The following is a 110,694-nucleotide window of genomic DNA, read 5'->3' as shown; positions in this document are numbered from 1 at the left end:
GGTCCCGCGTTGTACGAGAGCGTTGGCCCCGATGGCGCGGTGCGTCATCGGATCGGTGCCTTCCATTCGGTCTGGCACCGCGACGACGACGGCCAGTGGCGGGTCTTGTTCGACGACGGCGTCGCCCCGCAGCCGGCCAGCGACGAACAGGTCGCGGCCTTCCATGCCGGCCGCCGCGAGGATTGCCCGCGCGGCGGTTGAGCGGTCCTGCGACGCCGGCCGCGGTCGGCGGCTGCGACTGCGACGGTTCGTGCCGCTGGCGCGTATCGCCTGGACAGTGGCGACATGCCGCAGTCCAGGGAGTCCGATGATGAAGATCCGCATGGCATCAGGCATCTGTCTGGCCGGCCTGCTCGGCACCGCAGCGTTCGCGGCCGCCGGACAGGAGTCCGTTGCACCCGATCCGCCCGAGGGGCCGCCATCGGCCGCGGAGGTGATCCAGTCCGACGCCGCCGAGTCTGCCCGGCCTCGCACTGGCGCGCGCTGCATGCGCGAGACCGGCTCGAACATCCGCTCGAAGTCCTGCCGCAACGCGCGCGGTCAGGCTCTGGATCGCGAGCGCCAGGCGGCCACCGGCCGCGACGAGCCCGGAACCCAGGTGCAGGTCGGCGAGGCGTCCTCGCGGATCTACAACCGCCTCAACGACGGCTGAGTCCCGGGCCGGCATCCGGCTGCCGCGGTTGCGGCATCGCTGCATCGGCGCATCGGCGCGGACGGCGTGCATGCGGCCGGAGCGGCGCACCCGTGGCTTTCCCCGAGACCTCCCCCGGTCGCGGGTGCCCGCTCCGGAACCCGTACCCGATGCCGCCGTGGCGGCTTGCATCGGCTGTCGATCGTCGTTGGCGGCGCGAGCGGGATTCAAACGCCGTTTGACGCGCTTCGGGTAGGGCTTATGCCCAATCTGTCGTTTCGATTATCATTATCGGCCATCGAACCCGCCTGCAGAGCGGCGCGTCACATTTCCAGGGACTGGAATCCACGGAGCCCGAGTTGCAGCGACGGCTTTCCGCCTCCGGGTCAGCAGCGACCGCGCGCGACCCGCATTCAACAGATGCCCCCCGTCATGGATCAGTCCCAGCCGTTCTCCCGTCCAGCCCTTCGCATGCGCCGCGATCGCCGCTTCGTTCCGATGCGATGGGCATTGTCGATGCTGCTGTCGTGCGGCTTCATCGCCGCCGTCGACGCCCAGACCATCGACGAGCCGGGCGTGCACCTGGTCGACCCGCACAGCAGCGCGCGGCATGGCGACGAGGCCCGGGTGGCCGAGCATGCGCCCGCCCGCGGCGGCATGCCCGGCAAGGCCCATTGCGTTGCCCGCGCCGGTGGCGATGCGCGGCCGGGCAACTGCATCGGCCAGCAGGTTCGCGCGCCCGACGATGCGCGCGACCAGTCGATCGAGGCGGCCCGGCGTTCGGGGGTCGAGCTTGGCACCCATGTCCGCGACCGCACGCCGCAGCGGCCGTCGCAGCGCGGTCACTAGAGCGTTTCGCAGCCCCTGGGCTCAGCTCGCGGGCCGCAGCCCGTCGAACAGTCGCAGCAGCGACTGCTCGTAGAAGTCGCGAAAGGCCGCCTCGTCGTAGTTGAAGCGGCCGCTGCGGTACAGCGCGACCAGTCCGTGGGTATGCGCCCACAGGGTCATGGTCACGTCCCAGATGTCGTCCTCGCGCAGTGCGCCGGCGCTCATCGCGTCGGCGACCGCGTCGGCGACCACGGTCAGGGTCGGCGAGCGGCGCGCATGGAAGTCCTCCGGGTAGCGCCGGGCATCGCGACGCGGCGTTGAGAACGCCAGGTCGAACAGGTGCGGGTGGGCGAGGGCGTAGTCCAGATAGAGCCGATGCACCGCGATCAGCCGGGTCAGCGGGTCGAGCCCGCGCGCGCGCGCCGACCAGTGGCCGGCGATCGCCTCGAAGCTGTCCTCGCCGATCCGCGCCAGCAGCGCCTCGCGGTTGTCGAAGTGCCGGTAGATCGCCATCGGCGACAGTCCGGCCGCGGCGGCGACCCGGCGCATCGTCACCCCGGCCGGTCCCTCGTGCTCGAACAACCGGCGGGCGGCGGCGAGGATGCGTTCGGCGGTGTCGGTACGGCGGGGCATGCGTACAGCGTAAACAAAACCGCGCCGATGGACGGATTTTCCGCCCGAATCGGCCGCCAGGCGCGCGTGCGCGGCGGCGGCGGCGGCCCGGCGCGGCGGCGCGGCGCGATAATGGCGTCCATCGCAGGTCCGCCCACGCGGCCACATCACCGGAGTCCGTCATGAGCCAGAGCGCCCGCAACCGTCACGATCCTTCACGCACGATCCGCGCCCCGCGCGGCAGCGAGTTGAGCTGCAAGTCGTGGCTGACCGAGGCGCCGTTCCGGATGATCCAGAACAACCTCGATCCGGAAGTCGCCGAGCGGCCCGAGGACCTGGTCGTCTACGGCGGCATCGGCCGCGCCGCGCGCGACTGGGACAGCTACGACGCGATCCTGGCGTCGCTGAAGCACCTCGACGACGACCAGACCCTGCTGGTGCAGTCGGGCAAGCCGGTCGGCATCTTCCCGACCCATCCGGATGCGCCGCGGGTGCTGATCGCCAACTCCAACCTGGTGCCGGCCTGGGCCAACTGGGAGCACTTCAACGAGCTCGATCGCAAGGGCCTGATGATGTACGGCCAGATGACCGCCGGGTCCTGGATCTACATCGGCAGCCAGGGCATCGTGCAGGGCACCTACGAGACCTTCGTCGAGATGGGGCGCCAGCACTACGGAGGCGACCTCAAGGGCAAGTGGATCCTGACCGCGGGATTGGGCGGAATGGGCGGCGCGCAACCGCTGGCGGCCTCGCTGGCCGGCGCCTGCAGTCTGACCATCGAGTGCCAGCAGAGCCGCATCGACTTCCGCCTGCGCACCCGTTACGTCGACGAGCAGGCCAGCGACCTGGACGACGCGCTGGCGCGGATCGAGAAGTACACCGCCGCCGGCGAAGCGAAGTCGATCGCCCTGCTGGGCAACGCCGCCGAGATCCTGCCGCGGATGGTCGAGCGCGGCGTGCGCCCGGACGCGGTCACCGACCAGACCAGCGCGCACGACCCGGTCCACGGCTATCTGCCGGTCGGCTGGAGCGTCGAGCAGTGGCAGCGGATGCAGAAGGAGGACCCGGTGCGCGTGCGCGACGCGGCCAAGAAGTCGATGCGCGTCCATGTCGAGGCGATGCTGCATTTCGAGGACATGGGCATCCCGGTGTTCGACTACGGCAACAACATCCGCCAGATGGCCAAGGACGAGGGCTGCGAGAACGCGTTCGACTTCCCCGGTTTCGTGCCGGCCTATGTGCGTCCGCTGTTCTGCCGCGGCGTCGGCCCGTTCCGCTGGGTCGCGCTGTCGGGCGATCCGGAGGACATCTACAAGACCGATGCCAAGGTCAAGGAGCTGATCCCCGACGACGCCCACCTGCACAACTGGCTGGACATGGCGCGGGAGCGGATCAGCTTCCAGGGCCTGCCGGCACGGATCTGCTGGGTCGGCCTGGGCCTGCGTCACAAGCTGGGTCTGGCGTTCAACGAGATGGTCCGCAACGGCGAGTTGAAGGCGCCGGTGGTGATCGGTCGCGATCACCTCGACAGCGGCAGCGTCGCCAGCCCCAACCGCGAGACCGAGGCGATGATGGACGGTTCGGACGCGGTGTCCGACTGGCCGCTGCTCAACGCGATGCTCAATGTCGCCGGCGGCGCGACCTGGGTGTCGCTGCATCACGGCGGCGGCGTCGGCATGGGCTACAGCCAGCACAGCGGCGTGGTGATCGTCTGCGACGGCAGCGAGGCCGCCGACAAGCGCATTGCGCGGGTGCTGTGGAACGACCCGGGCACCGGCGTCATGCGTCATGCCGATGCCGGTTACGAGATCGCCAAGGCCTGCGCGAAGGCGCAGGGGCTGCAGCTGCCGATGGCCTGAGCGCCGCCATCGCGGCGTTTCCTGGACGGCCCGGCATGTTCCGGGCCGTCTTCGTTTGTGCGCCGTCGGCCGGGCGGCTTGCGCTCGCGCCGGAATCGGAGTAAATAGTTAATAAATTAATTAACTGTTGTCGTCATCATGTCCGTCGATCGTGTCTTCGAGGCCCTGGCCTCGGTCCCGCGCCGCAAGATCCTCGCCTATCTCAGCGAAGGCGAGATGACCGCGGGCGAGATCGGCGAGCGCTTCGATTTCAGCAAGCCGGCGCTGTCCGGACATCTGCGCGTGCTGGAGGAGGCGGGCCTGATCGTGCGCGAGCGGCGCGGCCAGTTCGTCTACTTCCGCCAGCAGAGCGAACGCCTGGCCAATACGCTGTTCGACTGGATGACCGAGGCCTGCCCGGTCGCGCGACCGTTGAAGCGGGAGAGCCGCGCCCGCGCGCAGGCAAAGCGTGGACCCGCCGATGGCGGCGCTTCCGATGCGTGACTCGAAGGCCTGAGAGGAGATCGCGCATGGGCATCGCACAGGGACGTATCGATACCTTTCCGTCGGTCTCGCTGCCCTCCCGCAGCGGCGGACTGCCGGTCGAGGTGACCCTGATCGGACAGCTGGCGATCGGCGAGGGCGACCGGCTGATCGCCTCGGTGAGCGCCATGCAGGCGCGTCATCCGCGGCATGTCGATGCGCTGGACGAGCCGTCGGCGCGTCTTGGCGGCACCGACCTGTCGCGCGGCGACCCGACCGCGCTGTATTCCTTCGTCGTCGGCGAGAACGGGCATCCGTTCCACCGCCATGCCGGCCATCGCATGTTCACCGCGGTCGCCGGCAGCGGCGGCGCGCGGCTGTGCTTCTCGACCGCCTCGCAGGAGCGCATCGAGGCCGATCCGGACGGCTTCGTGCAGGCGCTGGAGTGCGTCGACGTGCCGCCGGACGCGATGTTCACCGTCCGCTTCGGTGGCGGCACCTGGCACCGCTTCGTTCCGCTCGCGTCCGGGCATCCGGCGTTGATGGCGTTGTCGTGCCACAGCAACGAGCTTGGCGGCGGGTTGTCCCCGGAACTGGAGCGCCAGGTCCGCGCCGGGAACGGCGACATTCCGTCGCTGACCGAACTGCTGCCCGCGGCGCCGACCGCGAGCGCCGAGGCCGCCCTCGCCGAGCGCCGGGTGCCGGTGACCGCACTGGCGTTGACGGCGCCCGCCGCCAGCCTGGCGGGACGGGCCTGCCGGCGTTCGCGTTCGCTGGCGGGCAGGATCGGCGCGCGCTGGTCCGCGCTGCGCCGGCCGATCGGGTTTGCCGCGCGCAATCCCGAGCGCCACCGGGTCCTCGCGTATCCGTCGCCGCCGGCCGACACCTTGTTGGCCGGGGTGCTGGACGGGGCCGGCGTGCACCAGGACTGGTTCGAACTGCGGCTGCCGGCCGGCGCAATGGCGGACGCCGACACGGCGCGGATCATGTCGTTGCTGCTGCAGGGCTTCGTCGACAACCAGGCCGCGAGCGTCACCGGGCTGATGGCGTTCCGCAATCTGTTGGTGAAGCCGTTGGGACTGAGGACCTCGCGACTGGGCTGCCCGGTGTCTTCGCTGCTGTCCGGTGCGCCGGAGCAGCTCCGTTTCGGCGGTCGATTCCCGGTCCTGGACATGCGTCGCGATGCCGGCGGGCACCGCATCGAAGTGCTGCTGGGGGCCGACGACCGGCACCTGTCGTTCCGCTCCAGCGTCAGCGTCGAGCGGGGCGACGACGCGACGATCCGTTGCCGGCTCGGCACCCGGGTCAGGCCCCGCAACCTGTTCGGCCGTTTCTACATGGCGATGATCGCCTACGTGCATCGGCGCCACGTTTCTCCGACGATGCTGCGCTCGGCGGTCGAGCACGCGCTGCTGGCCGCCGACGCGGGATCGTTGGCGGCCGATCCGGGCGACCGCATCGAGCGCTGTGCGACGGGCTGAACACGGCGGGCTGATCGCGGCCGCGATTTGCCGATACGGCTGCATCGCGGCCGCAGATGTCCCGCTGGCGTCGGATTTGCGGCACAATACGCCGCTGCCTCGTTCCGGATCGTTCCGATGTCCAACCTCGACCCCTGCAGCCAGTGCGGCTGCGAGTACACCTACGAGGATGGCAACTTGGTCGTCTGCCCCGAGTGCGGGCATGAGCGGGTCAAGGGCGAGGCCGCCGAGTCGGCCGAGGCGGAAAGCGCCGTCGTCGATGCGAACGGCAACCCCCTCAGCGACGGCGACGCGGTGATCGTGATCAAGGACCTGAAGGTCAAGGGTTCTTCCTCGGTCGTGAAGGTCGGCACCAAGGTCAGGAACATCCGCCTGGTCGACGGCGACCACAACATCGACTGCAAGATAGACGGGATCGGTGCCATGAAGCTGAAGTCGGAATTCGTCAGGAAAGCCTAGGTCCGCGGGGCCGTTGCCCCGGACATCCCTTTCCTCCGTGCGTTCGAAGCCGGTCGCCGGCCCCGCGAGGCGCCGCGTCCGGCCGTTCCGATCGCGCCGTGCGGCCGTTCCGCTGCGTGCGCCGCATCTCCGCAACCCCGTACACCTCACCGTCGACGACGGCTGCCGTCCGCTGTATCGCCAACTGAGACGCCGCCGTGCTGCGATGCCGGCAGCGTGTCCGCGTTGTCGATTTCGGCTCACGCCACCCGTCGTATCGATACGCAGCCACGGCCGCCCCCGCGTGTCCGTCGCTGCCCCGACCACTGGATACACAACACATGTCATCAATGAACGATCAAGAGACGTCCGTTGCGCGCTCCGGCGCCGCGGAAGCGAGCCTTCCGGCTCCCGAGCCGTCGCTTTGGAGCGAGCTGCGCGACGCGGTCCGCGGCACCGGCGCGGACTACACCAAGATCCCGCTGCGCCGTGCGGTATTCCTGCTGGCGGTGCCGATGGTGCTGGAGCTGGTGCTGGAATCGACGTTCGCGGTCGCGGACATCTTCTTCGTCGGCAAGCTCGGGCCGTCGGCGGTGGCGACGGTCGGCCTGACCGAGAGCTACCTGTTCCTGCTGTATTCGATCGCGATGGGGCTGTCGATGGCGGTGACCGCGGTGGTCGCCCGGCGCATCGGCGAACACAAGCCCGGAGAAGCGGCGGTGACCGCGGTGCAGGCGATCCTGGTCGCGCTGCTGGCCTCGGTGCCGTTCACGGTCGCGGGCATCGTCTACGCGCGCGAACTGTTGCAACTGATGGGGGCCGACGCATGGACGCTTGAGCACGGCGTCGGCTACATGCAGTGGATGCTCGGCGGCAACGCGGTGATCCTGCTGCTGTTCGTGATCAACGCGATCTTCCGCGGCGCCGGCGACGCGGCGATCGCGATGCGGGTGCTGTGGGTGGCCAACGGACTGAACATCGTCCTCGATCCGATCCTGATCTTCGGACTCGGCCCGATCCCGGCGATGGGGGTGGAGGGCGCGGCGATCGCCACCAACATCGGACGCGGCGTCGGCGTGGCGATGCAGTTGTGGCTGCTGTTCCGCGGCGGACGCCACATCCGGGTCGCCGCCTCGCAGCTGGTCGTGCGCGGCGCGACCATGCTCAACATCGTGCGCACCTCGCTGGGCGGCATCGGCCAGATGATCGTGGCGACCACGTCGTGGATCTTCATGCTGCGGATCATCGCGACCCTGGGCAGCGAGGCGGTCGCGGGGGCGACGATCACGATCCGGATCATGATGTTCACGTTGATGCCGGCCTGGGGCATGTCCAACGCCGCCGCGACCCTGGTCGGGCAGAACCTCGGCGCCGACGAGCCGGGCCGGGCCGAGGCCGCGGTGTGGCAGATCGGCTGGTACAACATGGCGTTCACGCTGGCGGTGTCGGTGCTGTTCTTCTTCTTCCACGACCAGATCGTCGCCCTGTTCACCGACGACCCGGCGGTGATCGCGATCGGTGCCGAGTGGCTGCGGATCCTGTCGTACTCGTACTTCGTCTACGGCTGGTGGATGGTGGCGGTGCAGGCGTTCAACGGCGCCGGCGACACTGCCACCCCGACCTGGATCAACGTGGTGTTCTTCTGGCTGATCCAGATTCCGCTGTCCTACCTGCTGGCGATCAACCTCGACTGGCAGCATTCGGGCGTGTTCTGGGCGGTGTTCATCTCCGAGACCGCGGTCGGCCTGTTCACCCTGTGGCTGTTCTCGCGCGGGCGCTGGAAAACATCCGTGGTTTAGGTTGGGTTACAGATTGGAGTCAATCATGTGACGCTTTGGCGTATGCTCCGCCCTGTGCCGCCGGAGTCGTAGCACTTCGTCCGGCGGGACCGTCCATCCGGGACGGTCGCTGCGGGCCGTTCGTCGCGGATGCGGCTCGGCCCCGGCAGCACATGTGATCTGGGCAAATTTCCGGAGCAGATGAGTTCGATTCGATTTCCACGGATGGATGGTGTCATCGTCACCCGTTTCCATCGCCTCGCTTTCCTGGTCGCGCTGTACCTGGCCTATCTTGCCGTGCTGTTTCTGATCCCGGATATCTGGAACCGGGCCGAGCCAGGACGGATCGTGGCAAGGTTGATCGTTCCGGCGATCGAATTGTCGATGCTGGGCCTGGTGTGTGCCGGCTTTTCGAGGATGGCGCTCGGGCGTGAGCGCCGCTGGCCATGGGTGCTGGGGTCCGGGCTGGTCGCCGTGGCCGTCGCGATCGTCTATCTGGCGCAGATCTATTCGATCCGGATATCCAACAATTTCGTCAGCGTCCTGGCACTCCAGAACGCCGATTCAGCCGCCTTCGTGCAGTCCCCGCAACTCAAGCTGGGTGTGGTGGGCGCGATCGTATGGGCCGGGCTGTTCTCGGTCGGAACCGCTGTGGCGGTGTCGGTTCCGCGGAGTTTCACGCGCGCAATGTCCGAGAGCTGGCGCCCCGGAGTGTTCAGGCTCGCCCTGGGCGTATCGGTCGTGTTGTTCCTCTATCTGGTGACCTTGCAGGACAAGAACCAGCGGATGGAACCGGGTTTCAGGCAGGCGCCACTGGTCAATCTGGTCTCCAGCCTTTACCGCGCCAGCCGCTCGGATGAGGCCGTCGTGGCCGCCGGAGTGAGTGAGCCGGTCTCCGTTTCCGAGTGCTACACCTTTCCCGGAAACGGGGAGGGCGCGCCGTATCCGTTTCAGAGGCATGCGGGCTCGCAGGCAGGCCGGGGCGCGGATCAGGGCGATGCGCCGTCGCGGCCCAATGTCATCGTGATCTTCGCCGAAGGCATGTCGGCGCGAATGATCGGCGCGTATGGCGGCCGCTACCCGGGACTCACGCCGAACATCGACAGGCTCAGTAGGGAGTCGATGCGTGTCGACAACTACTACAACCACACGGCCGCGACGTTCCGGGGACTGATTGGCCAGCTGTCGTCGGGCTACTCCCATGCCGGCGGCGGCGGTGCCGGGGGCTGGGTCAAGTCGGGCGCGGACGGCGCGCTCAGTCGAATCCACCGGCAGACGCTTCCTCGAGTGCTGGGCGACTACGGTTACGAGAGTCATTTCCTGGCGCCTCACAAGCAGAACCGTCCGATCATCGGCATGCTCAAGTCGTTGGGATTCGATCGCGTCCATTCGTCCGAGTCGACGACCGGCGAACTGCTTGGCGGCCGTTCCCGCGAGCGGGCGGGCACCGGAGCGCTGGACGATGTGAGCCTGTTCCGCGGCCTGGTGTCGCTGCTGAAATCCCGGCAGGCAGCCGGTACGGACAAGCCCTTGTTCCTGGCGACCTACAACATCGGCACCCACGCGTTCCTGCGCCGCGCCGAAGGCGAGCAGGTGTTCGACGGGCACGACAGTCCGGTGCTCGACAAGTTCCTCAATTTCGACATCGCGCTGGGCGAATTCCTCGACTACTTCGAGCGCAGCCCCTATCGGGACAACACCCTCCTTGTCTTCACCAGCGACCACGCCACCTATCCCGAACCGGCATATCGCGAGGTCGCGGGCGAAGGGCTCAAGCCGGTCTTCGTGGACAGGATCCCGTTGCTGGTGCGTGCCCCCGGCTCCGAGCTTCCCGCACGGATGGATGCGCACGGCAGGAATTCGCTGGACCTGACGCCGACCGTGCTGGAGCTGATCGGCGTGCAGCCCCGCACGGACAGTTTTCTGGGAACTTCGCTGTTCCAGCCTCGCAACCTGGCGAGCAGTGTCACCGCACTGGGTTCGAACTATTTTCTGACCACTGCGCAGGGTGTGTTTGGCATGGACGAGGTGCCGGAAAAGGACCGCGCCTCGTTCCACTGTGGAGTGAATGTCGTGCGCAGGTTCTATCAGGCCGAGCGCGAGAACCGGATATTCGAACCGTCGCCCTCGGCCGTCGCGGCAGAGCGGGCGGCAGGAGTGGGGGCATCGTCGCATTGACGCCGCCCGCGGCTTGGCTGGCTCGATCCCGACGGCGTTCGGAGGCGATGTCCGCAAGCGACGCTCAGAAACGGGTGGTGAGGTCGATCAGCCAGACCGGCATCAGGTCGAGCAGGGCGGCTTCGAGCACTTTGTCCAGGCCGGTCAGCACCAGGGCGCCGATCGACAGCAGGCTCCAGCCCATCAGCTTGCGGCCGAGCTGGCCGGCGACCAGCAGGCGTTCGCGGTGACGCTCCAGCAGGCCGCGCGAGAACAGGCCGGCGGCGATCAGCGGCAGCACCGCGGCGACGCTGAACACCGCCATCACCGTGGCCGAATGCGCGGGGCTCTGGCCGCTGGCCGCCAGCGCGATGGCGGTGCCCAGGGTCGGGCCGACGCAGGGGCTCCAGGCGGCGCCGAGCAGGGCGCCGACGCCGAGCTGAGCGACCGGGTGGTCGCTGCGGATGCGGCCCAGCGCGCGGCCGCCGGCGTTGCCGACCGAGGCGGTGGCGCGTTCGCCCAGACGTTGCAGTGCCGGTACCAGCAGCACCAGCCCGAACAGCGTCATCAGCACGCCGGCCCCGGTACGCAGGGCCTGTCCGTCGATGCCGAGCAGGTGGCCACTTCCAGTCACCACGACGCCGATCAGGGTGAACGAGGCCGCCATGCCCGCCGCCAGCGCGACCAGGCCCCAGCGGCTGCGACCGCCGGCCGAGGCCGCGACCATCGGCAGGATCGGCAGCACGCAGGGGGACAGCGTGGTCAGCAGCCCGGCCAGGGCGGCCAGGCCGAGCGTGGCCAGGCCCAGCGCCTCCGGCGCCATTACTTCACGCCTTGCCGCAGGAAGCCGCGCAGTCGGGCCTCGTCGGTCTCGGCGACCGACATGCCCAGCTTGTTGCCGTCCTTGAACACGAACAGCGTGCTCTGGCGTGGCGCCCCGAGTTCGCGCGCGGCATCGCGCTGGTCGTCCCAGTCGAGCTTGAGCGCGGCATAGCCGGCCAGTTCGGGCTCGGCCAGCAGCCTGGCCAGGATCGGCCCCTGGCGCCGGCAGGTCGGGCACCAGTCGGCGTGCACGTCGACCAGTACCGGGCGACCCTCGGCCTGCAAGGCGGCCAGGCGCGCGGCGCTGTAGGGCAGGAAGTCGGCGCGGTCGTCGGCGCCGGCGGAGAAGGCGGCGAACGCCGTGGCCAGGGCGAGCAGCAGGGCGCCGGCGGTGAGGGACAACGAGCGGGGGGTGAACAGACGTGGCATGACGGGAGTCCGTAGATAGGTACGGTTCCTGTTCGCATGTGCGGCGGCCAAGGTTACGCCGCGTCGTCTAGGGCGGCTCGGCCTGCAGGCAAAGCGCCCGCTTGCGCGCCGGCGACAGTTTCTTGATCGCGTGCTCGGCGCGGCTGGCGGCGGCGCGGTCCGGGTAGCGGAAGCGGGCCAGCACGCGTTCCGGCGGCCACGCGCGGGTAAAGCGCGCGCCCTTGCCGGCGAGATGTTCGGCGTAGCGGCGCTCGACGTCGGTGGCGATGCCGGTATAGATCCGGCCGCCGCGGCATTCCAGCAGATACACGAACCAGGAGGGCATCGGGCCAGTGTAGCGATGCCGGTGCCCCTTACCGTCGTCGCCGTGCTGCGGCAGACTTGGGCTCCGTCCGCGTCGCGCCAGACAGGAGCGCCGATGTCGCTTTCGCTCGACAATCCAGTGTGGGCCTCGCTGGCTTCCCTGCATGCCGGGTTCGCCAGACGCTCGGGAGCCGCCGCCTCGTATCCGCCGCAGGTCGCGCCCTTCGTCGCCGTCGAGACCCCGGACGCCGATGCGGCGGCGCTCGACGCGGTGGTCGAGCCCGGCGAGAACGTGTTGTTCGTCGGCCCCTCGCCGCAACTGCCGTCGCACTGGCAGGCCGGGGAGGCGGTGGCGATCGCGCAGATGGTCTGCGAGCGGCCGCTGCAGATGCCCGACGGACCCGCGATCACGGCGCTGGGCGATGCCGATACCGCCGACGTGCTGGATCTGATCGCGCGGGTCTACCCGCACTATTTCCGTCCGCGCACGGTGGAGATGGGGCGCTATTTCGGCATTCGCATCGGCGGCCGGCTGGCCGCCATCATCGGCGAGCGGATGGGATTTCCCGGCCATCGCGAGCTGAGTGCGATCTGCACCGATCCGGCCTTCCTCGGCCGTGGCCTCGCGCGCCGGTTGATGGCGCACCTGGCCAACGACATCCTCGCCTCGCAGGCGCTGCCGTTCCTGCATGTCAGTCATCAGAACGCGCGCGCCAAGGCGCTGTACGAGCACATGGGCTTCCGCTTCCGTGCCGACATACCGCTGCGCGAGGCACGGCGGACCGGCTGAACGGTCCTGCTAGTCTGGGCGCCGTTGCGCACGAGTACCGCCGATGCGAATCGCCCGATCGAATCTACGTTCCGCCCTCCTGGTCATCCTGGCCGCGCTGTTGCTGGCCGGTTGCGCGAGCGGCCCCGACAGCCGGGCCCCGTACCGCAGCCCGGCCGAGATCCGTGCCGAGATCGTCAGGCGGATGCCGGCCGGCACCCCGGATCGCGAAGGCTGGGCCGCCGACATCCAGGTCGCGTTCACCGCGCAGGGCATCGAGCCCAGCAGCAGCAACCTGTGCGCCGCGCTGGCGGTGACCCAGCAGGAATCGACCTTCCAGGCCAACCCGCCGGTGCCGGGACTGGCACGCATCGCCCGCGAGGAGATCGAGCGCCGCGCCGCCGCCGTGCACGTCCCCGGTTTCCTCGTCGATGCGGCGTTGAAGGTGAAGTCGACCGACGGCCGCAGCTACGCCGAGCGTATCGCCGCGGTGAGCACCGAGCAGGAACTCAGCGCGATCTTCGAGGACTTCACCGGCCGCGTGCCGATGGGCGGGAAGTTGTTCGACGGCTTCAATCCGGTGCGCACCGGCGGGCCGATGCAGGTCAGCATCGCGTTTGCCGAGTCCCACGCCGACGACTATCCGTACCCGGTGCCGACCTCGATCCGCCACGAGGTGTTCAGCCGCCGCGGCGGCATGTACTTCGGTATCGCCCACCTGCTCGGATACCCGGCCCGCTATTCCGAACCGCTGTACCGCTTCGCCGATTTCAACGCCGGCTGGTACGCCAGTCGCAATGCCGCCTTCCAGGCCGCGGTCGCCGCCGCGACCGGACTGCCGCTGGCGCTGGACGGCGACCTGCTGCGCCCCGGCGCGCCGCTGGACGAGCCGGGCGGCACCGAGCGCGCGGTGCGCAGCTTGAAGCCGCAGCTGGGTGTCGACGACGGTGCCATCCGGCGCGCGCTGGAGCGTGGCGACCGGCTCGACTTCGAGGACACCGCGCTCTACCGCGAGGTGTTCGCCCTCGCCGAGCGCGCCGAGGGCCGCGCGCTGCCGCGGGCGGTGCTGCCGGGGATCAAGCTGGAGAGTCCGAAGATCACCCGCGACCTGACCACCGCCTGGTTCGCGAACCGGGTCGCCAATCGCTGGAGGCAGTGCATGGCGCGCTGATGAGGTCGACGCCGTCATCGGTTAGATTGGCTGCACGACGAACGCGTGTGCGACAGGGAACGGGGAGAACGCATGGCCAGGGCATGGCGGAAGGTGGCGGGTGTGACGGGGCTGGTAGGGGCGATGGCCATCGGCCTGGGAGGCGGGGCGTTGGCTTCGGAGCCGCCGGCAGAGGAATCGACGGCGTTTCTTGGCGGATTCCTGCGCGAGTCGCGGGTGGTGTATCCGACCGAGCTGCGGGGCTGGAAGGCGCAGAACGAGCACCGCTACGAGGATCAGGCCACCGGCGTATCGGTGCGCTACATGCCGACCGACGAGAGCCGCAAATGGCTCGACGTCTATTTCTATCCGGCCGGGGTCCTGAATGCGGAGGAGCCGCGGCGGGTGGTCCGTTCCGAACTCGATTCGATCGACCGGTCAAGGAGTGAGGACGGCGGCGAAACGCATGTCGACGGGCTGAGCGCCTACAGCCTGCCGGAAGGCGGCCTGCCGGCGTACTCGGCGTCGTTGCGGTTCGAGGCATCCGGCACGACCTATCATTCGGCCTACCTGCTGTTGCTGGACCGGCTCTACTACGTGAAGGGGCGACTGAGCGCCGAGGCCGACGTGATGTCGGCGAGCCAGGCGGAGGCGTCGTTGAAGCGGCTGATGTCGGAGGTGGCCTCGCGCACCCTCATCACCAGTTCGGGCGGATGCTGGACCGTCGATCAGCTGCCCTCCGACATGCTGAGCCGGACCGCGGTCGACGATTCCGGGCACAGGCACCTGGTCGGCTGCGACAGCGCGGAGCCGTGGAATCCCGAGGTCGACGAGGGCATGCGCGAAATCCGCTTCGAATACCGTCCCCAGCCGATCGTGCGGGAGTCGCTCAAGAAGGAAGCTTGAGCGACCCGAGCGGTTCGGGTGGCGGGCGAGCGAACCGTTGGAAACAAGGCGAAGCGGTCCGGCGGGGCTTCGGCCCCGGACACCAGGAGCATCGATGAACACCTGTATCTGCCTGTTGCGCGCGGTCAATGTCGGCGGCACCGGAAAATTGCCGATGGCCGACCTGCGGGCGCTCTGCGTCGAGGCCGGTTTCAGCGACGTGCGGACCTACATCGCCAGCGGCAATGTCGTGCTGCGCAGCACGCTGCCCCCGGATCGGGTCAAGGCGACGCTGGAGCGGGCGCTGGAAACGTACATGGGCAGGCCTGTCGGGGTGATGGTGCGCACCGCGCGGGAGCTGGCCGGGGTGCTGGAGGACAATCCGTTTCCGGACGCGGCGCCGAACCGGGTGGTGGCGGTGTTCCTCGATGCGGCGCCGCCGGCCGATGCGCTGATGAGCGTCGGCGGGCAACGGGACGAACGGTTGGCGCTGGGGCGGCGCGAGATCTATATCGACTACGGCAGCGGCATGGCGGACTCGAAGTTGAAAGTCCCGGCCAGTGCTTCCGGCACCGCCCGGAACATGAATACCATCGCCAGGTTGGTGCGGATGGCCGGGGTTGACGCCGGTTGAACGCCGCGCAGGGCAGGATGGAGGGCGTGTCCTCCCGCGTGGAGTCATCCTGCATGGAGACCAGGCCATGATCGAGATCCTGCAATCCGCCCCGCACGTGGCGGCCTTCCATTTCACCGGCACCCTGAGCGGCGAGGACTACGATGCCTGCGTCGCCGAGATCGAGGCCCGGCTGTCGTCGCATCCGCGCATCGCCGTCTTCACCGACCTGACCGGCATGACCGGCATGAGCGCGGAAGCGATGGGCAAGGATGTGCGCTATGGGATCAGCAAGTTCGGCGAGTACAGCCGCTTCGCGCGCGCCGCGGTGGTGACCGAGCGCCACTGGCTGGCCAAGGTGTCGGCCTTCATCGGCAAACTGGTGCCGAACATCGACCTGCGGACCTTCGAGCCCGATCAGCGCGGCGAGGCGATGCTCTGGGTCGAGCAGCCGCTCGCGCCAGGCTAGGCGGATCCGGTGGCGATGCGGGTTCGCGCATCGGCCCGGAGCGGATGCGTCACCACTCCTTGCGCTGCGGCAGCAGGCCCTGCAGCTCGGCGTCGGTGAGGTTGCGCCACTGGCCGGGCTTGAGGTGGGCCAGCTTGACGTTGCCGATCCGCACCCGCACCAGTTGCTTGACCCGGTAACCGAAGTGCGCGGCCATCAGCCGGATCTGCCGGTTGAGCCCCTGCACCAGGGTGATGCGGAAACCGAAGCGTCCCAGCTTGGTGGTCCGGCACGGCAGGGTGGTCTGGCCGTGCACCGGTACCCCGCGGCTCATGCCGCGCAGGAACTCGTCGTTGACCGGGTGGTTCACCGCGACCAGATATTCCTTCTCCAGCTTGTTCTCGGCGCGCAGGATCTCGTTGACGATGTCGCCGTTGCTGGTGAGCAGGATCAGGCCTTCGGAATCCTTGTCCAGGCGGCCGATCGGGAATATCCGCCGTTCGTGGCCGACGAAGTCGACGATGTTGCCCTTGACCGAGGATTCGGTCGTGCAGGTGATCCCGATCGGCTTGTTCAGCGCGATGTAGGTGTGGCGCCGCCGGCCCCTGGCGGCGTTCTGCGCGCGCAGCGTCTCGCCGTCGATCTGGACGGCGTCGCCCTCGGCCAGCTCGGCGCCGATCCGCGCCCGATGTCCATTGACGCTGACGCGGCCGGCGGCGATCAGGCGGTCGGCCTCGCGGCGGGAGCAGTAGCCGGTATCACTGATGAACTTGTTCAGGCGCATGGGCGGGAGCTGGATGGTCCCGCCCCGGAATGCGGCAGGTGGGCGCGAATCCTGTCACAGCCGGCGGAATCCCGCATCTGGCCGGGCGCTGCGCGTGGGGCGGCGTTCATCCGTAGCGGCGGCATCGGACTGGGGCACGGGCCCGCCGGTGTAGGATGCGCTCAGCCGCCACGCGGCCGGCGCCGCCGGATGCGGGCATGGATCGGTGCAAGGGAATGGAGGATGCGGATTCGTGAATCTGGAACGATGGAAGACAGGGGTGTTCGCGGTGGCGGTACTGGCCGCATTCGGCGTACGCGCCGACGAGGGCGGCGACCGTCCGCTGCAGATCGAGTACGAGAACATCCACTATGTCGTCAATGACGACGGCAGCTATACCGAGTCGCGCGAAACCGCGACCCGGGTGCTTAGGGAACAGGCGCTGGAATACGCCAAGAACGAGACGGTGGGCTACAGCACGAGCATCCAGAAAGCCGAGGTGCTGGAGGCCTATACCCTGAAGGCCGATGGTCGCAGGATCGCGGTGCCGCCGGGCAACTACCAGGTCAGCGCCAGCTCCGGGCAGCAGGGCGATTCCCCGGTGTATTCGGACCGCTCGACCCTGACCGTGGTGTTTCCCGAGCTGGAGGTCGGCGACACCACGGTGTTCTCGTACCGGCTGACCGCGAACACGCCGTTGTTCGCGGGCCATTTCTCGGTGATCGAGAGCTTCAGCCCGGCGACCTACTACGGCGACCTGACGGTATCGATCGACGCCCCCGTACAGTTGGATGCGCGCCACATGAGCTGGCACATGCCGGAGCCGAAGGTGAAGCGTGCCGGCGACCGCGAGCGGGTCAGCTGGCACTGGCGCAACCGCGAGCCGGTAGAACGCGAGACCTTGCGCGACAGCGTCTTCAACGTCGAGCGCTATCCCGGCTATGCGTTTTCGACCTTCGACAGCTATGCGCAGATCGCGCAGGCCTATGGCGGGCCGGCCAATGCCAAGGCGGCGCCCACCGCGCGCGTCCGTGAACTGGCCGACGAAATCGCCGGCGATGCGCGGGAGCCGCGCGATGTCGCCAGGCGTCTGTACGAATGGGTGTCGCGCAACATCACCTATGCCGGCAACTGCATCGGACTGGGCGCGGTGGTGCCGCGTGATCTCGACGTGGTGCTCGACAACCGCATGGGCGACTGCAAGGACCACGCGACCTTGCTGCAGGCGCTGTTGACCGCCCGCGGCATCCACAGCACCCAGGCGCTGATCAATGCCGGCGGCACCTATTCGCTGCCGGACATCCCGGTGGCCTCGGTCGTGAACCACGTCATCACCTACATCCCGGACATGGAGCTGTACCTGGATTCGACCGCGGCCACCGTGCCGTTCGGCTCGTTGCCGACCAGCATCGCCGGCAAGCCGGTGTTGCTGGTCGAAGGCCATCATGCCGACGCGCGCACACCGGCGAACGACATCGGCGGGGACGGACAGAAGCTGGTGACGCGCCTGCGGGTCGATCCGGACGGTTCGATCTCGGGAAGCCAGCGACTGGAGCTGAGCGGCCGTCTGGCGGTGGCCGCGCGCGACCAGTTCCGCGACATGCCGGCCAGCGATGTCGAGCAGCTGGTCAAGCGCTACTTCCAGCAGGCTTCGCTTAAGGCCACCGGCAAGGTCAGCTTCCCCGACCCGAAGCCGCTGCTGGAGCAGTTCAGCATCGATGCCGAGTTCGACGTCGAGAAGATGCTGCCGGTACCGGCCGGCATCCAGGTCCAGCCATGGTTCATCAGCTTCGCGCCGGTCAGCGGCGTGGTCGCCGGCAACCTGGGCAGCGACGAGCATCCGCCCGGCGAGAGCGGTTGCTCGGGCATGGTGTCCGAGGAGCAGTACGAGCTGGAGTTCGCCGACGGCCTGCGCGTGGTCGCGCTTCCGCAGGACGTGTCGCTGGAGTACGAGGGCGTCAGCTATACCGCCAGCTATCGTCAGGAGGGCAACACGGTGCGGGTGCACCGGCTGTTGAACGACCGCACCCCCGGCCCGGTGTGCTCGCCGGAGTACAACGCCGGCTATGCGGCGATGATGCGCAGGATCATGCCGGAGCTGCGTTCGCAGCTCATCTACCTGCGAGCGAAGGAGTAGGCGGCACCTCGTCGGCGGCGATGCCGGATGCCGGCTCAGCCGCCGTCGTCCCCGCATTGCGCCGCACGGGCCAGCAGCAGGGCGCGCTCGCGCGCGTTGCGGGTCATCTCGGCCGCGCGCTCGAACTCGTCGCGGGCCTCGTCGTGGCGGCCCAGGCGGAACAACAGGTCGCCGCGCACGGTTGGCAGCAGGTGGTAGTGCTTGAGCGAAGGCTCGCCGACCAGGGTGTCGGCATGGTCGAGGCCGGCCGCGGGACCGGCATGCATCGCGATCGCGACCGCGCGGTTGAGCTCGACCACCGGCGATGGCGCGAGCCGGGCCAGTTGCGCGTACAGCGCGGATATCGCCGCCCAGTCGGTGTCCCCGGCGGCCAGGGCGCGGGCGTGGCACGCGGCGATCGCGGCCTGCAGCGCGTACGGGCCGGGTTCGATGTTGCGCGCCGTCGCGATCCGCTCGGACTGATCCAGCGCGGCCAGTCCGCGCCGGATCAGCAGCCGGTCCCAGCGCGAGCGGTCCTGTTCCAGCAGCAGTATCGGTTCGCCGTCGGCATCGATGCGGGCATGGCTGCGCGAGGCCTGTATCTCCATCAGCGCGACCAGGCCGTGGACCTCGTCCTCGGCCGGCATCAGCCCGGCCAGGATCCGTCCCAGTCTCAGCGCTTCCTCGCACAGCGCCGGCCGGATCAGGTCGTCGCCGGCGGTGGCCGAATAGCCCTCGTTGAAGATCAGGTAGATCACCTCCAGCACCGAGGCCAGGCGCTCGGCCAGTTCCTTGCCGCGCGGGACCTCGAACGCCACCTCGGCCTCGTTGAGATTGCGCTTGGCGCGGACGATGCGCTGGGCGATGGTGGGCTCGGCGGCGAGGAAGGCGCGCGCGATCTCGGCGGTGGTCAGGCCGCCAAGCAGGCGCAGGGTCAGTGCGACCCTCGCCTCGCGCGACAGCACCGGGTGGCAGGCGACGAACACCAGGCGCAGCAGGTCGTCGCCGATGGGGTCGTCGAGGCTGGCCTGCTCGGCGTCGTGCCGTTCCTCCAGCTCGTGCTCCAGCTCGTGGGCGATCTGCAGGTGCTTGAGTTCGGCCATCTGGCCGTGGCGGATGCGGTCGATCGCCCGGCGCCTGGCCGTGGTGGTCAGCCAGGCGCCGGGGTTGTCGGGAATGCCGTCGACCGGCCATTTCTCCAGGGCCGCGACCAGCGCGTCCTGGGCCAGGTCCTCGGCCAGGCCCACGTCGCGCAGCATCCGTGCCAGGGTCGCGATCACCCGTGCCGACTCCATCCGCCAGATCGCGTCGATGCGGCGGTTGATCGAAGCGTCGCTGCTGTCATGAGTGCTCATGTCGCGGGATGTCAGCACCCGGGCCGGCGACGCGCAAGTGCCGGTTTACTCCTGCGGCGGCTCGCCGGCCATGTGCAGCACCTCCCAGACATGGCCGTCGAGGTCCTCGAAGCCATGCTGGTACATGAAGCCGTGGTCGACCGCTTCGCGCGGGGCCTGGCCGCCGGCGGCGACCGCGCGGGCGACGATCGCGTCGACCGCCTCGCGGCTGTCGACCGGCAGCGCGATCAGCGACCCGGTGCTGGCGCTCGCATCGGCGACCGGCTTGGTCACGAAGCTGGCGAAGTACTTCTCGACCAGCAGCATCACGAACAGGTTCTCGCCGAGGATCATGCAGGTTGCATTCTCGTCGGTGAAGGCTGGGTTGAAGCGGTAGCCCAGCTCGGTGAAGAACCCGACCGAGCGGTCCAGGTCCTTGACCGGCAGGTTGACGAAGATCTGCCTGTGGGTGGTGGCGGTGCTCATGATGGCTTTCCTTGATCGTGCGATGGGTGAGGGAAGGAACGGTTCTGGACTCAGGCGGCCTTGCCCGGGGTCGGACAGTCCTCGCTGGGACGCAGGCAGTTGATCATCCACGGCTTGCCGTAGCGGTCGACGAGCATGCCCCAGCGCAGCGCCCAGAAGGTCTCCTGCAGCGGCATCTTGATCTCGCCACCGTCGGTCATCGCCGCCCATACCCGCTCGGCCTCCTCCGGAGTGTCGACGGTGACGTTGATCGTGGTGCTGTCGGTGCCGGCGTTCTCCGGCGGCGGACCGTCCGCGCCCATGATCGTCGCCTCGCCCACCATCAGGCAGCTGTGCATGACCAGGTCCTTGGAGTCGGGCGGCATCTGGTCGCACATCGGCGACTCGCCGTAGGTCATCCGGCCGACCACCTCGCCGCCCAGCGCCTGGGCGTAGAAGTCGAAGGCCTCGCGGCACTTGCCGTTGAAATCGCACATGTAGGGAATGAATTGCATCGGATGGCTCCAGTGGTGGGTGGGGTGTCGCGGTGTCCGGATCGGGGGCGGGTCAGTTGCCGGCCAGCTGCTCGCGCAGGCGCTCGTCCCGGGCGCGCAGTTCGGGGGTGAACTCCTCGCCGAAGTCGTCGGCCTCGAATACCGGACGGATCTCGATGTCCGAGGTGCCGGGCATCGGGTTGGGGCAGCGCTTGACCCATTCGATCGCCTCGTCCATCGAACGCACCTGCCACAGCCAGAAGCCGGCGATCAGTTCCTTGGTCTCGGCGAACGGGCCGTCGGTGACGGTGCGGTCCTTGCCGTCGAAGGTGACCCGGGCGCCGCGAGAGGACGGGTGCAGGCCCTCGCCGGCGAGCATGATTCCGGCCTTGACCAGCTCCTCGTTGAAGCGGCCCATGTCGGCGAGCAGCTGTTCGCTGGGCATGATCCCGGCTTCGGATTCGGCGGTGGCCTTGACGATGACGACGACGCGCATGGCGGTTCTCCCTGTGAAACCTGTGGGTTCCGCGGGACGCTCTTGCCCCGCTCTCGTGAACACGACGAGCGGGATCCGGGCGGATCGACACGCGCGACGAAAAAAAATTTTCGGCGGCTGCGGCGCCACGGTCACTCCGCGCTAACACGGTTGCTGGTATCGGATGGGCGATGGCCCGGGTCGTACTCGCATCGGCACTGGCGCGCTGGCTGGCGCCGGAGGCCTCGTCCCCGCATTCCGGCGATGCCGCCGGCGGCGAGGTCGTGCTCGAGGCCGAGGGCCGCACCGTGGGCGCCGTGCTGGACGGGGTGTTCGAGCACCACCCCCGCCTGCGCGGCTATGTGCTCGACGAGCAGGGGGCGGTCCGTCATCACGTCGCCGTGTTCGTCGACGGCGTCGTCGTCCATGGCAAGCGACTGGACCACGAGGTCGGCGAGCACTCCGACGTCCATGTCATGCAGGCCCTGTCGGGCGGATGAGCGGCGGCCGTCCGCGGTCGGCCGGGTCCGTCGGGGCGACACCGTTTCCGCGCATGTTTCTGCGAGATTCAGTTTCGGGAGATCGAGATGTCCGACACGCTGCTGGTTTCCACCCGCAAGGGCCTTTTCGTCCTCGAGCGCGGCGTCGAGGCGCCATGGCGGATCGCACGCACCGCGTTTCTTGGCGACAACGTCACCCTGACCGCCGCCGATCCGCGTGACGGCAGCTGGTACGCGGTGCTGGATCTGGGGCATTTCGGCACCAAGCTGCATCGCTCCAGCGACCGCGGACGCAGCTGGGAAGAGCTCGCGGTACCGGCCTACGCCGAGGGCCAGATGGCGCATACCGGCGACGGCAAGGCGCCGACCCCGGCGACGCTCAAGCTGCTGTGGTCGCTGGTCCCCGGTGGCGCGGACGAGCCGGGCAGGCTGTGGGCGGGCACGATTCCCGGTGGCCTGTTCCGTTCCGACGACGGCGCGCGCAGCTGGCAACTGGTCGAGTCGCTGTGGCAATACCCCGGACGCGGCGACTGGTTCGGCGGCGGTTACGACTGGCCGGGCATCCATTCGATATGCGTCGATCCGCGCGACCCGCGCTGCCTGCGCGTCGCGGTGTCCACCGGCGGCGTCTGGCAGAGCGACGACGGCGGCGACGGCTGGCGGCAGATCGCGCAGGGCATGTTCGCCGAGTACATGCCGCCGGAGCAACGCAACGAACCCGGCGTCCAGGACGTGCACCGGATGGTGCAGTGCCGGGCGGCGCCGGACTGCCTGTGGGCGCAGCATCACAACGGCGTGTTCCGCAGCACCGGCGGGGGCGGCGACTGGCAGGAGGTGGCCAACGTGGCACCGTCGGTGTTCGGTTTCGCGGTCGCGGTGCACCCGCGCGACCCGGATACCGCGTGGTTCGTGCCGGCGGTGAAGGATGAGCGCCGCTATCCGGTCGACGGCCGTCTGGTGGTCGCGCGTACCCGCGACGGCGGACGCTCGTTCCAGGTCCTCGACGACGGGCTGCCGACGGTGCCGGCCTACGACCTGGTCTATCGGCATGCGCTGGCGATCGACGCCGGCGGCGACCGGCTGGCGTTCGGCAGCACCACCGGCGGAGTCTGGACCAGCGACGACCAGGGCGATCGCTGGACGCCGCTGGCGGCGCGGCTGCCGCCGGTGCACGCGGTCGAGCTGGTCGCCTGATCGAGCGCCACGCGGGGCGGGAGTGTTCACCCCGCGTTGAACTCCAGGCGGCCTTTGCCGCCTAGACTGGGGGTGCGGGCGCCGGCGCGATGCGCGCCGGATGCCGACCACACCCCCATGATGCCGATGCGATATCCGATCCGAACCTGTGGACTGCTGTTGACCTGCGCCGTGCTCGCGGCCTGCGGCTCACAGGCCCCGGTCGACGCGCCGACGCCATCGGCGCAGACCGCGACCTCGATGAACAGCGAGTCGCGCCAGGACTTCGGCGCCACCGTGGTCGAGATCCCGAAGCCGGAACCCAAGTGGGACCCCTACGAGGACATCGCCACGGTCGACTGGACCCCGATGGATCTGAGTTCCGGAAAAGCCTGGCTCAGCTGCGATCGCGACTACGAGGCCAAGGGCGATGGCGAAGCGCTGGTCTCGCTCGGCTTTTCCAGCCTGTGGAAGCAGATGCAGCCGTGTCGCGACGAGGGGGTCGTGCGCATCCGCTATCGCGGCAAGATCTCCTCCGATTTCACCGGACTCGTCCAGCGCGTCGCCGACATGGGCGACACGCTCGGCATCAAGAGCCGGATCCTCGACATCGACTCCAGCGGCGGCCAGGTCGAGGACGCGATCCGGGCCGGCGACGCGATGGCCGAGTCCGGCTGGATGATCTGGGTGCGCGAGGACGCGGTCTGCCACAGCTCCTGCGTGCTGATCCTGGCGGCTGGCGACATGCGCATGATCGCCGGACCGGTCGGCATCCACCGGATGCTGCGGATCGGGTCCAAGGCCACCTCGCGCGCCGAGCTCAACCAGGAGCTGCGCGAGATCCACGAGCAACTCAACCTGTACCTGCAGCGCAACGGCGCGGCGACCACGATCGCCGACCTGATGATGACCGTGCCCAATCGCAGTCTGCGTCTGCTGACCGCGCAGGAGCTGGATCTGTTCGGACTGGCCGGTCGCAATGCCGCCGAGGACGACCTCGACCGCATCCGCCTGGCGCGCAAGTGCGGCGAGGCCTTCGTGCGCCGCCAGGACGCGTTCTTCCGCGACTACAACCTGCTGTGCGTGACTCCGGGCGAGGAAGTCGCGGGAATGGGCGAATGCGGTCGCGACCTGAAGCAGCGCTACGGCTTCCCCGACCGGAACTGTCCCGCCGACGGTCCGCTGTCGGAGTACGACTGAGTCGACGGGCGCTGGTCAGCGTGCGCGCCGCGGGTTAACGTCTCGCGCTGACATCGCAGGCCGCATCGCCGGCAGGGAAGGACAGGGCGGATGATCGTACCGGAGTACTGGGCCGAGGCACGGCTCAAGCAGCGCAGTCGGCGGCGCAATGTCGTGGTCCGCCGCTTCGGCTGGTCGGACGACAGTCCCGACGCCGCCCAGGCGCATGCCGATGCCCGTGCGCAGGAGGCGATGGAGCGCATTCTCGCCGGCGAAGCGTTGCGCCGCCGCGAACCCAAGGTGCCCTACAACGGCGCCGAGGGCGTGCCGATCCGCGAGGAGATCGTGCAGCGCCACGGTCGCAGCATCGTCTCGCGCAACAGCTATGGCGCGCTGTGCCTGAACACCCCCGACGTGCTGTTCGCCGACATCGACTTTTCCGATCGGGCGAGCGGGCGACTGCGCGCGGTCGTGCTGTGTCTGCTCGTGGTGGCGGCGATCGCGATCGGTTCGGTCAAGCAGTCGCTGGGTTGGGGTGTGATGGCGACGGTGATCGCGCTGATGTTCGGCGGGGCGCTGGCCAATCTGCTGTACCGGCTTTCGGCGAGATTGCGTGGCGGCACCGAGAACATCGCGCGTGCCCGGATCGCCGCCTTCGTCGCCGCGCGACCGGATTGGCACCTGCGGGTGTACCGGACTCCGGCAGGTTTGCGTGTGCTGGTGATGCACCGTCGCTTCGACCCGACCGGCGACGAGGCCGCGGCGTTGTTCGAGGCGTTGGGCAGCGATCCGATGTACGCGCGGATGTGCCGGCGCCAGCACTGTTTCCGCGCCCGCGTCAGTCCCAAGCCATGGCGCATCGGTATCGACCGTCACATGCGTCCGCGTCCGGGCACCTGGCCGGTGTCGCCGGAGCGGATGCCCGACCGCCGGCGCTGGATCGAGGGCTACGAGCGCGTTGCGCGCGACCACGCCGCCTGCCGCTTCATCGAGGCGCTGGGCAGCATCCGGACCGTCGACGACGAGGCCGGGCGGGTCATGGCCCTGCACGACGAACTCTGCCAGGCGCAGCGGGCGTTGCCGATCGCCTGAGTCGCCGCCCGCGCGATTCAGATCGCGACGACGTCGATGCGGACGTCGTCCAGCTCGACCCTCTGTCCGGCGCGGATCTTGCAGGTCTTGCGCAGCTCGACTTCGCCGTCGACCCGGACCGCGCCGCTGGCGACCAGCATCTTGCCGCTGCCGCCGCTGTCGCAGACGCCGCTCAGCTTGAGCAACTGGTTGAGTTCGACGTATTCGCGGTCGAGTTCGAAGGTGATCGATTGCGCCATGGCGGGTCCGTTCAGAGGTGTTGGTAGAGGCGGAAGATCCAGCTCAGCTCGTAGAGGAGCGCGATTGCGACGAAGCCCGCGTGGAAGGCCTGCGAGCGGGTCCGCATCGCGACCAGGCACAGCAGCACGTAGGCGGCGTTGCGGAACAGGTACTCGTGGCCGAGACCTGCGAAGTAGTCGCGCCCCTTGATCAGGGTGTCGCCGAGGTCGACGACGTAGGACAGGGCCATCAGTCCGAAGAACCAGCGGCGCCGCGACATGAAATAGTCGCGATAGCCGTCGTAGTCGCGCAGGTCGTCCGGAAACAGCAGGGTGCACAGCAGGAAGAACAGCACGATGTAGCCGATCAGGAAGCCGTACCTGAGGAAGGTCCATTCCTGTACGTGCGTCAGCCGGTATTCCCACCACCAGAAGTGCACCAGCAGCACGAACATCGTGACCGCCCAGCCAATGTGGATCCAGTACGGCTTCTGTCGTCCCGGGTGCTGGACGTACTGGGCCAGCCCCTTGAGCAGGGTGGTGATCGACAGTCCGAGCACGATGCCCATCAGGATGCGGATATGCGGGTACTGTTCCATCTCGTTCTCCCGTGGCCGGGCGATGTGTTCCGTCGTGCGCGTGCTCCGTTGCGGGGGTCCGGCGCGCTCGGGCTCAGCGCTGGTTGGCGCTGAACCGGCCCGGGCCCAGCAGGGCCAGCGCCACCGCCGCTGCCAGGAACATGCCCTGCAGCTCCAGCGCCCAGCCGCCCTGGCCGTTGAAACGGCCCAGCTCGCCCATGTGCACCAGCGCGATCGCGAACAGCATGTTGACCGCGACCAGGACCGCGCCGATCCGGGCATGGAATCCGACGATCAGCATCAGCGGTCCGAGCAGTTCGCCGATCAGCACGCCGTAGCCGATGAAGCCCGGCAGCCCGTGCGACTCGACCAGGCCGATGATGCCGGCCATGCCGCCCTTGAGCTTGGCGGCGCCGTGCAGCATGACCAGCAGGCCGAGGGTCACGCGCAGGATCAGTTTGGCGATGTCGTGCTGGGTGGTCGAGTTCATTCGGGATTCTCGGAAGGCGGCGCGGGCCGGGAACGCAGGGAGGATAGCGGGAAATGCGGGGCGTTCGCCCTCGAGCGGCGACCGCCGGTCAGTCGGAAATGTCCTTGGCCTCGGCGGTGCCCAGCAGCTCGGTGTGGGCCGGCTGGCGCGGGCGGCTGATCAGCGGATGCGCCAGCACCGCCAGCAGGATGATCGCCACCCCGAGATAGAAGCGCGGGGTAAGCTCGTGCTGCTCGCCCAGCAGCACGATGGCCAGGGCGATCGCATAGACCGGCTCCAGGTTGATCGCCAGCTGGGCGGCGAACGCGCTCATGTGGCGCAGCGCGACCAGGGCCAGCGCGAACGGCAGCAGCGTGCAGGCCAGCGCCAACAGCAGCAGCAACATGGCGTCGAGGGCGGGCGGCACGACCAGCAGCGGCCCGGCGAAGGCCGGAAACAGCAACGGCATCAGCGGCGCGAGCAGGGTCAGCGCGACGGTGCCGGCACCCAGCTCCAGCGCGGTCACCGTCAGCGGGTCGCCGTGGTCGACCAGGCGTTTGTTGAGCGAGCCGAACACCGCCACGAACACCGCCGACAGCGCGCCGACCGCGATCCCGGGCAGCATGCCGTCGGGCACGCCGCCGACCACCAGGGCGACCCCGGGCAGGACCGCGATGCCCAGTCCCAGTTCGCGCCGGGACAACGGGCGGCGCGCGAGCCAGGGCTCGATCAGCGCGGTGAACACCGTCGCCAGCGCCATGCAGGTCGCCGCGACCGAGGCATTGGCCAGCTTGATCGCGCCGTAAAAGGTCAGCCAGTGCAGGGCGACCAGCACGCCGATGCCGGCGTAGGACCAGCGCAGCCGCGGCGACATCGCGCGCAGTCCACGCCAGACCCTGGGCACCAGCGCCAGCGCGACCACGACCAGCAGCATCCGCCACCAGACCAGGGGCAGCGCCGGCAGCGTGATCAGCTTGCCGAGGATGGCGGTGAAGCCCCACAGCAGCACGCAGAAGTGGATCTGGAACTGGGCCTTGCCGGTAGGGGACATCGTCGGGCGTCCGTAGGGGGAGGCCAAGTGTTGCAGAAGCGGCGCCGATGGCGGAGGGGGCAGGCGCGGATCGTTGCCGGCGCCTGCCCACCACCGCCGCTCGCGGTCAGTCGGCCGGTTGTGCGAGCAGCCAGTCGACGAAGCGGCGCGCGGCCGGGCGCAAGCGGCGGTGGGCGGGGTAGACCACGTAGTAGCTCCAGCGCGCCTGCAGCGCCGGTCCCGGCAGGCGCACCAGGCGCCCGGCGTCCAGGTACGGCGCCGCGATCCGTTCGCGCGCCAGTGCGGCGCCGTGGCCGAACGCGGCGGCGTTGAGCGCGTCGGTGGTGTCGCTGAAGGTATGCCGCTCCTCGATCCTCACCCCGTGCACGTCGGCGGCACGGAACCAGTCCAGCCAGCCCTGGCGGGCATGGTCGGCGATCAGCGGCAGGCGCGCGATGTCGGCCGCAGAGACGACCCGATCCAGCCCCGGGAAGCCGGGCGAAGCGACCGGGAACAGGGTCTCGTCCATCAACAGGTGCGCGGTCAGGCCCGGCCAGTGGCCGGGTCCGTGGCGGATGCCCAGGTCGGGACCGCCGTCGTCGAAGCGGGTCAGCGCGACCTCGGTGTCGAGACTGAGGCGGATGTCCGGGTGCGCCGCCTCCAGGGCGCGCATGCGCGGGATCAGCCAGGTGTAGGCCAGCGAGTGCAGGGTGGTGATGCGGACCCGCGCGTGCTCGTCGCGTCCGGCACGCAGGGCGCGCACGACGCCGTCGACGTCGGCCAGTGCACTGCCGGCGGCGTCGGCCAGCTGGCGTCCCTCGGCGGTCAGCGAGACCCCACGAGCATGGCGCTGGAACAGGGCCACCCCGAGCCGGGCCTCGAGCTTGCGGACGTGGTGGCTGACCGCGCTGGCGGTCAGGTGCAGCTCCTCGGCGGCATGGGTGAAGTTCTGGTGGCGGGCCGCCGATTCGAAGGCCGCAAGAGCCGGTAACAGGTCTGCGCGTAGGGCCATTTGAGCTTCAAGTCCTGTTTGTGGCTAGACTCGAAAGTATGCGCTTGTAAGGGCCATGGCAAATTGGAGAATGGTCGAAAGTCACGAATCGGATTCGTTGCTGATGACCTCCCCCAATGCCGCCGCCTGTTCCGCCCCTGTCACCGCCGCGCCGCCGGTGGATGCCGGGCGCCCGCTCCCGGATGTCCGTGCACGCGACTGGATGACCCCGCTCGAGCTGTGTCTGCTGGGCGCGATCTGGGGCGCCTCGTTCCTGTTCATGCGGGTCGCCGCCCCCGACTTCGGTGCGTTCGCGCTGGTCGAGGTGCGCCTGGCGCTGGGAGCATTGGTGCTGATGCCGTTCCTGTGGCGCGCGCGCAGTCAGTTCCCGCCACGGTTGTGGCCCAGGCTCGCCGGTATCAGCCTGATCAACTCGGCGGTCCCGTTCGTGCTGTTCGCCTGGGCCGCCCAGCGGGCGCCGGCCGGCATCGGCGCGATCAGCAACGCGATGACGGTGCTGTTCACCGCGCTGATCGGTTTTATGTTCTTCGGCGAGAAGATCGGCAGCCGGCGTGCGATCGCGCTGTGCGCCGGGTTCGCCGGCGTGGTCGTGCTCGCCAGCGGCAAGGTCGCCGGCGCCAGCATCGGCTGGGCGGTCGCCGCCGGCGCCGGTGCGGCCTTCCTCTACGGCATCGGCATCAACCTGGTGCGTCGCCACCTGACCGGCCTGCCGCCGGCCGCGGTGGCGGCGGCGACCCTGGGCTGCGCCGCGTTGCTGGTATCGCCACTGGCGGCGAGCCAATGGCCGGACGCGTCGGTGCCGCCGCTGTCGTGGCTGTGCGCGGCCCTGCTCGGCGTGCTGTGCACCGGGATCGCCTTCGTCATGTACTACCGCCTGATCGCCCGGGTCGGCGCCAGCCGTGCCTCGACCGTGACCTATCTGGTGCCGGTGTTCGGGGTCGCCTGGGCCTGGTGGTTGCTGGGCGAGCCGCTGACCCTGACCATGGGCGTGGCCGGCGCGATCATCCTCGCCAGCGTCGCCTTCAGCCAGGGCGGGAAGCGTCCATGATCGAGGCGGACAGCGCCTGCGCGCCGCAGCACCGGGTGCTGTTCGACTTCGAGGTGGACTTCAGCAACGGCGGCGGCATGCAGGGCCAGGGCTTCCGTCTCGACATCGCCGGCGAGGACATCGACGACGCGGCCCTGGCCGACTATCTGGTGCGCGACATGCGCCTGTTGATGGTCGGCGCGGTGCGCATTCTCGACAAGCGCGTCATTGCCGAGGCGCACAAACGGCCGCGGATCGTGCCGGTCGAGATCGATGCCGAGGCGCTGGCGCTGCTGGCCTCGGCCGGATTGCAAAGCGCCGACCTGGCGCTGGGCGCGACCCATCTGTTCGGCATCCGCCATGACGGCGTGCTCGACGCGGCGGTGGGTATCGAGCGCTGCGGCGACGACGCGGCCCTGCTGCGCTCGCTGGCGGTGGCCGGGGCGGTACGTTCGCGTGGCCTGGGAGGCGAGCTGGTCGCCCATGTCGAGCGGATCGCGCGCGATCTCGGCCTGCGCCGGCTGTTCCTGCTGACCACCGACGCCGCCGGCTACTTCGCCAGGCTCGGGTACGCGGAGTTTTCGCGTGAAGCCGCGCCGGCGGCCGTGGCCGCCACCGCGCAGTTCGCATCGCTGTGCCCGGCTTCGGCGGTGCTGATGTCCAAGCCGCTGTAGCGCGGCCGCCATTCGCTGCCGCTCAGTCCGGATGGCGCCGCTGCGCGCGCGCCAGGCCGCCGCCGGTGGCCGCCCACAGCAGTGCGATCGCGGCGCCGGCGACCGCGGCGACGGCGGGATGCTGCGCGATCATGTCGACCAGGGTCTTGACCCAGCCGCTGACCGCATCGGCGCCGCGGTAGACGACCGTGTCGATGAAGTTCTTGCCCTTGTACTTGGCCTCCGGCGAGACCACGGTGTAGAGCATCTCGCGGCCGGGGCGGACGAAGGCGTACTCCCCGGCGCGACGTACGATCATCACCACCGCCAGCACCGCGAAGGTCGGCGCGAACGCCAGACACAGGAAGCCGGTCGCGACCACCAGCGGTACCGCCACCAGCAGCACGCCGATGCCGAGCCGTTGCGCGATACGGCCGGTGACGAACAGCTGCGACAGGATCGCCAGGGTCTGCACGATCGCATCGATGGCACCGAACACCCGGGTCTGGTCGACCGGATCGGGGAAGCGCGCCTCGACCAGTTTCGCCTGCTCGAAGTACAGGAAGGTGGAGACGCTGGCCAGCAGCAACACGAACACCGCGATGCCGAGCAGGTACGGCGAGCGCAGCACGGTGCTGGCGCCGGCGAACGGGCTGCCGCCGAGTCGTCGCTGGCGGTCGCCAGCGCCGTCCTCCAGCGGCAGCGGGTGACGGTCGCGCCAGCGCTGCAGGCCTTCGCAGGCGACGATCGCCGCGATCAGGAACCCGGCCGCGAGCGCCAGCAGTCCGCCATGGCCGACCGTGCCCACCAGCGCGACTCCGAGCAGCGGGCCGGTCAGTCCGCCGAGGCTGGCGCCGGCCGCCATCAGCGCGAACGTGCGCCGTGCCTGGGCGCTGGGGAACAGGTCGACCAGCACGCTCCACGCCAGCGAGATCGCGATCATGTTGAACACCGACAGCCAGACGTAGAAGCCGCGCGCGAGCCAGGCGTTGTCGGGCTGGAAGTGGATCGCGGTGGCGAACCCGAGCAGGTTGACGACGAAGAAGCCGTAGACCCAGGCCAGGATGCGCCGCCGCGGCACCCGCGCGGCGACCCAGCCGAACAGCGGCATTGCCGCGAGGGTGGCGAAGAAGGTGGCGGTGAACAGCCATTGCAGGTTGCGCACGCCGCCGGCGATGCCCATGGTCTCGCGCACCGGCCGCAGCATGAAATAGCCGGTGAACAGCAGGAAGAACAGCAGCGCGCCGGACAGCACCGGCATCGCCTCGTCCTCGCCGAGGCCGAACAGACGCGCCGCCCAGCGGCTCAGCGTGCGCGGTGCGGTGCCGGAGGCCGTCATCGATCCGGGTCGCTCCGCGCCCTCAGCCCAACGCCGCGATCAGCGCCGCGCGCTGGGCGTCGTCCAGGAACGCGCCGACGCCGGCCTTCAGGTTGTCGGCCTGGTGTTTCGGCTTGGAGGTCGCCGGAATCACCACGTTGACCGCCGGGTGCGACAACGCGAACTTGAGGAACAGCTGCGCCCAGGAATCGGCACCGACCTCGGCCGCCCAGTCCGGAACCGGCCGGTTCCGGACCCGCGCGAACAGGCGTCCGTCCTCGAACGCACGGTTGATGATCACCGCGATTCCCAGCTCCTGCGCCAGCGGCAGCACCTCGCGCTCGGCGCCGCGCGACACCGGCGAATAGTTGATCTGCACGAAGTCGGGTCTGAGCCGACGCATTGCCGTGGCCAGCTCGGCCTGGGCCTCCTCGCGGTAGTGGGTCAGCCCCGAGTAGCGCACCCGGCCTTGCCGCTTGAGTGCCTCGATCAGCGCGAACTGGGTGTCGGTGTCGCGCAGGTTGTGCACCTGCAACAGCTCGACCTTGTCGGTGCCCAGGTCGCGCAGCGAGCGCTCGAACTGGGCCAGGCCCTGCTCCCGTCCGCTGACGCCGGACAGCTTGGTGGCGAGGAACAGTTTGTCGCGCACGCCGGCCGCCGCGATCAGTTCGCCCAGCACCGGTTCGGAGCGGCCGTAGGTCGGTGCGGTGTCGATCAGGGTCGCGCCGGAGGCAACGAACAGGCGCAACACTTCCTGCAGCGGCGCGCGCGCCGAGGGCGCATCGCCGACATCGAGACTGCCGGAGGTGCCCATGCCGATCACCGGCAGCGCTTCGCCGCTGGCGGGGATCGGCCGGGTCGCGAGGCTGCCGGGCGTCTGCGCGGGGAGGGGCGCACCGGTTGTCGTGGGCGCATCCTGGCTGCATGCGCCCAGCGGCGCGAGGGCGAGGCCGCCGGCGGCAAGCGCGGTGGCGGTGAGGAAGTTTCGGCGACTGGTCATGGCGCGGCCTCGCTGCGGGAACGGAACCGTTGCCTGGCCGAGGCTGCGTCAATACCGGGCCGGCTCACAGTGCCGAACGGCATGGCCGCCGTGACCGGGCGCCCAGGCCGCCGATGCCGGCTCAGTCCGTTCGCAGCGCGTCGATCAAGGCGGTGGCGGCGGCCGGATTGCGGGCCTTGGCCGCGCTGATGAAATAGATGAACACCTCGCGCGGGGCGGCCGCAGCGGCGTTCGCCGCCTCGACGTGCGGCAGGTCGTCGCAATCGCCGCCGCGCGCCCACTGCCGCGCGCGCCGGGCCCATTGCCGCAGATCGGCTTCGGGATAGCCGGTGTCGATCTCCGACTGCGATCGCATCAGTCGCGCATATACGAAGGGGCCGCTGATGTCGGCCAGCGAGGGATAGCGGTCGGAGTCGGTGAACACGGTGGCGACGCCGTGCTCGCGGGCCAGCTGCAGATAGGCGGGAGTGCGGAAACTGTCGTGACGCACCTCCAGCACATGCCGCAGCCGTTGCCCGTCCAGTGTCTCGGGGAGGGCATCGAGGAAGTGCGCGAGATCGTCGCGGTCGAAGCTGCGTTGCGGCGCCAGCTGCCAGAGGATCGGCCCGAGCCGGTCGCCGAGTTCGCCCAGGCCGCCGTCGATGAACGCACGCGCCTGTGCGCCGACCCGCGCCAGCGCAGCGGCATGGGTGACCCGCTTGGGTGCCTTCAGCGAGAACATGAACCCGTCCGGCGTCTCCGCCGCCCATTTGGCATAGACGGCCGGCTTCTGCGCGCCGTAGAAGGTGCCGTTGATCTCGATGGCGCTGAGCTGGCGGCTGGCGTACTCCAGCTCGCGGCGCTGCACCAGGCCCTTCGGATAGAAGTTGTCGCGCCAGGGCGCGAAGGTCCAGCCGCCGATACCGACGCGGATGCCGTTGATGGCCGGTGTCGTGGACGCGATGCCGTCGTCGGCCGCTGTGAACAGGTCCAATCGTGTCTCCCGCTTGTTCAGTCCCAGTGCTTGTTCGGTCCCGGGCGCCTAGGCCGCCCACGGATCGTAGCTGCCGAACCACCACAGGTGACCTTCGAGGTCGCGGCACATGTAGCCGCGGCCACCGTAGTCCTGGTCGGCAATCTCGATCTCGATCTTGGCGCCGGCCGCCTTGGCCCGCGCGTAGTGGGCGTCGGGGTCGGCGACGATCACGCAGGGGCTCTGGGTCTCGCGCAGGCCGATCTCGTCCGGTTGCGCGATACGGCCGGACCACTCGCCGTCCTTCCGCGCCGATCCGAGCATGATCATGCCGTTGCCATGGGTCAGCTGGGCGTGGTGGACGGTGTCGGCGTCGGCGTGGACGGCGTGCTTGTGGAAGCCGAAGGCCGAGCACAGGAACTCGATCGCCGCGTGGGCGTCGCGGTAGGTCAGACAGGGGATCACGGTGCTTCCGTTCATCGCCATGCTCCGGTTCGCTGCGGGACAGCATCGACGATAGCGCGAACGCGGTCGCCGTGGTGGAGCCGCCGGGCGCCGTCGGGCCGGGGCCGGTTCGCGTCTCGGGCCGGCGCGCGCGCGACGCGGCGGGGGAAGCACCGGCGATGCCTCCCCCCGCGCGATCAGCGGATCGGCTCGTCCAGCATCAACTGGCGGGCGAAGCGCACCGGCGGCGAGCCGAACGACAGCAGCTTGTCGTGGTAGGCCTTCAGGTCGAAGTCCTCGCCCTCGCGCTGCTCGACCTCGTTGCGCAGGTCCAGGTGCTCGCTGTAGCCGACGTAGTAGGTCGGCAGTTGCGCCGAGGTCAGCTGCGCGCGCACCCACTTGCCGGCCGCCTCGCGTTCCTGCTGGAAGGTGGTGACCGTCATCAGCTCCATCGCCTCCTCGCGGCTCATGCCCTCGACGTGGATGGCCTGGTCGAGCAGGGCATTGGCCATCGCGCGCAGGTTCCACTTGCGATTGATCAGCTGCATCAGCGGGTCGTTGTCCATGTAGCCGGCGTCGGCCATGACCTTCTCGCCGTACATCGCCCAGCCCTCGATGAACGGACCCGATCCCAGCACCGCGCGCAGCGTCGACGGGTACTTGTTGGAATGCGCGAGCTGCAGGAAGTGGCCGGGCATCGCCTCGTGGATGCTCAGCTCGTGGATCGAGCGGGTGTTGTACTCGCGCAGGAACGAGTCGACCTGCGCCTCGCTCCAGTCGTCGGGAATCGGCGAGACCGCATAGAAGGTGTCCAGGCCCTTGTCGAGCGGGCCGGGCGAGTCGCAGTAGGCGACCGCGACGCCGCGCTGGAATTCCGGCATCAGGATGATCTTGACCGGCGTGTCGGGCACGCTGACCAGGTTGTTCTCGCGGACGAAGGCGGTCGCCTCCTCGGTGCTGCGGGTGGCGACATCGACCACCTCGTCGCGGGCCGGGCGGTCGGCGTAGGCCAGCTCCAGCGCGGCCTCGATCACCTGCTGCTGTTGTTCCTGCGTCGGCGCGTCGGGCATCTGCGCCGGCGCGTCGTCGCGCCCGGCGAGCACGCCGCGCGCGATCCCGTACATCTCCTCGCGGGTGCGCTCGATGTCGGCCTCGACCCGGCTGCGGATGTCCTGCCGCGACAGCGGCGAATTCAGCGCGAATGCCAGCTTCTCGTCGTACAGGGTCTCGCCGATGCGGAAGTCGCCCTTGGCGTTGGGCACCAGGGTCTCGTCGAGCCAGGTCTGGTGTTCGGCGACCGCCTTGCGCAGGCTGGCGATGGCGGCGTCGAGCTGCTTGCGGTCCTCGCCCTTGAGCGCCCCGGCATGCGGCACGATCAGCCCGTCGACCAGACTGAGGATGCCGGCGTTCTGCCTGGACACGGTCTCGGCGTGGATCTTCGGCACCCGGGCCGGGTCCAGGTTCTGGCGCATCTGGGTGAACAGCGATGGAATCTGCTGCATGCGCGCGGTCGCCGACTTCAACCGCTGCGGCAGCGGCGCGAACTCGCGCGCCATCAATCCGTACAGCGCGCTGCCGGCGAGCTGGCTGTAGACCTGCGGGTCCCAGGCCCAACTCTGCAAGGTCTCGTTGCTCCAGATGTCGTAGCGCAGCTGATTGCGCAGGATCGCGGCATCGACCTGGTTCTCGCGCGACAGCGCGGTGACGTCGATCGCGTCGAGCTCGCCCAGGACCTTGCGCTGGAATTCCAGCGAGCGCTTGCGGCCGCCCTGGCTCAGGTCGTCGATGCGGTCGTCGTAGCGGTGGTCGCCGATCTGGGTCGCGGCGATCGGCGAGAACTCCATCGACTTTTCCAGCCAGCGCCCGGCCAGCGCCTGGAAGGCGGCATCGGCCTCGGCGGTCGCGGCGGCGTCGGTGGTCGCCCCGGCGTTGTCCTGGGCTGCCGGAGGGCTCGGCTGGCAGGCGCACAGGGACAGTGCCAGCAGGCTCGGGAGCAGGGCGAGGGTCAGGGGTTTGAGGCGCATGATGGGCTCCGGTGACAGGGCGCGACGCAGGTCGCAAGCATAACGCCGGGGCGGTGCCTGCGGCGCTCGTCGCGGGCGACTGTGCCATTGGTTGGTTTGACGCCGCCGCGTGCGGTCAGCAAGGTGGTTGGCTGTACCTGATCGCGTCCCGTCGCCACAGGAGAGCCTCCATGCATCGCCGCGACTTTCTGATCATGGGAGGCTTGGGCGCCTGCGGCCTCGCATTGCCCGGGTTCGCGGGCAGGGCGGTCGCCGCCGAGAGCTTCGCCGCGGTGCTCGACCCCGGGCTGAAGAAGCGCACCGCCGACGCCGCCCTGGACGTGGCCCGCCAGGCCGGTGCCGGCTACTGCGACGTGCGCATCGGTCGCTACCTGCGGCAGGCGCTGATGACCCGCGAGGACAAGGTCGAGAACGTGATCAACACCGAGTCGGTCGGTGTCGGCGTGCGGGTGCTGGTCGATGGTGCCTGGGGCTTCGCCGCGACCAGCGTGGTGTCCGAGGACGGCGCCGCGAAGGCGGCCCGGCAGGCGCTGGCGATCGCCCGGGCCAATGCCGGCATCCAGCGCGAACCGGTGCGCCTGGCGCCGGTGCAGGGCGTGGGCGAGGTGTCCTGGCGCACGCCGATCCGTCGCAACGCGATGACGGTGCCGGTCGCCGAGAAGGTCGAACTGCTGCTGGACGTGAACGCGGCGGCGATCAATGCCGGTGCCGACTTCGTCGCCTCGCGCCTGTTCCTGGTCAACGAGCAGAAGTACTTCGCCAGCACCGACGGCTCCTACATCGACCAGGACGTGCACCGGATCTGGGCGCCGTTCACCGTCACCGCCGTGGACAAGGCCAGCGGCCGGTTCCGCACCCGCGACGGCCTGTCCGCGCCGATGGGCATGGGCTACGAGTTCATGGAGCCCGATCCGCGCGCACGGGTGGCGCTGCCGGGCGACCTGGTCGCCTATGCGGACGCCTACGACATGCGCGAGGACGCGGTCGCCGCGGCCCGGCAGGCACGCGCCAAGCTCAAGGCGCCATCGGTCGAACCCGGCCGCTACGACCTGGTGCTGGATCCGTCCAACCTGTTCCTGACCATCCACGAGAACGTCGGCCATCCGCTGGAGCTGGACCGGGTGCTTGGCTACGAGGCCAACTACGCCGGCACCAGTTTCGCGACCCTGGACAAGCGCGATGCGGGGTTCCGCTATGGCAGCGAACGGGTCAATTTCGTTGCCGACCGGACCCGGCCCGGCAGCCTCGGTGCGGTCGGTTACGATGACGAGGGCGTGAAGACCGGGCGCTGGGATCTGGTCCGCGACGGCGTGCTGGTCGACTACCAGTGCACCCGCGATCAGGCCCACATCCTCGGCAAGCAGGCCTCGGACGGCTGCAGCTATGCCGACTCGTGGTCGAGCGTGCAGTTCCAGCGCATGCCCAACGTGTCGCTGGAGCCCGGACCCGGGCCGCTGAGCGTGGCGGAGATGATCGGCGACGTCGAGCGCGGCATCTACATCCACGGGCGCGGCTCCTACTCGATCGACCAGCAGCGCTACAACGCGCAGTTCGGCGGGCAACTGTTCTACGAGATCAGGAACGGCGAGATCGCCGGCATGATCGAGGACGTCGCCTACCAGATCCGCACGCCGGAGTTCTGGGGCGCATGTTCGGCGATCTGCGACGAGCGCGATTTCCGTCTCGGCGGCTCGTTCTTCGACGGCAAGGGCCAGCCACCGCAGGTGTCGGCGGTGTCGCACGGCGCCGCCACCGCGCGTTTCGACGCCATCAACGTGATCAACACCGCACGCAATCTGGGCTGATCCGGTCGCGCCTCCATGACAAAAGTCATTTGACGCGTCAATAGGCGGCCGCAAGAATCGAGGCGTTGTGTGCGGTACGCCGCGCATGCCCCGCCTCCAAACCCGCCGCGCGGCGCTCGCGCCGACGGCACCCCAACGGGAGAGCTGCCTTGCAACGACGCGACTTTCTGGCCCTGAGCGGCCTCGGACTCGGCGGACTGGTGCTGCCGACGTGGCTCGGCAAGGCGATCGCCGCCGAGGAACTGACCACCACGCTGGACGTCGGGATGAAGAAGACCCTGGCCGACGTCGCCATCAACACCGCCACCGGCGACGGCGCCAGCTACTGCGACGTGCGCATCGGCCGCTACCTGCGCCAGTTCGTGATCACCCGCGAGGACAAGGTCCAGAACGTGGTCAACACCGAGTCGACCGGCGTTGGCGTGCGCGTCATCGCCGGCGGCAGCTGGGGCTTCGCCGCGACCAATACCCTGACCGCCGACGGCGTCGCCCAGGCCGCGCGCCAGGCGGTCGCGATCGCCAAGGCCAATGCCAGGATCCAGCACGAGCCGGTGCAACTGGCGCCGACCCCGGGTGTCGGCGAGGTGTCGTGGCGCACGCCGATCCGCCGCAATGCGATGGAGGTGCCGATCAAGGACAAGGTCGACCTGCTGCTGGGCGTGAACGCCGCGGCGATGGGCGCCGGCGCCAGCTTCGTCAACTCGATGCTGTTCCTGGTCAACGAGCAGAAGTACTTCGCCAGCACCGACGGCTCCTACATCGACCAGGACGTGCATCGGATCTGGGCGCCGATGACGGTCACCGCGATCGACAAGGACAGCGGCAAGTTCCGCACCCGCGACGGCCTGTCCTCGCCGATGGGCATGGGCTTCGAGTATCTCGACGGCGCGGCGTCCGGCAAGGTGGTCTCGCCCAACGGCGTGGTCAACTACGGCAGCTCCTACGACATGCGCGAGGACGCCATCGCGGCGGCGAAGCACGCCCGCGAGAAGCTCAAGGCGCCGTCGGTCAAGCCCGGCCGCTACGACCTGGTGCTCGACCCCTCGCATACCTGGCTGACGATCCACGAGTCGATTGGCCATCCGCTGGAGCTCGACCGCGTGCTCGGCTACGAGGCCAACTACGCCGGTACCAGCTTCGCCACCCTCGACAAGCGCGAGCAGCGCTTCCAGTACGGCAGCGACAAGGTCAACGTGTTCGCCGACAAGACCCAGCCCGGCAGCCTCGGCGCGGTCGGCTACGACGACGAAGGCGTGAAGTGCAAGCGCTGGAACCTGATCGAGGCCGGCAAGCTGGTCGACTACCAGACCATCCGCGACCAAGCCCACATCCTCGGCAAGAACGAGTCCGACGGCTGCTGCTACGCCGATTCGTGGTCGAGCGTGCAGTTCCAGCGCATGGCCAACGTGTCGCTGGCCGCGGGCAAGGACACGCTGAGCGTGGCCGACATGGTCAAGGACGTGGAGAACGGCATCTACATCATCGGCGACGGTTCGTTCTCGATCGACCAGCAGCGCTACAACGCGCAGTTCGGCGGCCAGTTGTTCTACGAGATCAAGAATGGCGAGATCACCGGCATGATCGAGGACGTTGCCTACCAGATCCGCACGCCGGAGTTCTGGAACGCCTGCGTGGCGATCTGCGACGAGAGCGACTACCGCCTTGGCGGCTCGTTCTTCGACGGCAAGGGCCAGCCCGGGCAGGTGTCGGCGGTCTCGCACGGCTCCGCCACCGCGCGCTTCAACGGCATCAACGTGATCAACACGGCCCGCTCGCTCGGCTGACCGGCGTCCAGGAGACAACAGACCATGACCATCTTCACCGAAGACAAAGCCAAGGCCATCCTGGACAAGGTGATCGCCCTGTCCAAGGCCGACGAGTGCAGCGCGACCCTGGCCGGTGCGACCGAAGGCAACATCCGCTTCGCCCTCAACAGCGTTTCCACCAGCGGACTGGTCGACGACGTCGAGCTGGCGGTGCAGGTCGCGTTCGGCAAGCGCGTGGGCATCGCCACCATCAACGAGTTCGACGATGCCTCGCTGGAGCGGGTGGTGCGCCGCGCCGAGGACCTGGCGCGGCTGGCGCCGGAGAATCCCGAGTTCATGCCGGCGATCGGCAAACAGCAGTACAAACCCAGCCCGACCTGGAGCGAGTCGACCGCGGCGATCACTCCCGAGTTCCGCGCCGGAGTGGCCGCCGACTCGATCGGCCCCTGCCGCGAGGATGACCTGGTCGCCGCCGGCTTCCTGGTCGACTCCCGGCGTTTCGTCGCCTTCGCCAACAGCAACGGCAACTTCGGCTACCAGAAGGGCACCGGCTTCAACTACACCTGCACGGTGCGCACCGAGGACGGGCAGGGCTCGGGCTGGGTCGGACGCAGCGTCAGGGACGCCAGCGAGTTCGACGCCGACCGCGACGTGCGGGTGGCGATGCGCAAGGCCAGCGCGTCGGCGAAGGCGCGGGCGCTGGAACCGGGCAAGTACACGGTGATCCTGGAGCCGGCCGCGGTCGCGGGCCTGGTCTCGTTCATGATGAACTTCTTCGACGCGCGCTCGGCCGACGAGGGGCGCAGCTTCCTGTCCAAGCAGGGCGGCGGCAACAAGCTCGGCGAGCAGGTCTACGATCCGCGGGTCAACATCATCGCCGACCCGTGGGACGCCGATGCGCCGGTGATGCCCTGGGACGACGAGGGCATGCCGCGCGAGCGGATGCCGATCATCGAGAACGGCAAGGTGGTCGCGCTCAACTACTCGCGCTACTGGGCCAAGGAGAAGGGCAAGCGCGCGGTCGGCCAGCCGGGCAACCTGCTGATGGCCGGCGGCGACAAGAGCACCGCCGAGCTGATCGCCGGCACCGATCGCGGCATCCTGGTCACCCGCACCTGGTACATCCGCATGGTCGACCCGCAGACCGTGCTGCTGACCGGCCTGACCCGCGACGGCACCTTCTACATCGAGAACGGCCAGATCAAGTACCCGGTGAAGAACTTCCGCTTCAACGAGTCGCCGGTGATCATGCTCAACAACATCGACGAGCTCGGTCGTCCGGTGCGCGTGGCCGGCGACGAGTCCAGCCTGGTGATGATGCTGCCGCCGATGAAGCTGCGCGACTTCACCTTCACCTCGCTGTCCGACGCGGTCTGACCATGACCGGCGCCGCAGGACCATGAACCGCGCCCGGTTCCTGCGGCTGCTGGCCGGCGGCGTCGCCGGGGCCTGGTTGGCGGCGCCGCTGCGCGCGGCGGCGGCGGCCGGTTACGACTTCTGGTTCACCCGGCTGCGTTACGTATCAGGCGACTGGGACGTCGATACCCGGATGCCTTCGAACCTGATCACCGCGCTGATCGACTACACCGGCCTGCGGGTCGATCCGCAAGAGCATGTGATCGATCTGGCCGATCCGAAAATGCTCACCGCGCCGTTCTGCTACCTGGCCGGGCACAAGCTGGTCGACTTCAGCGTCGCCGAACGACGCAACTTCGAACGCTACGTCCGCAACGGCGGCTTCGTCTTCGTCGACGACTGCAATCACGACATCGACGGCCTGTTCGCCAAGTCGTTCGAACGGCAGATGCAATCGATCTTCGGCGCCGGCGCACTGCGCAAGCTGCCGAACAGCCACGCGCTCTACCGCAGTTTCTTCCGCTTCCCCGACGGCCCGCCGGCGACCAGCTTCGAGCTCAACGGCTGGGGCGACGACCTGGTCCACGACTATCTGCAGGGCATCGAGATCGACGGCCGCCTCGGGGTGCTCTACAGCAACAAGGACTATGGCTGCGAATGGGACTACGACTGGCGCAACAAGCGTTTCCTGGCCGAGGACAACACAAAGTTCGCGGTCAATATCGTGATGTACGCGCTGACCGCGTGACCCGCGCGCGACCGGCTGCGGACGCGGTCGCGACCCCACCGTCTTCTCCGCACGATCCGAATCCATGAACGACATCTCCGAAGCCGACATCCGGACCCAGACCGCCCGCATCGAGGAACTGCGCGCGGCGATCGCCCAGGCCATCGTCGGCCAGTCCGAGGTCGTCGAACAATTGCTGATCGGACTGCTCGCCGGCGGCCACTGCCTGCTGGAAGGCGTGCCCGGACTGGGCAAGACCCTGCTGGTGCGCACGCTGGGCCAGGCGATGCGGCTGCAGTTCCGGCGCGTGCAGTTCACGCCCGACCTGATGCCCAGCGACCTGCTCGGCACCGAGCTGCTGGAGGAGGACCACGGCACCGGTCACCGCCACTTCCGTTTCCAGCGCGGTCCGGTGTTCACCAACCTGCTGCTGGCCGACGAGCTCAACCGCACCCCGCCCAAGACCCAGGCCGCGCTGCTGGAGGCGATGCAGGAGCGCACGGTCAGCTTCGCCGGCGCGACCCATGAGCTGCCGGCGCCGTTCTTCGTGCTGGCGACCCAGAACCCGATCGAGCAGGCCGGCACCTATCCGTTGCCGGAGGCCCAGCTGGACCGGTTCCTGCTGCAGATCCGGGTCGGCTACCCGGACGAGGACGAGGAACGCTCGATCCTGGTCCAGACCACCGGTGCGCGGACGGCGCAGGTGCCGCAGGTGATGGACGGCGACCAGGTCTTGGCGCTGCAGGCATTGACCCGTCAGGTCCACGTCGGCGACGACCTGCTGGGCTGGATCAACCGACTGGTGCGGGCGACCCGGCCGGGCGAGGGCGCGCCGGAGCCGATCGCGCGTTTCGTGCGCTGGGGCGCTGGGCCGCGCGCCGGGCAATCGCTGGTGCTGGCGTCGAAGGCGCGCGCGCTGCTGCACGGCCGCCTGGCGGCGACGCGCGAGGACGTGACCGCGCTGGCGGCACCGGTGATGCGGCATCGGCTGCTGCTGTCGTTCGCGGCCGAGGCCGAACAGGTGAGTACCGACGACGTGATCGCCGCCTTGCTGCGCGACATGCCGATGCCCGCCGCCTGAGCCCAGGACCGTGACCCGGGAACCGGTGGCCCAGCTGATTCCTCCGCAGGTGCGCGCGCGGCTGCGCGAGTTGCGCATCGTGCCCCGGCGCGCGGCCGCCGGACGTGGACTGGGCATGCACGCCAGCCGCAGCCGCGGCAGCGGCCTGGAGTTCTCGCAGTACCGCGCCTACGAGCTCGGCGACGAACCGCGCCAGATCGACTGGAAGCTGTACGCCCGCAGCGACCGCTTCTTCGTCCGCGAGGCCGAACGCGAGAGTCCGCTGGTGCTGTGGTTGCTGTTGGATGCCAGCGCGTCGATGGGGCAGGCCGACGCGGGCGCGCCGTCGTTCACCCGGATGTCGGCGGCCCGCGTCCTGGCCGCGAGCATCGCCGAGATCGCGTTGGCGCAACACGACGCCTGCGGCCTGGTGGTGCTGTACGAGCAGGGCCTGCGACTGGTGCCGCCCGGTTCCGGGCCGCGCCAGCGCGACCGCCTGCAACTGGCGCTGCACGAGGCCGAGCCGGGCGGACGCTTCCCCGGCGCCGATCGCCTGCTGCCGTTGTGGGAGCGGGTCGCGCCCGACGACATGGTGATGCTGATCGGCGATTGCCTGGACGAGGCCTGCGTCGCGCTGGCCGAGCGCCTGGCCGCGGCCGGCCGCGAAGTGCTGGCGCTCCGCCTGCTGACCGTCGCCGAGCGCGATTTTCCCTTCGATGACGGGCGCCGTTTCCATGATCCGGAAACCGGCGAGGAGCTGCTTGGCGACGGCCGCGCGTTGCGTGAGGAATTCCTGCGGCGCTTCGGCGCGGCGCGGCGCGGGATGGATGCGCGCTTCGACGCCGCCGGAATCCGGCACGTCGAACATGTGCTCGACCAGCCGCTGGACCTGCCGTTGCGACGCCTGTTCGGCGGCCGCGCCGCCGTTGCCGGGGCGCGCTGATGTCGTTCGCCCTGCTGTTGCCCGCCGCGCTGGTCGCGCTGACGGCCTTGCTGCTGCCGCTGCTGATCCACCTGGCCCGGCGCAGCGAGCAGCGTCCGACCGAATTCGCCGCGTTGCGATGGCTGCGGCAGCGACCGCGTCCACGCCAGCGCATCCGCTTCGAGGAATGGCCGCTGCTGCTGCTGCGCCTGGCGTTGCTGGCCCTGGTCGCGTTGTGGCTGGCCCGGCCGGTGCTGTACGGGGAAGCGGCGGGTACTCCGTGGACGGTGGTGGTCGCCGGGGTGGATCCGGCGAGTCTGCCGGCCGCTGGCGACCGGGATGTCGAGGTGCGCTGGCTGGCGCCGGGCTTTCCCGACATCGCGCAGCCTGCTCCGCACGGGCCGGTGCCGTTCGCAAGCCTGCTGCGCCAGCTCGATGCCGAACTGCCGGCCGACATCGCGCTGACCGTGCGGGTGCCCGAGCGGCTGGAGCATGCCGATGCGCAGTTGCCGGTGCTTTCGCGCAAGGTCGATTGGCAGGTGGTACCGGGTGCGATGCCGCAGCCGCCGATCGCGGCGACGGCGCCGCCATTGCTGCATGTGGTCGCCAGCGATCCGGCGCCGCCCGCGCTGCGCTACCTGCGGGCGGCCACGCACGCCTGGTGGCCGGACCCGGATGCGGCCTCGGCGGCGGTCACCCTCTCCACTCCGGCAGGTTCCGCGCCGGCGGACGCGGTGCTGGTATGGCTGGAGCCCGGCGAGTTGCCGCCCGCGGCACGTGCCTGGATCGCCGACGGCGGTACCGCGTTGTTGGCGGCCGCGGTGTCGCTGTCCGATCCGCCGGCGATGGTGGCCGCATGGCGCGACGCCGACGGCACGCTCTTGGCAGAGGCCACGATGCTCGGTCGCGGCCGGGTGGTCAGGCTGACCCGACCGCTGTCGCCGGCGTCGATGCCGGTGTTGCTGGAGCCTGGGTTTCCCGCGCGCCTGCGTGCGCTGCTGCAGCCGCCGCCGGCTCCGGCACGGGCGCCGGCGCGCGCGCATGCGCCGGCGACCGGCGCCGATGCCTACCCGCAACCGCCACGCGATCTGCAACCGTGGTGGGCATTGTTGATCGCGCTGGTGTGGCTGGCCGAACGCTGGCTGGCGACCTCGCGCCGACGCGGAGCCCGGACGTGAGCGGCGCCGGCGGCGAACGGGATCCGTTGCGGCAGCGTTGGCGCGAGGCGCGTCTGCGGGTGGGCCTCGACACGCTGTGGATCGGGTTGCCGCCGGCGTTCGCGATCGCCGCGCTGGGTTGGCGCTGGGGCGATGTTCCCGCCACGCGGGTAGCCGTCCTGGCGGCGGTGGCGGTGCTCGCCGCGATCGCGATCTGGCGCATGCGTCGTATCGACGGGCGCTGGCTGCAGCGCCGTCTGGACACGCTGGCTCCGGGCATGGAGGACAGCGCCGCCCTGCTGTTTGCAGAACCGGCCGGGTTGTCGCCGTTGCAGCGCCTGCAGCGCGCCCGGCTGTGGCAGCGCGTCGCCGCCGCCCCGGACCTGCGGCCAGCATGGTCGCGGCGGGCGATCGCTACCGCGTGTGCGCTCGCGGCACTGTGCGCCGCCACCGCCCTGCTGTGGCCGGTCGGTGGACAGGCGCCGACGAGCACGCGCGACGCCGGTCGGGAAGCACCGTCGGCGCAGCTCCCGCAATTGGTCGCGCAACGCCTGCATGTCGCGCCGCCGGGCTACACCGGTCTGCCGGAACGGGAGGTCGACACACTCGATGCCAAGGCGCCGCAGGGCTCGCGCCTGCGCTGGCGGCTGCGTTTCGAGCCGCAGCCCGCGGCGGCGGCGCTGGTCTTCCATGACGGCGACAGGATCGAACTGCGGCGCGAGGACGAAGACTGGGTCGGCGGACATCTCCTGGAACGTTCGACTCTGTACCGGGTCGTCGCCACCGGCACGCAGGCGCGGGATCGATCGCGGCCGCAAGCGCCGCTGCACAGGCTCGATGCGATTCCCGACCGACCTCCGCAGGTGCGTGCGCTGGCGCCGGAAACCGGCCTCACCATGATGACGCCGGGCCAGCGCACCTGGCAGGTCGCGTTCGAGGCCAGCGACGACCACGGCGTCGATGCCGAAGCCCGCCTGCATGTCACCGTCGCCCGCGGCAGCGGCGAGCAGATCCGCTTCGAGGAAAGCGTGCGCATCCTGCGCGGCAGCGGCGAGCGCGCCCGCCGACGCTTCCAGGCCGGCATCGATGTCGCCGCGTTGGCGCTGGATTGGGGCGAGGACCTGGTGGTGCAGTTGGAAGTGCGCGACAACCGCCAACCGCGACCGCAGTCGGTGCGCAGCGGCAGCCTGATCCTGCGCCGGCCGCCGCAGCCGGTGCCGGACGTGAGCGGATTGGAGGGGCTGGCCCGGCAGGTGCTGCCGGCGTACTTCCGCAGCCAGCGGCAGATCATCATCGATGCCGAGGCGCTGCTGAAGCGGAAGCCGGCCATGACGCCCGAGCGCTTCCTCGACCGCTCCGACGCGCTCGGCGTCGACCAGCGCCTGCTGCGGTTGCGCTACGGGCAGTTCCTCGGCGAAGAGAGCGAAGGCGGTGCGCCGCCACCGCCGACCCACGACGCCGCGCAGTCCCCGGCGGCGCTGTTGCCGATCGACGACTACGGGCAACAGGCGCCGCCAACCGCGGACGGCGGTGCTGGCGACGACCACGATGACCCGCACGACGGCGACCACGACGGCGATCAGGACGCCCCGGCGGGCGCCGGTCACGCTGGCCACGATCATGCGGACCCGGCGCCGGACGATGGCGTGTTCGGTCGCGACGCCGATGTGCTGGCCGAGTTCGGCCATACCCACGACCTGCCGGAAGCGGCGACCCTGCTCGACCCGAAGACCCGCGAGATCCTGCGCGGGGCGCTGCGCGAGATGTGGCAGTCCGAGCTGGAGCTGCGTCAGGGACAGCCGCAGCAGGCCCTGCCATATGCCTACCGGGCGCTGGAACTGATCAAGCAGGTACAGCAGGCCGACCGGATCTATCTCGCCAAGCTGGGGTCGCAGTTGCCGCCGATCGACGAGAGCCGTCGGCTCGGCGGCGACCGCGATGGCATCGCCCGGCGTGCATTGCCGGCGGCACCGGGGCGATCGGAAGACGAAGTGCCGGCCCGGGTCTGGCGCCAACTGGGCGATCCGTCGCGGGCCACGCCCGATGACGAGGCGCTGGACGCGCTGGATGCCTGGGTGCGCGCGAACGGCGAGCGCCAGCGCGATCCGCTGGCCCTGGTCGCGGCCATCGACGCGCTGCGCAACGACCCGCTGTGCGGGACATGCCGCGAAGCGCTTGCCGGCGAGTTGTGGCGCGCGATGGCGCGCCCGCCGGCGACCGTGTCGCGGCGCGACGCCGCCGACGACGGCGGCGGACGCTATCTGGATGCGTTGGGAGCGCCGTCACCATGAACGCGAATCCTTCCGGCGACTGGCTTGTCGCACTGCTGAGCCTGGCGGTGGCCGTCGCCGTGCTGCGCTTGCTCTGGCGCCAGTGGCGCGGTCCGCAGCGTGCGCGCGGGTGGTGGCTGGCGCTGTTGTTGATCCTGCAACCGTTGTCGGCGTGGCTGCTGTACCGCAGCCTGGTGCCGCCGCCGCTGGCGGTCCGCAGCGGGACCCTGACCGTGCTCACCGCCGGCGCCACCCGCGCGCAACTGGCGGCGACCACGCGCGGCGAAGCGCTGGTGGCGTTGCCGGAGGCGCCCGAGCCGGGCGATGCCGAAGCGGTGCCGGACCTGGCGACCGCGTTGCGCCGCCACCCGGGCACGGCGCGGATCCAGGTGATCGGCGACGGGCTGGAGGCGCGCGATCGCGACGCGGTCGGCGGCATCGCGCTGGCCTTCGAACCGGCCGCGCTGCCCACCGGTGTGACCGGGCTGTGGGCGCCATCGCGGATCGCCGCCGGCGATGGTTTCGGCATCGGCGGGCGCGTGAACGGCGTCGACGGCGGCAGTGTCGAGCTGATCGATCCGTCCGGCCAACGCGTCGCGGCGGCCAGTCTGTCGGACGCCGGTGCGTTCGCACTCGACGGCACCGCGCGCGCGGCGGGCCTGGCGACGTTCAACCTGCAGGTGTTCGACGCGGAACACGAGCCGGTCGAGCGTCTGCCGGTCCCGTTGCAGGTGACCGATCCGCCCGCGCCGCGGGTGTTGCTGCTGGGTGGGGCGCCGAATCCGGAGCTGCGCGCGCTGCGCCGCTGGATCGGCGATGCCGGCATGCCGCTGCATGCGCAGATCGCGGTCGGAGCGGGGGTGCAACTGGGCGATCGGCCGCTGCCGATGACCGTCGACGGGCTCGCGGAATTCGACCTGGTGGTGCTCGACGAGCGTGTCTGGACAGGGCTGGGCGATACCCGCCGGCAGGCCCTGCTGGCGGCGGTTCGGCAAGGGCTGGGGTTGCTGCTGCGGGTCACCGGCCCGTTGCCGGCCCGGACCCGCGCCCAGTTGGACGCGCTGGGCCTGGCGGCGGACGCCGGCACCGCCACCGCCGCCTTGACCCTGCCGCAGCCGGAGGGGCTGGACGAGGCCGGCCTGCGTGCCCGTCTGGGCGGCGGTAGCGAGGACGCACCGCTGGATCTGGAACTGGTCGCCGCGCCGCCGCCGCGGCTGCTGCGGCGTGATCTTCGCTTCGAGGGCGCCGCCGCGGTCCCGTTGCGTGGACCCGCCGGCAGCGACTGGATGTACTGGAAGGCGCATGGCCGTGGCCGTATCGGCGTTTCCACGCTGGTCGACAGCTACCGCCTGCCGCTGTCCGGGCGCGGCGACCTGCACGCGGAATTGTGGAGCGCGGCGTTCGCGGCGCTCGCGCGCGGGACCGCGCAACCGCCGCGCGTCGACCCCGGCGCGCGCGAAGGGCATCGTGTCCGCATCTGCGGGGTCGGCGAGGCGGCATCGGTGACGGCTCCGGACGGTTCGACGTCGACCTTGTTGCCCGATCCGGCGGCGGGCCCGGAGCGCTGCGCCGGCTACTGGCCGCGCTTTCCCGGCTGGCATCGGCTGCTGCAGGACGGGGAAGCCTGGCCGTTCCATGTCCGCGCCAGCGGCGAAGCGCCGGGCCTGCGCGCCGCCGCGTTGCGCGAGGGCACGCTCGCGCTGGTCGGTGGCGACGCCTCCCCGAACGCGGCAGACGGGATCGTGCTGGTGCAGCGGCGCGGCGCGTCCTGGCCGTGGTGGCTGGCGTGGCTGGGCTCGGTCGCCCTGCTATGGGGTCTGGAGCGTTGGCGTCGCGGTCTCGTGGTGGCAGGATGACGGCGTGCGGTCGGCAGACCCGGACCGCCAATCTTTGAATCAGCCGCCCGCGGCTCCCAGCACAAGGCGGCTCCCAGCACAAGGAAGTAAACCGGATGCCGGTACCGGCGAATCGCAATCGACCTCATTGCAGTCAAGCTCGTCGCAGCCGAGCCTGGGCGCCGTCGCGCGCGCTTGCCGGTCGCCTGGCCGCGGGACTGCTGGCGCTGTCGCTGCTGGCGGCATGCTCGCAGCAGTACCCGCATTCCGCCAGCGGCGGGTCTTCCGCGAGCGAGGCGGTGGACGCCGACGGCGCGATGCTGGCCTACGAGCATCATGTCGCGATCCAACTGCCGGCGGCGGACATCGTGCCGCGCCAGCGCGCGGCACAGGCGGCGTGCACGGAAGGCCGCTTCGGCAAGTGCGTGGTGCTCAGTGTCAACCAGCAGGGCGGCGACTACCCGTCCGCCGGCCTCACCGTGCGGATCGTACCGGCCGGGGTCGAGCCGATGATCGCGCTGGCCGGCGACGGCGCCGAGATCGGCAGCCGCAGTACCCGCGCCGAGGACCTGGCGGTGGTGGTACGCGACAACGCGCTCGAACAGGACCGCCTGAGCCGCGAGATGCAGCGTCTGCAGGAGTTCCAGCAACGTCGCGACCTGGCCGTCGCCGACATGATCGCGTTGTCCGAGCGTCTGGCCGCGACCGAGGCGCAACTGGCCGCGGCCGAGCGCGACGGTGCCCAGCATCGCCGTCGCATCGATACCCAGCTGCTGACCCTGTCGTTCGCGCCCACCGATGGCCAGGTCGGGCGCTCGGAGATCATGCAGGCGGTCGACGATTTCGGCAGCACCCTGTCGACGGGAACGGCGTGGACGATCCGTGCGCTGGCGTTCCTGATTCCGGCCGCGCTGCTGCTGGCGATCGTGGTGGCGGTGATCAGGCGCCTGCGGCGTCGCCGCGGCGCCTGAGCGGCGCGACCGCGTTCAGCGTTCCTCCTCGACCTCGAATTCGACCATCACGTCGAGGTCGAAGGCCAGCGTCTCGACCGCGCGACGGACACGGTTGGCCGAATAGGCGTTCGACACCTCGATCTCCAGTTCGTGCACGCCCGGGCCGCGGTCGTCCGGCAGTCCGGCCGAGCTGGAGTCGGGGTCGTCCATGTGCGGCATGAGGTCGGCGACCTCCTCGATGTGGTCCACGCCCTCCAGGCTGGACAGCAGGTTGGCGATCGCGCGCGCGCTGTCCTCGTTGCCGTTCACCCGCAGCCGCAGCAGGGGCATGTCCGGTTCTCCCGATGGCCTGCGCTCAGGCTAGGCGGATGCCGGCTAAGGGCGCGTGATGGCGCGGGCGGGCGGGACCGGGGCTGTCACGCCACGCTCAAGGCGGGCGGGTTAGCGTGTGCGCATGAACGCCACCTCCGACACGTCGTCTCCCGCATCGGTCACCCTGCGTCCGCTGGAGCGCGACGACCTGCACTTCGTCCACGGCTTGAACAACAATCGCAGCGTGATGGCCTACTGGTTCGAGGAGCCTTACGAGTCCTTCGTCGAGCTGGAGGAGCTGTACCGCAAGCACATCCACGACCAGTCCGAACGCCGCTTCATCATCGAGAACGACCAGCGCCAGCGGGTCGGCCTGGTCGAGCTGGTCGAGATCGACCACCTGCATCGCCGCGCCGAGTTCCTGATCATGGTCTCGCCGGAGGCGCAGGGGCGCGGCTACGCGCGCGCGGCCACGCAACGCGCGATCAACTACGCGTTCCGGGTGCTGAACCTGTACAAGCTGTACCTGCTGGTGGACGTCGACAACGCCCGCGCGATCCGCATCTACGAGGGCGTGGGCTTCATCCGCGAGGGCGTGCTGATCGACGAGTATTTCAGCGACGGCCGCTACCACAGCGCGATCCGGATGGCGCTGTTCCAGCATCAGGCGCTGGCGCCCGACGACGCTCCCGGGCGCGCGGGCGGCTGACTCACTGCGCCGGTTCGGGCTCCCGGGTCGGAATCGGCACGTTGCACAGGTCGATGTGCCCGGCCGGGCGCTTGTAGAAGTCGTCGCGGCGGTTGCGGCGCGCCTCGACCAGTTCGTCGAACAGCGGGGTGTCGGTGCGCAGCACCTGCAGCGGCGAGCGTTCGGCCTCGGGCAGTTCGGACGCCAGCTTGATCGAACGGATCGGCACGTACTGCACCGGGTGCTCGTAGAAGCCAAGCGGACCGGTGCCGCGCGGCAGCACCGACAGCCGCTCCATGCCGTCGATCACCCGTCCGACCACGGTGATGTTGCGGTCGAGCTGGCGCGGCGACTGGCCGATCACCACGTACAGCTCGCTGCCGTCGCTGGAGTCCGGCTCCAGGTTGCGGCCGGCGCCGACCGCGCCGTAGCAGTGCGCCATCCAGGCACGCCCCTCGGCGGGATCGCGCCCGGCCGGGAAACCGTCGGCGAAGCCGACCTGGGCGGCCCAGCCGTCGGGATCGGGCAGCCGGTGGAAGGCCAGGCCGTCACTGGCGCGGCTGAACTCGGCCGGCAACCTGGCCTTGGCCGAGCCCAGCGGCTTGCCGGCCTCGTCCTCGCCGCGCGGGTCGCCCCACTGGACGACGAAGTTGTCCTGCGAGCGCTTGATCGCCATGCCGTCCCAGTAGCCTTCGCGGGCGAAGGTGCGGATGTTGCCGACGTGCTCGGGGGCGAACGCCGGCGCCAGCTCGATGATCACCCGGCCGCTGTCCAGCTCCATGTACAGGGTGCTGGCGGGGTCGGGGGTGCGCCAGTCCGAGGGCTGCGCGGCATCGATGATTTCCTGCATCGTGCGCGGCCTGTCCGCCTCCGTTTCGGCGGCCGGGGCCGGGGCGGCGGCGACAAGCAGCGCGGCGGCAAGGGGCAGGGCGAGCGCGGCACGGATCGGATCAGGCACGGGTGACTCCCTTCTGTGGCGATGGACGGTGGCGGTTGGGCCGTCCCGATTCTGCCCTATCCGCGTCGGTCTCATCCGCTCCGGCGCGCGGCCGGGGGAGGGGGCATGACTACAAGCACATTCACTATAGAGAACTAAGCACTAGTATCGAGTTCAAGCTAGCAAGCCAGCGCTGGCGCCCACGTCAGGCCATGGAGCCCGCCGCCGATGACCGATCTCGAACTCCAGTTGCGCAAGTTCCACAAGGAGCTCAGTGCCGGCACGGTCTCGCTGACCCTGCTGGCGGTGCTGGCCCGTGCCGAGGAGCCGATGTACGGCTACCAGATCGCCAAGCGCCTGGAGCGCGAGGGCGACGGCGTGCTCAGCGGCAAACAGAGCGCGCTGTACCCGGTGTTGCGCAATCTCGGCGCGGCCGGCCTGCTCGACAGCTTCGTGGAGCCTTCGATGTCCGGGCCGCCGCGGCGCTACTACCGCATCACCGACGTCGGGCGCGACGCCCTGCGTGACTGGGTCGCCGCCTGGCGCGCGACCCGAGATTCCGTCGATTCCGTCCTGGGGGGACTTCCCGAATGAATGCCACCGTGCTGCCGACCACCATTCCCGAATACCTCGACCAGTTGCGCCGGGCGCTGGCAGGCGCCGATCCGGCGCTGATCCAGGATGCGCTGTACGACGCCGAGGAATACCTGCGCTCGGAGATGGCCGAGCAGCCGGGCAAGTCGGAGGCCGAGGTGATCTCCTCGGTCGCCGGCAGCTATGGCGCGCCGGAGGAGGTCGCCGACATCTACCGCGACACCGAGGTCAAGGTGCAGACCGCTCTGCGGCCGCCGGCACCGCCGCCGAGGCGTTCGTGGCTGGGCCGCTTCTTCGGCGTGGTCGCCGAGCCGCGCGCGTACGCGGCGCTGTTCTACATGGTGCTGGCGCTGGCGACCGGCATCTTCTACTTCACCTGGGTGGTGACCGGCCTGTCGGTGTCGGCGGGCATGCTGGTGCTGATCATCGGCATTCCGCTGCTGATCCTGTTCGTCGGCAGCGTGCGGCTGTTGTCGCTGGTCGAGGGGCGCATCGTCGAGGTGATGCTCGGCGAACGGATGCCTCGGCGACCGCTGTACAGCCCGCGCGGCATGCCCTGGATGGAGCGCATCAAGCAGATGTTCACCGACCCGCGCACCTGGGGCACCTTCGTGTACATGCTGCTGATGCTGCCGTTGGGCATCGTCTACTTCACCACCGCGCTGACCCTGGTCTCGACCGCATTGACCCTGATCGTGGCGCCGGTGGCGGTGTGGACCGGCTGGGCCGAGGTGAGCCTGGCGACCGACGTCGAGGGCGTGCTGTTCGTCAGCGATGGCGTGCTCAGCACCTCGCTGGATCCGTGGGCGTTGCCGCTGATGCTGGTCGTCGGTGTGCTGCTGCTGTTCCTGACCCTGCACGTGGCGCGCGGCATCGGCTACCTGCACGGACAGTTGGCCAAGCACCTGCTGGTCAAGGGCGCGCAGCAGGCATGAGCGCCGGGCCACGCGGGCCGCGAACGGAGTGCGCGCAATGTGGCCGGGTTAACAGAAGCGATCCCGGTTCCCCTCTAGGGTGACGCGGCGGACACCGGTCCGCGTTTCCAGAACATCCAAGGAGAACAGAACATGCGTCGCATCAGGATTGTTGCCGTGGCATTGGCTGTGGGATTGCTGGCCGCCTACTCGTTCAGCGCCACCGCCAGCTGGCAGGGCACCTGGAACTACTACAACGAGGAAGGCGCGCTGGTCGGGCAATGGACCGCCGGTTGCGGCGAGCAGGACGGCAGCTGGGGCGTGAAGACCAGCAACCGCAGCTTCACCCAGGGTTGCGCCGTCGATATGTAACGACGCGCCGGCAACGCGTCGGAAGGCCCCGCCGATGCGGGGCTTTTCTTTGCCCCGCGCATCGCCACCCGGGTGTATCGAAACGGTGGCGGACGCATGAGGACAGCGCCACAAGAGCGGAACGCCCCGTGCGGGGCGTTCCGCGTCGTTGCCGGCCGGCCTGGAATCAGTTGCCGGTCACCAGGGTCAGGTCGAGACTCTGCAGCAGCGGATTGAGCGGCTGGAACAGGCTGTAGCCATTCGGATCCGGGCAGCTCGTCACCGCCGTCGGACCGCCGGACAGGACGCCCTGGCCCTGGCCGGCGGCGGTGATGAACGAACCGCCGGAATCGCCTCCCAGCGAACATGTGGAGGCCCTGGACAGGCCGGAAATGCTGCCACCGCCCTTGACGTACCTGACCGAGGTGTTCTTCTCGGTGATGGTGCCGCAGTGCCAGCCGGAGGTGCGGCCGGAGCGACAGACCGCGGCGCCGATCGGCGCTTCGATGCTGCCTCTGACGGTCACGTCGCCGTTGCCGTAGCCGTAGACGATCGGCAGCAGGTTCTGCGTGGAGTTCAGGCTGACCCAGGCGCGGTCGCCGTCGTACTTCTTGCCTTTCACGTCGTAGGAGGAGGCCGCGAACGTACCGACGTTCAGGCCATCGATGGTGACGCTGTCGCCGGCGTTGCCGCAGTGGCCGGCGGTGGCGAAGCCCTTGCCGGTACCCTGGGTGACCGCGAATCCGACCGAGCACAGGAAGCGATTGTTGATGGAGTACTCGATGCCGCCGCGGATGTCCGCCTGCAGCTGCGGCGCGTCGATGCGTTCGAAGCGCACCAGCCCGGCGTCGATACCGCTGAGGGCGACGAAGTCGATGCCGTCGCGCATGGCGCCGGCGGACTTGTCCACGCCCACGACCACGCGATTGCTGCGGGTGTCCACGCCCCAGCTGTGCACGCCCGAGAACGCGCTGTCCGAGTTGGAGTAGCGTTCGTTGGTGGCATCCAGCTGCCGTATCGCGGCATCGAGTTCGCGCATGCTGTATCGGGTATTGCGGATTTCCACACCATCCGGCGCCCTGCCGGCATGGGCGGCGGCGCTGCCCACCACGTACTTGAAGCTGCCGTCGGTGCCGCGCTCGATCCAGTGGCCGGCGTAATCGCGGCCGAGCTGCCGCTGCAAGGCCTTGGCCTGGCGTGCGGCAAGCCGTTCGGTTCGGATGTACTGCGCGACCTCCCGCGCGGACAGGCCGAGGTCGCGCTGCATGGCCCGCTGCAGGGTCGGGTCGATGGGATTGCCGGCCAGGGCCGGGCCGGTGGCCGCAAGCAGGGCGATGGCGAGCGGGGCCGCCACGGTCAGGGATGCTTTCATCTCGGGAGATTCTCCGGAGTCGGGGTTGTGCGGGGGAACCGGAGAGTCAAAAGCAGTACGTGGATGCGGTCGATGAGGAGAGGCTCTCGCCTGTATCGCAGAGTTCTCAGCTCTCTCTCTTTCTTGAATTGAAACGCGACGAAGCCGGCATTTTCTGCCTGGCAGGATGTTCGGACACCGGTCTGCGATCCGATCGCGTCGGGGCGCCGGGCCTGGACAACACCCGTCCGTGGCCGTGAGGACGGGCGACGCGTTACCGCGAACGGCGCAGGCGTGCCCGCAACCCGTCGCGGACAAGCCGCCATGCCTGCTGCAGGCCCGGGCCGGGATCGTCGAGCCGGAACGCGTGCAGGTAGCCGTTGCGCCATTGCCGCAGCGCCTGCCACCAGCCGATGCGCGATTGCGGCGGCGCATGCAGCACCGCCTGGATGTCGCCGGCCAGGCTGATGCAGCCGACCCCGCTGCGGTAGTCGCGGTCCGAGGGTTCCACCGCCAGACCGAGCGCGTCGCGCCAGGCCATCTCGCAGACGTTGACCCCGCAGCGGGCGGCGAACTCGACGTACCACCAGGCGCGGGTGTTGATCTCCAGCAGGCGGAAGCGCCCATCGCGCGGATCGCGCTTGAACTCGGCACTGAAGATGCCGCGGTAGTGGAGGGTGGCGAGCAGGCGGCCGAGCTCCTCGACGGCGCTGCCCATCGTCGCCAGCGGCGTGGTCTCGCAGTACGAGCTGTTGCCGAAATCCGGCGGATGGATCCGGTGCCGGCGGCGCGCCAGCAAGCCGCTCAAGCGGCCGTCGCGGTCGCGGAATCCATCGATGAAGTAGTGCTGCTCGGCGCCGCCGGGAATGTACTCCTGGGCGACCATCTCGAAGCCCTGCGCGTGCAGACGCGTCCACAGGGCCTTGCAGGCATCGCGGTCGCCGGGCCACAGCGCCTTGTGGCCGGTCGCCTTGGAGAACCGTTGCGAGTCGATCGGCTTGAGGAACACGCGGTCCAGTCGCTGGAACGGTATCCGGTCGATGTCGTCGGCGCTGTCGATCGCGAACGTGGCCGGATGCGCGACCCCGTTCTCGTGCAGACATTCGGCCAGGTGGCGCTTGTCCTGCAGCGCCTGCAGGGTCGCCAGCGAACTGGTCGAGGCGGGAAAGCGATGGGCGAGGGCGTTGCCGGCCAGCCCGGCGACCCACATGGCGGCGTCGTCGGCCCCCGGGATCAGCACTGCGCGCGGCAGCGCGACCGCGTCCAGCGCCCGATCCTGGCTGCCGTCGATCTCGCCGTTCCAGCGGGGACCGGGAGGCGGGGCGTACCAGCGCGAGCGGGTGACCAGGTCTCCGTCCGGGCAGGCCGCGTAGGCCTCGATGCCGGCCATCTTCAATGCGCGCAGCGTGCCCAGGCCGGTGAACCCGCGCGCGAGCACGATCGCCGGCGGCATCGGGTCCGCGGTCGCGGTCGGCGACGACGCCGGAATGGTGTTCCCCTGTGATTCGATGCGCCCCATGACACCGGGAACAACGCAGGGGCTCGGCGGATGCGGTCAGCGCGCCGGTCGTTGACGCGGGTTCGCGCACGCTTGCGAAGCGTGCGCGACGATTCTCAGCCGGCGTACTTGGCGATGAACTCGCGCACTTTCGGATAGACCTGGGTGCGCCAGCGGCGGCCGCTGAAGATGCCGTAGTGGCCGGCGCCCTTCACCTCAAGGTGCTGCTTGTCCTGCTTCGCGATGCCGCTGCACAGCGTGTGCGCGGCACGGGTCTGGCCTTCGCCGGAGATGTCGTCGAGCTCGCCCTCGATGGTCAGCAACGCGGTGTCGCCGATCGCCGACGGGTCGACGCGCTCGCCGGCCACCTCCCACAGGCCGCGCGGCAGCAGGTGTTCCTGGAACACGATCCGCACGGTGTCGAGGTAGTACTCGGCCGGCATGTCGAGCACGGCGTTGTACTCATCGTAGAAGCGGCGGTGCGACTCGGCATCGTCGAGGTCGCCCTTGAGCAGGTCCTGGTAGAAGTCCCAGTGCGACTGCGCGTGGCGCTCGGGATTCATCGCCATGAAGCCCATGTGCTGCAGGAAGCCGGGGTAGACGCGGCGACCGTGGCCGGGGTAGTTGGCCGGCACCGGGTGGATCACCGTGCTCTGGAACCACCACAGCGGCTTCTCGGTGGCGAGATTGTTGACCGCGGTCGGACTTTCGCGGGTGTCGATCGGGCCGCCCATCATCACCATCGAGCGCGGGGTCTTCTCGCCGCGCGCGGCCATCAGCGAGATCGCCGCCAGCACCGGCACGGTCGGCTGACAGACGCTGATCACGTGCAGGTCCTCGGCGCCGATCTGGCGGATGAAGTCCTGGACGTAGCCGACGTAGTCGTCGAGGGTGAACTCGCCCTCGCTGGTCGGCACCATGCGCGCGTCGACCCAGTCGGTGATGTAGACCTTGTGGTCGCGCAGCAGGGTGCGCACGGTGTCGCGCAGCAGGGTGGCGTGATGGCCCGACAGCGGAGCGACCACCAGCACCGGCGGGTCGTCCTTGAGTTCCTTGAGGTTGCCGGCGTCGTCGGTGTAGCGCTTGAAGCGCAGCAGCCGGCAGAACGGCTTGCGCGCCATCTCGCGTTCGATCACCGGGTACAGGCTGCCGTCGATGTCCAGCGAGTGGATGCCGAACTCGGGCTTCTCGTAGTCCTTGCCGATCCGGTACAGCAGTTCGTAGCCGGCGGCCATGCGGGTGGCGCCGGGCAGGCTGGACAACCAGCTGCCGGGAGCGCCGAACATCTTGGCGCTGGCGTCGGCCCAGTAGGTGACCGGGGCCATCCAGGCGCGGCCGAGTTCGTGCATCTGATAAAGCATCATCGGATCGCTGTCTCCAGGAGGCGCGCCAGACGGCACGCTACTGCTGCGGTGCAGCATACCGAAACCGGATGTCGGCTGCATTAACGCCGCGGATCGCGGCTATGCTGGTCCGGTGGCCACCGACACCTCCGAGATCGCGCATCTGCTGGAGCTGTTCGAGCTGCCGGTGCCGCTTTCGGCACGGCGCATGTTCGGCGGCTGGGGCGTCTACGCGGGCGGGCTGATGTTCGCGGCGGTGATCGACGGCGAGCTGCTGCTGAAGACCGACGAGCAGACCCGCGAGCGCTTCGGCGCGGCCGGCTGCGGCCCGTTCATGTACCGGATGCGCGGCCGCGAGCAGCCGATGAGCTACTGGTCGGTGCCGGCCGAGGCGCTGGACTCGGCCGAGGCGATGCGGCCGTGGTTGCGGCTGGCGCTGGAGGCGGCCGAACGCAAGCGCGCCGCCGGGCCGCGCCGGCGCCGGTCGCGCTGAGTCAATCGCCTCGACGCCGGGGCGGTGCCGGTGCGGCCACTTCCAGCGCGGTGCTCGCGTCCGCCAATGCCGGCGACAGCCACAGGTGCGAGCCCAGCGCGAGGAAGCCGGCGGCGCCGAAGCGTTGGCGATAGAAACCTGCCGGCCGTTGCTTGAAATCGTGGGTGTCGCCGTCGATGCGGTCCTCGCGGGTGAACGTCTCCAGGAAGGCGATCCCGCCGCACAGTTCGGCCAGCCCGGGCAGGCCGCGGTCGAGCTCGCGCACGTCCAGGTAGTGCATCACGTCGCTGCAGACCAGCAGGTCGACCGGCGCGCAGGGGCGCAGGTACTGGAAGTCGCCGAACCGGGCCAGGTGCAGGTTGCGGCGGCGGCCGTGGCGTTCGATCGCGTATTCGCTGCTGTCGAAGCCCAGGTACTGCGCGTTCGGCCGCAGCCTGAGCAGCGGGGCGCGCCAGGCGCCTTCGCCGCAGCCGATGTCGAGCACCGTGCGCAGCGGCCGTTCGAGGTGGTACTCGGCGGTGGCGACGGCCAGCGCGATCTTGCGGGCGAGGCGGGCGCGGCCGCCGATCGCGGCGTCCTTCAGGGCCGGATCGCGGTACCAGCGATCGAAGTATTGGCGGTCGTATTGCTTGCTCATGCAGTGCTGCGGGGCGGCGACATGGCATCCTAGGCCGCCGCCGCATCGACAACCAGCCCTCAGTCACCAGTCATGACCGCCTATTTCATCACCAAGACCGCCCACCTCGTGTTCGTGATCGCCTGGATGGCGTCGGTGTTCTACCTGCCGCGGATCCTGGTGAACATCGCCGAGGCCGGCGACTCGGCCGAGGTCCGCGCGCGGCTGGTGCTGATGGGGCGACGCCTGTACCGCTTCGGTCACATCATGTTCGGTCTGGCCTTCGTGCTGGGACTGGTGCTGTGGCTGCACTTCGGGATCACCGGCGGCTGGTTGCATGCCAAGTTGGCCCTGGTCGCGCTGATCCTGGCGCATTTCATTGTCGCCGGGCGCTGGTTGAAGGGTGTCGACGGCGGTCGCGCCTTGCCGTCGGCGCGCGCGCTGCGGCTGTTCAACGAGCTGCCGGTGTTGCTGCTGGCGGTGGTGGTCTGGCTGGTGCTGGCCAAGCCGTTCTGATTCCCGGCGACACCGGCGCGGCGCCGTAGCCCGGGCAAGGCCGGGGGCTACGGCAGGGCGCGCCGTCCGATCAGCGGAACGCGGCCGGATCCGGCAGTTCCACCGGCACGCCGTCGGCGTTGCAGCCGCCGCGTGCGCAGACCGTCTCGCGCAGCCGCGGCGTCGCCTGCAGCATGAAGTGGAAGATCGCGTTCTGCTCGACCGAACCGCGCACCGCGTCGCTGCCGGGACCGCGCGCCCAGATGCCGACGTCGTCGCCACCATGGGATTCGTCCTTCGACGGCACCAGCGCCTCCTGCATGTAGTTCGGGTCCTGGGTGTCGACGTGGGTCAGGTCGGGACGCCCGCCGGTGGCCGGACGGATATGGTCGGGCGAATGCTGGAAGCGCTTGGGCCCCTCGCCCTGCAGTTCGCTGGCGCCGACGTAGCCCGGGCCGTTGGCGTAGCTGAGGGTGGTGTAGGGCAGGCCGGTGGCATCGCGGGCGAAGCGGCCGCCCTCCGGCGCGTCCTCGCCGAGGGTGCCGACCACCTTGCCGAGGATCGGGTTGCCACGCGCGGGGTAGCCGACGAAGGTCAGCGTGTGCGCGTGGTCGGCGGTGACCAGGATCAGGGTGTCGTCGGCCGAGGTCATCGTGGCCGCGGTCTGGACCGCCTCGCTCAGCGCGATCGCGTCGGTCAACGCGCGGTAGGCGTTGCCGTAGTGATGGGCATGGTCGATGCGCCCGCCCTCGACCAGCAGCACATAGCCGCCATCGGCGTTCTGCAGGCGGGCGATCGCGGCGCGGGTCATCTCGGCCAGGCTGGGTTCGCCGGCGCCATCGCTGCCGCGGTCGTGCTCGAACTGCATGTGGCTGGGCTGGAACAGCGCCAGCAACGGTGCGTCGAGCGGCGCCTGCGTGAGCTGGGCGGCGTTCCAGACGTAGCGGCCGCCGGGCTTGCGCTGCCGCCATTGGGCGACCAGATCGCGGCCGTCGCGGCGCTTGCCGTGCTGGTCCGGATATTCGGGGTCGGCCTGATCCCCGCGCATGAACATCGCGCGGCCACCGCCCATCAGCACTTCCGGGCCGTCGCCGTACGGGGTTTCGACGATCTGGCGGGCGATGTCCACGCAGCCGGCGGCGAGGGCGGATTCGGGCATGGCCGCATCGTGCTCCCAGTTGCGATCGGCCGAATGGCTGAAGGTCGCGCCGGGGGTCGCGTGGGTGACCCGCGCGGTGGTGACCACGCCGGTCGCCATGCCGCCGGCCTCGGCCAGCTCCCACAGGCTCAGGATCGGGGCCTGCAGCGCGCCGGCGCAGTCGCCGCGGCGCGGCGACTGGCCGATGCTGAGCACACCGGCGCGGGTCTTCACTCCGGTCGCCATCGCCGACATGGTGCCGGCCGAGTCCGGTGTCTGGGCGTTGGTGTTGTAGGTCTTGCTCAGCGCGGTGGCCGGGAAGCGCTCCCAGCTGAGCCGGTTCTCCTCGCCGGGACCGCCCTTGCGCTGGCCGTCGAGGATGCGCGCGGCGGCGACCGTCGGCAGGCTCATGCCGTCGCCGACGAACAGGATCACGTTGCGGGCCTTGCCGGCCATGGCCCCGCGCGCGGCCGCCTGCGCGGCGCCATCGCGATACCACCACTGCGGCGTCTCCTGTTGCGGGTGCTGGATCGTCGGCACGTCGACCGCGATCCCGCCTGCGTCGGTGCGACCGGCCGGTGCGATCGACGCGCAGGCGGTCAGCAGCGCGGGAACCAGCAGTGCGGGAACCAGGAGGACGGAAGCGGAACGCAGTCTGGACATGGGCAGGCGGTTCTTGGGGACGGACAAGCCGGCGATTATGCCCTGTGCGGGTGACAGCACAGGCGTTGCCGTGTCGATGCGGGTCGCGGGCCTTGCCTGATCCGTTGCTTCCCCTAGCGCAAGCGGTCCGACGACGGATGCGCGGAGCATCTGGGGGAAGAAGGCGCGAGGCGGTCGGCATCGCGCAGTCCGGAAGCGTCATAGCACCGGTCGTCCGGTGCGGGAACGTCGCCGGTCAGGATCGTTGCGCGGGTCGCCTCGCGCACGGTCGCTCGCTGTTGGTCGCGACAGGGTGTTGGGGCAGTGCATCCGGATCCACGCTGCTTCAATGAAGTTGCAGATAAGAAGTTGCGAGCAACGGACGGATCCAGCGACAACTCCTGGTTTGGTGCGGCAATAGCCGAGAAAGAATCACGCATCGAGGCGGACAGGTCGGCCCAACCACGATCGGCAGCGATACGCGCGGCATGCGCGCGAGTCGAGTATTGGCGCGTCGAGCGGAACCCGAGCGCAGACATGCTATTCGGATCGTGCATGGCGCCATGCGGGATCGGGATAGGATTGCGCGATATTGCGGGAGCATGAGCTACTCGGGTCGCCGCCGCATGCGGATGCGCAGCGGACCAGATTCCATGCAGGGGAAGACTCGATGAAAACCGCAGTTCGTGATCGTTCGACCGATTCGATTCGCAAGGGCGCGCTCAGCTGCGCAATAGCGACAGCTTTGATGTCCGCGACACCGATGGTGTCGGCGCAGGAAGTCGAGCCACCCAGCGAAAGCGAGGAGGTGACGTCGCTTGAGAAGATGGTGGTGGTCGGCACCCGCATCCGTCGCAAGGACGAGGTCGCGGCCAGCCCCGTGTTCACCATGGAACGCGCCGAGATCGAAGCCACGGCGGCGGTTTCCGTTGGCGAGCTTCTGCAGGAGCTGCCCTCGGTGGGGTCGAGCTTCAACTCCACCGGCTCGGGTGGAACCAGTCATGGCTCCAGTACCGTCAACCTGCGCAACCTCGGTGCCAACCGTGTCCTGGTCCTGGTCAATGGGCGACGTTGGGTCAACGGTGCGGGAACGCGCGGGTTTCGCGATTTCGTCGACCTGAACACGATCCCGCTGGTCGCCGTCGAGCGGGTGGAGGTACTGCTGGATGGCGCGACCGCTTTGTATGGCGCCGATGCGATCGCCGGCGTGGTCAACCTGATCACCTACAGCGACTTCGATGGCGTCAAGGCCAGCAGCTATGCCGGCCAGACCACGCACGGAGATGGCTTCACCTACAGCCAGGATTTCCTGTGGGGGACGCAGGGCGAGTGGGGCTCGGCCCTGGTGTCGGCGACGATCGCTTCGAACGAGGAGGTCCTGGCCGGCGCCCGCGACTTCTCGTTCGCGCGTCTGCAGGGACCCAGCCGCAACACGCCGGCGGGCCGGTTCCGCAATGGCGTCGATACCGGCGCCTTCGGCACCGATGCGTTCGTGCCCGATGGCAATGGCGGGTTCCGTCCCGACAATCCGGATGTGGACGTGCACAACGAGGCCCCGGACACGACCCTGCTCAGTCCCCTGGATCGCCAGGGCGTGTACGGACAGCTGCGGCTCAACCTGGGCGATTACACCACCCTGGTCGCCGAAGGCCTGTACAACCATCGCGAATCGAGTCAGCGGTTCTCGCCGTCGGCGCCACGGATCCGCGGCGGCGACGGCATGAGCATTCCCGCCGACCATCCCTACAATCCGTTCGGCGTGGAATTCGCCGGCGCCGGCACCGACTTCGAGATCGTGCGCCAGCTCGACGCGGTCGGTCCGCGGATCAACCGCCAGGAGGTGGACACCACCCGGTTCGCGATCGGCGTCGAAGGCAGCCTCGCCAACGGCTGGGCCTGGAACGCGTTCTATACCTATGCGCGGAACAGGGCGACCTGGAACTCGCTCAACCAGATCGATCTGGACAAGCTGGCGTTGGCGATCGGGCCGAACGACCGTTGCCAGGCGAACGGCTGCGTGCCGCTGGACATCTTCGGCGAGGTCACCCCGGAAATGGCCGACTACATCCGCGCCAATGGCACCGACAGGAACGGCACCCGGCAGCACGACTTCACCGCCAACATCACCGGCGACCTGTTCGAGATGCCGGCCGGCCCCTTGGCCTTCGCCGCCGGCATCGAATACCGCAAGGAGTCCGGCTACGACCGTCCGAGCGCGTACTTCAGCCGGACCCCGCAGTTCATCAGCTACAGTCGCATCACCACCTCGGCGCCGCGCCTGCCGACCTCGGGCTCCTACGATCTGAAGGAGGCCTATCTGGAACTCAATGTGCCCCTGTTGAAGGAACGGCCGCTGGCGAATCTGCTGGAGCTGTCCGCGGCGACGCGCTATTCCGACTACAACACCTTCGGCAGCACCACCAACAGCAAGCTGGGCCTGGTGTGGCGCCCGTGGAAGGACCTGATGGTCCGTGCCACCTGGGCCGAGGGCTTTCGGGCGCCCTCGATCAACGAGCTGTTCGCGGGCCTGCGCCAGACCAACCTTCCGGCCAACGATCCCTGCAATGGCGGCGGCGCCGGCAAGCCCGGCTGCGCCGGCGTGCCGGCGGATTACGACCAGGCCAACTTCAGCGGCGGCGCGATCCCGTCCACCGTCGGCGGCAATCCCGACCTGCAACCGGAGACCTCTGAGAACCGCAGCATTGGCTTCGTCTACACGCCGTCGTTCGCCGAGCGGCTGTCCTGGTCGGTGGACGGCTACGACATCCGCATCGACGAGGCGATCTCCAGCTTCGGTTCGCAGAATCTGCTCAACCTGTGCGCCAACACCGGCCAGCGCTGCGGTTCGATCCGACGCGCGTCCAGCGGCGAGATCGTCAACCTGACCGACGGGCCGATCAATCTGAACTCGCTCCGCGCAAAGGGCGTGGACACCACCCTGCGCTACCTGTTGCCGAACACCGGTTGGGGCAGCTTCGGGATGACCTTCAGCGCCTCCTACCTGGACACTTTCGACCGTTTCGACACCCTGCCCAGCGGCGAGATCCGCACCGCCCACCGCGCCGGCCGGTCCGACGTCGCGCGCGAGAGCTTCCCGCGCTGGAAGGCCGGCACCAGCCTGGACTGGTCGCGCGACGGCTGGAAGGCGAACTGGTCGATGCGTTACATCGGTGCGACCGACGAGGGGCCCGAGCCGGCCTTCGGCCGCATCCCGGCCCAACTGACCCATGACCTGTGGGGCAGCTATACGATCCTGAGCGGCACCGCGACCTTCACCCTGGGCGTGGAGAACCTGTTCGACAAGGACCCGCCGCGCTCCTACGTCAACGGTCGCGACCTGAATTTCGACATGAGCACCTACAACCCCAGAGGCCGTTTCGTGTACCTGAAGGCATCGTTCCTGTTCTGAGGCGACGGGTGTTGGGCGCAATCCCGGTCGGGCGGTCGTGTGGATGCGATGGAGCCGTTCCGACCGGGGTTGTCCAGCGACCGGTGGCGATGGCCCCGGGTATGGCGGACGCGAGACACGGCGGGATCGAGCGATGAGTGAATCCAGAGAGCAAACGGTTGAAGGGCAGGCGGCTGAAGGGCAGGCGGCCGGGCGGGACGCCAAGGGACGCAAGTCCTTCGACGTGCATCCGTTGCTGATGCTGCTGTCGGTGCTGCTGGCCGCGGCACTGCTGACCTATCTGCTCGACTCCGGCACGTTCCAGCGTGAAGGCCCGCAGATCGTGCCGGGTTCCTACCAGCCGGTGCCCAAGGCAATGGATTGGGCTCACGTGCTGGGTACCGCGCCGGCTGTGGAGGGCACCGCCAGCCCGGCCGGCATCACCACCGTGCTGAACGCGATTCCCAAGGGCCTGGCCCGCAGCGCGCCACTGATCTTCATGGTGATGTTCGTCGGCGGCATGTTCGGGGTGTTCAAGCGGACCGGCGCGCTGGATGCCGGCCTCGATCACCTGGTCCACCACACCCGCGGCAATGTCTATCTGCTGGCCCCGGTCCTGATGCTGGTGCTGGCCGCCGGCAGCTCGTTCATGGGCCTGATCTCGGAGTACCTGGTGGTGCTGCCGGTACTGCTGTCGATGGCCGACCGGCTCAGGCTGGACCGTCTGTTCGCGGTGGCCATGCTGCTGATCGCGGCCAAGATCGGCTACGTCGCCTCGGTCAGCAACCCGGTCGCGCTGCCGATCGCCCAGGGCATCGTCGGCGAGCCGATCTTCAGCGGCTTCGCGATGCGCCTGGCGGTACTGGTGGTCTTCATCAGCGTCGGTATCGGCTATCTGCTGTACCGGATCCGCCGCAGCGGGTTCACCCGCGCGCAGTTCGACTACACCGCGCAGCCGATGAGCCGGCGCAAGCGCGCGGTGCTGCTGGTGATCGGGGTGTCGGTCGGATTGATGATCTACGCCGGACAGGCCTGGGACTGGCATCACACCGAGCTGGGTGCGTTCTACATCGCGGTCGCGGTGCTGATCGCGGCGGTCGGCGGTGTCGCCGCCGGCGAGGCCGCCGACGCCTTCATCGACGGCATGAAGGGCATGGTCCTGCCCGGCGTCCTGATCGGCCTGGCAGGCGCGATCCAGATGGTGCTCCAGCACGGCATGATCCTCGATACCGTGGTCAACGGCATGACCCGGGCGATCGATGGGCATTCGCCGTGGATGTCGGCGGTGATGATCATGCACATCGAGGCGGCGCTGGACGTGTTGATCTCCTCGACCTCGGCCAAGGCGGCGATCAGTCTGCCGATCCTGTGGCCGATCGGTCAGTTGTCCGGGTTGACCGGCAACACCGTGGTGCTGGCCTTCCTGCTGGGCAACGGCCTGATGTCGATGGTCAGTCCGACCTCGGGCCTGATGCTGGCCATGCTGGCGATGGCGAAGACGCCCTACGGACGCTGGCTGCGGTTCGTGTTGCCGCTGACCCTGTCCCTGGCGGTACTGGCGATCGACTTCCTGTTCGTCGCCACCGCGTTGCAGGCGGCGTCCTGATCGTGGACGGGAGCGAGAACAGCGCGGCGCTGGCATCGGGGCCGTTCGCGGTGGTGGTGCTGCGCGATGCCCGGATCCGCATGCGCGACGGCGTCGTGCTGGCGACCGACCTCTACCTGCCGCGGGCGCCCGACGGCGAAGCGCGGCGATGGCCGTGCATCCTCGAGCGCACGCCCTACGACAAGGGCGGGACCGCCGGTTCCGACGTGACCGCCGTCAGCGACGCGCCGGTGTCCAAGCCGGCGATCGCCCGCTGGTTCGCCAGCCACGGTTATGCGATGGCGATGCAGGACTGCCGTGGCCGTTACGCCTCCGGCGGCGAGTTCACCAAGTACCTCAACGAGGGCGAGGACGGCGTCGATACGGTCGCCTGGCTGGCCGAGCAGGACTGGAGCAACGGCTGGGTGCTGACCCAGGGACTGTCCTATTGCGCGCATGCGCAGACCGCGCTGGGTTCGTTCGCGCCGGCCGCGTTGTTCGCCCAGTTCGTCGACTCCGGGGGGTTCTCCAATGCCTACCAGGGCGGCATCCGCCAGGGCGGCGCGTTCGAGCTCAAGCAGGCGACCTGGGCGTTGAAGCACGCTCTGCTCAGCCCGGCGACCGCGGCCGACCCGGTCCGCGCGCGCGCGCTGCGGGAGCAGGACATGCGCGCATGGTTCGCGCGCATGCCGTGGCGGCGCGGCGATTCCCCGGTGAGCGCGGCGCCGGAGTACGAGGAGTACCTGTTCGACCAGTGGGAACGGGCCGACTTCGGCGACTACTGGAAGCAGCGGGCACTGTGCGGCGAACGCCACTACGACGGCTACGCCGACGTGCCGATGGTGCACATGTCCAGTTGGTACGACCCCTACGTGCGCACCGCGATCGACAACTACCTGGGCCTGTCGCGGCGCAAACGCGCACCGGTGCACCTGATCATGGGGCCGTGGACCCACGGCCGCCGTTCCCAGACCCATGCCGGAGACGTCGACTTCGGTCCCGATGCGAGCTTCGACCGCGCCTTCGGGATGTCGTATTTCGAACTGCGGCGGCGCTGGTACGACCACCTGTTCGACGCCCGCAAGCCCAATCCGCTGGACCGGGGCCGGGTATCGGTGTTCGTCATGGGCGGCGGGCCCGGCGATCGCGATGCGCGCGGGCGGTTGCGCCATGGCGGCCGCTGGCTGCATGCCGATCGCTGGCCGTTGCCGGACACCCGGGAGCGGGCCTGGTATCTGCACGCGCCGGGCGGGCTCGACCCGCGGTCCAGTCGCGACGAGCGGGCATCGAGATGGTTCGACTACGATCCCGCGCATCCGGTACCGACCCTCGGCGGGACCGTGACCTCGGCCGACACGGTGATGTTGCCCGGGGCCTACGACCAGCGCGAGGCCCCGCAGTTCTTCGGTGCCGACGGCAGCGGCCGCGACCTGGGCGAGCGCCCCGACGTGATCAGCTTCCGCAGCGCCCCCCTGACCCGGCCGGTCGAGGTGATCGGCGCGATCCGCGCCTGCCTGTACCTGTCCTCGGACTGTCCGGACACCGACATCACCATCAAGCTGATCGACGAGTACCCCCCCGGCGATGGAAACCCGGAGGGCTTCGCGATGAACCTCACCGACGGCATCCTGCGGGTCCGCTATCGCGAATCCTGGGAACGGCCGTCGCTGCTGGAGCCGGGGCAGGTCGTGGAGATCACGGTCGAGGCCTTCGCGACCGCCAACCTGTTCGCCATCGGCCACCGTATCCGCCTGGACGTGTCCAGCAGCAACTATCCGCATTTCGACCTCAACCCGAATACCGGAGGCGCACCGGTGGGCTGGAAGACATCGAGGGTCGCGCGCAATACCCTGCACCTTGATCGGTCGCACCGCTCCAGGCTCATACTGCCGGTGAGAACGGCGCCCCGTTCGCGGGATTGACGCTCTCGGCAGCGGACAATGGCCGACCATCGAGGACCGCCGATGAAGCTGGACAGCATCAGATCCCTGGAAGCCTTCCGCGAGATCATCCAGCGCGGTTCGGCGACGGCGGCGGCGCAGAGCCTGGGGCTCAGCCAGCCGGCGGTGAGCCGGTTGCTGGGACAGTTGGAGGAGCAGCTCGGATTCGCGCTGTTCCATCGCAGCAAGGGCCGGTTGCTGCCGACCGCGCAGGCCTTGATGCTGTTCGAGGAGGTCGATCTCGCATTGCAGGGACTGGACCGGGTCGCCGCGCTGGCCCGTGACATCCACGACAGCAATGCCGGCCATCTGCGGATCGTCGCCCCGCCGAGCTTCGCCGAGGGGCCGCTGGTCAAGCTGGTCGCCGGTTTCCTGAAGCAGCATCCGAGGATCCGGGTCAACATCGATTCGCGCACGCGTCCGGCGACGATGAATCTGGTCGCCACCCGCACCGCCGACTGCGGATTCGGCAAGCTGCCGCTCGACCATCCGGAAATCCGCATGCGTCCGTTGATCAGCAGCCCGACCGTATGCGTATTGCCCAGCGTGCATCCGCTGGCGCGCCGCAAGCGGGCGCTTACCGCGAGCGACCTCGCGGACGAAGCGCTGATCCTGATCGGTCAGCAAGGCGGCGACACCCGTCAGCGGATCGACCAGGCCTTCCGCGAAGTCGGCCGGGTCGCGAAGGTGCGGATGGAGACGCGCAATGTCGGCGCCGCGTGCGCACTGGCGGCGGAAGGCGTCGGAATCGCGATCGTCAACGAGCTGCTGTCGCGCAATGCTTCATGGATGGACGTCAGCGTGCGGCGCTTCACCCCGCTGATTCCGCACGAGTACGTGTTCCTGACCTCGGCCCAGGTGCCGGGGACGCCGCTCACCGAGGCGTTCTACCGGCATTGCCAGAGCACGCTGCGCGGCATGCTCCGGACCGCCCCGCGCCGGCCCGCTACCCGATGAGGCGCGCCCGTCTGCTGACGCTGTTGGCCGCTCTGGCGATGCCGGGCGTGAGCGTTGCGGTGGACGCCGATCCCGACCGCGGCGGCTACCGCCTACCGCCGGAACCGATCCGTGCGTTGGCCGAGGCGCCGCCGTTGCCGGACGTGCTGAGCGACAGCAGGGGCCGCGTGCTGGTGATGTTGCGAAGGGAGGCGTTGCCGAGCCTGCAGGCCTTGTCGCGTCCGCAGATGCGCCTGGCCGGGCTGGACATCGACGTCGGCGATGGCGTGACCCGCTCGAGTCTGGACAGTCTCAACGCACGCACCCGGCTGGAGACCTTCAGCGGGATCGAATTGCGCCGGCTCGATGAGGACCGGGCGCGCCCGGTGTCGGGCCTGCCGGCGCATCCACGGCTGTCGTTCTTCACCTGGTCGCCCGACGAGACCCGGCTGGCGTTCACCCATGCCACCGGCAGCGGGCTCGAGGTCTGGGTGCTGGCGCTGGACACCGGGCAGGCGCGGCGGCTGACCGGGGCGAACGCCAACGGCGTGCTCGGCAACCCGCTGACCTGGTTCAGGGACGGCGCGGCGCTGCTGGTCAGGATGCGTACCGCAGCCACGGTCGAGTTGTCCGATCCGCGCCTGCAGGTTCCCGCGGCGCCGCTGATCTCGGTGTCCGACGGCAATCTCGCACCCGCGCGGACCTATCAGAACCTGCTGCGCACGGCGGTCGACGACGCCAACTTCGACGCACTGGCGACTTCGCGGCTGTACCGGGTGCCGCTGCGCGGCGACGCGCGCCCCTGGGGCGGGCCGGCGCCCTATCGCCGCACCGCGTTCTCGCCGGACGGCCGCTATCTGCTGGTCGAATCCCTGCGCAAGCCGTATTCGCGACGGGTGCCGGTCGATCGCTTCGCGGCTCGCGCGCAGTTGCTGGATCCGGACGGCGAACCGGTGATGACGGTCGCCGACCTGCCGCCCGGCGACGATCTGCCGCGCGGACGCATGGCGGCGACCGTCGGCAAGCGCCAGATCGGCTGGCGTGCGGACCGTCCCTCGGAGCTGGTCTGGACCGAAGCGCTGGATGACGGCGATCCGGTCGTCCAGGTTGCCCATCGCGATGCGCTGTTCGCCTGGACGGCCCCGTTCGCGGACTCGCCGCGCCTGTTGCTGAAGACGGTGAACCGGCACATCGAGACCCTGTGGGGCGACGACCGCCACGCGATCGCGATCGACGCCTGGTGGGACACCCGCAACACCCGCAGCTATCTGTTCGCTCCCGGGGAACCGGCGCGCGCGCCGCGGCTGCTGGACGACCGCGACATGCAGGACCGTTACGCCGACCCGGGCCTCTACCAGACCGAACTCAATGGCGCTGGCGAGCCGCAGTTGATCCTGGATCATGGCCGCGCCTACCGGATCGGCGAGGGCTTCGGCCCTGACGGTCAGCACCCCTTCCTCGATCGCATCGATCTGACCAGCGGGGTCCGCGAACGGCTCTACCAGTCCACGCTGGAAGAGGAGGCCGAAAGCCTCATCGGTTTTGCCGGGGGCGACCGCTCGCGGCTGCTGGTCAGCATCGAGTCGCCGACGCGGCCGCCGGCGCACTTCGTCCGCGATCTGGAGGACCGCACACGTTTGCGCAGGCTGACCGAGCCGGCCAACCCCTACGCGGCAATGAACGCGGTCAAGCGGTCGCTGCTGACCTATGCGCGCGACGACGGCATCGCCCTGAGCGGCACCCTCCATCTGCCCGCGGGTTTCGATCCCGGGCAATCGGCACGCCTGCCGCTGATCCTGTGGGCCTACCCGGTCGAATACCGGGATGCCGGCAGCGCCTCCCAGGTCGCGGTCAATCCGCGGCGTTTCGTGGCGCCGGACTACATGTCGCCGGCGTACTGGGCGTTGCGCGGATTCGCGGTGCTGGACAAGGCCTCGTTCCCGATCGTCGGCGAGGCGGGCGTCGAGCCCAACGACACCTATCTGGAGCAATTGCTTGGCAATGCCCGCGCGGCGATCGACGCGCTCGACCGCCAGGGCATCGTCGATCGCCAGCGGGTGGTGGCGATGGGGCATTCCTATGGCGCCTTCATGGTGGCCAATCTGCTGACCCATTCCGACTACTTCGCCGCCGGCATCGCCCGCAGCGGGGCCTACAACCGGACCCTGACTCCGTTCGGCTTCCAGCGCGAGCAGCGCAGCTACTGGCAGGCGCCGCAGGTGTATACCGCGATGTCGCCGTTCATGTCCGCCGACCGGATGAAGACCCCGCTGCTGCTGATCCATGGCGGCGCCGACGCCAACGCCAGCACCAGCGCGATGCAGAGCGAGCGCTATTTCGCCGCCCTGCAGGCACTGGGCGCGCCGGCAAGGCTGGTGATCCTGCCCAACGAGAATCACCGATACCTCGCCCGCGAGTCGGTGCTGCACACGCTGTGGGAACAGGACCGCTGGTTGCAACGGCATGCCGGCGACGCAGACCGCGGCTTCGAAGCGGATGCCGCACCCGGACCGGAGTGACGCCGCGCCTGGACGCCGGCCCGCCGACACGGACGGTCCGCGCCGCGCTCATGACGATTGCTTGCCTGCACATGCCGAAGGGTTCGCACGTCGCGGTCCGCGCCGGCCTATCGTGTGCGGTCCGGGCGAGGTCGCTTGTGGCCGCGCCCGCCGCCGTCTCCCTCACGATCCGGACCCTCCACGATGACCGCCCTGTTTTCCGCCTGGTTCCGTATTCCGTTCTGGCAGCGGGTGCTGGGCGGTTTCGTGCTCGGCGCGTTGGCCGGCTGGTTGATGGGGCCGGCGGCCGAGACCTGGTTCGGCCCATTCGGCAAGGCTTACGTCACCTTGATCAAGATGATCGCGGTGCCGCTGGTGTTGTTCGCAGTGATGAACGCGGTCGCCTCGCTGCACGGGCAGAAGTCGGTGGCCGCTCTGGGCGGGCGCACCTTCGCCTGGTTCGCGATCACCGCCGCGCTGGCGGTCTGCGTCGGGCTGGGCGTGGGCTGGCTGCTGGAGCCCGGCGAGGGCGTGACCGGCTTGAGCGTGGCCGCCGACTACAGCGTGCGCGAGATCCCCTCGGTCGCCCAGGTGCTGCTGGACGTGGTTCCCGGCAACCCGTTCAAGGCGCTGGCCGAGGGCAGGATCCTGCAGGTGATCGTGTTCGCGGGCCTGGTCGGTTTCGCCCTGGTCAAGCTCGGCGACCGTGTCGCCGGCGTGCGCAGGCTGGTCGGCGAGGCCAGCGAGGTGATGATCCAGGTGACCCGCTTCGTGCTGGAGACCACCCCGGTCGGCACCTTCGGCCTGATCGCCGGCCTGGTCGGTAGCTACGGGTTCGAGAAGCTGTTGCCGCTGGGCACCTATGTGTTCGCGCTGTACCTGGCCTGCGCGCTGCACATCGTGTTCGTCTATGGCGGGCTGGTCGCCGCGCATGGGCTCAACCCGCTGAAGTTCTTCCGCGGCGCCGCGCCGGGCATGCAGGTCGCCTTCGTCAGTTCCTCGAGCTTCGCCTCGATGCCGGCGGCGATCCGCTCGGTCACCCACAACCTGGGTGTCGACCGCGACTATGCCGCGTTCGCGGTGCCGCTGGGTGCGAGCATCAAGATGGACGGTTGCGGAGCGATCTACCCCGCGCTGACCGCGATCTTCGTCGCCCAGTACTTCGGTCTGGAACTGGCGCCGACCCAGTACTTCACCATCCTGGTCGCCTCGGTGCTGGGCAGCTTCGGCACCGCCGGGGTGCCGGGCACCGCGATCGTGATGGTGACCCTGGTGCTGTCGGCGGCCGGGCTGCCGCTGGAGGGCATCGGCTTCGTCGTCGCGATCGACCGCGTGCTCGACATGATGCGCACGATGACCAACGTGACCGGACAGATGCTGGTGCCGGTGCTGGTCGCCAAGGAGACCGGGCTGCTCGACCGCGAGGTCTTCGATGCCGATGTCGTCGGGCTGCCCGCCGACGGGGACGATGCGCCGCCGGAGGCGGTTTCCGCCGGGCGCGGTGCGGGCGAGAGCGGGGCCGGGTCGACCGCTTGACATGTTCCGCTCGCACCCGCATATCGGTCGGGTGAGAATAGTCGGGTGAGAGCAGGACCCGGGAGGACCGGATGGCCGGCGGCTGGACCAGCGATACATCGGTACAGGACCAGATCGACGCGACCGTGGAGGACGCGATCAGGCGCGCGCGCAGCCGGATGGCGAGCGGCCCGGGCCTGAGCCATTGCGAGGAATGCGACGCGCCCATTCCCGAGGCGCGGCGCCGCGCCGTGCCAGGCGTGCGCCTGTGCATCGCCTGTCAGGAAAGCGCCGATCGCTGCGAACAGTCGGCCGGCTTCAACCGCCGCGGCAGCAAGGACAGCCAGCTGCGCTAGGCGTGCCGCGATGGGGCAGACCCTTTGGATCGCGGCTCACGCCGCTCCTACAGGGGCAGGACAGGCGAACGGCTTTCGTAGGAGCGGCGTAAGCCGCGATGTGGCTTTCATCGGAAGGACCGGTCGCGGCTCACGCCGCTCCTACGGTACAACTCAGATCCGCGAGCCTTAGATCCGCGAGCCTTAGATCCGCGAGTAGCGCCAGGACTGCATGCGCCCGTTGCGGTACGGCATCACGCCGTGGAACGGCCGCGGGTCGGCGTCGAACACCAGCGGCAGGAAGTTGCGGTCGCCTTCCCACATCGGCAGTTCGTGCAGGCGCTCGAGCGCGACCCACTCCAGGGTGCCCTCCGGATTGCGCTCGAACGGGGTGCCGGTGAAGGCGCTGATCCGGAACACGAAGCCCAGCCAGTCCTCGCCGTGCTTGCCGAAGCCGGGCCAGCTGATCGTGCCGCGCAATTGCAGCTCGGTGCAGTCGATGCCGGCCTCCTCGTGGATCTCGCGACGCATGCCGGCGACGACGTCCTCGTCCGGCTCCAGCTTGCCGCCCAGCCCGTTGTACTTGCCCAGCTGATGGTCCTCGGGCCGCGCGTTGCGGTGGACCATCAGCACTTCGCGACCGTCCGGCGACATCACGTAGCCGAGGGTGGCGACGATCGGGGTGTATGGCATCACAGCCCCTCCGGCCGCTGCTCGCGGGCGATCGCCTCATCCAGGGCGCGCTCGGCGCGGTCGGCGTAGGCGGCGCAGCTCATCGGCGCGGGGTGGCGGTTGCCGGCATCCTGCGGTGCCCAGCCGCTGCCGTCGGGGTGCGGGGTGATCAGCAGGTCGCAGGGCAGGGCGCGCATCGCCGCGAACCCGCGCCGATAGTCGTCGACGATGTGCGGGTAGCGCGGGTTGTCGAGCAGGGTGTAGCCCGGCGCGCTGACGCTGTCGGCGTAGGCGATCCGCAGCGGCCTGCCGTCGCGGCGGTCGGTCCAGGTCCAGCTCATCGAGCCGGGGGTGTGCGCGGGAGTGAAATGCACGCTGAAGCGCACGCCGCCGAGTTCGACCGCCTCGCCGTCCATCACGATGCGTCCGGCCTGCGCCGGCGGATACAGCAGGTCGTCGCCGTAGTGGATGTCGTCGCTGCCGCCGCGCGCCAGCAGCACCGCCGACTCGGCGTTGCTGACCAGGGTCGCTCCGGTCGCGCGTTGCACCGCCGCCAGTGGCCCGGCATGGTCGGCGTGGGCGTGGCTGTGCAGGATGTACTTCACCTCGGTGGGCGCGACCCCGAGCCTGGCCATATTGGCCAGCAGCATGTCGGCGGCCTGCGGCATGCCGCCGTCGATCAGCACCGCGCCGGCGTCGGTCCTGACCAGCAGCGCGCTGAGCCCGGCGGTGCCGATGTACCAGGTGCGGTCGGCGATCCGGAACGGCTCGATCGGCTGTCGCCAGCTCTCGCGCACGGTGTAGGCCTCCAGCTGCGGCAACGGCGCCGTTGCCGCGTCTTCGGCATGCGCGGCGGGGGCGGACAGGACGAGCGCGGCGGCGAGTGCCGGCAACAGGGCGTGGCGTGGGGGCATCGGAGGTCGTTCCGGTGGACGGGCCGGACAGTGTCGGCGATCGCGCGCGTCAGGGCCACCGCCGGATTCGCGGCCGCGCTCCCATCCGACGCGGCCGATGTGCATACTCGTCGCTGCGCCCAAACGAGTCCGTGCCATGGCCGTCGAATCGCCCCGTCTGCTCGCCTTCGCCGGCAGCCTGCGAAGAGAGTCCTTCAACCGCCGGCTGATTCCGGTGCTGGCCGAGGGTGCGCGCGCCGCCGGTGCCGAGGTCAGCCTGATCGACCTGCGCGACTATCCGCTGCCGGTCTACGACGGCGACATCGAGGCCGCCGGCATGCCCGAGCCGGTGCATCGGCTGCAGGACCTGATGTCCGAGCACGATGGCCTGCTGATCAGCACGCCCGAGTACAACGGTTCGATGCCGGCCCTGGTCAAGAACACGCTCGACTGGATCTCGCGGCCGACCGAGGCCGGACCGTCGGGCACCACGCTGTTCCGCGGCAAGGTTGCCGGCATCGTCTCGGCGTCGCCGGGCCCATTGGGCGGCCTGCGCTCGCTGCTGGTGCTGCGCGATGCCCTGGCCAAGCTGGGCCTGGTGGTGGTGCCGCAGCAGATCGCAGTCGGCCTGGCCGCCGAGCGACTCCCGGAAACCGGTCTGCTCGCCGATGAGCGGATGCGCGAGGGCGTGCATGGCGTCGGCGCGGCGGTCGCCGATCTGGCGGCGCGGCTGCGGCGGCAATGACACCCACGGCGATGCCGGCGGCACTTGCGAGCGCAGTTCCGGCACCGCCGCCCGAACGGAGCACACGATGAGTGGTGAACAACGCGAACTGACCCTGCGCTTCCTGGCCGAACCGACCGACGTCAACTATGGCGGCAAGGTTCATGGCGGGGTGGTGATGAAGTGGATCGACCAGGCCGGCTACGCCGCCGCGGTCGGATGGAGCGGACGCTACAGCGTGACGGTCGCGGTCGGCGGCATCCGCTTCGTCTCGCCGATCCGGATCAGCGACCTGGTCACGGTGCGGACCCAACTGGTGCATACCGGCACCACCAGCATGCATTTCGCGGTCGACGTGATGGCGCGCGATCCCGGGGTCAATGCCGAGGAGGCCGGTCGCTCGCGCCTGTGCACGCATTGCGTGATCGTGTTCGTCGCCCTCGACGGGGTCGAGGGACAGCCGACCCCGGTGCCGAGCTGGGTGCCCGCCAGCGAGGAGGACAAGCGCCTGGCCGAGTACGCGATGAAGGTGATGGAGCTGAGCAAGGGCATCGAGCAGACCGTCGAGCGCTATCGCGGCGCCGCGCGGCAGGCGGGCTGAGCGGGCGCCGCCCGCCGCCCCGCCCCGCCCCCATCCGTGGAGACCCCATGTCGCAGAACATCTACGACGACCCCGACTTCTTCGACGGCTACAGTGGCCTGCCCCGGCAGGTGCATGGCCTGGGGGGCGCGCCGGAGTGGCCGGCGATCCGTGCGATGCTGCCGGCACTGGCCGGCAAGCGCGTCGCCGACCTGGGCTGTGGATTCGGTTGGGCCTCGCGCTGGATGCGCGGGCACGGGGCGGCGTCGGTACTGGCGGTCGACCTCTCGCGGAACATGCTCGCTCGAGCGCGGGCCGACACCGACGATCGGGGCATCGAGTATCGCCGGGCCGACCTGGAGACCCTGTCCCTGCCCGCCGCGGCATTCGATCTGGTCTACAGCGCGCTGGCCTTTCATTACGTGCGCGACTTCGGGCGCCTGGTCGGCATGCTCCAGGCGGCGCTGGTCCCGGGCGGCGACCTGGTCTTCAGCATCGAACACCCGATCTTCATGGCGTCCGCGCGGCCGGGTTGGATCGTGGACGAGGACGGTCGCAGGAGCTGGCCGGTGGACGGCTATGCGCGCGAAGGCGAGCGCTGCACCGACTGGTTCGCCAGCGGTGTCTTGAAACATCACCGGACCCTGGCCACGACCCTCAATACCCTGATCGGTGCAGGCCTGGAGGTGAGTCGGGTCGAGGAGTTCGCGCCCACGCCCGGGCAGATCGAGCGCGAGCCGGCATTGGCGGAGGAAATGGAGCGGCCGATGCTGCTGCTGGTCTCGGCCCGCAAGCGCTGACGCCCGTGCCGCGATTCCAGTTGCGGCGGCGGAATGCGAAAAGGCCGCTCGCAGGCGGCCTTTGCATCAGCTCTGGAGGTGGTCGTTCAGATGCCTTCGACGCGCCGGGCCTGCATGAACTTGCGGCTCCAGTAACCGCTGTCGAGGCGGGCGACGCTGACCGTCTTGCCGCGGCTGGGGGCGTGCACGAAGCGGCCCTCGCCGAGATAGATGCCGACGTGGTCGACGCGGCCGCGGCGGCCGAAGAACACCAGGTCGCCGGCGGTGATCTGCTCGCGGTCCTCGACGACCTGGCCGTTGCGGGCCATGTCGCGTGACACCCGCGGCAGCTCGATGCCCAGCGCGTTGCGGAACACGTAGCCGACCAGGCCGCTGCAGTCGAAGCCCTTGTCGGGGCTGGTGCCGCCCCAGCGATAGGGCGTGCCGAGCAGGGCCAGCGCCTTCTGCAGCAGGTTGCGGACGCGGCCGTCCTTGTCCTCGACCGGTTGACCGTTCTCGGCCTCGTCGCGGGTCGGCGCGGAGGCGGCGAGCAGGCGGTTGATGTCGGTGGCCAGCAGCAGGCCGCGATCGGAGGCGCCCATCGCCTCGGGCAGCATCGGCCGGGTCACCGCCGAGGGCAGGTCGGCCGAGTCGCCGGCCAGCGACGAGGTCGGCAACTGCTGGGCCAGCGTCGGCAACGACGCGGCCGCCAGCAGGGCGGTCAGAGCGAGGCGGAGCGGGAGCCGCGTGGGGCGGTTGAGGGTCAGACCGGGACGGGCGGAGTCGGGGTCGGGTCCGGAAACGTCGAAATTCACGCGGCGATCACTGAATTGAATCGGAGCGATATTGCCCGTGAATTGGGACACAGAAGTTCATAATTTGTAAAAAATAAGTTAAGTGTCACGCTGATTGTCACATTTTGATCTGCGGACGTGGTCTGCGTCCCGTTTTCCGGCGCCGTTGACCGGGGGCGGTCATTCCAGAACGCGGCGGGCACCGGTGTAGTGGTCGCGCCAGTAGGCGCCGTCCAGATGGTCCAGGCGCACTGTGCCGCCGGTGCTTGGCGCATGCACGAAACGGCCTTCGCCGACATAGATGCCGACGTGGGTGACCCGGCCGCGGCTGCCGAAGAACACCAGGTCGGCCGCGGCCAGCCGCGACGGACTGATCTTCGGGCCCTGGTAGGCAGCCAACTGGCTGGAGGTGCGCGGCAGGCGCAGATCGAGCATGTCGCGATAGACATAGTTGACCAGGCCGCTGCAGTCGAAGCCGCCGTCGGGGGTGTTGCCGCCGTAGCGGTACGGGGTGCCGACCAGGCTGATCGCCCGCATCAGTACCGCGTTGGCCGCGGCCGGGTCCTCAGGCGTCACCACCGCCCAGTCGCGAGCGCCCGCCGGCGCGGGCTGGGTCGCGCGCGTCCGGTCGCCGCCGCCACAGCCGGCGAGGGCGGTGGCCAGCACGGCGCCGAGCAGCAGGGTCGCGCGCCGGATTGCTGGCGCGGGCGTGGCGTTGCCGGGATAATGCGCGGTCCTGTCCATGGCCGTAGCTTGGCCGCTGGACGCGACGGCGACAAGTTCCGCTGCGGATCCGTCGCCGATCCACCGTTCCGGCGGGCGGCCTGCGGGCGCGCCATGGCCGGGACCACGTCTTCCATCCGGTCGCCGTCCGTGCGGCCCTGCAATCGAGTCGCCCAGTCCATGAAGATCGAGAAAGACCGCGTCGTCCGTTTCCATTACACCGTCTCCGAAAGCCCGGTGTCCGAGGGCCAGGAACCGCTGGAAAGCTCCCAGGGCCGCGATCCGCTGGTGATCCTGGTCGGTCACAACAACATCATTCCGGGTCTTGAGCAGGCAATGGACGGGCGCGAGGCCGGCGATACGTTCGAGGTCGACGTGGCCGCGGCCGACGCCTACGGCGAGATCAAGGAAGGCCTGACCCAGCGCGTGCCGAAGAAGTACTTCAAGGGCCAGAAGGTCGCTCCGGGCATGCAGGCGATCCTGCAGACCAACTTCGGCCCGCGCGCGGTGACCATCGTCAAGGTCGGCATGAGCGTGGTCGATGTCGATCTGAACCACCCGATGGCGGGCAAGGACCTGCACTTCGCGGTGGAGATCGTCGAGGTCCGCGAGGCCAGTGCCGAGGAAGTCGAGCACGGCCACGTGCACGGCGAGGGCGGCGTCGAGCACTGATTACGCCCCTGAGCGGCATCCGCGCAGCATCCGACGGCCCGCCTCGCGCGGGCCGTCGGCGTTGCGGCCATGGTCGGTATCGCCGTGGGCGGGCGCCGCCGTCTACACTCGCGGCTCCGGACGCTACAGAGCGATGCAGATGGGCGCAGGCCCCGGGATGGCGAACGACTGGGCGCCGCTGACACGGCAGGAGCGGATCGCGACGCTGGACGTGCTGCGCGGGCTGGCGCTGCTGGGCATCGCGCTGATGAACGTCGAGTGGTTCAGCCTGCCGCTGGTCGCGCGTGTCGATGGCATCGATCCGGCCGCCAGCGGTATCGACCTGTGGCTGGACGCGGCGATCTACATCCTGGTCAGCGGCAAGTTCTGGGTGCTGTTCTCGTTGCTGTTCGGCATGGGCTTCGCGGTGATGCGGGCGCGTGCGCAGGCGGCCGGTCGCGCCTTCGCGCCGTTCTACCTGCGCCGGACCGCGGGGCTGCTGGCGATTGGACTGGTGCATGCCTGCCTGATCTGGGCCGGCGACATCCTGGTCAGCTATGCGCTGGCGGCATTCGTGCTGTTGGCCTGTCTGCAATGGATCGCACCGGCCCGGCTGTGGTTGTGGGGCGCCGGCCTGTACTACTCGGTGGTCGTGTTGCTGGGGCTGATGGCGCTGACGGTCGCGCTGGCCGGCGGCGGCGACGCCGATCCGGCCGGACAGGCCATGCAGGTCGCGCTGCGGGATCGGGAGGTCGCCGCCTATTCGGCCGGCAGCTATGCGGCGGCGACGTTGTTCCGGATCCGGTTCCTGCTCGACAGCCTCGGCGACATGCTGTTCTTCCTGCCGATGGCGCTGGGCGTGTTCCTGTTCGGCGCTTGGCTGGTGGGCAGTGGCGCCATGAGCGGCGCCGGCGATGCGACCGCGCATTCGCGCCTGTTCCGCGGCTTCGTCCGCGCCGCGGCGCCGGTGGGCCTGGCGCTGACCCTGGCTGGCGTGGCGATCGATCCGGCCCCTGACCTGGCCAGCGACCTGGACGCCGCCGCGCTGCTGGCGATGACGCTGCAGGCGGCGGGCGCGCCGTTGCTGAGCCTGGGGTATCTCGGCTGGGTGGTGCTCGCGATGCGGCGCGACGGGCGCTGGTTGCGAATGCTGGCGCCGGCCGGACGGATGGCGCTGAGCCTGTACCTGATGCAGTCGCTGATCGGCACCTGGGTGTTCTATGGCTACGGCCTGGGCCTGTGGGGCGAGGTCGGTCGCGGTGCGCAGGTCGCCGGCGTGCTGGCGGTGTTCGCCGCGCAGCTGGTCATCGCCTATCTGTGGATGGCACGCTTCCGTTTCGGGCCCGTCGAGTGGTTGTGGCGTGGCCTGAGCTACCGGGCCCTGCCGCCGCTGCGGCGGCCCGCTTCCTCCCCTGACGTGATTTCCTGAAAGCATCGATGACACAGCACGAAGACGTCGTGATCGTGGGCGCGGGCGTGATCGGCCTGGCGTCGGCACTGGCCCTGCTCGAATCCGGGCGCGGAGCGACCGTGATCGACGCCGGCCGCATCGGCGGCGGCAGCTCGCATGGCAACTGCGGCACGATCACCCCCAGCCACGCGCCGCCGCTGGCCGCGCCAGGCATGGTCGCGACCGCGTTGAAGTGGATGTTCACCCCGGACGCGCCGCTGTACGTCAAGCCGGGAATCAATCCGCTGCTGTGGCGCTGGCTGCTGCACTTCGCCGCACGCTGCAACGAGCGCGACTGGCGCGCCAGCGCGGCCGCCAAGGGCGCGATGCTGAACGACTCGCGCGCGCGCATCGAGGACTGGGTGTCGCGCTTCGGTCTGCAGTGCGAGTTCCAGCCCTCCGGCGAGGACTACGTGTTCCGCGATCCGCGCGAGCTCGAACACGGGCTGCGCGAGGTCGAATTGCTGCGCGAGCTGGGCGTGCCGGTCGAGGTGCTCGACGGCGCCGCCTACGAGACGATGGAGCCGGCGCTCAAGCCCGGCATCGCCGGCGCGATCCGTTTCGACGGCGACGCCTCGCTGCGGCCGGACCGTTACGTGGCCGAACTGGCGCGGGCGGTGCGCGAACGCGGCGGCACGATTCGCGAGCACTGCGAGGTGAGCGCGATCGAGGCCGGTCGGCGGGTGCGCGTGGAGACCGCGCAGGGCGCCGTGCAGGCGCGCGACGTGGTGGTGGCGACCGGCGCCTGGTCGCCGCAACGTGCCGATGCGTTCGGGGTGCCGATGCTCAAGCGCGTGCTGCAGCCGGGCAAGGGCTACTCGATCACCTACAGCCGTCCGGCGCGGGTGCCGCGGCGCCCGCTGGTGCTGCACGAGCGCTCGGTCTGCGTGACCGTATGGGAACAGGGCTTCCGCCTGGGCAGCACGATGGAGTTCTCCGGCTACGACACTTCGCTCAATCCGCGTCGGCTGGCGGCGCTGGAGCGCGGCGCGGCCGAATATCTGCACGACCCGGTCGGCCCGCAGGTGCAGGAGCGCTGGTACGGGTGGCGGCCGATGAGCCGCGACGACGTGCCGGTGATCGGTGCGGTGCCGGGGCGCGACGGACTGTGGCTGGCGACCGGGCACGGCATGATGGGCGTGAGCATGAGCGCGGCGACCGCGCAACTGCTGTCCGATCTGATGATGGGACGCACGCCGGCGCTGGACCCGGCACCATTCCGGATGGAACGCTTCGTCCGCTGAGCGTGGCCAATAAGGGGTGCCCGCCGGGACGCGCGGCTGGTAGAAAGAAGCCTCTCCCTGTTGCCATCGCGAGGCCGTCGTGTCCGAGTCCACCGAATCCGCCGCCTGCGCCGCGGGCGAATTCGACCTGATCGTGATCGGCGGCGGTTCCGGTGGCCTGGCCGGGGCGTTCCGCGCCGCCGAGCACGGCGCCCGGGTCGCGCTGCTGGAGCCGTCGGCGCTGGGCGGCACCTGCGTCAACGTCGGCTGCGTGCCGAAGAAGGCGATGTGGCTGGCCGCCGAGGTCGGCCGCATGATCGGCATGGCGGAAACGCTCGGTTTCCAGGGCGCGCCGGGCCGACTGGACTGGCCGACCTTCATCGCTCATCGCGAGCGCTACATCCACAACATCCACCAGAGCTACCGGCGCCGCCTGGATGCGGCCGGCATCGTCCACATGCCCAGCCGCGCGCGGCTGCTCGCCCGCGCCGCGGCGGGCGGCGGCACGGTCGAGTGCGACAACGGCCTGCGCCTGCAGGCACCGCGGATCCTGATCGCCACCGGCGGCCATGCGCTGCGCCCGGACATCCCGGGGGCGCCGCTGGGCGCGGTGTCGGACGACTTCTTTCACTGGACCGCGGCCCCGCAACGGGTGGCGATCGTCGGCGGCGGTTACATCGCGGTGGAGCTGGCCGGCGTGCTGCAACAGCTGGGCAGCCATGTCGAGATGCTGGTGCGCGGCGAACGCCTGCTGCACGGTTTCGACGCGTCGATCGCCGGGCAACTGGCCGAGGACTATTGCCAGGCCGGGGTCCGCCTGCACCTGGATTGTCCGGTCGCGGCCCTGGAGCGCACTGGCGAAGGCCGCCTGCGGGTACGCGATGCCGCCGGTGGCGAGCACGGCCCCTACGACCAGGTGCTGTTCGCGACCGGACGCGCGCCGAACACCGCCGGACTGGGACTGGACGCGGTCGGCGTCGACATCGACGACGGCGGCCACATCCGCGTCGATGCCGGTCATGCGACCTCCGCGCCGGGCATCCACGCGGTCGGTGATGTGACCGCCGGGATTGCCCTGACTCCGGTCGCGATCGCCGCCGCGCGACGGCTGATGAGCCACCTGTTCGGCGGCGCCGCCGACCCCTCGCTGGATCAGACCGACGTGCCGACGGTGGTGTTCTCGCATCCGCCGCTGGGCACGGTCGGGTTGACCGAGGTGCAGGCGCGCGAGCGTCACGGCGATGCCGCGGTGCATGTCTACCGCACCGGCTTCCGGCCGATGCTGGAGGCCCTGGTCGACGGTCCGCAACGCAGCCTGTTCAAGCTGGTCTGCGTCGGCGAGGAGCGCCGGGTGGTCGGCCTGCACCTGCTCGGCGAGGCCGCCGACGAGATCCTGCAGGGCTTCGCGGTGGCGCTGAAGAAGGGCATCACCCTGCAGGACCTGCACGATACCGTCGCGATCCATCCGACCAGCGCCGAGGAGATCGTGCTGTTGCGCTGAGGCGAGGCTCTGCGGCACAGGGCCGCTAAAATACGCCGATGGACATCTTTACCCTGCATCGCGGCGACGCGCCGCTGCTGATCAGCCTGCCGCACGACGGCAGCCTGATTCCCGACGATCTCGCCGCGCGGATGACGCCGCCGGCGCGCCGCGCGCCCGACACCGACTGGCACGTCTCGGTGCTGTACGCGTTTGCCCGCGAGCTGGGCGCCTCGATCCTGGCGCCGCGTCATTCGCGCTACGTGGTCGACCTCAACCGCCCGCCGGACGACGTGTCGCTGTATCCGGGCCAGAACACCACCGGGCTGTGTCCGGCGGTGCGCTTCGACGGCGAGCCGGTCTATCTCGACGGCCAGGCGCCGGACGCGGACGAGGTCGCCGCGCGCGTGCGCCACTACTGGCAGCCCTACCACCAGGCGCTGGGCGAGGAGCTCGCCCGGCTCAAGAGCGAGCACGGTCGCGCGGTGCTGTGGGAAGGCCACTCGATCCGCAGCGTGGTGCCGTTCCTGTTCGAGGGGCGGCTGCCCGACCTCAACCTGGGCACCGCCGGCGGCGCCAGCTGCCGTCCCGGACTGGCGGCGAAGCTGGAGGCGGTGCTGACCGGGCAATCCGACTACAGCCACATCGTCAACGGACGCTTCAAGGGCGGCTACATCACCCGCCACTACGGTCGCCCCGACGATGGCATCGACGCGGTGCAACTGGAGCTGGCCCAGATCAACTACATGGACGAGGACAGCTTCGAGTACGCCCCGGAGCGCGCCGCGCGCCTGCAACCGCTGCTGCGGCGCCTGCTCGAATGCACGCTCTGACACGCGCCGGCGCGCGCGCGTGAGCGGCGCCGACCCCGAACACGAGGTCGACGCCGAACTGGCCCAGCCCCTGGACGTCGCGCCGGTCGCGGCCGGCGCCGGCGAGGCGGTCGCCGCGACCCATGCCGAGATTCCCCAGAGCCACCTGCGCGGTGTGCTGCTGGCGGCGCTGGGTGCGATCGCGTTTTCCGGCAAGGCGATCATCGTCAAGCTCGCCTACCGCCACGACGTCGACGCGGTGACCCTGCTGGCGCTGCGGATGATCGTCGCGCTGCCGCTGTTCTTGCTGATGGCCGCGTGGGCGTGGCGGCGCTCGTCGTCGTTGTCGGGCGGCGACCGCGTGCGCATCGTCGTGCTCGGCGGGCTGGGCTACTACCTGGCCAGCTATCTCGATTTCGCCGGTCTGGCCCACATCACCGCGACCCTGGAGCGGTTGATCCTCTATCTCAATCCGACCCTGGTGCTGCTGATCGGCGTGCTGTTCCTCGGCCGCCGCGCCAGCCGGGCCCAGGTGCTCGCGTTGCTGGTCAGCTACGCCGGCGTGGTGCTGGCGATCGGGCACGACCTGGAGGTCGGCGGCAGCAACATCGTGCTCGGCAGTGCGCTGGTGTTCGGCAGCGCGTTGTCGTACGCGCTCTACCTGATCGGCAGCGGCGAGATCGTCGAGCGGGTCGGGGCGGTGCGGCTGACCGCCTACGCCAGCACCGTCGCCTGCGTGTTCTGCATCGTCCAGTACCTGCTGCTGCGCCCACTCGACGGGCTGTTGACGCTGGCGCCGGAGGTCTACGGGCTGTCGTTGCTCAACGGCACCGTGTGCACGGTATTGCCGGTGCTCGCGGTGATGATGGCGGTGGCGCGGATCGGCTCGGCGCGCGCCGCCCAGATCGGCATGATCGGCCCGGTCTCGACGATCGTGCTGAGCGTGCTGTTGCTGGGCGAGTCGATGGGGCCCTGGCAGATCGCCGGCACCGTGCTGGTGTTGGCCGGGGTGTTCCTGGTCGGGCGTCGCCGCGCCTGAGCCGCGGCGCCCGCGAACCGGCGTTCAGCCCAGCAACCACACGGTCAGGCCGTAGCCGCCGAGGGTCAGGAACAGGAACAGCAGGCCGGCCAGGGCCAGCGGGCGCGGTCCGGCGACCTTGAGGCTGGACACGCGGGTGCCGACGCCCAGCGCCGCCATCGCCGCCGCCAGCAGCACGGTGTCGAGGACCAGCAGCGCGTCGCGCAGTGCGGCCGGTATCGGCAGCCAGGTGTTGGCCACGGTCATCGCGACGAAGCCCAGCGCGAACCACGGCACGCTGGCGAGCACGCCGCCGGGGCCGGCATCGGCGGCACGCCCACGCTCGCGACGGCGGTCGCTCCAGCCCAGCCACAGCAGGAACGGCACCAGCAACAACACCCGCGCCAGCTTGACCACGACCGCGGTGTCGGCGGCCTCGCCGCCGACCTGCTGACCGATCGCGACCACCTGGGCGACCTCGTGCACGGTCGCGCCGGTGTAGACGCCGAACAGCCGCGGCTCCAGGCCGGTCCACTGCTGCAGCAACGGGTACAGGAAGATGTTGAGGGTGCCGAACACGACCACCGTCGCCACCGCGATCGCGACCTTGTGCGGCTGCGCGCGCAGGCTGCGCTCGGTCGCCAGCACCGCGGCGGCGCCGCAGATCGCGCTGCCGGCGGCGGTCAGCAGCACGGTCTGCCGGTCCAGCCGCAGCCAGCGCCGGCCGATCCAAAGCCCGAGGGCCAGCGTGCCGACCACGATCGTCGCGTCCAGCAGCAGCACCGGCGCGCCCAGCGCGAGCACGTCGCCCAGATCCAGCCGCAGCCCGTACAGCACCACGCCCGCGCGCAGCCACTGCCGTTGCGCCACCGCCAGCCCCGGTGCGCAGGCCGGTCCCAGCCGCCGGTCCCGGCGGCCGGCCGCGGTGGACGGCTCCAGGACCAGCTTGCCGACCAGCAGGCCCAGCACGATCGCCAGGGTCAGCCCGCCCAGATGCAGTTGCGGAAACGGCGGCAAGGTTGCCAGGGCCATCGCGGCCAGACCGCAGAGCAGGGCCAGGGCCAGGCCGGGCAGGGGGGAGGCTTGGGGGAGCAGGCGGCGGAACATGGTGTGGCCCATTGGCGTGATGGGCGCACTCTAGGCGCGATCACTGATCGATAAAATCAAATTATTACGAATATGATGTTCGTAATTTCAGAACTAACGGGTGTGTTCGATGGCCGCCACTCCCATGGCATCCGCCGCGCCCCTGCCTGCGGCGATCGGTACCCGCCAGTTGCGGGTGTTCTGCGCGGTCGCGCGCGAGGGCGGGGTCCGCCGCGCCGCCGAGGTCCTGCACCTGAGCCAGTCGGCGGTCAGCGCTTCGCTGGCCGAGCTGGAACGGCAATTGGGGGCGCCGCTGTTCGACCGGGTCGGGCGTGGCCTGCAGTTGAACGGCCAGGGCCGCGCGCTGCTGCCCCGGGCCGAGGACGTGCTGGCACGGGTCGTCGAGATCCAGCGCCAGTTCGGTCCCGATGGCGGTCAGCTGGCCGGCGAGCTGCGCATCGGCGCCAGCAACACGGTCGGCAACTACCTGGTCGCCGACCTGCTCGGCGGCTTCGTGCAGGCCCATCCGGGCGTGCGCATCCGCCTGCAGGTCGATAACACTGCGACGATCGCCGACGCGCTGTGCCGGTTCGCGATCGACGTCGGCGTGGTCGAGGGCGCGACCCATCGCCCCGAGCTGGTCGAGCGGCGTTGGCGCCGCGATCGCCTGGTGGTCTGCGCCCGCGACGGCCATCCGCTGGCCGGGCGCGCGTTGACGGCGGATGCCCTGCATGGCGAGCGCTGGGTGCTGCGCGAACCCGGCTCGGCCAGCCGCGAGCGCTTCGAGCAGGCCGCGGCGTCGGCGTTGGGGCCGTTCGAGGTCGCGATCGAGCTGGGCCAGAACGAGGCGGTCAAGCAGGCGGTGATGGCCGGGCTGGGCCTGGCCTGCCTGCCGGAGATCGCGCTGCGGGGCGCGGCCGGTGCGGGCATCGTGGTGCTCGACACGCCGTTCCTGCAGCTGGATCGCTGGCTGAGCGTGGTCGTGCATCGCGACAAGCACCGCGACCGGGTGTTGTCGGCGTTCCTGGATGCATTGGCGCCGGGGGCCGCCGAAGTGGACGTCCGCGCGGACCCGTAGGAGCGGCGCAAGCCGCGATGACGCTTTTCAGGGAAGGTCCGATCGCGGCTTGCGCCGCTTCTACGGGAACCCTGCGAGGGCTCAGACCTCCAGGGTCGCCAGGTCGCCCTTGGTTTCCAGCCACGCCTTGCGGTCGGAGGCGCGCTTCTTGCCCAGCAGCATGTCCATCAGCGAGCGGGTGCCCTCGGCATCCTCGACGGTCAGCTGGACCAGGCGGCGGGTATCGGGGTGGATGGTCGACTCGCGCAACTGCGAGGGGTTCATCTCGCCCAGGCCCTTGAAGCGGGTCACGCTGACCGCGCCGGCGGAGCCCTTCTTCTTCTCCGCCTTCTCGCGCTCGATCTTCTCCAGCAGGATCCGCTTCTCCTCCTCGTCGAGGGCGTAGAACACCTGCTTGCCCAGGTCGACGCGGAACAGCGGCGGCATCGCCACGAACACGTGGCCGGCCGCGACCAGGGCCGGGAAATGCTTCAGGAACAGCGCCGACAGCAGGGTCGCGATGTGCAGACCGTCGGAGTCGGCGTCGGCGAGGATGATCACCTTGCCGTAGCGCAGGCCGCCGATGTCGTCCTTGCCCGGGTCGCAGCCGATCGCCACCGCCAGGTCGTGCACTTCCTGTGAGGCGAGCACGCTGCCGGAGGCGACCTCCCAGGTGTTCAGGATCTTGCCGCGCAACGGCATGATCGCCTGGAACTCCTTGTCGCGCGCCTGCTTGGCGCTGCCACCGGCGGAGTCGCCCTCGACCAGGAACAGCTCGGTACGCGACAGGTCCTGGCTGGTGCAGTCGGCCAGCTTGCCGGGCAGGGCGGGGCCCTGGGTGACCTTCTTGCGGGTGACCTGCTTTTCGGTCTTCAGTCGCGCCGAGGCGCGCTCGATCGCCAACTGGGCGATCTTCTCGCCGAGTTCGACGTGCTGGTTCAGCCACAGGCTGAAGGCATCGTGCGCGGCGCCCTCGACGAAGCCGGCGGCCTGGCGCGAGGACAGCCGCTCCTTGGTCTGGCCGCTGAACTGCGGGTCGGTCATCTTCAGGCTCAGCACGAACGAGACCCGGTCCCAGACATCCTCGGGGGCCAGCTTGACCCCGCGCGGCAGCAGGTTGCGGAAGTCGCAGAACTCGCGCAGGGCGTCGGTGAAGCCGGTGCGCAGGCCGTTGACGTGGGTGCCGTGCTGGGCGGTCGGGATCAGGTTGACGTAGCTTTCCTGGACCAGCTCGCCGTCGATCACCCAGGCCACCGCCCAGTCGACCGTCTCGGTGTCCTTGCTGAGGTTGCCGACGAACAGCTCCGGCGGCAGCAGCTCTCGCTCGACCAGTTCGCCGCGCAGGTAGTCGCGCAGGCCATCCTCGTAGTGCCACTCGAGCTTCTCGTCGCTGGCGATGTCGTGCAGCTTCACCGTCAGTCCCGGGCACAGCACCGCCTTCGCGCGCAGCAGATGCTTGAGCGAGCGCAGGTTGAACTTCGGGGTGTCGAAATACTTCGGGTCCGGCCAGAAGTGCACGCGGGTGCCGGTGTTCTTCCTGCCGACGCTGCCGACCACCTCCAGCGGGGTGTCGCGGTCGCCGTCGCGGAAGCTCATCCGATGCTCGCTGCCGTCGCGCTTGATGTAGACCTCGACCCGCGTGGACAGCGCGTTGACGACGCTGACGCCGACGCCGTGCAGGCCGCCGGAGAAGGTGTAGTTCTTGTTGCTGAACTTGCCGCCGGCATGCAGGCGGGTCAGGATCAGCTCGACGCCGGGAATGCCTTCCTCGGGATGGATGTCGACCGGCATGCCGCGACCGTCGTCGGCGACCTCGCAGCTGCCGTCCGGATGCAGGACGATCTCGATCGATTTCGCGTGGCCGGCCAGGGCCTCGTCGACCGCGTTGTCGATCACCTCCTGGGCCAGATGGTTCGGCCGCGCGGTATCGGTGTACATGCCGGGACGGCGCTTGACGGGGTCCAGGCCGGACAGGACTTCGATATCGGCGGCGTTGTAGCGGGAACTCATCGAGGCGGGCTCATCAGGGCGAACCGTTCGGCTCGCGGGTGTCGGACTGCGGTGGTGCGTGCAGCGATGGTCGGGGGGCGGGGCGGGAATTTCAACCGCGCCAAACCGGCCCGGCTGTGCTAGGGCATCGGCCCCGCCGGCCGGCCGCTTGACCGCGGTCAAGCGCGGCGGTGGCCGGGCCCGGCAAGCTCGCCCGCCACCGATACGGAGCCCGTCATGAGCGACACCTTCAACGACCTCCAGCAAAGCTACGGCCGCTGCCTGGCCCGGCGCGGATTCATCGAGCGTTTCTACGAGATCTTCATGGCCAGCCATCCGGACGTGGAGCCGATGTTCGCCCGCACCGACTTCCAGACCCAGCGGCTGGCGTTGCGGCGCGGGATCAGCGTGGCGATCCTGCATGCCGGCGGCAGCGCGATGGTCGCCCGGACCTGCGCGCACATGGCCGAGGTCCATGCCCGCCAGGGCCGCGCGCCGGTGCCGCCGGCGCTGTATCCGTACTGGGTCGACAGCCTGCTGACCGCGGTGGAGGAGTTCGACGAGGACGCCGATCCGGCCCTGCTCGCGCGCTGGCGCTCGGCGATGGGGCACATCTGCGAGTTCTTCACCTTCCACTACTGATCGCGCCGCTGTCCGCCCGGTGTTCACGTCGCGTGCCGGCGCCCGGGCGTAACTTTGGGACGCCGCCCGGGGGAGACGGCCGGTGGCTGCGGCCGCCCGCGGCGCTTCCACCCCGACAGGAGGGCAGAACATGAAATTCCGGATCCGAACCCTGGCCGTGGCCTTGCTGGCGGTCGCGCTGACCGCGATCGCGCTGGCATTCGCGCAGACCGACCGCTCGGCCGATGCCGACAAGCGGGCGGCCGAGCAGGCGGCCGCCGAGGCCCAGGCCGGCCAACAGGGCCCGGCCAGGGCCGATGCCAATCAGGACGCGGCGGCTGCCGACGAGGATGAAGACGAGGACGAGGACGAGCAGCCGCTCGAGCTGGAGGAGGAAGAGGATTACCGCGCCTGATCCCGACCGCGCGCGGGCCCGGCCCGCCGTGCCGTTCCGGCCGGCCACGGGCAACGCCAGGCGGCGCTGGCCGGTGAAGTCGGCCGCGACTCGGCGGCGCGGCCGTCGAACGGTCGCGGTCGTCACCTCCACCCTGTAGACTATGGCTTTCCGGCGACAGCAAAACGCATGACTCCCCTGATCTTCGTCACTGGCGGCGTGGTGTCCTCCCTCGGCAAGGGCATCGCGGCGGCCTCGCTGGCGGCCATCCTCGAAGCGCGCGGTCTGCGCGTGACGATGATGAAGCTCGACCCCTACATCAACGTCGACCCGGGCACGATGAGCCCGTTCCAGCACGGTGAGGTCTATGTCACCGACGACGGCGCCGAGACCGACCTGGACCTGGGCCACTACGAGCGCTACCTGCGCACCCGCCTGAGCCGCAAGAACTCGGTCACCACCGGGCGCATCTACGAGAACGTGATCCGCAAGGAGCGCCGCGGCGACTACCTTGGCGGCACCGTCCAGGTGATCCCGCACATCACCGACGAGATCAAGCGCTGCATCGGCGAGGCGACCGAGGGCTACGACATCGGCCTGGTCGAGATCGGCGGCACCGTCGGCGACATCGAGTCGCTGCCGTTCCTGGAGGCGATCCGCCAGATCCGCACCGAGCGAGGTCCGGACAAGGCGCTGTTCATGCACCTGACCCTGGTGCCGTGGATCGCCGCCGCCGGCGAGCTGAAGACCAAGCCCACCCAGCACTCGGTCAAGGAGCTGCGCTCGATCGGCATCCAGCCCGACATCCTGCTGTGCCGCTCCGAGCAGCCGCTGCCGGACAGCGAGCGCCGCAAGATCGCGCTGTTCACCAACGTCTCCGAGCGCGCGGTTATCTCGGCGGTCGATCTGGACAACATCTACCGGATGCCGTCGCGCTTCCACGAGCAGGGCCTGGACGGGCTGATCGTCGAGCGCCTGCGGCTGGACTGCGGCGAGCCGGACCTGTCGGAGTGGAAGGCGGTGCTGGACGCCAGCGAGCATCCGGTCGACGAGGTCACCATCGGCGTGGTCGGCAAGTACGTCGATCACCAGGACGCCTACAAGTCGGTCGGCGAGGCGCTCAAGCACGGCGGCCTGCGCCAGCGGACCCGGGTCAACCTGAAGTGGATCGAGTCCACCGATGTCGAGCGCGAAGGCGCCCGCGCGCTGGACGGCGTCCACGGCATCCTGGTGCCGGGCGGATTCGGCGACCGTGGCTTCGAGGGCAAGGTGATGACCGCCCGCCACGCCCGCGAGCGCAAGGTGCCTTACTTCGGCATCTGCTACGGCATGCAGGCGGCGGTGGTCGACTACGCCCGCCACGTGGTCGGGCTGGAAGGCGCCAACAGCACCGAGAACGACAAGACCTGCGCGCATCCGGTGATCGGCCTGATCACCGAGTGGCGCACCGCCTCCGGCGAGCTCGAGAAGCGCAGCGAGGACAGCGATCTGGGCGGTACCATGCGCCTGGGCCTGCAGGAGCAGCGGATCAAGCCCGGCACGCTGGCCCACAAGCTGTACGGCAAGGACATCGTCGGCGAGCGTCACCGCCATCGCTACGAGTTCAACAACCGCTACCTCAACCAGCTCGAGAATGCCGGCCTGGTGTTCAGCGCCAAGTCGCTGGACGAGACCCTGGTCGAGATGGTCGAGCTGCCGCAGGACCGCCATCCGTGGTTCCTGGCCTGCCAGGCGCACCCGGAGTTCCTGTCGACGCCGCGCGACGGCCATCCGCTGTTCGTCGGCTTCATCCGCGCCGCGCGCGAGAACAAGGCCGGCGAGGGCGAGGGCGAGGCCGGCGCTTCCCTGTTGAAGGAAGCGCGCGCGTGAAGTCCGCGACGGTCCGCGGGTGCGGCGTCAGCCGCGGCCTGTGGCGGCCTGCCATCCACGATCGCGGCCCACGCCGCTCCCCTACGCGAGCAATGCGATGAAACTGTGTGGTTTTGACATCGGCCTGGACAAGCCGTTCTTCCTGATCGCCGGGCCGTGCGTGATCGAGTCGATGCAGTTGCAGCTCGACACCGCCGGGACGCTGAAGGAGATCACCTCCGAGCTGGGCATCCCCTTCATCTTCAAGTCCAGCTTCGACAAGGCCAACCGCACCTCGGTGTCGGGATTCCGCGGCCCGGGCATGGAGGAGGGGCTGAAGGTGCTGGCCGAGGTCAAGAGGCAACTCGGCGTGCCGGTGCTGACCGACGTCCACGAATACACGCCGCTGGACGAGGTCGCCTCGGTGGTCGACGTGCTGCAGACGCCGGCATTCCTGTGCCGGCAGACCGACTTCATCCAGAACGTGGCCCGCGCCGGCAAGCCGGTGAACATCAAGAAGGGCCAGTTCCTGTCGCCGTGGGAGATGAAGCACGTCGCCGACAAGGCGCTGGCGACCGGCAACCGCGAGATCATGGTCTGCGAGCGCGGCGCCAGCTTCGGCTACAACAACCTGGTCAGCGACATGCGCTCGCTCAGCGTGATGCGCGACACCGGCTGCCCGGTGGTGTTCGACGCGACCCATTCGGTGCAGCTGCCCGGCGGCGCCGGCGGCAAGAGCGGCGGCCAGCGCGAGTTCGTGCCGGTGCTGTCGCGCGCGGCGATGGCGGTCGGCATCAGCGGCATCTTCATGGAAACCCATCCGGATCCGGACAAGGCCCTGTCCGACGGCCCCAACGCCTGGCCGCTGCCGAAGATGCGCGCGCTGCTGGAGACCCTCAAGCAGATCGACGAGGTCGGCAAGCGCGCCGGCTTCCTCGAGATGGCCTGAGCGCGGATGCCGTTCCCCGACGACGAACGCGACGCGATGCGGGCCCTGCACGGGGTCGGCGCCACCGTCGTCGGCCGGCTCGAGCAGATTGGCTACCATTCGCTGACCGGACTGCGCGATGCCGATCCGGACGCGGTCTGCGCCCAGATCGCCGCCCACATGGGCGCGACCTGCTGGCGCAACAGCCCCCAGGCCCGCGCCTCGATCGCCGCAATCGTGCGCCTGGCGCGCGAATCAGGTTGAGCGCGCCTGGTTGAATGTACCCAGCCGAACGTGCCCAGCCGAACACCACCCACCGATTTCCCATCCGATCCCATTGACGACGACATGACCCAGATCGCCAAAGTCCACGCCCGCGAAATCCTCGACAGCCGGGGCAATCCCACCCTCGAAGCCGAAGTGACCCTCGCCGACGGCAGCTTCGGCCGCGCGATGGTGCCGTCCGGCGCCTCGACCGGTACCAAGGAGGCGGTCGAGCTGCGCGACGGCGACAAGACCCGCTACCTGGGCAAGGGCGTCCGCCAGGCGGTGGAGAACGTCAACACCGCCATCGCCAAGGCACTGGAAGGCTTCGACGCCGCCGACCAGGCCGGTCTCGACCGCCGCCTGATCGACCTCGACGGCACCGAGAACAAGGGCCGCCTCGGCGCCAACGCGCTGCTGGGCGTGTCGCTGGCCAATGCCCACGCGGTCGCCGCCTCGCGCAGGCTGCCGCTGTGGCAGTACCTGGCCGGCGACCGTGCGCCGGTGCTGCCGGTGCCGATGATGAACATCATCAACGGCGGCGCGCATGCCGACAACAACGTCGACCTGCAGGAATTCATGATCCTGCCGGTCGGCATGGACAGCTTCTCCGAGGCGCTGCGCGCCGGCACCGAGGTGTTCCACGCGCTGAAGTCGGTGCTCAAGGGCCACGGCCTGAGCACCGCGGTCGGCGACGAGGGCGGCTTCGCGCCCGACCTGCGCAGCAATGAAGAGGCGCTGGAGACCATCCTCGAGGCGATCGGCAAGGCCGGCTACAAGGCCGGCGAGGACATCCTGCTCGGCCTGGATGTCGCCTCCAGCGAGTTCTTCGACAACGGCAAGTACAACCTGACCGGCGAAGGCAAGCGGTTGACCCCGGACCAGTTCGTCGACTTCCTCGGCAACTGGTGCGCGCAGTACCCGATCATCACGATCGAGGACGGCATGGCCGAGGACGACTGGAGCGGCTGGAAGCAGCTGACCGAGGCCCTGGGCAACAAGGTGCAGCTGGTCGGCGACGACCTGTTCGTGACCAATCCGAAGATCTTCAGGGAGGGCATCGAGCGGGGCGTCGGCAACGCGATCCTGATCAAGGTCAACCAGATCGGCACCCTGACCGAGACCCTGGAGGCGATCGCGATGGCGGACGCGAACCGTTACGCGGCGGTGGTCTCGCATCGCTCCGGCGAGACCGAGGACACCACCATCGCCGACATCGCGGTGGCGACCAGCGCGACCCAGATCAAGACCGGTTCGCTGAGCCGCAGCGATCGCGTGGCCAAGTACAACCAGCTGCTGCGCATCGAGGAGCAGCTTGCCCTGATGAATCCGGGCGCCGCCGCGAAGTACGCCGGCCGCAGCGCCTTCGTGTCCCTGAACCAGTAAGCGATGAGCCAGCCGGCGGGCAAGCGTGGACGGTGGTGGGTACTGCCCACGATGCTGCTGTTCCTGCTCGTCATGCTGGTCTATCTGCAGTTCCGGCTCTGGATCGGTGAGGGCGGCCGCGATGCGGTCGCCGAGCTGGAGGCGCAGGTCGAACAGCAGGTCCAGGACAACGCCTCGCGCCAGCAGCGCAACGACGCGCTGGTGGCGGAGGTGGCCGACCTGAAGAACCTCGCCTCAGGCGGCGCCGCGGTCGAGGAACGGGCCCGCAGCGAGCTGGGCATGATCCGGCCGGGCGAGGTGTTCTACCGGGTGGTCGAACCCGAGGGCGCCGCGGCCGCGCCCGGGGCCGACGCCCCCACGGGCGATCCACAGGACGGGCCGGCGCCATGAGCGGTGCCGATGTCTGGGCGGTGATGCCGGCCGCGGGGCGTGGCACCCGCTTTGGCGGTCCGACGCCCAAGCAGTACCTGCAGGCGGGTGGGCGGCCGTTGCTGGCCCACGCCCTGGATGCGTTGCTGGCGCATCCGCGCGTGGCCGGCGCGATGGTCGCGCTGGCGGCCGTGGACGAGGACTGGCCGGGCTGGAGCGAGCGCGGCGGCAAGCCGGTGCTGACCTGCACCGGCGGCGGCGAGCGCGCCGACTCGGTGCTGGCCGCCTTGCATGCGTTGCCGGAGTCGGCCGCAAACGCCCTGGTGCTGGTGCACGATGCCGCGCGACCGAACCTGGACCACACCGATCTGGAGCGCCTGATCGAGGCCGCGGAAAACAGCCGCGACGGTGCGATCCTGGCCGCGCCGGTCCGCGACACCCTCAAGCGCGCCACCGACGACGGCCGCATCGCCGCCACCGAGCCGCGCGAACGCCTGTGGCGGGCGCTGACGCCGCAGGCGTTCCGGCGGCAACCGCTGGCGGCCGCGCTGCAGGCGGCGCGCGACAGCGGCGTGGTGGTGACCGACGAGGCGATGGCGATGGAGCGGCAGGGGCTGCGTCCGCGCCTGGTCGAGGGCCGCGAGGACAACTTCAAGGTCACCACGCCCGCCGACCTGGAGCGCTTCCGCTTCATACTCTCGCAACGCGGGCAGGCTGCGAGAATCCTGTAGGAGCGGCGTGAGCCGCGAAGGGTTTCCCGCGGAAGTTTCATCGCGACTCACGCCGCTCCCACGGCAACCCGGACGCGATCCGCAGCGAGGAATGAACATGCAAGGCAATCTGAACATCCGCATCGGCCAGGGCTTCGACGTCCATGCCTTCGGCGAAGGGGATCACGTGATGCTCGGTGGCGTGCGCGTGCCGCACAGCCACGGCGTGGTCGCGCATTCGGATGGCGACGTGGTCATCCATGCGTTGTGCGATGCCCTGCTTGGCGCGCTGGCGCTGGGCGACATCGGCCAACACTTCCCGCCCAGCGATCCGCGTTGGAAGGATGCCGACAGCAGCGCCTTCCTGCGCCATTGCGACGCGCTGCTGCGCGAGCGCGGCTGGACGCTGGGCAATGCCGATGTGACCGTGATCTGCGAGCGTCCCAAGGTCGGGCCGCATGCGCAGGCGATGCGCGAGGTCCTGGCCGGCGTGCTCGGGGTCGCGGTCGACGCGATCAGCGTCAAGGCGACCACCTCCGAACGGCTCGGTTTCACCGGGCGCGGCGAAGGCATTGCGGCCCAGGCCGTGGTGTTGCTGGCGCGATGAACCTGCCCCGCGCCCACGGCGATGCGGTGCTGGTCGCGCGCATGCGCAGCCGCGCCGAGGACTTCTTCGTCGAGGAGCTGGACGGTTTTGCCGCCAGCGGCAGCGGCGAGCATCTGCTGCTGAGCGTGGAGAAGCGCGGGATGAACACCGCCTGGGCCGCGCAGAGGATCGCCCAGTGGGCCGGCGTCGACGTCGCCGCGATCGGCTACGCGGGGCAGAAGGACCGCCACGCGGTGACCCGCCAGCGCTTCAGCGTGCATCTGCCCCGACGCAACGCACCGCCACTGGAGCGCTTGTCGTACGAAGGCGAGGGCGGCGAGGCCCTGCGCCTGCTCGGGCACGACTGGCATGCGAAGAAGCTGCCGCGTGGCGCCCTGGCCGGCAATCGCTTCGTGCTGGTGTTGCGCGGCGTGGAAGGCGAGCGCGACGCGATCGATGCGCGCCTGAAGACGGTCGCCGCGCGCGGCGTGCCCAACTACTTCGGCGAGCAGCGCTTCGGTCGCGGCGGCGACAATCTGCACGCGGCGTTGTCGATGTTCGCCGGGCGCCGGGTCGGGCGCGAGCAGCGCAGCCACCTGTTGTCCGCCGCGCGTTCGGCGCTGTTCAACCGGGTGCTGGCCGCGCGCGTCGCCGCCGGCTGCTGGGACACACCGCTGCAAGGCGAGGCGTGGATGCTCGACGGCAGCCGCAGCGTGTTCGGACCGGAACCGTATTCGGAACAGCTGGCCGAGCGTGTGGCCCGTTTCGACATCCATCCCAGCGGTCCGCTGTGGGGGCGCGGCGAGCTGCGCAGCCAGGACGAGGCCGCGGCAATGGAGCTCGCGGCGCTGGCCGAGCCGCCCGGCGAGGCCCTGCGTGCCGGGCTGGAGCGGGCCGGCCTGAAACAGGAGCGGCGCGCATTGCGCCTGCGGCCGGACGGCCTGGCGTGGAACTGGCCGGCGGAGGATGCGCTGGAGCTGCGCTTTGCGCTGCCGCCGGGCACCTATGCGACCTCGGTGCTGGCCGAGCTGGGCGAGGTCCGCGACGGGTCCTACGAAGCGGCCTGAGCGGATGAACGGGCGCGGGTGACCGTCCGTCGGATCCGTGGCAATTGGCACTGGCCCCGTGCGGGGGGCGGGTATATGCATGGAGTGCAGGCCCGGCAAGGGGTCGGGCCCCGGTAGCGACGGTCCTGTCGCGGCGGCATTGCCGCAGCGGCACCGTGCCGTCGCACCGACAATCCGGAGGTACCGTCATGAACGCCAGTCTCCGTGTCCTCGCGCTGTCACTCACCGTCGTCGGCCTCGCCGCCTGCGCCGGCATGCCGGAGAAATCCACCCAGGCCGAACGCGCGCCGTCCATCATGGACGCCGATGAAGCCTATGTCGCCTACGTCGAACGCGTCGCGCGCCGTCGCGGTATCGAAGTGGTATGGGTGAACGTCCCGCGAGCCAAGGCCGCCGAGCAGGACAGCGACGACTGACCGGGCATCCGGCGCGGCATGCGCCGATAGCCCCGGTCCGCGCTAGCGCCGCTTGGGCGGCGCCAGCAGCACCACGACCGCTCCGGTGCCGCCCTGCGCGGGCGGCGCCGAGTGGAAGGCGACCACGTCCGCGCGATGGCGCAGCAGGCGGTCGACCAGATTCTTCAGCACCGGCGCACCGTCGCCGTGCAGCCCCTTTCCGTGGATCACCCGCACGCAGCCCAGACCGTGACGGTGCGCGTCGCTGATGAAGGCCCGCAGCAATGCTTCGGCGCTGCGCGCGTCCGCACCGTGCAGGTCCAGCTCCTCCTGCGCCGAGATCTCGCCTCGGCGCAGCCGCTGCCAGCTGCGCGGCGGGACGCTGTCGCGGCGGTACGCCAGCAGATCGCCCGACTCCAGCGTCGGCATGTCCGCACCGGTCCGGAACGCATGGCGGGCATCGACCTCGTCCAGCTCGGCCATGCGTGCCCGCGGCCGGGGCCTGGGAGCGGACGGGGGCGGGGCGGGCGCGTCCAGCTCGCGCACCGCACCGATCGCCTCGCGGAACAGGGCGGCATCGTCGCTGTCGGGCGGCGGGGGTGTGCGCGATTTGGTCATGCGGCCAGCGTAACCTGAGCCGGCGCGATCGCAAGGTCGCGAGCGGGCGGCGACGGCGACGTGTCGGCGGCAATGGCTGCCGGTCCATCGGCTATCATGTGGGTCCGGCCCACGGTCGCGCGGCGACAGCCGCGGCAACCACGCCGGCCGGCCTTTCCGCAGCATAGCCGCAGCGCATCACGTCCATAGGGAGTCCATGCGAGTTCTGGTCAGCAACGACGACGGTGTCGACGCCCCCGGCATCCGTTTCCTTGCCGAAGGCCTGCGTGCCGCCGGCCATGAGGTCCTGGTGGTCGCGCCGGACCGCGATCGATCCGGGGCCAGCAACTCGCTGACCCTCGACGCCCCGGTGCGGGTCGTCCAGCTCGACGACAGCACCTGGCGTGTCCACGGCACCCCGACCGACTGCGTCCACGTGGCGATCACCGGCATGCTCGAGGTGGAGCCGGACATCGTCGTGTCGGGGATCAACAACACCGCCAACATGGGCGACGACGTGATCTATTCCGGGACCGTCGCCGCGGCGATGGAGGGCCGTTTCCTGGGCTTGCCGGCGATCGCGGTTTCGCTGAACACGGTCGATCACAACGGCAGGCACTTCGAGACCGCCGCCCGTGCCGCGGTCGAGATCATCGCCCGGCTGAGCACCGACCCGCTGCCGGCCGACACCATTCTCAACGTCAACGTGCCCGACCTGCCGTGGGAGCAGGTGCGCGGGTTCGAGGTCACCCGGCTGGGCAACCGCCATCGCGCCGAGGACTGCATCCCGCAGCAGGACCCGCGCGGCCGCTCCTGGTGGTGGATCGGCGCGGCCGGTCCCGAGCAGGACGCCGGCCCCGGCACCGATTTCCACGCACTGCGCACCGGCCATATCGCGATCACCCCGATCCTGGTCGACCTGACCCGCTATCAGGCCCTGGACCAGGTCGCCAGCTGGGTCGACGGCCTGGGCGGCGCCCTGCAGCCGGCCGGGGAGGCGCGGCCATGAGCCTGCGCATGCGACTGCAGCCCGAAGCGCTGGGCACCGGCATGACCTCGCAGCGCGTGCGCGACCGCCTGGTCGAACGCCTGCGCGAGGAGGGCATCCGCGACGAGCGCGTGCTCAATGCGATCCGTATGGTGCCGCGGCACCTGTTCGTCGACGAAGCGCTGGCGACCCGCGCCTACGAGGACACCGCGCTGCCGATCGGTCACGGCCAGACCATCTCGCAGCCGTGGGTGGTCGCGCGGATGACCGAGGCGGTGCTGTCGGTGGCGCCGAAGAAGGTGCTGGAGATCGGCACCGGTTCCGGCTACCAGGCCGCGATCCTTGCCGCGCTCGGGCTGGAGGTGCATACCGTCGAGCGCATCGGCGAACTGCTGCGGGTCGCGCGCAAGCGCTTCCGCTCGCTGGGCATGAACGTGCGCAGCAAGCACGACGACGGCCATATCGGTTGGCCGGAGAACGGGCCGTTCGACGCGATCATGGTGACCGCGGCGGCGCCGGCCCTGGTCGATGCGCTGAGCGCGCAGCTCGCGCCCGGCGGCACTCTGGTCGCGCCGGTCGGAGGCGCCAGCTCGCAGTCGCTGGTGATGCTGCACAAGCAGAGCGACGGCTCGCTCAGCCAGCAGGCGTTGGCGCCGGTTGTGTTCGTGCCGTTGCTGTCCGGAATGATCGACTGATGCCGTCCGCCCATGGCGTCGGGGACCGTATCGCCGCCGGAGTCCGAATGAGGCCGCTCTCGTGAGACTGTTCGGTCCGATCTACGACCGCTGCCTGGTGTGGGCGGCGCACCATCGCGCGCCGCACTATCTGGCCGCGCTCAGCCTGGCCGAGTCGGTCTTCTTCCCGGTGCCGCCGGACGTGATGCTGGCGCCGATGGCGCTGTCGACGCCGCAGCGCTGGATGCGCCTGGCCGCGATCTGCACGATCGCCTCGGTCGTCGGCGGTGTCCTGGGCTACCTGCTTGGGCATTTCGCGCTGGAAGCGATCTGGCCGTGGATGCTCAAGCTGGGCTGGGACGCGCCGTTCTTCAGGGTCCAGGGATTGTTCGAGCGCTACGGCTTCTGGATCGTGTTCGTGGCCGCGTTCACGCCGATTCCCTACAAGGTGTTCACGATAGCGTCGGGTGCGACCGGCATCGGGCTGGTACCTTTCCTGCTGGGCTCGACCATCGGGCGCGGCGTGCGCTTCTTCCTGGTCGCCGGGCTGATCGCGTTCGGCGGCAAGCGGCTGGAGCAGACGCTGCGGCGCTACATCGAGATACTGGGCTGGGCCGTGGCCGTGCTGGTGGTTGGCGCGGTGGTCTGGCTGGAACTGCGCGGCTGAGCGCGTGTCCAAGCGGGACCGGAGCCTTCCTCCGGTGGCCGCGGGGACGAAACCAAGACACCGGAGGCCAAGGATCCGACGCATGACCATGACCCCATATTCCATTCTCCAGCGGGCGGCCCTGTGCGCCCTGATCGGCCTCGGCGTTGCCGCCTGTTCGAGCTCCGTGGTGCGCGAGAGCGGCTCCGGCGCGGGACCGGTCGCGGTGTCCAAGCCCAAGCCGGGCGCGTCCGTGGTGGTCCGCCGCGGCGACAACCTCTACCGCATCGCCACCGACAACGGCATCACCCTGCGCGACCTGGCCGCCTGGAACGGCATCGCCGCGCCGTACACCATCCATCCGGGGCAGCGGCTGCGGCTGTATCCGTCGGGCGGGCAGAGCGGCTCGACCGCGACCGCTTCGCGGCCGTCCAGCGGCCGCCGGCCGGGCGCGTCGACGTCTTCCGGCAGCCGTCCCGCGACCGCGCCGGCAACGACGCCGGCGGCGCCGGTCAACAGCGGCCTGTCCTGGCGCTGGCCGGCCGATGGCGAGCTGATCAGCCGTTTCTCCGGCGGCGACCCGACCAAGCAGGGCGTCGACATCGCCGGGCGCAGCGGCGCGCCGGTGCGTTCGGCCGGCGATGGCGTGGTGGTGTATTCCGGTGCCGGCCTGGTCGGCTACGGCGAACTGATCATCATCAAGCACAACGACCAGTGGCTGTCGGCCTACGGTCACAACCGCAACCGCCTGGTCGCCGAGGGCGCGGTGGTCAAGTCCGGCCAGCAGATCGCCGAGATGGGGCGCAGCGGCGCCGATCGCGACATGCTGCATTTCGAGATTCGCTACAACGGCAAGCCGGTCGATCCGCTGCAGTACCTGCCCAGGCGCTGACGGGCGTCGGGCCGCCTTCTCCGCAGGGGCGCCGGGTCGCCCCTCAGCGGGCGAGGATGAACGCCGCGACCACGCGGCGGCCCTCGCCGGCCAGGACGTTGAAGGTGCGGGCGGCGGCGGCGTTGCTCATCACTTCCAGCCCCACGCCCTGCGACAGGCAGGCGGCCATCACCGCCGCCGATGGAAACACCTGGGCCTCGCCGGTGCCCAGCAGTACCACTTCGGGCTTCAGCGCCAGTACCGGCGCCAGGTCGTCCGCGCCCAGCGCGCCGATGTCGGCGGCCGCCCAGTCCTCGACCAGACGATCCGGCGCCAGTACGAAGCTCGATTCCAGTCGACGCTCATTGACCAGCGCGCTGCCGCCGTCGGCGCCGCGCAGGAAAAATTCGTGGTCGGGATGTTCGAGGGTCAGTTGCATCGGAATCGGGGCTGGAGCTGAGACCTGAGGGCTTTCGCAGGGGCGGCGCAAGCCGCGAAGGGCTTCCCACGAACGATCGGTCGCGGCTTGCGCCGCTCCCGCGAGCGTAGCGCAGGCCCTTCGGTCGCCATCGCTCGGGTCAGGCGCCGGTGTCCCGACGCCCGCAGGCCTTCACGCCCGCGGCAACACGATCTGGCGCTTGTCGCGGCTGGGCCGGTACAGCACGGCGGTATGGCCGATACGCTGGACCACGGCGGCCTCGGTGCGCTGCCCGAGTTCGCCGATCATGGCGTCGCGGGCCTCGCGATCCTCGGCCGCGACCTTGACCTTGATCAGCTCGTGGTGCTCGAGGGCGTTGTCGATCTCCGCCACCAACGCGTCGGTGACGCCCTTGCCGCCGACCTGCAGCATCGCTTTCAGGCCGTGGGCCTGGCCGCGCAGGAAACGGGTCTGGGCGGCGGTCAGCTGGATTGGCATCGGGGTCACGTGAACGGGCGGTGGAGGGCGCTCAGGGTATCATGACGGCCGCTTACCGATCCGATTACGGGGCTCCCGCGCCCATGGCCGCCCGCAGCAAGTCATCCCGCAGCAAGTCCAGCCAGCGCTGGCTGAAAGAGCATTTTTCCGATCCGTTCGTGAAGAAGGCCCAGGCCGAGGGCCTGCGGTCGCGCGCCGCGTTCAAGCTCGAGGAGCTGGCCGAGCGCGACCGTCTGCTCAAGCCCGGCATGGTCGTGGTCGACCTGGGAGCGGCGCCGGGCGGCTGGTCGCAGTGGGTGCGCCAGGAGCTGGACCGGCTCGATCCGGCGCGCCCGGGCCGGGTCATCGCCCTGGACATCCTGGAGATGCCGCCGCTGGCCGGGGTCGAGTTCCTTCATGGGGATTTCAGGGAGGATGCGGTCCTATCGCAGCTGGAGGCTTCGCTGGGCGGCAAGCCGGTGGACCTTGTGCTGTCGGATATGGCCCCCAATAAGAGCGGTGTGGACGCGGTCGACATGCCACGCGCCATGTACCTGGCCGAGCTGGCGATGGATTTTGCCGACCACCACCTGCGGGTGGGCGGTACCTTCCTGATCAAGCTGTTCCAGGGCGTGGGGTTCGACGACTACGTCCGCGAACTGCGCCGTCGCTACGACAAGGTGGCGATCCGCAAACCGGCGGCGTCGCGGCGACGTTCGCCGGAGGTCTACGCGCTGGCACAGGGCAAGCGGGCCGCGATCAAGTAAGGTGGCGGCGGGCATTCGCGGTAGTGGCCGGCGCCAAGCTCGGTCAGACCGGATTCCAAGGCGCGGCGTCATACTGGTTGACGCGGCGCCCTCACAAGATTGGGCAACAGGTAACGTAACTACATGAACGATCTGGCCAAGAATCTCCTGCTCTGGGTTGTGGTCGCCGTCGTGCTGATGGTGGTCTTCCAGGCGTTCGGGCCGCGCACCGCCGGCTCCGAGACCCTGGCCTACGACCAGTTCGTCCACCAGGTGCAGAACAATCGCGTCTCCAAGATCAAGATCGACGCCGATCGCACCACGATCACCGGCGAACGTTCCGACGGCAGCAAGTTCACCACCTACAACCCCGGCGACAAGGATCTGGTCAACGACCTGATCAACCACAACGTCGCGGTCGAGCAGACGCCGCCGGACAGCGGCCCGTCGCTGCTGTACATCCTGATCAACATCCTGCCGTGGCTGCTGTTCATCGGCATCTGGATCTATTTCATGCGCCAGATGCAGCAGGGCGGCAGCAAGGGCGCGATGAGCTTCGGCAAGTCGCGCGCCAAGATGCAGGGCGAGAACGAGGTCAAGGTGACCTTCGCCGACGTCGCCGGCTGCGACGAGGCCAAGGAGGAGGTCGGCGAGCTGGTCGAGTTCCTGCGCGACCCGTCCAAGTTCCAGAAGCTCGGCGGCAAGATTCCGCGCGGCGTGCTGATGGTCGGCCCGCCGGGCACCGGCAAGACCCTGCTGGCGCGCGCGATCGCCGGCGAGGCCAAGGTGCCGTTCTTCAGCATTTCCGGTTCCGACTTCGTCGAGATGTTCGTCGGCGTCGGCGCCAGCCGCGTGCGCGACATGTTCGAGCAGGCCAAGAAGCACGCGCCGTGCATCATCTTCATCGACGAGATCGACGCGGTCGGCCGCCATCGCGGCGCCGGCCTGGGCGGCGGTCACGACGAGCGCGAGCAGACCCTGAACCAGTTGCTGGTGGAGATGGACGGCTTCGAGGGCGGCGAGGGCGTGATCGTGATCGCCGCGACCAACCGTCCCGACGTGCTCGATCCGGCGCTGCTGCGCCCGGGCCGTTTCGACCGCCAGGTGGTGGTCGGACTGCCCGACGTGAAGGGCCGCGAGCAGATCCTGCGCGTGCACATGCGCAAGCTGCCGCTGGCCGACGATGTCGAGCCGATGACGATCGCCCGCGGCACCCCGGGTTTCTCCGGCGCCGACCTGGCCAACCTCTGCAACGAGGCCGCGCTGTTCGCCGCCCGCGAGAACGCCCGCGAGGTGCGGATGGAGTTCTTCGACAAGGCGCGCGACAAGATCCTGATGGGCGCCGAACGCCGCTCGATGGCGATGAGCGAAGACGAGAAGAAACTCACCGCCTACCACGAGGCCGGCCACGCGATCGTCGGACGGGTGGTGCCCGAGCACGACCCGGTCTACAAGGTCACCATCATTCCGCGCGGCCGCGCGCTGGGTGTGACCATGTACCTGCCCGAGGGCGACAAGTACAGCATCAACCGCGTGGCGATCCAGTCGCAGCTGTGCTCGCTGTACGGCGGCCGCGTCGCCGAGGAGCTGATCTTCGGCGCCGACAAGGTCACCACCGGCGCGTCCAACGACATCGAGCGCGCGACCAAGATGGCCCGCAACATGGTCACCAAGTGGGGCCTGTCCGACGAGATGGGACCGATCGCCTACAGCGAGGACGAGGACGAGGTGTTCCTGGGCCGCTCGGTGACCCAGCACAAGAACGTCTCCGACGAGACCGCGCGCAAGATCGACATGGTCGTGCGCGGGATCCTCGACAAGGCCTATGCGGAGACCACCCGCATCCTCAACGACAACCTCGACAAGCTGCACGTGATGGCCGACGCGCTGCTGCAGTACGAGACCATCGACGCGCACCAGATCGACGAGATCATGGAAGGCCGTGTGCCGGGGCCGCCGGCGGACTGGGTGAAGTCGGGCAAGGCGCCGAAGGACGATGCCGACAACACCCCTCCCGGCGCGGTGGTGGGACCGGCCGCGCAGACCTGAGCGCGAGCGAGGGAACCTGTGGCGAAAGGGCTGGAAGGGCGACCTTCCGGCCCTTTTCGTCTAGTCTGCCGGGACCGCGCGGGCACCTGCCGCCGTCGGCAAAGACGGTGCGCCCGCGCATGCCCCATTCCGCCCGGTGCCCGATCAGGCGCCAGGCCCGTTCGGAGACGAAGTCCGCCATGTTCGATACCGCCCCCTCGCTCGACTGCAACGGCCGCCGCCTGTCCCTCGATCGGCCGCGGGTCATGGGGGTCGTCAATGTCACCCCCGATTCCTTCTCCGATGGCGGCGAGCACGCGACCACGGACGCGGCGGTCGCGCATGGGCTGAGCCTGGTCGAGGAGGGGGCCGACATCCTCGATATCGGCGGCGAGTCGACCCGGCCCGGCGCCGAGGACGTGGCGTCTGAGGAGGAGCTGCGGCGGGTGTTGCCGGTGATCGAGGCGCTGGCGGCGAAGGTCGCGGTGCCGATCTCGGTCGACACCTCCAAGCCCGAGGTGATGCGTGCCGCGGTCGCCGCGGGAGCGGGGATCATCAACGATGTCTACGCGCTGCGTCGCGATGGCGCGCTGGAGGCGGCGGCGGACTGCGCGGTGCCGGTCGTGCTGATGCACATGCAGGGCGAGCCGCGCTCGATGCAGGCGGCGCCGCAGTACGACGACGTGGTCGCCGATGTGCACCGGTTCCTGGCCGAGCGGATCTTCGCCGCCGAGATGGCCGGGATCGACAAGAAGCGGATCGTGGTCGATCCGGGTTTCGGCTTCGGCAAGGCGCTGGAGCACAATCTGCTGCTGCTGGCGCAGTTGCAGCGTTTTTCCGAGCTGGGCGTGCCGCTGCTGGCCGGACTGTCGCGCAAGCGCAGCATCGGCGAGCTGACCGGCCGCGAGGACCCGCATGCGCGCGTGCACGGCTCGCTGGCGGCGCACCTGATCGCGGTCCAGCGTGGCGCGCGGATCGTCCGCGTGCACGACGTCGCCGCCACCGTCGATGCCTTGAAGGTCTGGGAGGCGGTCGCCGCACAGCCGCAGCCGCAGGCCTCGCAGGCCGCCTCGATCCGCTGGCCCGACGAAGACTAGGCCGGGACCTCAAGCGGCTGTTTCGCCCGCGTCGGTGCCGCCCCCCCGGGCTGGCGGAGGAAGGCGTTCGACCCTGTCGTCCGGGTGTCGGATTCGAAACAACGGCCCGGCACCTCACCACCAGGCAGGATGCGGACGGCCCCATCCCGATCCTGTTCGAATCCCGCGGCTCCGGGCCGGCCCGCGCTGTCCGGTAGCGCTGAACCCGATCCGCGCGCCGGCAACGCCCTGGAAGGTGTCGGCCGCCATGGCCGGAGGCGGGCGTGACCCGGAGTCTCCCGGGCGCCGTTCCAGTGCCGAGGCCGCATTTCCTTGGCGATCGGCTCCGGGCTCGGTGCCCATGGCAGGGGCCGGTGTCGCGGTCGCCGTGGAAGCTTTCGCCCGGACCGTTCGCGGGCGGCTACCGCACGCGAAGAGGCGCTGGCGTGGCGATTGCCGGATCGGCGCCGCCTGGCATGACCGCGATGGCCGTCTCGGGCGGTGGTCGATATGCATTATGTCGAACTGAATAATGGGTATCGAATGAAATATTCACGTGACAATTAGAAACTGCCGCTTGTTGGCAGGCGAGTGAAGAATGTCTATGCAATGGTGAATATGTCGGGCGGGCCGGAAACATCCTTCATGCGGGCGTTCTGTGATTCCAATCACGGTGACATCGGGTGCCCGCCGGAATACTGCCGGCGGGTGATCGAGCGACATTATCGCCCGCCAATCAAATGGAATATCAATGGAGGGAAATTCCGATGAAAGCTTCGAGAATGATGGTCCTGGCGGTGCTGTGTTCGGGCGTCGTGGTGGGTACGGCGAGCGCGGCGGAGGGGACGTTCCAGAAGACCGGTGAAAGGGCGAGCTTCATCCATGGCGACAATCTGATCACCGGTGCGATGCCCGATCCCGGGCCCGCGATCACGGCGCGCCGGCAGACGCCGCAGCAGAAGGCCGAAGGCCTGAGTGCGGTCATGGTGACCCGCGACGGAGATGTGTACGAGTCGAACATGAACCCGGAGGATGTGGCGCTGCTGGAAGAGGCGATCAAGGCGATGGAGATCCTGGGTCGCGGGGCCATGACCGTGCCGGGAGCGGCGCCGACGGCGCCGATGCAACTGCTCGGCGGCGGCGATATCCGGATCAACCCCAGCTCCGTGATCGGCGCCGACGGCCGCATCCAGGTCACCAACACCGTGACCTCGCCGTACTGGCACATCGGCCGCATAGGCATTGGCTGCACCGGCACGCTGATCACCGCCAAGCACGTGCTCACCGCGGGCCACTGCGTGTCCGACGGTTCCGGCAACTGGTATTCCAGCCTGGACTTCACCCCGGGGCAGAACGGCAGCTACAAGCCGTGGGGCACCACCTCCTGGGCCCGCGCGGTGACCACCTCGGCCTGGCACAACAACCGCAACACCAACTACGACTACGCGCTGATCGTGCTCACCGAGCCGGCCCATGGCGGTCATGCCGCCTACGGCACGTACTCCGGCGGCACCCACACCATCACCGGTTACCCCGCCGACAAGCCGTTCGGCACGATGTGGCGGATGTCCGGCAGTGTGTGGACCAGTGGCTCCTACCGGCTGTGCTACACCATCGATACGTATGGCGGAAACAGCGGCAGCGGCATCTATGACAGCGGCAACGTGGTGCGTGGCGTGCATACCACCGGCTCGTCCACCCAGAATTGCGGCACGCGACTGACCAGCACGGTGTTCAACACCCTGCAGAACTGGATCTCGACCTATCCCTGATCGGTTCCGGCCAGGGTTTCGGCCAGCGGTATTGGCGATATTGTCGACCCGCCGGGGATGCGTCCGCGAGAGCGGCGCATCCCCGGTTCTTGCGCATGAAACCATCCAGCAGGAGATCGCAGCCAATGGCATCGTCGTTTCCGAAAAGAATATCCATCGGCGCATTCGGGGCCGTAATGTCGTTCGCCCTGGCCGGGTGTGCGAACGGGAGTGGCCATCAGGACTCCGGCCAGGAGGACCACGGGGACGTCGCGATGGAACGGGTCATGATCGTCGGTAGCGCCGAGACCCCCGACCCGGTGCTGGCACGGGTGCGCGAGCTCGAGGCGCGCGGACTGGTGAAGGATGTCGTCGTCCGCGAGTCGTTTCCTGTGCAGATCGAGCTGCGTGCCGCACGTGCGGTGATCGACGAGCTCGAGGCGATGCCTCGCAAGGGCGGACTGCGGTAGCGGGGAGGCGGTTCCGACCGCGATCGGCATCGCAGGTTAAGCTTGCCGGCGGGAGAAGGGCCGTCCCGGCCCGGGGAGATGCCATGATCGCCGACACGCCGCTGATCGTCACCTTCACTGTCTACCTGCTCGCGACGGTCGCGATCGGATTCATCGCCTGGCGTTCGACACGGACTTTCGACGACTACATCCTTGGCGGCCGCTCGCTCGGCAGCTACGTGACCGCGATGTCGGCGGGCGCCTCCGACATGAGCGGCTGGCTGTTGATGGGCTTGCCGGGCACGCTGTACGCCACCGGCGCGTCCAAGGCCTGGATCGCGTTCGGGCTCATCATCGGTGCCTGGGCGAACTGGCGCTTCGTCGCCGGGCCGCTGCGGATGTACACCGAGCGCACCCACAACGCGCTGACGCTGCCGGACTACTTCACCCACCGCTTCGCCGACCGCAGCCGGGTCCTGCGGGTGCTGTCGGCGCTGGTGATCCTGGTGTTCTTCGCCGTCTACTGCGCATCGGGCATCGTCGCCGGCGCGCGGTTGTTCGAGAGCGTGTTCGGCGTGCCCTACGCGCAGGCGATCTGGTACGGCGCCGCGGCGACGATCCTGTACACGCTGATCGGCGGATTCCTCGCCGTCAGCTGGACCGACACCGTGCAGGCCACGCTGATGATCTTCGCGCTGCTGATCACCCCGATCATGGTGATCGTCGGCAACGGCGGCCTGGCGCCCAGTCTGGCGGTGATCGAACAGGTCGACCCATCGCGCCTGCAGTGGGTGGGCGCGGGAGGCGTCGTCGCTATCATCTCGGCGATGGCCTGGGGCCTGGGCTATGTCGGCCAGCCGCATATCCTGGCCCGCTTCATGGCCGCCGACAGCGTCGCGACGATTCCCAGCGCGCGCCGGATCGGCATGACCTGGATGGTGCTGTGCCTGCTGGGTGCGATATCGGTGGGTTTCTTCGGCATCGCCTGGTTCGGCGCCCACCCGGAAGTCGCCGGGACGGTCAATGCGAACTCCGAACGCGTCTTCATCGTGCTGGCCGAACAGCTGTTCAATCCCTGGGTGGCCGGTGTGCTGCTGTCGGCGATCCTGGCGGCGGTGATGAGCACGCTGTCGTGCCAGTTGCTGGTCTGTTCCAGTGCGCTGACCGAAGACTTCTACCGCGGCTTCATCCGCAAGAACGCCGGCCATCGCGAGCTGGTCTGGATCGGTCGCGCGATGGTGCTGCTGGTCGCGCTGGTGGCGATCGGGATCGCGTCCAATCCCGACAACCGCGTACTGGGCCTGGTCAGTTACGCCTGGGCCGGCTTCGGTTCCGCATTCGGTCCGGTGGTGGTGCTGTCGCTGATGTGGAAGCGGATGACCCGCAACGGCGCGCTGGCCGGCATGGTGATCGGTGCGCTCACCGTGATCGTGTGGAAGCTGGTCGCGGTCGACCGCATGGGCAGCTGGCTGTACGAGATGGTGCCGGGCGTGATCGCGGCCACCGTGGCCATCGTGGTCGTCAGCCTGCTCGACAGGCAGCCGCCGGATGAGGTCCAGGCCACCCACGAGCAGGTGCGACTGAGTCTGCGCGAGAACGGCTATTGAGTCGGGCAACCTGCGTTTTTGCCGAGTTTTGTCAAGTATTCTGACTGGTCATTTTTTCGCCATGTTTGCGTCAGCCCTTGTGCCACAAGGTGATCGGGCGGTTGTTCCCGACACTGTCCGCAGGCTTGTCCACAGGCGTTGTGGACAGCTGAAACACGCTGGTCAAAAAATAGCCAAACATGCCCGGGGCCTTGCGGCAGCTACGCATCAGGCGGTTCTCAACAACGTTGTCCCAGCGGTTTTCCACAGCCTGTGTGGAAAGCGTGTCGCGGGTGGTCATGGACGCCGGTTCCATGCGCATGCCGGTGGTAGCGTCCGGACGCGCATCGAACCCGTGGCTGCGCATGTCCGCTGATCCGCGGCCGCTCGCGATCGCATTGATGGGCCCGACCGCATCGGGCAAGACCGCGCTCGCGATCGATTGGGCCGAGCGCCTGGGGGGGAGATCGTCAGCGTCGACTCCGCC

111 protein-coding genes and 1 pseudogene (2 of these 112 running past the window's edge) are annotated in these 110,694 nt (G+C 69.6%); 76 read left to right on the top strand and 36 right to left on the bottom strand.

What is annotated here, in order from left to right; all coding sequences use genetic code 11:
- The 3 genes from C9I47_RS12270 to C9I47_RS12260 form a co-directional block, all read left to right on the top strand.
- Positions 1–201 carry the end of a YybH family protein gene (locus C9I47_RS12270; protein ID WP_111266999.1) on the top strand. It extends 369 nt beyond the left edge of the window, so the window shows 201 of its 570 coding nt (coding positions 370–570); its start codon lies off the left edge, out of view; the stop codon is at positions 199–201.
- 106 nt (positions 202–307) lie between these two features.
- Entirely contained in the window at positions 308–652 is a 345-nt protein-coding gene (locus C9I47_RS12265) for a hypothetical protein (protein WP_111266998.1), read from the top strand.
- A gap of 450 nt (positions 653–1,102) precedes the next feature.
- Positions 1,103–1,480: a hypothetical protein gene (locus C9I47_RS12260; protein WP_111266997.1), complete on the top strand. Its 378-nt coding sequence runs from the start codon at positions 1,103–1,105 to the stop codon at positions 1,478–1,480.
- Between the two features lie 21 nt (positions 1,481–1,501).
- On the opposite strand, the gene C9I47_RS12255 is transcribed toward C9I47_RS12260, so the two are convergent.
- Positions 1,502–2,092 (bottom strand): TetR/AcrR family transcriptional regulator, encoded by a 591-nt coding sequence (locus C9I47_RS12255; RefSeq protein WP_111266996.1) that lies wholly within the window; start codon positions 2,090–2,092, stop codon positions 1,502–1,504.
- A 161-nt stretch (positions 2,093–2,253) separates the two neighbouring features.
- Between C9I47_RS12255 and hutU the strand changes: the two genes are divergently transcribed.
- The 6 genes from hutU (at position 2,254) to C9I47_RS12225 (ending at position 10,267) form a co-directional block, all read left to right on the top strand.
- Positions 2,254–3,930 (top strand): urocanate hydratase, encoded by a 1,677-nt coding sequence (gene hutU, locus C9I47_RS12250; RefSeq protein WP_111266995.1) that lies wholly within the window; start codon positions 2,254–2,256, stop codon positions 3,928–3,930.
- A gap of 138 nt (positions 3,931–4,068) precedes the next feature.
- On the top strand, positions 4,069–4,413 hold the full coding sequence (locus C9I47_RS12245; protein WP_111266994.1) for a metalloregulator ArsR/SmtB family transcription factor: 345 nt from the start codon (positions 4,069–4,071) through the stop codon (positions 4,411–4,413).
- A 26-nt stretch (positions 4,414–4,439) separates the two neighbouring features.
- Positions 4,440–5,873: a DUF2867 domain-containing protein gene (locus C9I47_RS12240; protein WP_111266993.1), complete on the top strand. Its 1,434-nt coding sequence runs from the start codon at positions 4,440–4,442 to the stop codon at positions 5,871–5,873.
- Positions 5,874–5,990: 117 nt separating this feature from the next.
- Positions 5,991–6,332 (top strand): zinc ribbon domain-containing protein YjdM, encoded by a 342-nt coding sequence (locus C9I47_RS12235; RefSeq protein ID WP_111266992.1) that lies wholly within the window; start codon positions 5,991–5,993, stop codon positions 6,330–6,332.
- A 329-nt stretch (positions 6,333–6,661) separates the two neighbouring features.
- Positions 6,662–8,110 carry an MATE family efflux transporter gene (locus C9I47_RS12230; protein WP_223250122.1) on the top strand — a complete coding sequence of 483 codons (1,449 nt, stop codon included), beginning with the start codon at positions 6,662–6,664 and terminating at the stop codon, positions 8,108–8,110.
- A 180-nt stretch (positions 8,111–8,290) separates the two neighbouring features.
- Positions 8,291–10,267, top strand: coding sequence for an LTA synthase family protein (locus tag C9I47_RS12225; protein ID WP_145985511.1), 1,977 nt, complete (start codon positions 8,291–8,293; stop codon positions 10,265–10,267).
- A gap of 64 nt (positions 10,268–10,331) precedes the next feature.
- Here the strand turns inward: C9I47_RS12225 and C9I47_RS12220 are convergent, their stop codons facing one another.
- From C9I47_RS12220 to C9I47_RS12210, 3 genes are all read right to left on the bottom strand, one after another.
- On the bottom strand, positions 10,332–11,069 hold the full coding sequence (locus C9I47_RS12220) for a cytochrome c biogenesis CcdA family protein (protein ID WP_111266989.1): 738 nt from the start codon (positions 11,067–11,069) through the stop codon (positions 10,332–10,334).
- Positions 11,069–11,497, bottom strand: a complete 429-nt coding sequence (locus C9I47_RS12215; RefSeq protein WP_111266988.1) for a thioredoxin family protein — start codon at positions 11,495–11,497, stop codon at positions 11,069–11,071. Before C9I47_RS12215 ends, C9I47_RS12220 begins: the two co-directional genes overlap by 1 nt.
- A gap of 67 nt (positions 11,498–11,564) precedes the next feature.
- Entirely contained in the window at positions 11,565–11,822 is a 258-nt protein-coding gene (locus C9I47_RS12210; RefSeq protein WP_111266987.1) for a GIY-YIG nuclease family protein, read from the bottom strand.
- 93 nt (positions 11,823–11,915) lie between these two features.
- On the opposite strand from C9I47_RS12210, the gene C9I47_RS12205 reads away from it, so the two are divergent.
- The 5 genes from C9I47_RS12205 (at position 11,916) to C9I47_RS12185 (ending at position 15,686) form a co-directional block, all read left to right on the top strand.
- Entirely contained in the window at positions 11,916–12,590 is a 675-nt protein-coding gene (locus C9I47_RS12205) for a GNAT family N-acetyltransferase (RefSeq protein ID WP_111266986.1), read from the top strand.
- A gap of 43 nt (positions 12,591–12,633) precedes the next feature.
- Positions 12,634–13,740: a DUF1615 domain-containing protein gene (locus C9I47_RS12200; RefSeq protein WP_111266985.1), complete on the top strand. Its 1,107-nt coding sequence runs from the start codon at positions 12,634–12,636 to the stop codon at positions 13,738–13,740.
- Positions 13,741–13,812: 72 nt separating this feature from the next.
- Positions 13,813–14,625 (top strand): hypothetical protein, encoded by an 813-nt coding sequence (locus C9I47_RS12195; RefSeq protein WP_145985510.1) that lies wholly within the window; start codon positions 13,813–13,815, stop codon positions 14,623–14,625.
- A gap of 94 nt (positions 14,626–14,719) precedes the next feature.
- Positions 14,720–15,238, top strand: a complete 519-nt coding sequence (locus tag C9I47_RS12190) for a DUF1697 domain-containing protein (RefSeq protein ID WP_111266983.1) — start codon at positions 14,720–14,722, stop codon at positions 15,236–15,238.
- A gap of 67 nt (positions 15,239–15,305) precedes the next feature.
- Positions 15,306–15,686 (top strand): SpoIIAA family protein, encoded by a 381-nt coding sequence (locus tag C9I47_RS12185; RefSeq protein ID WP_111266982.1) that lies wholly within the window; start codon positions 15,306–15,308, stop codon positions 15,684–15,686.
- 49 nt (positions 15,687–15,735) lie between these two features.
- Here C9I47_RS12185 and C9I47_RS12180 read toward each other — a convergent pair whose 3' ends face one another.
- Entirely contained in the window at positions 15,736–16,449 is a 714-nt protein-coding gene (locus C9I47_RS12180) for a pseudouridine synthase (RefSeq protein ID WP_111266981.1), read from the bottom strand.
- Between the two features lie 232 nt (positions 16,450–16,681).
- On the opposite strand from C9I47_RS12180, the gene C9I47_RS12175 reads away from it, so the two are divergent.
- Complete coding sequence (locus C9I47_RS12175) at positions 16,682–18,565, top strand: DUF3857 domain-containing protein (RefSeq protein ID WP_190238501.1); 1,884 nt, start codon at positions 16,682–16,684, stop codon at positions 18,563–18,565.
- 35 nt (positions 18,566–18,600) lie between these two features.
- Here C9I47_RS12175 and C9I47_RS12170 read toward each other — a convergent pair whose 3' ends face one another.
- Genes C9I47_RS12170 through C9I47_RS12155 form a run of 4 tightly spaced genes read right to left on the bottom strand, consistent with a single transcriptional unit; the run spans position 18,601 to position 21,333 of the window.
- Complete coding sequence (locus tag C9I47_RS12170; protein ID WP_111266979.1) at positions 18,601–19,899, bottom strand: RNA polymerase sigma factor; 1,299 nt, start codon at positions 19,897–19,899, stop codon at positions 18,601–18,603.
- Positions 19,900–19,944: 45 nt separating this feature from the next.
- Positions 19,945–20,364: a VOC family protein gene (locus C9I47_RS12165; RefSeq protein WP_111266978.1), complete on the bottom strand. Its 420-nt coding sequence runs from the start codon at positions 20,362–20,364 to the stop codon at positions 19,945–19,947.
- A gap of 50 nt (positions 20,365–20,414) precedes the next feature.
- Complete coding sequence (locus C9I47_RS12160; RefSeq protein ID WP_111266977.1) at positions 20,415–20,858, bottom strand: VOC family protein; 444 nt, start codon at positions 20,856–20,858, stop codon at positions 20,415–20,417.
- 52 nt (positions 20,859–20,910) lie between these two features.
- Entirely contained in the window at positions 20,911–21,333 is a 423-nt protein-coding gene (locus C9I47_RS12155; protein ID WP_111266976.1) for a YciI family protein, read from the bottom strand.
- 170 nt (positions 21,334–21,503) lie between these two features.
- Here C9I47_RS12155 and C9I47_RS12150 point away from each other — a divergent pair, with 170 nt between their 5' ends.
- The 4 genes from C9I47_RS12150 (at position 21,504) to C9I47_RS12135 (ending at position 25,256) form a co-directional block, all read left to right on the top strand.
- The gene (locus tag C9I47_RS12150; RefSeq protein ID WP_111266975.1) at positions 21,504–21,812 is read left to right on the top strand and encodes a MoaD/ThiS family protein; all 309 of its coding nucleotides are present in this window, start codon (positions 21,504–21,506) and stop codon (positions 21,810–21,812) included.
- A gap of 87 nt (positions 21,813–21,899) precedes the next feature.
- Positions 21,900–23,006: a WD40/YVTN/BNR-like repeat-containing protein gene (locus C9I47_RS12145; protein WP_111266974.1), complete on the top strand. Its 1,107-nt coding sequence runs from the start codon at positions 21,900–21,902 to the stop codon at positions 23,004–23,006.
- Between the two features lie 126 nt (positions 23,007–23,132).
- The gene (locus tag C9I47_RS12140) at positions 23,133–24,185 is read left to right on the top strand and encodes a hypothetical protein (RefSeq protein WP_111268124.1); all 1,053 of its coding nucleotides are present in this window, start codon (positions 23,133–23,135) and stop codon (positions 24,183–24,185) included.
- Between the two features lie 90 nt (positions 24,186–24,275).
- Positions 24,276–25,256: a hypothetical protein gene (locus tag C9I47_RS12135; protein ID WP_111266973.1), complete on the top strand. Its 981-nt coding sequence runs from the start codon at positions 24,276–24,278 to the stop codon at positions 25,254–25,256.
- A gap of 17 nt (positions 25,257–25,273) precedes the next feature.
- Here C9I47_RS12135 and C9I47_RS12130 read toward each other — a convergent pair whose 3' ends face one another.
- The 5 genes from C9I47_RS12130 to C9I47_RS12110 form a co-directional block, all read right to left on the bottom strand.
- Positions 25,274–25,495 (bottom strand): RNA-binding S4 domain-containing protein, encoded by a 222-nt coding sequence (locus C9I47_RS12130; protein WP_111266972.1) that lies wholly within the window; start codon positions 25,493–25,495, stop codon positions 25,274–25,276.
- An 11-nt stretch (positions 25,496–25,506) separates the two neighbouring features.
- Positions 25,507–26,073 carry a hypothetical protein gene (locus C9I47_RS12125; RefSeq protein ID WP_111266971.1) on the bottom strand — a complete coding sequence of 189 codons (567 nt, stop codon included), beginning with the start codon at positions 26,071–26,073 and terminating at the stop codon, positions 25,507–25,509.
- Between the two features lie 73 nt (positions 26,074–26,146).
- Positions 26,147–26,542, bottom strand: a complete 396-nt coding sequence (locus C9I47_RS12120; protein ID WP_111266970.1) for a DoxX family protein — start codon at positions 26,540–26,542, stop codon at positions 26,147–26,149.
- An 88-nt stretch (positions 26,543–26,630) separates the two neighbouring features.
- On the bottom strand, positions 26,631–27,572 hold the full coding sequence (locus tag C9I47_RS12115; RefSeq protein WP_111266969.1) for a DMT family transporter: 942 nt from the start codon (positions 27,570–27,572) through the stop codon (positions 26,631–26,633).
- Positions 27,573–27,678: 106 nt separating this feature from the next.
- Positions 27,679–28,563 carry a LysR substrate-binding domain-containing protein gene (locus C9I47_RS12110; protein ID WP_111266968.1) on the bottom strand — a complete coding sequence of 295 codons (885 nt, stop codon included), beginning with the start codon at positions 28,561–28,563 and terminating at the stop codon, positions 27,679–27,681.
- Between the two features lie 202 nt (positions 28,564–28,765).
- On the opposite strand from C9I47_RS12110, the gene C9I47_RS12105 reads away from it, so the two are divergent.
- Complete coding sequence (locus C9I47_RS12105; RefSeq protein WP_141482722.1) at positions 28,766–29,611, top strand: DMT family transporter; 846 nt, start codon at positions 28,766–28,768, stop codon at positions 29,609–29,611.
- On the top strand, positions 29,608–30,264 hold the full coding sequence (gene arsN2 / locus C9I47_RS12100) for an arsenic resistance N-acetyltransferase ArsN2 (RefSeq protein WP_223250121.1): 657 nt from the start codon (positions 29,608–29,610) through the stop codon (positions 30,262–30,264). Before C9I47_RS12105 ends, arsN2 begins: the two co-directional genes overlap by 4 nt.
- A gap of 22 nt (positions 30,265–30,286) precedes the next feature.
- Here arsN2 and C9I47_RS12095 read toward each other — a convergent pair whose 3' ends face one another.
- The 5 genes from C9I47_RS12095 to C9I47_RS12075 all read right to left on the bottom strand — a co-directional run bounded on the left by C9I47_RS12095 (position 30,287) and on the right by C9I47_RS12075 (position 35,981).
- Complete coding sequence (locus C9I47_RS12095) at positions 30,287–31,582, bottom strand: NTP/NDP exchange transporter (protein WP_111266967.1); 1,296 nt, start codon at positions 31,580–31,582, stop codon at positions 30,287–30,289.
- A gap of 22 nt (positions 31,583–31,604) precedes the next feature.
- Complete coding sequence (locus C9I47_RS12090; RefSeq protein ID WP_111266966.1) at positions 31,605–32,561, bottom strand: aldo/keto reductase; 957 nt, start codon at positions 32,559–32,561, stop codon at positions 31,605–31,607.
- A 121-nt stretch (positions 32,562–32,682) separates the two neighbouring features.
- Complete coding sequence (locus C9I47_RS12085) at positions 32,683–33,534, bottom strand: DUF72 domain-containing protein (RefSeq protein WP_223250120.1); 852 nt, start codon at positions 33,532–33,534, stop codon at positions 32,683–32,685.
- 48 nt (positions 33,535–33,582) lie between these two features.
- Positions 33,583–33,999 (bottom strand): VOC family protein, encoded by a 417-nt coding sequence (locus tag C9I47_RS12080; RefSeq protein WP_111266965.1) that lies wholly within the window; start codon positions 33,997–33,999, stop codon positions 33,583–33,585.
- A 155-nt stretch (positions 34,000–34,154) separates the two neighbouring features.
- Entirely contained in the window at positions 34,155–35,981 is a 1,827-nt protein-coding gene (locus C9I47_RS12075) for a DUF885 domain-containing protein (protein WP_111266964.1), read from the bottom strand.
- 170 nt (positions 35,982–36,151) lie between these two features.
- Here C9I47_RS12075 and C9I47_RS12070 point away from each other — a divergent pair, with 170 nt between their 5' ends.
- The 10 genes from C9I47_RS12070 (at position 36,152) to C9I47_RS12025 (ending at position 49,850) form a co-directional block, all read left to right on the top strand.
- Positions 36,152–37,786 (top strand): TldD/PmbA family protein, encoded by a 1,635-nt coding sequence (locus tag C9I47_RS12070; RefSeq protein ID WP_111266963.1) that lies wholly within the window; start codon positions 36,152–36,154, stop codon positions 37,784–37,786.
- A gap of 149 nt (positions 37,787–37,935) precedes the next feature.
- Entirely contained in the window at positions 37,936–39,570 is a 1,635-nt protein-coding gene (locus C9I47_RS12065) for a TldD/PmbA family protein (protein WP_111266962.1), read from the top strand.
- A 24-nt stretch (positions 39,571–39,594) separates the two neighbouring features.
- Complete coding sequence (locus C9I47_RS12060) at positions 39,595–40,929, top strand: TldD/PmbA family protein (protein ID WP_111266961.1); 1,335 nt, start codon at positions 39,595–39,597, stop codon at positions 40,927–40,929.
- 22 nt (positions 40,930–40,951) lie between these two features.
- Positions 40,952–41,656, top strand: coding sequence for a DUF4159 domain-containing protein (locus tag C9I47_RS12055; RefSeq protein ID WP_111266960.1), 705 nt, complete (start codon positions 40,952–40,954; stop codon positions 41,654–41,656).
- A 64-nt stretch (positions 41,657–41,720) separates the two neighbouring features.
- Complete coding sequence (locus tag C9I47_RS12050) at positions 41,721–42,716, top strand: AAA family ATPase (protein WP_111266959.1); 996 nt, start codon at positions 41,721–41,723, stop codon at positions 42,714–42,716.
- A 10-nt stretch (positions 42,717–42,726) separates the two neighbouring features.
- Positions 42,727–43,638: a DUF58 domain-containing protein gene (locus C9I47_RS12045; RefSeq protein ID WP_223250119.1), complete on the top strand. Its 912-nt coding sequence runs from the start codon at positions 42,727–42,729 to the stop codon at positions 43,636–43,638.
- Positions 43,638–44,795, top strand: coding sequence for a BatA domain-containing protein (locus C9I47_RS12040; RefSeq protein ID WP_111266958.1), 1,158 nt, complete (start codon positions 43,638–43,640; stop codon positions 44,793–44,795). The genes C9I47_RS12045 and C9I47_RS12040 overlap by 1 nt, the downstream gene beginning before the upstream one ends.
- On the top strand, positions 44,792–47,065 hold the full coding sequence (locus C9I47_RS12035) for a hypothetical protein (RefSeq protein WP_223250118.1): 2,274 nt from the start codon (positions 44,792–44,794) through the stop codon (positions 47,063–47,065). The genes C9I47_RS12040 and C9I47_RS12035 overlap by 4 nt, the downstream gene beginning before the upstream one ends.
- A complete protein-coding gene (locus tag C9I47_RS12030; RefSeq protein ID WP_111266957.1) occupies positions 47,062–48,900 on the top strand; it encodes a carboxypeptidase regulatory-like domain-containing protein in 1,839 nt (612 codons plus the stop codon). Before C9I47_RS12035 ends, C9I47_RS12030 begins: the two co-directional genes overlap by 4 nt.
- Before the next feature lie 95 nt (positions 48,901–48,995).
- Positions 48,996–49,850, top strand: a complete 855-nt coding sequence (locus C9I47_RS12025) for a DUF4349 domain-containing protein (RefSeq protein WP_111266956.1) — start codon at positions 48,996–48,998, stop codon at positions 49,848–49,850.
- A 15-nt stretch (positions 49,851–49,865) separates the two neighbouring features.
- Here the strand turns inward: C9I47_RS12025 and C9I47_RS12020 are convergent, their stop codons facing one another.
- A complete protein-coding gene (locus tag C9I47_RS12020; protein ID WP_111266955.1) occupies positions 49,866–50,162 on the bottom strand; it encodes a hypothetical protein in 297 nt (98 codons plus the stop codon).
- 124 nt (positions 50,163–50,286) lie between these two features.
- Here C9I47_RS12020 and speG point away from each other — a divergent pair, with 124 nt between their 5' ends.
- Positions 50,287–50,853, top strand: coding sequence for a spermidine N1-acetyltransferase (gene speG, locus C9I47_RS12015; RefSeq protein WP_111266954.1), 567 nt, complete (start codon positions 50,287–50,289; stop codon positions 50,851–50,853).
- A gap of 1 nt (position 50,854) precedes the next feature.
- Here speG and C9I47_RS12010 read toward each other — a convergent pair whose 3' ends face one another.
- Entirely contained in the window at positions 50,855–51,790 is a 936-nt protein-coding gene (locus C9I47_RS12010; protein WP_407067478.1) for a peptidylprolyl isomerase, read from the bottom strand.
- A 207-nt stretch (positions 51,791–51,997) separates the two neighbouring features.
- Here C9I47_RS12010 and C9I47_RS12005 point away from each other — a divergent pair, with 207 nt between their 5' ends.
- The 3 genes from C9I47_RS12005 to C9I47_RS17625 all read left to right on the top strand — a co-directional run bounded on the left by C9I47_RS12005 (position 51,998) and on the right by C9I47_RS17625 (position 53,649).
- Positions 51,998–52,363, top strand: a complete 366-nt coding sequence (locus C9I47_RS12005) for a PadR family transcriptional regulator (protein WP_111266952.1) — start codon at positions 51,998–52,000, stop codon at positions 52,361–52,363.
- The gene (locus C9I47_RS12000) at positions 52,360–53,298 is read left to right on the top strand and encodes a sensor domain-containing protein (RefSeq protein WP_111266951.1); all 939 of its coding nucleotides are present in this window, start codon (positions 52,360–52,362) and stop codon (positions 53,296–53,298) included. Before C9I47_RS12005 ends, C9I47_RS12000 begins: the two co-directional genes overlap by 4 nt.
- A gap of 156 nt (positions 53,299–53,454) precedes the next feature.
- Positions 53,455–53,649, top strand: coding sequence for a DUF6289 family protein (locus C9I47_RS17625; protein WP_145985509.1), 195 nt, complete (start codon positions 53,455–53,457; stop codon positions 53,647–53,649).
- A 166-nt stretch (positions 53,650–53,815) separates the two neighbouring features.
- Here C9I47_RS17625 and C9I47_RS11995 read toward each other — a convergent pair whose 3' ends face one another.
- The 3 genes from C9I47_RS11995 to C9I47_RS11990 all read right to left on the bottom strand — a co-directional run bounded on the left by C9I47_RS11995 (position 53,816) and on the right by C9I47_RS11990 (position 57,838).
- The gene (locus C9I47_RS11995; RefSeq protein WP_190238500.1) at positions 53,816–55,000 is read right to left on the bottom strand and encodes a S1 family peptidase; all 1,185 of its coding nucleotides are present in this window, start codon (positions 54,998–55,000) and stop codon (positions 53,816–53,818) included.
- Between the two features lie 253 nt (positions 55,001–55,253).
- Positions 55,254–56,432 carry a carboxylate--amine ligase gene (locus C9I47_RS17735; RefSeq protein ID WP_190238499.1) on the bottom strand — a complete coding sequence of 393 codons (1,179 nt, stop codon included), beginning with the start codon at positions 56,430–56,432 and terminating at the stop codon, positions 55,254–55,256.
- A 161-nt stretch (positions 56,433–56,593) separates the two neighbouring features.
- Complete coding sequence (locus C9I47_RS11990; RefSeq protein ID WP_111268118.1) at positions 56,594–57,838, bottom strand: polyhydroxyalkanoate depolymerase; 1,245 nt, start codon at positions 57,836–57,838, stop codon at positions 56,594–56,596.
- 115 nt (positions 57,839–57,953) lie between these two features.
- Here C9I47_RS11990 and C9I47_RS11985 point away from each other — a divergent pair, with 115 nt between their 5' ends.
- A complete protein-coding gene (locus tag C9I47_RS11985; RefSeq protein WP_111266949.1) occupies positions 57,954–58,313 on the top strand; it encodes a TfoX/Sxy family protein in 360 nt (119 codons plus the stop codon).
- A 1-nt stretch (position 58,314) separates the two neighbouring features.
- Here the strand turns inward: C9I47_RS11985 and C9I47_RS11980 are convergent, their stop codons facing one another.
- Positions 58,315–58,950: a class I SAM-dependent DNA methyltransferase gene (locus tag C9I47_RS11980; protein ID WP_111266948.1), complete on the bottom strand. Its 636-nt coding sequence runs from the start codon at positions 58,948–58,950 to the stop codon at positions 58,315–58,317.
- Between the two features lie 72 nt (positions 58,951–59,022).
- On the opposite strand from C9I47_RS11980, the gene C9I47_RS11975 reads away from it, so the two are divergent.
- Positions 59,023–59,445: a CopD family protein gene (locus C9I47_RS11975; protein ID WP_111266947.1), complete on the top strand. Its 423-nt coding sequence runs from the start codon at positions 59,023–59,025 to the stop codon at positions 59,443–59,445.
- A gap of 70 nt (positions 59,446–59,515) precedes the next feature.
- On the opposite strand, the gene C9I47_RS11970 is transcribed toward C9I47_RS11975, so the two are convergent.
- Entirely contained in the window at positions 59,516–61,225 is a 1,710-nt protein-coding gene (locus C9I47_RS11970) for an alkaline phosphatase (protein ID WP_111266946.1), read from the bottom strand.
- Positions 61,226–61,952: 727 nt separating this feature from the next.
- On the opposite strand from C9I47_RS11970, the gene C9I47_RS11965 reads away from it, so the two are divergent.
- The 7 genes from C9I47_RS11965 to C9I47_RS11935 all read left to right on the top strand — a co-directional run bounded on the left by C9I47_RS11965 (position 61,953) and on the right by C9I47_RS11935 (position 73,422).
- On the top strand, positions 61,953–64,613 hold the full coding sequence (locus C9I47_RS11965) for a TonB-dependent receptor (RefSeq protein WP_190238498.1): 2,661 nt from the start codon (positions 61,953–61,955) through the stop codon (positions 64,611–64,613).
- A 133-nt stretch (positions 64,614–64,746) separates the two neighbouring features.
- A complete protein-coding gene (locus C9I47_RS11960) occupies positions 64,747–66,198 on the top strand; it encodes a YfcC family protein (protein WP_190238497.1) in 1,452 nt (483 codons plus the stop codon).
- A gap of 2 nt (positions 66,199–66,200) precedes the next feature.
- Positions 66,201–68,099 (top strand): CocE/NonD family hydrolase, encoded by a 1,899-nt coding sequence (locus C9I47_RS11955; protein WP_223250117.1) that lies wholly within the window; start codon positions 66,201–66,203, stop codon positions 68,097–68,099.
- A gap of 42 nt (positions 68,100–68,141) precedes the next feature.
- Positions 68,142–69,074: a LysR family transcriptional regulator gene (locus tag C9I47_RS11950; RefSeq protein ID WP_190238496.1), complete on the top strand. Its 933-nt coding sequence runs from the start codon at positions 68,142–68,144 to the stop codon at positions 69,072–69,074.
- Complete coding sequence (locus C9I47_RS11945) at positions 69,071–71,572, top strand: prolyl oligopeptidase family serine peptidase (protein WP_223250116.1); 2,502 nt, start codon at positions 69,071–69,073, stop codon at positions 71,570–71,572. Before C9I47_RS11950 ends, C9I47_RS11945 begins: the two co-directional genes overlap by 4 nt.
- Before the next feature lie 183 nt (positions 71,573–71,755).
- On the top strand, positions 71,756–73,087 hold the full coding sequence (locus C9I47_RS11940; protein ID WP_111266942.1) for a dicarboxylate/amino acid:cation symporter: 1,332 nt from the start codon (positions 71,756–71,758) through the stop codon (positions 73,085–73,087).
- 71 nt (positions 73,088–73,158) lie between these two features.
- Positions 73,159–73,422 carry a DksA/TraR family C4-type zinc finger protein gene (locus C9I47_RS11935; RefSeq protein WP_111266941.1) on the top strand — a complete coding sequence of 88 codons (264 nt, stop codon included), beginning with the start codon at positions 73,159–73,161 and terminating at the stop codon, positions 73,420–73,422.
- A 183-nt stretch (positions 73,423–73,605) separates the two neighbouring features.
- Here the strand turns inward: C9I47_RS11935 and C9I47_RS11930 are convergent, their stop codons facing one another.
- On the bottom strand, positions 73,606–74,094 hold the full coding sequence (locus C9I47_RS11930; RefSeq protein ID WP_111266940.1) for an NUDIX hydrolase: 489 nt from the start codon (positions 74,092–74,094) through the stop codon (positions 73,606–73,608).
- On the bottom strand, positions 74,094–74,987 hold the full coding sequence (gene bla, locus C9I47_RS11925) for a subclass B3 metallo-beta-lactamase (RefSeq protein ID WP_111266939.1): 894 nt from the start codon (positions 74,985–74,987) through the stop codon (positions 74,094–74,096). Before bla ends, C9I47_RS11930 begins: the two co-directional genes overlap by 1 nt.
- Before the next feature lie 136 nt (positions 74,988–75,123).
- Here bla and C9I47_RS11920 point away from each other — a divergent pair, with 136 nt between their 5' ends.
- From C9I47_RS11920 to C9I47_RS11910, 3 genes are all read left to right on the top strand, one after another.
- Entirely contained in the window at positions 75,124–75,711 is a 588-nt protein-coding gene (locus C9I47_RS11920) for an NADPH-dependent FMN reductase (protein ID WP_111266938.1), read from the top strand.
- A 67-nt stretch (positions 75,712–75,778) separates the two neighbouring features.
- A complete protein-coding gene (locus C9I47_RS11915) occupies positions 75,779–76,291 on the top strand; it encodes an acyl-CoA thioesterase (protein ID WP_111268115.1) in 513 nt (170 codons plus the stop codon).
- Positions 76,292–76,338: 47 nt separating this feature from the next.
- Positions 76,339–77,070, top strand: a complete 732-nt coding sequence (locus tag C9I47_RS11910; protein WP_111266937.1) for a class I SAM-dependent methyltransferase — start codon at positions 76,339–76,341, stop codon at positions 77,068–77,070.
- An 86-nt stretch (positions 77,071–77,156) separates the two neighbouring features.
- On the opposite strand, the gene C9I47_RS11905 is transcribed toward C9I47_RS11910, so the two are convergent.
- Both C9I47_RS11905 and C9I47_RS11900 read right to left on the bottom strand, forming a co-directional pair.
- Positions 77,157–77,816: a C40 family peptidase gene (locus tag C9I47_RS11905; RefSeq protein WP_407067522.1), complete on the bottom strand. Its 660-nt coding sequence runs from the start codon at positions 77,814–77,816 to the stop codon at positions 77,157–77,159.
- A 207-nt stretch (positions 77,817–78,023) separates the two neighbouring features.
- Entirely contained in the window at positions 78,024–78,587 is a 564-nt protein-coding gene (locus C9I47_RS11900) for a C40 family peptidase (RefSeq protein WP_111266936.1), read from the bottom strand.
- Positions 78,588–78,746: 159 nt separating this feature from the next.
- On the opposite strand from C9I47_RS11900, the gene C9I47_RS11895 reads away from it, so the two are divergent.
- The 6 genes from C9I47_RS11895 (at position 78,747) to C9I47_RS11870 (ending at position 85,221) form a co-directional block, all read left to right on the top strand.
- Complete coding sequence (locus C9I47_RS11895; RefSeq protein ID WP_111266935.1) at positions 78,747–79,238, top strand: FKBP-type peptidyl-prolyl cis-trans isomerase; 492 nt, start codon at positions 78,747–78,749, stop codon at positions 79,236–79,238.
- Positions 79,239–79,377: 139 nt separating this feature from the next.
- Positions 79,378–80,646, top strand: a complete 1,269-nt coding sequence (locus tag C9I47_RS11890; protein ID WP_223250114.1) for a DUF418 domain-containing protein — start codon at positions 79,378–79,380, stop codon at positions 80,644–80,646.
- An 8-nt stretch (positions 80,647–80,654) separates the two neighbouring features.
- Positions 80,655–81,911: an NAD(P)/FAD-dependent oxidoreductase gene (locus C9I47_RS11885; RefSeq protein ID WP_111266933.1), complete on the top strand. Its 1,257-nt coding sequence runs from the start codon at positions 80,655–80,657 to the stop codon at positions 81,909–81,911.
- A gap of 79 nt (positions 81,912–81,990) precedes the next feature.
- A complete protein-coding gene (gene gorA / locus C9I47_RS11880) occupies positions 81,991–83,391 on the top strand; it encodes a glutathione-disulfide reductase (protein WP_223250113.1) in 1,401 nt (466 codons plus the stop codon).
- Positions 83,392–83,429: 38 nt separating this feature from the next.
- The gene (gene hutG / locus C9I47_RS11875; protein WP_111266932.1) at positions 83,430–84,203 is read left to right on the top strand and encodes an N-formylglutamate deformylase; all 774 of its coding nucleotides are present in this window, start codon (positions 83,430–83,432) and stop codon (positions 84,201–84,203) included.
- Between the two features lie 130 nt (positions 84,204–84,333).
- Positions 84,334–85,221: a DMT family transporter gene (locus C9I47_RS11870; protein ID WP_223250369.1), complete on the top strand. Its 888-nt coding sequence runs from the start codon at positions 84,334–84,336 to the stop codon at positions 85,219–85,221.
- 24 nt (positions 85,222–85,245) lie between these two features.
- Here the strand turns inward: C9I47_RS11870 and C9I47_RS11865 are convergent, their stop codons facing one another.
- Positions 85,246–86,319 carry a YeiH family protein gene (locus tag C9I47_RS11865; RefSeq protein WP_223250112.1) on the bottom strand — a complete coding sequence of 358 codons (1,074 nt, stop codon included), beginning with the start codon at positions 86,317–86,319 and terminating at the stop codon, positions 85,246–85,248.
- A 97-nt stretch (positions 86,320–86,416) separates the two neighbouring features.
- On the opposite strand from C9I47_RS11865, the gene C9I47_RS11860 reads away from it, so the two are divergent.
- Positions 86,417–87,364, top strand: a complete 948-nt coding sequence (locus C9I47_RS11860; RefSeq protein ID WP_223250111.1) for a LysR substrate-binding domain-containing protein — start codon at positions 86,417–86,419, stop codon at positions 87,362–87,364.
- Between the two features lie 81 nt (positions 87,365–87,445).
- On the opposite strand, the gene parE is transcribed toward C9I47_RS11860, so the two are convergent.
- Positions 87,446–89,353, bottom strand: a complete 1,908-nt coding sequence (gene parE, locus C9I47_RS11855) for a DNA topoisomerase IV subunit B (RefSeq protein ID WP_111266930.1) — start codon at positions 89,351–89,353, stop codon at positions 87,446–87,448.
- 216 nt (positions 89,354–89,569) lie between these two features.
- On the opposite strand from parE, the gene C9I47_RS11850 reads away from it, so the two are divergent.
- The 11 genes from C9I47_RS11850 (at position 89,570) to C9I47_RS11800 (ending at position 97,921) form a co-directional block, all read left to right on the top strand.
- Entirely contained in the window at positions 89,570–89,974 is a 405-nt protein-coding gene (locus C9I47_RS11850) for a globin (protein ID WP_111266929.1), read from the top strand.
- Positions 89,975–90,104: 130 nt separating this feature from the next.
- On the top strand, positions 90,105–90,368 hold the full coding sequence (locus tag C9I47_RS11845; RefSeq protein WP_111266928.1) for a hypothetical protein: 264 nt from the start codon (positions 90,105–90,107) through the stop codon (positions 90,366–90,368).
- Between the two features lie 168 nt (positions 90,369–90,536).
- Complete coding sequence (locus C9I47_RS11840) at positions 90,537–92,216, top strand: CTP synthase (protein ID WP_111266927.1); 1,680 nt, start codon at positions 90,537–90,539, stop codon at positions 92,214–92,216.
- 97 nt (positions 92,217–92,313) lie between these two features.
- Positions 92,314–93,144, top strand: coding sequence for a 3-deoxy-8-phosphooctulonate synthase (gene kdsA, locus C9I47_RS11835; RefSeq protein WP_111266926.1), 831 nt, complete (start codon positions 92,314–92,316; stop codon positions 93,142–93,144).
- A gap of 6 nt (positions 93,145–93,150) precedes the next feature.
- A complete protein-coding gene (locus C9I47_RS11830) occupies positions 93,151–93,387 on the top strand; it encodes a helix-hairpin-helix domain-containing protein (RefSeq protein ID WP_111266925.1) in 237 nt (78 codons plus the stop codon).
- A gap of 84 nt (positions 93,388–93,471) precedes the next feature.
- A complete protein-coding gene (gene eno / locus C9I47_RS11825) occupies positions 93,472–94,773 on the top strand; it encodes a phosphopyruvate hydratase (protein ID WP_111266924.1) in 1,302 nt (433 codons plus the stop codon).
- 51 nt (positions 94,774–94,824) lie between these two features.
- Positions 94,825–95,163 carry a cell division protein FtsB gene (gene ftsB, locus C9I47_RS11820; protein ID WP_111268110.1) on the top strand — a complete coding sequence of 113 codons (339 nt, stop codon included), beginning with the start codon at positions 94,825–94,827 and terminating at the stop codon, positions 95,161–95,163.
- Positions 95,160–95,873 carry a 2-C-methyl-D-erythritol 4-phosphate cytidylyltransferase gene (gene ispD / locus C9I47_RS11815; RefSeq protein WP_111266923.1) on the top strand — a complete coding sequence of 238 codons (714 nt, stop codon included), beginning with the start codon at positions 95,160–95,162 and terminating at the stop codon, positions 95,871–95,873. Before ftsB ends, ispD begins: the two co-directional genes overlap by 4 nt.
- A gap of 97 nt (positions 95,874–95,970) precedes the next feature.
- Entirely contained in the window at positions 95,971–96,459 is a 489-nt protein-coding gene (gene ispF / locus C9I47_RS11810; protein ID WP_111268109.1) for a 2-C-methyl-D-erythritol 2,4-cyclodiphosphate synthase, read from the top strand.
- A complete protein-coding gene (gene truD / locus C9I47_RS11805) occupies positions 96,456–97,505 on the top strand; it encodes a tRNA pseudouridine(13) synthase TruD (RefSeq protein WP_111266922.1) in 1,050 nt (349 codons plus the stop codon). Before ispF ends, truD begins: the two co-directional genes overlap by 4 nt.
- Before the next feature lie 188 nt (positions 97,506–97,693).
- Entirely contained in the window at positions 97,694–97,921 is a 228-nt protein-coding gene (locus C9I47_RS11800) for a hypothetical protein (RefSeq protein ID WP_111266921.1), read from the top strand.
- Positions 97,922–97,963: 42 nt separating this feature from the next.
- Here C9I47_RS11800 and C9I47_RS11795 read toward each other — a convergent pair whose 3' ends face one another.
- Positions 97,964–98,518 carry a Smr/MutS family protein gene (locus tag C9I47_RS11795; RefSeq protein WP_111266920.1) on the bottom strand — a complete coding sequence of 185 codons (555 nt, stop codon included), beginning with the start codon at positions 98,516–98,518 and terminating at the stop codon, positions 97,964–97,966.
- A 196-nt stretch (positions 98,519–98,714) separates the two neighbouring features.
- Here C9I47_RS11795 and surE point away from each other — a divergent pair, with 196 nt between their 5' ends.
- From surE to C9I47_RS11775, 4 genes are all read left to right on the top strand, one after another.
- Positions 98,715–99,506 carry a 5'/3'-nucleotidase SurE gene (gene surE / locus C9I47_RS11790; RefSeq protein ID WP_111266919.1) on the top strand — a complete coding sequence of 264 codons (792 nt, stop codon included), beginning with the start codon at positions 98,715–98,717 and terminating at the stop codon, positions 99,504–99,506.
- Positions 99,503–100,180: a protein-L-isoaspartate(D-aspartate) O-methyltransferase gene (locus C9I47_RS11785; RefSeq protein WP_111266918.1), complete on the top strand. Its 678-nt coding sequence runs from the start codon at positions 99,503–99,505 to the stop codon at positions 100,178–100,180. The genes surE and C9I47_RS11785 overlap by 4 nt, the downstream gene beginning before the upstream one ends.
- Before the next feature lie 61 nt (positions 100,181–100,241).
- The gene (locus tag C9I47_RS11780) at positions 100,242–100,826 is read left to right on the top strand and encodes a YqaA family protein (protein ID WP_111266917.1); all 585 of its coding nucleotides are present in this window, start codon (positions 100,242–100,244) and stop codon (positions 100,824–100,826) included.
- A gap of 82 nt (positions 100,827–100,908) precedes the next feature.
- Positions 100,909–101,697, top strand: coding sequence for a peptidoglycan DD-metalloendopeptidase family protein (locus C9I47_RS11775; RefSeq protein ID WP_111266916.1), 789 nt, complete (start codon positions 100,909–100,911; stop codon positions 101,695–101,697).
- 43 nt (positions 101,698–101,740) lie between these two features.
- Here the strand turns inward: C9I47_RS11775 and C9I47_RS11770 are convergent, their stop codons facing one another.
- Positions 101,741–102,115, bottom strand: a complete 375-nt coding sequence (locus C9I47_RS11770) for an Mth938-like domain-containing protein (RefSeq protein ID WP_111266915.1) — start codon at positions 102,113–102,115, stop codon at positions 101,741–101,743.
- A gap of 171 nt (positions 102,116–102,286) precedes the next feature.
- Positions 102,287–102,592 (bottom strand): ribosome assembly RNA-binding protein YhbY, encoded by a 306-nt coding sequence (yhbY, locus tag C9I47_RS11765; protein ID WP_111266914.1) that lies wholly within the window; start codon positions 102,590–102,592, stop codon positions 102,287–102,289.
- An 83-nt stretch (positions 102,593–102,675) separates the two neighbouring features.
- Here yhbY and rlmE point away from each other — a divergent pair, with 83 nt between their 5' ends.
- The 6 genes from rlmE (at position 102,676) to putP (ending at position 110,228) form a co-directional block, all read left to right on the top strand.
- Positions 102,676–103,338 carry a 23S rRNA (uridine(2552)-2'-O)-methyltransferase RlmE gene (gene rlmE / locus C9I47_RS11760; protein ID WP_111266913.1) on the top strand — a complete coding sequence of 221 codons (663 nt, stop codon included), beginning with the start codon at positions 102,676–102,678 and terminating at the stop codon, positions 103,336–103,338.
- Between the two features lie 123 nt (positions 103,339–103,461).
- Positions 103,462–105,366: an ATP-dependent zinc metalloprotease FtsH gene (gene ftsH / locus C9I47_RS11755; protein WP_111266912.1), complete on the top strand. Its 1,905-nt coding sequence runs from the start codon at positions 103,462–103,464 to the stop codon at positions 105,364–105,366.
- Between the two features lie 179 nt (positions 105,367–105,545).
- Positions 105,546–106,442, top strand: coding sequence for a dihydropteroate synthase (folP, locus tag C9I47_RS11750; RefSeq protein WP_111266911.1), 897 nt, complete (start codon positions 105,546–105,548; stop codon positions 106,440–106,442).
- A gap of 746 nt (positions 106,443–107,188) precedes the next feature.
- Positions 107,189–108,193, top strand: coding sequence for a trypsin-like serine peptidase (locus C9I47_RS11745; protein WP_223250110.1), 1,005 nt, complete (start codon positions 107,189–107,191; stop codon positions 108,191–108,193).
- Between the two features lie 266 nt (positions 108,194–108,459).
- Positions 108,460–108,642, top strand: a complete 183-nt coding sequence (locus C9I47_RS11740; RefSeq protein WP_141482097.1) for a hypothetical protein — start codon at positions 108,460–108,462, stop codon at positions 108,640–108,642.
- Positions 108,643–108,725: 83 nt separating this feature from the next.
- The gene (gene putP / locus C9I47_RS11735; RefSeq protein ID WP_111266908.1) at positions 108,726–110,228 is read left to right on the top strand and encodes a sodium/proline symporter PutP; all 1,503 of its coding nucleotides are present in this window, start codon (positions 108,726–108,728) and stop codon (positions 110,226–110,228) included.
- A 70-nt stretch (positions 110,229–110,298) separates the two neighbouring features.
- On the opposite strand, the gene C9I47_RS11730 is transcribed toward putP, so the two are convergent.
- Positions 110,299–110,631 carry a hypothetical protein gene (locus C9I47_RS11730; protein WP_223250406.1) on the bottom strand — a complete coding sequence of 111 codons (333 nt, stop codon included), beginning with the start codon at positions 110,629–110,631 and terminating at the stop codon, positions 110,299–110,301.
- Here C9I47_RS11730 and miaA point away from each other — a divergent pair.
- Positions 110,573–110,694: pseudogene (miaA, locus tag C9I47_RS11725) on the top strand (tRNA (adenosine(37)-N6)-dimethylallyltransferase MiaA) (it continues 840 nt past the right edge of the window). The gene C9I47_RS11730 and the pseudogene miaA sit on opposite strands and share 59 nt — an antisense overlap.

This window comes from Marilutibacter maris (genome assembly GCF_003233695.1).
Lineage (GTDB): Bacteria > Pseudomonadota > Gammaproteobacteria > Xanthomonadales > Xanthomonadaceae > Marilutibacter > Marilutibacter maris.
This window is presented reverse-complemented; position numbering and strand designations above follow the sequence as displayed.

What these genes read in the sequence shown, in the direction of transcription:
- C9I47_RS11840 (WP_111266927.1), top strand. Translation starts at nt 90,537, where the DNA reads ATGACTCCCCTGATCTTCGTCACTGGCGGCGTGGTGTCCTCCCTCGGC.
- C9I47_RS12125 (WP_111266971.1), bottom strand. Translation starts at nt 26,073, where the DNA reads ATGGAACAGTACCCGCATATCCGCATCCTGATGGGCATCGTGCTCGGA.
- surE (WP_111266919.1), top strand. Translation starts at nt 98,715, where the DNA reads ATGCGAGTTCTGGTCAGCAACGACGACGGTGTCGACGCCCCCGGCATC.
- arsN2 (WP_223250121.1), top strand. Translation starts at nt 29,608, where the DNA reads ATGATCGAGGCGGACAGCGCCTGCGCGCCGCAGCACCGGGTGCTGTTC.
- ispD (WP_111266923.1), top strand. Translation starts at nt 95,160, where the DNA reads ATGAGCGGTGCCGATGTCTGGGCGGTGATGCCGGCCGCGGGGCGTGGC.
- C9I47_RS12135 (WP_111266973.1), top strand. Translation starts at nt 24,276, where the DNA reads ATGATCGTACCGGAGTACTGGGCCGAGGCACGGCTCAAGCAGCGCAGT.
- C9I47_RS11845 (WP_111266928.1), top strand. Translation starts at nt 90,105, where the DNA reads ATGAAATTCCGGATCCGAACCCTGGCCGTGGCCTTGCTGGCGGTCGCG.
- C9I47_RS12050 (WP_111266959.1), top strand. Translation starts at nt 41,721, where the DNA reads ATGAACGACATCTCCGAAGCCGACATCCGGACCCAGACCGCCCGCATC.
- C9I47_RS12075 (WP_111266964.1), bottom strand. Translation starts at nt 35,981, where the DNA reads ATGCGCCTCAAACCCCTGACCCTCGCCCTGCTCCCGAGCCTGCTGGCA.
- C9I47_RS12180 (WP_111266981.1), bottom strand. Translation starts at nt 16,449, where the DNA reads ATGCGCCTGAACAAGTTCATCAGTGATACCGGCTACTGCTCCCGCCGC.
- C9I47_RS11745 (WP_223250110.1), top strand. Translation starts at nt 107,189, where the DNA reads ATGAAAGCTTCGAGAATGATGGTCCTGGCGGTGCTGTGTTCGGGCGTC.
- C9I47_RS11830 (WP_111266925.1), top strand. Translation starts at nt 93,151, where the DNA reads ATGCCGTTCCCCGACGACGAACGCGACGCGATGCGGGCCCTGCACGGG.
- bla (WP_111266939.1), bottom strand. Translation starts at nt 74,987, where the DNA reads ATGCCCCCACGCCACGCCCTGTTGCCGGCACTCGCCGCCGCGCTCGTC.
- kdsA (WP_111266926.1), top strand. Translation starts at nt 92,314, where the DNA reads ATGAAACTGTGTGGTTTTGACATCGGCCTGGACAAGCCGTTCTTCCTG.
- C9I47_RS12040 (WP_111266958.1), top strand. Translation starts at nt 43,638, where the DNA reads ATGTCGTTCGCCCTGCTGTTGCCCGCCGCGCTGGTCGCGCTGACGGCC.
- C9I47_RS11975 (WP_111266947.1), top strand. Translation starts at nt 59,023, where the DNA reads ATGACCGCCTATTTCATCACCAAGACCGCCCACCTCGTGTTCGTGATC.
- C9I47_RS11970 (WP_111266946.1), bottom strand. Translation starts at nt 61,225, where the DNA reads ATGTCCAGACTGCGTTCCGCTTCCGTCCTCCTGGTTCCCGCACTGCTG.
- C9I47_RS12260 (WP_111266997.1), top strand. Translation starts at nt 1,103, where the DNA reads ATGCGCCGCGATCGCCGCTTCGTTCCGATGCGATGGGCATTGTCGATG.
- C9I47_RS17735 (WP_190238499.1), bottom strand. Translation starts at nt 56,432, where the DNA reads ATGCCGCCGGCGATCGTGCTCGCGCGCGGGTTCACCGGCCTGGGCACG.
- C9I47_RS11930 (WP_111266940.1), bottom strand. Translation starts at nt 74,094, where the DNA reads ATGCCATACACCCCGATCGTCGCCACCCTCGGCTACGTGATGTCGCCG.
- ispF (WP_111268109.1), top strand. Translation starts at nt 95,971, where the DNA reads ATGCAAGGCAATCTGAACATCCGCATCGGCCAGGGCTTCGACGTCCAT.
- C9I47_RS12030 (WP_111266957.1), top strand. Translation starts at nt 47,062, where the DNA reads ATGAACGCGAATCCTTCCGGCGACTGGCTTGTCGCACTGCTGAGCCTG.
- C9I47_RS11885 (WP_111266933.1), top strand. Translation starts at nt 80,655, where the DNA reads ATGACACAGCACGAAGACGTCGTGATCGTGGGCGCGGGCGTGATCGGC.
- C9I47_RS12205 (WP_111266986.1), top strand. Translation starts at nt 11,916, where the DNA reads ATGTCGCTTTCGCTCGACAATCCAGTGTGGGCCTCGCTGGCTTCCCTG.
- C9I47_RS12005 (WP_111266952.1), top strand. Translation starts at nt 51,998, where the DNA reads ATGACCGATCTCGAACTCCAGTTGCGCAAGTTCCACAAGGAGCTCAGT.
- speG (WP_111266954.1), top strand. Translation starts at nt 50,287, where the DNA reads ATGAACGCCACCTCCGACACGTCGTCTCCCGCATCGGTCACCCTGCGT.
- C9I47_RS12025 (WP_111266956.1), top strand. Translation starts at nt 48,996, where the DNA reads ATGCCGGTACCGGCGAATCGCAATCGACCTCATTGCAGTCAAGCTCGT.
- folP (WP_111266911.1), top strand. Translation starts at nt 105,546, where the DNA reads ATGTTCGATACCGCCCCCTCGCTCGACTGCAACGGCCGCCGCCTGTCC.
- C9I47_RS11940 (WP_111266942.1), top strand. Translation starts at nt 71,756, where the DNA reads ATGACCGCCCTGTTTTCCGCCTGGTTCCGTATTCCGTTCTGGCAGCGG.
- C9I47_RS12140 (WP_111268124.1), top strand. Translation starts at nt 23,133, where the DNA reads ATGCGATATCCGATCCGAACCTGTGGACTGCTGTTGACCTGCGCCGTG.
- parE (WP_111266930.1), bottom strand. Translation starts at nt 89,353, where the DNA reads ATGAGTTCCCGCTACAACGCCGCCGATATCGAAGTCCTGTCCGGCCTG.
- C9I47_RS12170 (WP_111266979.1), bottom strand. Translation starts at nt 19,899, where the DNA reads ATGAGCACTCATGACAGCAGCGACGCTTCGATCAACCGCCGCATCGAC.
- C9I47_RS12165 (WP_111266978.1), bottom strand. Translation starts at nt 20,364, where the DNA reads ATGAGCACCGCCACCACCCACAGGCAGATCTTCGTCAACCTGCCGGTC.
- truD (WP_111266922.1), top strand. Translation starts at nt 96,456, where the DNA reads ATGAACCTGCCCCGCGCCCACGGCGATGCGGTGCTGGTCGCGCGCATG.
- C9I47_RS11935 (WP_111266941.1), top strand. Translation starts at nt 73,159, where the DNA reads ATGGCCGGCGGCTGGACCAGCGATACATCGGTACAGGACCAGATCGAC.
- C9I47_RS11860 (WP_223250111.1), top strand. Translation starts at nt 86,417, where the DNA reads ATGGCCGCCACTCCCATGGCATCCGCCGCGCCCCTGCCTGCGGCGATC.
- C9I47_RS11895 (WP_111266935.1), top strand. Translation starts at nt 78,747, where the DNA reads ATGAAGATCGAGAAAGACCGCGTCGTCCGTTTCCATTACACCGTCTCC.
- C9I47_RS12070 (WP_111266963.1), top strand. Translation starts at nt 36,152, where the DNA reads ATGCATCGCCGCGACTTTCTGATCATGGGAGGCTTGGGCGCCTGCGGC.
- hutU (WP_111266995.1), top strand. Translation starts at nt 2,254, where the DNA reads ATGAGCCAGAGCGCCCGCAACCGTCACGATCCTTCACGCACGATCCGC.
- C9I47_RS11865 (WP_223250112.1), bottom strand. Translation starts at nt 86,319, where the DNA reads ATGGGCCACACCATGTTCCGCCGCCTGCTCCCCCAAGCCTCCCCCCTG.
- C9I47_RS11795 (WP_111266920.1), bottom strand. Translation starts at nt 98,518, where the DNA reads ATGACCAAATCGCGCACACCCCCGCCGCCCGACAGCGACGATGCCGCC.
- C9I47_RS11920 (WP_111266938.1), top strand. Translation starts at nt 75,124, where the DNA reads ATGGCCGTCGAATCGCCCCGTCTGCTCGCCTTCGCCGGCAGCCTGCGA.
- C9I47_RS12195 (WP_145985510.1), top strand. Translation starts at nt 13,813, where the DNA reads ATGGCCAGGGCATGGCGGAAGGTGGCGGGTGTGACGGGGCTGGTAGGG.
- C9I47_RS12120 (WP_111266970.1), bottom strand. Translation starts at nt 26,542, where the DNA reads ATGAACTCGACCACCCAGCACGACATCGCCAAACTGATCCTGCGCGTG.
- C9I47_RS12105 (WP_141482722.1), top strand. Translation starts at nt 28,766, where the DNA reads ATGACCCCGCTCGAGCTGTGTCTGCTGGGCGCGATCTGGGGCGCCTCG.
- C9I47_RS12115 (WP_111266969.1), bottom strand. Translation starts at nt 27,572, where the DNA reads ATGTCCCCTACCGGCAAGGCCCAGTTCCAGATCCACTTCTGCGTGCTG.
- C9I47_RS12240 (WP_111266993.1), top strand. Translation starts at nt 4,440, where the DNA reads ATGGGCATCGCACAGGGACGTATCGATACCTTTCCGTCGGTCTCGCTG.
- C9I47_RS12245 (WP_111266994.1), top strand. Translation starts at nt 4,069, where the DNA reads ATGTCCGTCGATCGTGTCTTCGAGGCCCTGGCCTCGGTCCCGCGCCGC.
- C9I47_RS11915 (WP_111268115.1), top strand. Translation starts at nt 75,779, where the DNA reads ATGAGTGGTGAACAACGCGAACTGACCCTGCGCTTCCTGGCCGAACCG.
- yhbY (WP_111266914.1), bottom strand. Translation starts at nt 102,592, where the DNA reads ATGCCAATCCAGCTGACCGCCGCCCAGACCCGTTTCCTGCGCGGCCAG.
- C9I47_RS12210 (WP_111266987.1), bottom strand. Translation starts at nt 11,822, where the DNA reads ATGCCCTCCTGGTTCGTGTATCTGCTGGAATGCCGCGGCGGCCGGATC.
- C9I47_RS12255 (WP_111266996.1), bottom strand. Translation starts at nt 2,092, where the DNA reads ATGCCCCGCCGTACCGACACCGCCGAACGCATCCTCGCCGCCGCCCGC.
- C9I47_RS12235 (WP_111266992.1), top strand. Translation starts at nt 5,991, where the DNA reads ATGTCCAACCTCGACCCCTGCAGCCAGTGCGGCTGCGAGTACACCTAC.
- C9I47_RS12145 (WP_111266974.1), top strand. Translation starts at nt 21,900, where the DNA reads ATGTCCGACACGCTGCTGGTTTCCACCCGCAAGGGCCTTTTCGTCCTC.
- C9I47_RS12080 (WP_111266965.1), bottom strand. Translation starts at nt 33,999, where the DNA reads ATGGCGATGAACGGAAGCACCGTGATCCCCTGTCTGACCTACCGCGAC.
- C9I47_RS12000 (WP_111266951.1), top strand. Translation starts at nt 52,360, where the DNA reads ATGAATGCCACCGTGCTGCCGACCACCATTCCCGAATACCTCGACCAG.
- C9I47_RS12190 (WP_111266983.1), top strand. Translation starts at nt 14,720, where the DNA reads ATGAACACCTGTATCTGCCTGTTGCGCGCGGTCAATGTCGGCGGCACC.
- C9I47_RS12110 (WP_111266968.1), bottom strand. Translation starts at nt 28,563, where the DNA reads ATGGCCCTACGCGCAGACCTGTTACCGGCTCTTGCGGCCTTCGAATCG.
- C9I47_RS11775 (WP_111266916.1), top strand. Translation starts at nt 100,909, where the DNA reads ATGACCATGACCCCATATTCCATTCTCCAGCGGGCGGCCCTGTGCGCC.
- C9I47_RS12200 (WP_111266985.1), top strand. Translation starts at nt 12,634, where the DNA reads ATGCGAATCGCCCGATCGAATCTACGTTCCGCCCTCCTGGTCATCCTG.
- C9I47_RS12150 (WP_111266975.1), top strand. Translation starts at nt 21,504, where the DNA reads ATGGCCCGGGTCGTACTCGCATCGGCACTGGCGCGCTGGCTGGCGCCG.
- C9I47_RS11770 (WP_111266915.1), bottom strand. Translation starts at nt 102,115, where the DNA reads ATGCAACTGACCCTCGAACATCCCGACCACGAATTTTTCCTGCGCGGC.
- C9I47_RS11900 (WP_111266936.1), bottom strand. Translation starts at nt 78,587, where the DNA reads ATGGACAGGACCGCGCATTATCCCGGCAACGCCACGCCCGCGCCAGCA.
- rlmE (WP_111266913.1), top strand. Translation starts at nt 102,676, where the DNA reads ATGGCCGCCCGCAGCAAGTCATCCCGCAGCAAGTCCAGCCAGCGCTGG.
- C9I47_RS11910 (WP_111266937.1), top strand. Translation starts at nt 76,339, where the DNA reads ATGTCGCAGAACATCTACGACGACCCCGACTTCTTCGACGGCTACAGT.
- C9I47_RS12265 (WP_111266998.1), top strand. Translation starts at nt 308, where the DNA reads ATGATGAAGATCCGCATGGCATCAGGCATCTGTCTGGCCGGCCTGCTC.
- C9I47_RS12185 (WP_111266982.1), top strand. Translation starts at nt 15,306, where the DNA reads ATGATCGAGATCCTGCAATCCGCCCCGCACGTGGCGGCCTTCCATTTC.
- C9I47_RS11965 (WP_190238498.1), top strand. Translation starts at nt 61,953, where the DNA reads ATGTCCGCGACACCGATGGTGTCGGCGCAGGAAGTCGAGCCACCCAGC.
- C9I47_RS11960 (WP_190238497.1), top strand. Translation starts at nt 64,747, where the DNA reads ATGAGTGAATCCAGAGAGCAAACGGTTGAAGGGCAGGCGGCTGAAGGG.
- C9I47_RS12155 (WP_111266976.1), bottom strand. Translation starts at nt 21,333, where the DNA reads ATGCGCGTCGTCGTCATCGTCAAGGCCACCGCCGAATCCGAAGCCGGG.
- C9I47_RS12160 (WP_111266977.1), bottom strand. Translation starts at nt 20,858, where the DNA reads ATGCAATTCATTCCCTACATGTGCGATTTCAACGGCAAGTGCCGCGAG.
- C9I47_RS11785 (WP_111266918.1), top strand. Translation starts at nt 99,503, where the DNA reads ATGAGCCTGCGCATGCGACTGCAGCCCGAAGCGCTGGGCACCGGCATG.
- C9I47_RS11800 (WP_111266921.1), top strand. Translation starts at nt 97,694, where the DNA reads ATGAACGCCAGTCTCCGTGTCCTCGCGCTGTCACTCACCGTCGTCGGC.
- putP (WP_111266908.1), top strand. Translation starts at nt 108,726, where the DNA reads ATGATCGCCGACACGCCGCTGATCGTCACCTTCACTGTCTACCTGCTC.
- C9I47_RS11850 (WP_111266929.1), top strand. Translation starts at nt 89,570, where the DNA reads ATGAGCGACACCTTCAACGACCTCCAGCAAAGCTACGGCCGCTGCCTG.
- C9I47_RS12220 (WP_111266989.1), bottom strand. Translation starts at nt 11,069, where the DNA reads ATGGCGCCGGAGGCGCTGGGCCTGGCCACGCTCGGCCTGGCCGCCCTG.
- ftsH (WP_111266912.1), top strand. Translation starts at nt 103,462, where the DNA reads ATGAACGATCTGGCCAAGAATCTCCTGCTCTGGGTTGTGGTCGCCGTC.
- C9I47_RS12130 (WP_111266972.1), bottom strand. Translation starts at nt 25,495, where the DNA reads ATGGCGCAATCGATCACCTTCGAACTCGACCGCGAATACGTCGAACTC.
- C9I47_RS11990 (WP_111268118.1), bottom strand. Translation starts at nt 57,838, where the DNA reads ATGCTTTATCAGATGCACGAACTCGGCCGCGCCTGGATGGCCCCGGTC.
- C9I47_RS12020 (WP_111266955.1), bottom strand. Translation starts at nt 50,162, where the DNA reads ATGCCCCTGCTGCGGCTGCGGGTGAACGGCAACGAGGACAGCGCGCGC.
- C9I47_RS11980 (WP_111266948.1), bottom strand. Translation starts at nt 58,950, where the DNA reads ATGAGCAAGCAATACGACCGCCAATACTTCGATCGCTGGTACCGCGAT.
- C9I47_RS12215 (WP_111266988.1), bottom strand. Translation starts at nt 11,497, where the DNA reads ATGCCACGTCTGTTCACCCCCCGCTCGTTGTCCCTCACCGCCGGCGCC.
- hutG (WP_111266932.1), top strand. Translation starts at nt 83,430, where the DNA reads ATGGACATCTTTACCCTGCATCGCGGCGACGCGCCGCTGCTGATCAGC.
- C9I47_RS12225 (WP_145985511.1), top strand. Translation starts at nt 8,291, where the DNA reads ATGAGTTCGATTCGATTTCCACGGATGGATGGTGTCATCGTCACCCGT.
- C9I47_RS12055 (WP_111266960.1), top strand. Translation starts at nt 40,952, where the DNA reads ATGAACCGCGCCCGGTTCCTGCGGCTGCTGGCCGGCGGCGTCGCCGGG.
- ftsB (WP_111268110.1), top strand. Translation starts at nt 94,825, where the DNA reads ATGCTGCTGTTCCTGCTCGTCATGCTGGTCTATCTGCAGTTCCGGCTC.
- C9I47_RS12090 (WP_111266966.1), bottom strand. Translation starts at nt 32,561, where the DNA reads ATGACCAGTCGCCGAAACTTCCTCACCGCCACCGCGCTTGCCGCCGGC.
- eno (WP_111266924.1), top strand. Translation starts at nt 93,472, where the DNA reads ATGACCCAGATCGCCAAAGTCCACGCCCGCGAAATCCTCGACAGCCGG.
- C9I47_RS11890 (WP_223250114.1), top strand. Translation starts at nt 79,378, where the DNA reads ATGGGCGCAGGCCCCGGGATGGCGAACGACTGGGCGCCGCTGACACGG.
- C9I47_RS11740 (WP_141482097.1), top strand. Translation starts at nt 108,460, where the DNA reads ATGATCGTCGGTAGCGCCGAGACCCCCGACCCGGTGCTGGCACGGGTG.
- C9I47_RS12230 (WP_223250122.1), top strand. Translation starts at nt 6,662, where the DNA reads ATGAACGATCAAGAGACGTCCGTTGCGCGCTCCGGCGCCGCGGAAGCG.
- C9I47_RS11995 (WP_190238500.1), bottom strand. Translation starts at nt 55,000, where the DNA reads ATGAAAGCATCCCTGACCGTGGCGGCCCCGCTCGCCATCGCCCTGCTT.
- C9I47_RS12060 (WP_111266961.1), top strand. Translation starts at nt 39,595, where the DNA reads ATGACCATCTTCACCGAAGACAAAGCCAAGGCCATCCTGGACAAGGTG.
- C9I47_RS12095 (WP_111266967.1), bottom strand. Translation starts at nt 31,582, where the DNA reads ATGACGGCCTCCGGCACCGCACCGCGCACGCTGAGCCGCTGGGCGGCG.
- C9I47_RS11950 (WP_190238496.1), top strand. Translation starts at nt 68,142, where the DNA reads ATGAAGCTGGACAGCATCAGATCCCTGGAAGCCTTCCGCGAGATCATC.
- C9I47_RS11945 (WP_223250116.1), top strand. Translation starts at nt 69,071, where the DNA reads ATGAGGCGCGCCCGTCTGCTGACGCTGTTGGCCGCTCTGGCGATGCCG.